Annotated in this window: 97 protein-coding genes, 2 tRNA genes and 1 pseudogene (2 of these 100 running past the window's edge); 59 read left to right on the top strand and 41 right to left on the bottom strand. The window is 57.9% G+C overall.

All coding sequences use genetic code 11. The features are described 5' to 3' along the window. The 5 genes from gpmI to QMK54_RS01515 all read left to right on the top strand — a co-directional run. Positions 1 to 1,210: the 3' portion of a 2,3-bisphosphoglycerate-independent phosphoglycerate mutase gene (gene gpmI, locus QMK54_RS01535; RefSeq protein ID WP_110659529.1), read on the top strand. The gene continues 320 nt to the left of window position 1, outside the view; 1,210 of the gene's 1,530 nt are visible here — the last part of the coding sequence; its start codon lies beyond the left edge, outside the window; its stop codon occupies positions 1,208 to 1,210. Between the two features lie 252 nt (positions 1,211 to 1,462). After that, positions 1,463 to 2,758 carry a murein hydrolase activator EnvC family protein gene (locus QMK54_RS01530; protein WP_110659528.1) on the top strand — a complete coding sequence of 432 codons (1,296 nt, stop codon included), beginning with the start codon at positions 1,463 to 1,465 and terminating at the stop codon, positions 2,756 to 2,758. A 34-nt stretch (positions 2,759 to 2,792) separates the two neighbouring features. Then, a complete protein-coding gene (locus QMK54_RS01525; protein WP_110659527.1) occupies positions 2,793 to 4,112 on the top strand; it encodes a S41 family peptidase in 1,320 nt (439 codons plus the stop codon). 1 nt (position 4,113) lies between these two features. Further along, positions 4,114 to 4,890, top strand: coding sequence for a divergent polysaccharide deacetylase family protein (locus tag QMK54_RS01520; protein WP_223590523.1), 777 nt, complete (start codon positions 4,114 to 4,116; stop codon positions 4,888 to 4,890). Positions 4,891 to 5,003: 113 nt separating this feature from the next. Further along, positions 5,004 to 6,299, top strand: coding sequence for a Vps62-related protein (locus QMK54_RS01515; protein ID WP_320401934.1), 1,296 nt, complete (start codon positions 5,004 to 5,006; stop codon positions 6,297 to 6,299). Here QMK54_RS01515 and QMK54_RS01510 read toward each other — a convergent pair. From QMK54_RS01510 to QMK54_RS01480, 7 genes are all read right to left on the bottom strand, one after another. After that, entirely contained in the window at positions 6,280 to 7,035 is a 756-nt protein-coding gene (locus QMK54_RS01510; protein WP_110659524.1) for a substrate-binding periplasmic protein, read from the bottom strand. The two genes, QMK54_RS01515 and QMK54_RS01510, sit on opposite strands and share 20 nt — an antisense overlap. Before the next feature lie 78 nt (positions 7,036 to 7,113). Next, positions 7,114 to 7,884 (bottom strand): imidazole glycerol phosphate synthase subunit HisF, encoded by a 771-nt coding sequence (hisF, locus tag QMK54_RS01505; RefSeq protein ID WP_110659523.1) that lies wholly within the window; start codon positions 7,882 to 7,884, stop codon positions 7,114 to 7,116. Between the two features lie 10 nt (positions 7,885 to 7,894). Further along, complete coding sequence (gene hisA, locus QMK54_RS01500) at positions 7,895 to 8,632, bottom strand: 1-(5-phosphoribosyl)-5-[(5-phosphoribosylamino)methylideneamino]imidazole-4-carboxamide isomerase (RefSeq protein ID WP_007972753.1); 738 nt, start codon at positions 8,630 to 8,632, stop codon at positions 7,895 to 7,897. Positions 8,633 to 8,674: 42 nt separating this feature from the next. After that, positions 8,675 to 8,932, bottom strand: a complete 258-nt coding sequence (locus QMK54_RS01495) for a DUF2164 domain-containing protein (protein WP_110659522.1) — start codon at positions 8,930 to 8,932, stop codon at positions 8,675 to 8,677. Next, positions 8,933 to 9,571: an imidazole glycerol phosphate synthase subunit HisH gene (hisH, locus tag QMK54_RS01490; RefSeq protein WP_320401933.1), complete on the bottom strand. Its 639-nt coding sequence runs from the start codon at positions 9,569 to 9,571 to the stop codon at positions 8,933 to 8,935. Then, positions 9,571 to 10,164, bottom strand: a complete 594-nt coding sequence (gene hisB, locus QMK54_RS01485; RefSeq protein WP_007897437.1) for an imidazoleglycerol-phosphate dehydratase HisB — start codon at positions 10,162 to 10,164, stop codon at positions 9,571 to 9,573. Before hisB ends, hisH begins: the two co-directional genes overlap by 1 nt. 528 nt (positions 10,165 to 10,692) lie before the next feature. Further along, complete coding sequence (locus tag QMK54_RS01480) at positions 10,693 to 12,357, bottom strand: OFA family MFS transporter (protein ID WP_320401932.1); 1,665 nt, start codon at positions 12,355 to 12,357, stop codon at positions 10,693 to 10,695. 224 nt (positions 12,358 to 12,581) lie between these two features. On the opposite strand from QMK54_RS01480, the gene QMK54_RS01475 reads away from it, so the two are divergent. The 5 genes from QMK54_RS01475 to QMK54_RS01455 all read left to right on the top strand — a co-directional run bounded on the left by QMK54_RS01475 (position 12,582) and on the right by QMK54_RS01455 (position 16,808). Next, positions 12,582 to 12,986 (top strand): acetyl-CoA sensor PanZ family protein, encoded by a 405-nt coding sequence (locus QMK54_RS01475; protein ID WP_223590535.1) that lies wholly within the window; start codon positions 12,582 to 12,584, stop codon positions 12,984 to 12,986. Between the two features lie 78 nt (positions 12,987 to 13,064). Further along, positions 13,065 to 15,296, top strand: a complete 2,232-nt coding sequence (locus QMK54_RS01470) for an AsmA family protein (protein ID WP_320401931.1) — start codon at positions 13,065 to 13,067, stop codon at positions 15,294 to 15,296. Beyond that, a complete protein-coding gene (mutY, locus tag QMK54_RS01465; protein WP_320401930.1) occupies positions 15,293 to 16,360 on the top strand; it encodes an A/G-specific adenine glycosylase in 1,068 nt (355 codons plus the stop codon). The genes QMK54_RS01470 and mutY overlap by 4 nt, the downstream gene beginning before the upstream one ends. Beyond that, positions 16,357 to 16,629 carry an oxidative damage protection protein gene (locus QMK54_RS01460; protein ID WP_007972770.1) on the top strand — a complete coding sequence of 91 codons (273 nt, stop codon included), beginning with the start codon at positions 16,357 to 16,359 and terminating at the stop codon, positions 16,627 to 16,629. Before mutY ends, QMK54_RS01460 begins: the two co-directional genes overlap by 4 nt. 103 nt (positions 16,630 to 16,732) lie before the next feature. Continuing rightward, positions 16,733 to 16,808 (top strand) — tRNA-Phe (locus QMK54_RS01455). 720 nt (positions 16,809 to 17,528) lie between these two features. Here QMK54_RS01455 and QMK54_RS01450 read toward each other — a convergent pair. Then, positions 17,529 to 17,891 (bottom strand): hypothetical protein, encoded by a 363-nt coding sequence (locus QMK54_RS01450; RefSeq protein WP_320401929.1) that lies wholly within the window; start codon positions 17,889 to 17,891, stop codon positions 17,529 to 17,531. A 78-nt stretch (positions 17,892 to 17,969) separates the two neighbouring features. Between QMK54_RS01450 and QMK54_RS01445 the strand changes: the two genes are divergently transcribed. Beyond that, complete coding sequence (locus QMK54_RS01445) at positions 17,970 to 18,119, top strand: hypothetical protein (RefSeq protein ID WP_320401928.1); 150 nt, start codon at positions 17,970 to 17,972, stop codon at positions 18,117 to 18,119. 237 nt (positions 18,120 to 18,356) lie between these two features. Here QMK54_RS01445 and QMK54_RS01440 read toward each other — a convergent pair whose 3' ends face one another. Both QMK54_RS01440 and QMK54_RS01435 read right to left on the bottom strand, forming a co-directional pair. After that, complete coding sequence (locus QMK54_RS01440) at positions 18,357 to 18,875, bottom strand: hypothetical protein (protein ID WP_320401927.1); 519 nt, start codon at positions 18,873 to 18,875, stop codon at positions 18,357 to 18,359. A gap of 120 nt (positions 18,876 to 18,995) precedes the next feature. After that, positions 18,996 to 20,345 carry an SIR2 family protein gene (locus tag QMK54_RS01435; protein ID WP_320401926.1) on the bottom strand — a complete coding sequence of 450 codons (1,350 nt, stop codon included), beginning with the start codon at positions 20,343 to 20,345 and terminating at the stop codon, positions 18,996 to 18,998. Positions 20,346 to 20,777: 432 nt separating this feature from the next. Here QMK54_RS01435 and QMK54_RS01430 point away from each other — a divergent pair, with 432 nt between their 5' ends. Continuing rightward, positions 20,778 to 21,767, top strand: coding sequence for a phospholipase D family protein (locus QMK54_RS01430; protein ID WP_320401925.1), 990 nt, complete (start codon positions 20,778 to 20,780; stop codon positions 21,765 to 21,767). A gap of 145 nt (positions 21,768 to 21,912) precedes the next feature. On the opposite strand, the gene QMK54_RS01425 is transcribed toward QMK54_RS01430, so the two are convergent. After that, positions 21,913 to 22,269, bottom strand: coding sequence for a hypothetical protein (locus QMK54_RS01425; protein WP_320401924.1), 357 nt, complete (start codon positions 22,267 to 22,269; stop codon positions 21,913 to 21,915). A 535-nt stretch (positions 22,270 to 22,804) separates the two neighbouring features. On the opposite strand from QMK54_RS01425, the gene QMK54_RS01420 reads away from it, so the two are divergent. The 5 genes from QMK54_RS01420 to QMK54_RS01400 all read left to right on the top strand — a co-directional run bounded on the left by QMK54_RS01420 (position 22,805) and on the right by QMK54_RS01400 (position 26,599). After that, positions 22,805 to 23,359 (top strand): hypothetical protein, encoded by a 555-nt coding sequence (locus QMK54_RS01420; RefSeq protein WP_320401923.1) that lies wholly within the window; start codon positions 22,805 to 22,807, stop codon positions 23,357 to 23,359. Beyond that, on the top strand, positions 23,337 to 23,705 hold the full coding sequence (locus QMK54_RS01415) for a hypothetical protein (protein WP_320401922.1): 369 nt from the start codon (positions 23,337 to 23,339) through the stop codon (positions 23,703 to 23,705). The genes QMK54_RS01420 and QMK54_RS01415 overlap by 23 nt, the downstream gene beginning before the upstream one ends. 170 nt (positions 23,706 to 23,875) lie before the next feature. Further along, positions 23,876 to 25,030, top strand: coding sequence for a tyrosine-type recombinase/integrase (locus tag QMK54_RS01410; RefSeq protein WP_320401921.1), 1,155 nt, complete (start codon positions 23,876 to 23,878; stop codon positions 25,028 to 25,030). A gap of 80 nt (positions 25,031 to 25,110) precedes the next feature. Next, positions 25,111 to 25,461, top strand: a complete 351-nt coding sequence (locus QMK54_RS01405; protein ID WP_320401920.1) for a hypothetical protein — start codon at positions 25,111 to 25,113, stop codon at positions 25,459 to 25,461. A 256-nt stretch (positions 25,462 to 25,717) separates the two neighbouring features. Next, positions 25,718 to 26,599, top strand: a complete 882-nt coding sequence (locus tag QMK54_RS01400; protein ID WP_320401919.1) for a helix-turn-helix transcriptional regulator — start codon at positions 25,718 to 25,720, stop codon at positions 26,597 to 26,599. A gap of 321 nt (positions 26,600 to 26,920) precedes the next feature. On the opposite strand, the gene QMK54_RS01395 is transcribed toward QMK54_RS01400, so the two are convergent. Beyond that, entirely contained in the window at positions 26,921 to 29,122 is a 2,202-nt protein-coding gene (locus QMK54_RS01395) for a DUF927 domain-containing protein (RefSeq protein ID WP_320401918.1), read from the bottom strand. Then, positions 29,119 to 30,228, bottom strand: a complete 1,110-nt coding sequence (locus QMK54_RS01390; RefSeq protein WP_320401917.1) for a site-specific integrase — start codon at positions 30,226 to 30,228, stop codon at positions 29,119 to 29,121. The genes QMK54_RS01395 and QMK54_RS01390 overlap by 4 nt, the downstream gene beginning before the upstream one ends. A 614-nt stretch (positions 30,229 to 30,842) precedes the next feature. Between QMK54_RS01390 and QMK54_RS01385 the strand changes: the two genes are divergently transcribed. Continuing rightward, positions 30,843 to 31,841, top strand: coding sequence for a hypothetical protein (locus QMK54_RS01385; protein ID WP_320401916.1), 999 nt, complete (start codon positions 30,843 to 30,845; stop codon positions 31,839 to 31,841). A gap of 170 nt (positions 31,842 to 32,011) precedes the next feature. Here the strand turns inward: QMK54_RS01385 and QMK54_RS01380 are convergent, their stop codons facing one another. The 3 genes from QMK54_RS01380 to QMK54_RS01370 are packed head-to-tail and all read right to left on the bottom strand — an operon-like array spanning position 32,012 to position 35,414. Beyond that, entirely contained in the window at positions 32,012 to 32,959 is a 948-nt protein-coding gene (locus tag QMK54_RS01380) for a plasmid partitioning protein RepB C-terminal domain-containing protein (RefSeq protein WP_320401915.1), read from the bottom strand. A 2-nt stretch (positions 32,960 to 32,961) separates the two neighbouring features. Continuing rightward, positions 32,962 to 33,864, bottom strand: a complete 903-nt coding sequence (locus QMK54_RS01375) for a plasmid partitioning protein RepB C-terminal domain-containing protein (RefSeq protein WP_320401914.1) — start codon at positions 33,862 to 33,864, stop codon at positions 32,962 to 32,964. Beyond that, positions 33,864 to 35,414 (bottom strand): recombinase family protein, encoded by a 1,551-nt coding sequence (locus QMK54_RS01370; protein ID WP_320402883.1) that lies wholly within the window; start codon positions 35,412 to 35,414, stop codon positions 33,864 to 33,866. The genes QMK54_RS01375 and QMK54_RS01370 overlap by 1 nt, the downstream gene beginning before the upstream one ends. A gap of 700 nt (positions 35,415 to 36,114) precedes the next feature. Here QMK54_RS01370 and QMK54_RS01365 point away from each other — a divergent pair. The 3 genes from QMK54_RS01365 (at position 36,115) to QMK54_RS01355 (ending at position 45,472) form a co-directional block, all read left to right on the top strand. Continuing rightward, positions 36,115 to 40,056 carry a beta strand repeat-containing protein gene (locus tag QMK54_RS01365; protein ID WP_223589013.1) on the top strand — a complete coding sequence of 1,314 codons (3,942 nt, stop codon included), beginning with the start codon at positions 36,115 to 36,117 and terminating at the stop codon, positions 40,054 to 40,056. A 106-nt stretch (positions 40,057 to 40,162) separates the two neighbouring features. Further along, positions 40,163 to 42,325 (top strand): calcium-binding protein, encoded by a 2,163-nt coding sequence (locus QMK54_RS01360; RefSeq protein WP_320401913.1) that lies wholly within the window; start codon positions 40,163 to 40,165, stop codon positions 42,323 to 42,325. An 84-nt stretch (positions 42,326 to 42,409) separates the two neighbouring features. Then, positions 42,410 to 45,472 carry a beta strand repeat-containing protein gene (locus tag QMK54_RS01355; RefSeq protein WP_320401912.1) on the top strand — a complete coding sequence of 1,021 codons (3,063 nt, stop codon included), beginning with the start codon at positions 42,410 to 42,412 and terminating at the stop codon, positions 45,470 to 45,472. 64 nt (positions 45,473 to 45,536) lie between these two features. Here the strand turns inward: QMK54_RS01355 and QMK54_RS01350 are convergent. Both QMK54_RS01350 and QMK54_RS01345 read right to left on the bottom strand, forming a co-directional pair. Beyond that, a pseudogene (locus tag QMK54_RS01350) lies at positions 45,537 to 45,716 on the bottom strand (sigma factor); the annotation flags it as partial. A gap of 105 nt (positions 45,717 to 45,821) precedes the next feature. After that, positions 45,822 to 46,271, bottom strand: coding sequence for a carboxypeptidase regulatory-like domain-containing protein (locus QMK54_RS01345; protein WP_223589006.1), 450 nt, complete (start codon positions 46,269 to 46,271; stop codon positions 45,822 to 45,824). Between the two features lie 254 nt (positions 46,272 to 46,525). Between QMK54_RS01345 and QMK54_RS01340 the strand changes: the two genes are divergently transcribed. The 4 genes from QMK54_RS01340 to QMK54_RS01325 all read left to right on the top strand — a co-directional run bounded on the left by QMK54_RS01340 (position 46,526) and on the right by QMK54_RS01325 (position 49,542). Then, positions 46,526 to 47,584: a PDDEXK nuclease domain-containing protein gene (locus QMK54_RS01340; protein WP_320401911.1), complete on the top strand. Its 1,059-nt coding sequence runs from the start codon at positions 46,526 to 46,528 to the stop codon at positions 47,582 to 47,584. Between the two features lie 68 nt (positions 47,585 to 47,652). Beyond that, positions 47,653 to 48,627, top strand: coding sequence for an alpha/beta fold hydrolase (locus QMK54_RS01335; protein WP_320401910.1), 975 nt, complete (start codon positions 47,653 to 47,655; stop codon positions 48,625 to 48,627). 36 nt (positions 48,628 to 48,663) lie between these two features. Continuing rightward, complete coding sequence (locus QMK54_RS01330; protein ID WP_320401909.1) at positions 48,664 to 49,080, top strand: hypothetical protein; 417 nt, start codon at positions 48,664 to 48,666, stop codon at positions 49,078 to 49,080. A gap of 6 nt (positions 49,081 to 49,086) precedes the next feature. Next, entirely contained in the window at positions 49,087 to 49,542 is a 456-nt protein-coding gene (locus tag QMK54_RS01325; RefSeq protein WP_320401908.1) for a hypothetical protein, read from the top strand. Positions 49,543 to 50,394: 852 nt separating this feature from the next. Here the strand turns inward: QMK54_RS01325 and gabP are convergent. Beyond that, positions 50,395 to 51,786 (bottom strand): GABA permease, encoded by a 1,392-nt coding sequence (gabP, locus tag QMK54_RS01320; RefSeq protein WP_320401907.1) that lies wholly within the window; start codon positions 51,784 to 51,786, stop codon positions 50,395 to 50,397. Positions 51,787 to 52,350: 564 nt separating this feature from the next. Between gabP and QMK54_RS01315 the strand changes: the two genes are divergently transcribed. The 8 genes from QMK54_RS01315 to QMK54_RS01280 all read left to right on the top strand — a co-directional run bounded on the left by QMK54_RS01315 (position 52,351) and on the right by QMK54_RS01280 (position 59,373). After that, on the top strand, positions 52,351 to 53,124 hold the full coding sequence (locus QMK54_RS01315; RefSeq protein ID WP_007972784.1) for an ABC transporter ATP-binding protein: 774 nt from the start codon (positions 52,351 to 52,353) through the stop codon (positions 53,122 to 53,124). Positions 53,125 to 53,137: 13 nt separating this feature from the next. Continuing rightward, entirely contained in the window at positions 53,138 to 53,887 is a 750-nt protein-coding gene (locus tag QMK54_RS01310) for an ABC transporter substrate-binding protein (protein WP_320401906.1), read from the top strand. A gap of 78 nt (positions 53,888 to 53,965) precedes the next feature. Further along, positions 53,966 to 54,661 (top strand): ABC transporter permease, encoded by a 696-nt coding sequence (locus QMK54_RS01305; RefSeq protein ID WP_110660005.1) that lies wholly within the window; start codon positions 53,966 to 53,968, stop codon positions 54,659 to 54,661. After that, positions 54,658 to 55,347, top strand: coding sequence for an ABC transporter permease (locus tag QMK54_RS01300; RefSeq protein ID WP_057712426.1), 690 nt, complete (start codon positions 54,658 to 54,660; stop codon positions 55,345 to 55,347). Before QMK54_RS01305 ends, QMK54_RS01300 begins: the two co-directional genes overlap by 4 nt. Then, complete coding sequence (locus QMK54_RS01295; RefSeq protein WP_320401905.1) at positions 55,328 to 56,557, top strand: methyltransferase; 1,230 nt, start codon at positions 55,328 to 55,330, stop codon at positions 56,555 to 56,557. The genes QMK54_RS01300 and QMK54_RS01295 overlap by 20 nt, the downstream gene beginning before the upstream one ends. Positions 56,558 to 56,899: 342 nt before the next feature. After that, a complete protein-coding gene (locus QMK54_RS01290) occupies positions 56,900 to 57,724 on the top strand; it encodes an FkbM family methyltransferase (RefSeq protein WP_320401904.1) in 825 nt (274 codons plus the stop codon). A gap of 78 nt (positions 57,725 to 57,802) precedes the next feature. Further along, positions 57,803 to 57,878: transfer RNA gene (locus tag QMK54_RS01285), tRNA-Thr, on the top strand. Positions 57,879 to 58,050: 172 nt separating this feature from the next. After that, on the top strand, positions 58,051 to 59,373 hold the full coding sequence (locus QMK54_RS01280) for a tyrosine-type recombinase/integrase (protein ID WP_320401903.1): 1,323 nt from the start codon (positions 58,051 to 58,053) through the stop codon (positions 59,371 to 59,373). 9 nt (positions 59,374 to 59,382) lie between these two features. Here the strand turns inward: QMK54_RS01280 and QMK54_RS01275 are convergent, their stop codons facing one another. Then, positions 59,383 to 61,371: an RNA-binding domain-containing protein gene (locus QMK54_RS01275; protein WP_320401902.1), complete on the bottom strand. Its 1,989-nt coding sequence runs from the start codon at positions 61,369 to 61,371 to the stop codon at positions 59,383 to 59,385. Positions 61,372 to 62,516: 1,145 nt separating this feature from the next. Between QMK54_RS01275 and QMK54_RS01265 the strand changes: the two genes are divergently transcribed. The 3 genes from QMK54_RS01265 to QMK54_RS01255 all read left to right on the top strand — a co-directional run bounded on the left by QMK54_RS01265 (position 62,517) and on the right by QMK54_RS01255 (position 66,338). Further along, entirely contained in the window at positions 62,517 to 63,497 is a 981-nt protein-coding gene (locus QMK54_RS01265) for an integrase domain-containing protein (protein WP_320401901.1), read from the top strand. Beyond that, on the top strand, positions 63,494 to 63,769 hold the full coding sequence (locus QMK54_RS01260) for a hypothetical protein (RefSeq protein ID WP_080932528.1): 276 nt from the start codon (positions 63,494 to 63,496) through the stop codon (positions 63,767 to 63,769). The genes QMK54_RS01265 and QMK54_RS01260 overlap by 4 nt, the downstream gene beginning before the upstream one ends. 196 nt (positions 63,770 to 63,965) lie before the next feature. Next, positions 63,966 to 66,338 carry a TOTE conflict system archaeo-eukaryotic primase domain-containing protein gene (locus QMK54_RS01255; RefSeq protein WP_320401900.1) on the top strand — a complete coding sequence of 791 codons (2,373 nt, stop codon included), beginning with the start codon at positions 63,966 to 63,968 and terminating at the stop codon, positions 66,336 to 66,338. A 282-nt stretch (positions 66,339 to 66,620) separates the two neighbouring features. Here the strand turns inward: QMK54_RS01255 and QMK54_RS01250 are convergent, their stop codons facing one another. From QMK54_RS01250 to QMK54_RS01240, 3 genes are read right to left on the bottom strand one after another with little or no spacing between them, the layout of a single operon-like run. Continuing rightward, positions 66,621 to 67,331 carry an SDR family NAD(P)-dependent oxidoreductase gene (locus QMK54_RS01250; RefSeq protein ID WP_046040831.1) on the bottom strand — a complete coding sequence of 237 codons (711 nt, stop codon included), beginning with the start codon at positions 67,329 to 67,331 and terminating at the stop codon, positions 66,621 to 66,623. Between the two features lie 44 nt (positions 67,332 to 67,375). Beyond that, complete coding sequence (locus QMK54_RS01245) at positions 67,376 to 68,020, bottom strand: DsbA family oxidoreductase (protein WP_320401899.1); 645 nt, start codon at positions 68,018 to 68,020, stop codon at positions 67,376 to 67,378. Continuing rightward, positions 68,017 to 68,238: a tautomerase family protein gene (locus QMK54_RS01240; protein WP_007972813.1), complete on the bottom strand. Its 222-nt coding sequence runs from the start codon at positions 68,236 to 68,238 to the stop codon at positions 68,017 to 68,019. The genes QMK54_RS01245 and QMK54_RS01240 overlap by 4 nt, the downstream gene beginning before the upstream one ends. 541 nt (positions 68,239 to 68,779) lie before the next feature. Here QMK54_RS01240 and QMK54_RS01235 point away from each other — a divergent pair. Further along, the gene (locus QMK54_RS01235; RefSeq protein ID WP_110663193.1) at positions 68,780 to 69,061 is read left to right on the top strand and encodes a DUF3077 domain-containing protein; all 282 of its coding nucleotides are present in this window, start codon (positions 68,780 to 68,782) and stop codon (positions 69,059 to 69,061) included. A gap of 78 nt (positions 69,062 to 69,139) precedes the next feature. Here the strand turns inward: QMK54_RS01235 and fic are convergent, their stop codons facing one another. The 3 genes from fic to QMK54_RS01220 form a co-directional block, all read right to left on the bottom strand. Further along, entirely contained in the window at positions 69,140 to 70,264 is a 1,125-nt protein-coding gene (fic, locus tag QMK54_RS01230) for a protein adenylyltransferase Fic (RefSeq protein WP_317851654.1), read from the bottom strand. 274 nt (positions 70,265 to 70,538) lie between these two features. After that, positions 70,539 to 71,825 (bottom strand): OprD family porin, encoded by a 1,287-nt coding sequence (locus QMK54_RS01225; protein ID WP_110659322.1) that lies wholly within the window; start codon positions 71,823 to 71,825, stop codon positions 70,539 to 70,541. Between the two features lie 260 nt (positions 71,826 to 72,085). After that, positions 72,086 to 72,757, bottom strand: coding sequence for a DsbA family protein (locus QMK54_RS01220; RefSeq protein WP_110659323.1), 672 nt, complete (start codon positions 72,755 to 72,757; stop codon positions 72,086 to 72,088). Positions 72,758 to 73,020: 263 nt separating this feature from the next. On the opposite strand from QMK54_RS01220, the gene QMK54_RS01215 reads away from it, so the two are divergent. Continuing rightward, entirely contained in the window at positions 73,021 to 75,114 is a 2,094-nt protein-coding gene (locus QMK54_RS01215; protein WP_320401898.1) for a TonB-dependent siderophore receptor, read from the top strand. 179 nt (positions 75,115 to 75,293) lie between these two features. Here the strand turns inward: QMK54_RS01215 and QMK54_RS01210 are convergent, their stop codons facing one another. From QMK54_RS01210 to QMK54_RS01200, 3 genes are all read right to left on the bottom strand, one after another. Then, the gene (locus QMK54_RS01210; RefSeq protein ID WP_007972820.1) at positions 75,294 to 75,506 is read right to left on the bottom strand and encodes a hypothetical protein; all 213 of its coding nucleotides are present in this window, start codon (positions 75,504 to 75,506) and stop codon (positions 75,294 to 75,296) included. A 243-nt stretch (positions 75,507 to 75,749) separates the two neighbouring features. Beyond that, positions 75,750 to 76,856, bottom strand: a complete 1,107-nt coding sequence (gene aguA, locus QMK54_RS01205; RefSeq protein WP_320401897.1) for an agmatine deiminase — start codon at positions 76,854 to 76,856, stop codon at positions 75,750 to 75,752. Positions 76,857 to 77,151: 295 nt separating this feature from the next. Continuing rightward, positions 77,152 to 80,064: an aminotransferase gene (locus QMK54_RS01200; RefSeq protein ID WP_320401896.1), complete on the bottom strand. Its 2,913-nt coding sequence runs from the start codon at positions 80,062 to 80,064 to the stop codon at positions 77,152 to 77,154. 256 nt (positions 80,065 to 80,320) lie between these two features. On the opposite strand from QMK54_RS01200, the gene rfbC reads away from it, so the two are divergent. The 4 genes from rfbC (at position 80,321) to QMK54_RS01180 (ending at position 84,643) form a co-directional block, all read left to right on the top strand. Further along, on the top strand, positions 80,321 to 80,866 hold the full coding sequence (rfbC, locus tag QMK54_RS01195; protein ID WP_320401895.1) for a dTDP-4-dehydrorhamnose 3,5-epimerase: 546 nt from the start codon (positions 80,321 to 80,323) through the stop codon (positions 80,864 to 80,866). An 81-nt stretch (positions 80,867 to 80,947) separates the two neighbouring features. Further along, the gene (locus tag QMK54_RS01190; protein ID WP_223588949.1) at positions 80,948 to 82,756 is read left to right on the top strand and encodes a sensor histidine kinase; all 1,809 of its coding nucleotides are present in this window, start codon (positions 80,948 to 80,950) and stop codon (positions 82,754 to 82,756) included. Further along, positions 82,753 to 84,147 (top strand): sigma-54 dependent transcriptional regulator, encoded by a 1,395-nt coding sequence (locus QMK54_RS01185; protein ID WP_320401894.1) that lies wholly within the window; start codon positions 82,753 to 82,755, stop codon positions 84,145 to 84,147. Before QMK54_RS01190 ends, QMK54_RS01185 begins: the two co-directional genes overlap by 4 nt. Positions 84,148 to 84,187: 40 nt before the next feature. Next, the gene (locus QMK54_RS01180) at positions 84,188 to 84,643 is read left to right on the top strand and encodes a YiiD C-terminal domain-containing protein (protein ID WP_008003181.1); all 456 of its coding nucleotides are present in this window, start codon (positions 84,188 to 84,190) and stop codon (positions 84,641 to 84,643) included. 169 nt (positions 84,644 to 84,812) lie between these two features. Here the strand turns inward: QMK54_RS01180 and cysQ are convergent, their stop codons facing one another. Both cysQ and nudE read right to left on the bottom strand, forming a co-directional pair. Further along, positions 84,813 to 85,640, bottom strand: a complete 828-nt coding sequence (gene cysQ / locus QMK54_RS01175) for a 3'(2'),5'-bisphosphate nucleotidase CysQ (RefSeq protein WP_320401893.1) — start codon at positions 85,638 to 85,640, stop codon at positions 84,813 to 84,815. Further along, positions 85,637 to 86,203 carry an ADP compounds hydrolase NudE gene (nudE, locus tag QMK54_RS01170; RefSeq protein WP_160390738.1) on the bottom strand — a complete coding sequence of 189 codons (567 nt, stop codon included), beginning with the start codon at positions 86,201 to 86,203 and terminating at the stop codon, positions 85,637 to 85,639. Before nudE ends, cysQ begins: the two co-directional genes overlap by 4 nt. A gap of 88 nt (positions 86,204 to 86,291) precedes the next feature. Between nudE and yrfG the strand changes: the two genes are divergently transcribed. Beyond that, positions 86,292 to 86,954, top strand: coding sequence for a GMP/IMP nucleotidase (gene yrfG / locus QMK54_RS01165; RefSeq protein WP_320401892.1), 663 nt, complete (start codon positions 86,292 to 86,294; stop codon positions 86,952 to 86,954). A 120-nt stretch (positions 86,955 to 87,074) separates the two neighbouring features. Here yrfG and lysM read toward each other — a convergent pair whose 3' ends face one another. Continuing rightward, positions 87,075 to 87,515, bottom strand: a complete 441-nt coding sequence (gene lysM, locus QMK54_RS01160; RefSeq protein ID WP_046040810.1) for a peptidoglycan-binding protein LysM — start codon at positions 87,513 to 87,515, stop codon at positions 87,075 to 87,077. A gap of 128 nt (positions 87,516 to 87,643) precedes the next feature. Here lysM and QMK54_RS01155 point away from each other — a divergent pair, with 128 nt between their 5' ends. From QMK54_RS01155 to QMK54_RS01140, 4 genes are all read left to right on the top strand, one after another. After that, entirely contained in the window at positions 87,644 to 88,531 is an 888-nt protein-coding gene (locus QMK54_RS01155; protein ID WP_320401891.1) for a LysR family transcriptional regulator, read from the top strand. Positions 88,532 to 88,623: 92 nt separating this feature from the next. Beyond that, positions 88,624 to 89,463, top strand: a complete 840-nt coding sequence (fdhD, locus tag QMK54_RS01150; RefSeq protein ID WP_110659380.1) for a formate dehydrogenase accessory sulfurtransferase FdhD — start codon at positions 88,624 to 88,626, stop codon at positions 89,461 to 89,463. Beyond that, positions 89,460 to 91,808 carry an FdhF/YdeP family oxidoreductase gene (locus tag QMK54_RS01145; protein WP_320401890.1) on the top strand — a complete coding sequence of 783 codons (2,349 nt, stop codon included), beginning with the start codon at positions 89,460 to 89,462 and terminating at the stop codon, positions 91,806 to 91,808. Before fdhD ends, QMK54_RS01145 begins: the two co-directional genes overlap by 4 nt. 329 nt (positions 91,809 to 92,137) lie before the next feature. Then, positions 92,138 to 92,623 carry a glycine zipper domain-containing protein gene (locus QMK54_RS01140; RefSeq protein ID WP_110659377.1) on the top strand — a complete coding sequence of 162 codons (486 nt, stop codon included), beginning with the start codon at positions 92,138 to 92,140 and terminating at the stop codon, positions 92,621 to 92,623. Between the two features lie 64 nt (positions 92,624 to 92,687). Here QMK54_RS01140 and QMK54_RS01135 read toward each other — a convergent pair whose 3' ends face one another. The 3 genes from QMK54_RS01135 to QMK54_RS01125 form a co-directional block, all read right to left on the bottom strand. After that, positions 92,688 to 93,110, bottom strand: a complete 423-nt coding sequence (locus QMK54_RS01135; protein WP_110659376.1) for an acyl-CoA thioesterase — start codon at positions 93,108 to 93,110, stop codon at positions 92,688 to 92,690. Between the two features lie 156 nt (positions 93,111 to 93,266). Then, positions 93,267 to 94,493 carry a 3-hydroxyacyl-CoA dehydrogenase gene (locus QMK54_RS01130; protein WP_320401889.1) on the bottom strand — a complete coding sequence of 409 codons (1,227 nt, stop codon included), beginning with the start codon at positions 94,491 to 94,493 and terminating at the stop codon, positions 93,267 to 93,269. Between the two features lie 231 nt (positions 94,494 to 94,724). Then, complete coding sequence (locus QMK54_RS01125) at positions 94,725 to 96,659, bottom strand: ATP-dependent DNA helicase RecQ (RefSeq protein WP_223588932.1); 1,935 nt, start codon at positions 96,657 to 96,659, stop codon at positions 94,725 to 94,727. Between the two features lie 543 nt (positions 96,660 to 97,202). On the opposite strand from QMK54_RS01125, the gene QMK54_RS01120 reads away from it, so the two are divergent. From QMK54_RS01120 to QMK54_RS01110, 3 genes are all read left to right on the top strand, one after another. Next, on the top strand, positions 97,203 to 97,493 hold the full coding sequence (locus QMK54_RS01120) for a hypothetical protein (protein ID WP_320401888.1): 291 nt from the start codon (positions 97,203 to 97,205) through the stop codon (positions 97,491 to 97,493). A 409-nt stretch (positions 97,494 to 97,902) separates the two neighbouring features. Continuing rightward, positions 97,903 to 98,202: a hypothetical protein gene (locus QMK54_RS01115; protein WP_320401887.1), complete on the top strand. Its 300-nt coding sequence runs from the start codon at positions 97,903 to 97,905 to the stop codon at positions 98,200 to 98,202. Between the two features lie 290 nt (positions 98,203 to 98,492). After that, positions 98,493 to 98,846, top strand: a complete 354-nt coding sequence (locus QMK54_RS01110; RefSeq protein ID WP_223588928.1) for a DUF1493 family protein — start codon at positions 98,493 to 98,495, stop codon at positions 98,844 to 98,846. Between the two features lie 96 nt (positions 98,847 to 98,942). Here the strand turns inward: QMK54_RS01110 and QMK54_RS01105 are convergent, their stop codons facing one another. The 3 genes from QMK54_RS01105 to QMK54_RS01095 form a co-directional block, all read right to left on the bottom strand. Next, complete coding sequence (locus QMK54_RS01105) at positions 98,943 to 100,484, bottom strand: phosphoenolpyruvate carboxykinase (RefSeq protein ID WP_110661924.1); 1,542 nt, start codon at positions 100,482 to 100,484, stop codon at positions 98,943 to 98,945. 180 nt (positions 100,485 to 100,664) lie between these two features. After that, positions 100,665 to 101,567 (bottom strand): Hsp33 family molecular chaperone HslO, encoded by a 903-nt coding sequence (hslO, locus tag QMK54_RS01100; RefSeq protein ID WP_110661923.1) that lies wholly within the window; start codon positions 101,565 to 101,567, stop codon positions 100,665 to 100,667. A 445-nt stretch (positions 101,568 to 102,012) separates the two neighbouring features. Then, entirely contained in the window at positions 102,013 to 102,420 is a 408-nt protein-coding gene (locus QMK54_RS01095) for an RNA-binding S4 domain-containing protein (protein WP_223588926.1), read from the bottom strand. A 234-nt stretch (positions 102,421 to 102,654) separates the two neighbouring features. Between QMK54_RS01095 and QMK54_RS01090 the strand changes: the two genes are divergently transcribed. Both QMK54_RS01090 and rimK read left to right on the top strand, forming a co-directional pair. Continuing rightward, the gene (locus QMK54_RS01090) at positions 102,655 to 103,116 is read left to right on the top strand and encodes an ATP-dependent zinc protease (protein ID WP_177409066.1); all 462 of its coding nucleotides are present in this window, start codon (positions 102,655 to 102,657) and stop codon (positions 103,114 to 103,116) included. After that, positions 103,113 to 104,018, top strand: a complete 906-nt coding sequence (gene rimK, locus QMK54_RS01085; protein WP_007972871.1) for a 30S ribosomal protein S6--L-glutamate ligase — start codon at positions 103,113 to 103,115, stop codon at positions 104,016 to 104,018. The genes QMK54_RS01090 and rimK overlap by 4 nt, the downstream gene beginning before the upstream one ends. Positions 104,019 to 104,179: 161 nt before the next feature. Here the strand turns inward: rimK and QMK54_RS01080 are convergent, their stop codons facing one another. After that, positions 104,180 to 105,493 carry an ATP-binding protein gene (locus tag QMK54_RS01080; RefSeq protein WP_110661829.1) on the bottom strand — a complete coding sequence of 438 codons (1,314 nt, stop codon included), beginning with the start codon at positions 105,491 to 105,493 and terminating at the stop codon, positions 104,180 to 104,182. A 115-nt stretch (positions 105,494 to 105,608) separates the two neighbouring features. After that, positions 105,609 to 106,349, bottom strand: a complete 741-nt coding sequence (gene ompR / locus QMK54_RS01075) for a two-component system response regulator OmpR (protein ID WP_007972873.1) — start codon at positions 106,347 to 106,349, stop codon at positions 105,609 to 105,611. Between the two features lie 360 nt (positions 106,350 to 106,709). On the opposite strand from ompR, the gene QMK54_RS01070 reads away from it, so the two are divergent. The 7 genes from QMK54_RS01070 to tauD all read left to right on the top strand — a co-directional run bounded on the left by QMK54_RS01070 (position 106,710) and on the right by tauD (position 115,205). Beyond that, complete coding sequence (locus tag QMK54_RS01070; RefSeq protein ID WP_110661830.1) at positions 106,710 to 109,034, top strand: Tex family protein; 2,325 nt, start codon at positions 106,710 to 106,712, stop codon at positions 109,032 to 109,034. Continuing rightward, entirely contained in the window at positions 109,034 to 109,417 is a 384-nt protein-coding gene (locus QMK54_RS01065; protein WP_223588922.1) for a PaaI family thioesterase, read from the top strand. Before QMK54_RS01070 ends, QMK54_RS01065 begins: the two co-directional genes overlap by 1 nt. 366 nt (positions 109,418 to 109,783) lie before the next feature. Continuing rightward, the gene (gshA, locus tag QMK54_RS01060; RefSeq protein ID WP_223588919.1) at positions 109,784 to 111,367 is read left to right on the top strand and encodes a glutamate--cysteine ligase; all 1,584 of its coding nucleotides are present in this window, start codon (positions 109,784 to 109,786) and stop codon (positions 111,365 to 111,367) included. Between the two features lie 244 nt (positions 111,368 to 111,611). Beyond that, positions 111,612 to 112,589 carry a taurine ABC transporter substrate-binding protein gene (gene tauA, locus QMK54_RS01055; protein WP_320401886.1) on the top strand — a complete coding sequence of 326 codons (978 nt, stop codon included), beginning with the start codon at positions 111,612 to 111,614 and terminating at the stop codon, positions 112,587 to 112,589. A gap of 15 nt (positions 112,590 to 112,604) precedes the next feature. Further along, the gene (gene tauB, locus QMK54_RS01050) at positions 112,605 to 113,399 is read left to right on the top strand and encodes a taurine ABC transporter ATP-binding subunit (RefSeq protein ID WP_320401885.1); all 795 of its coding nucleotides are present in this window, start codon (positions 112,605 to 112,607) and stop codon (positions 113,397 to 113,399) included. Next, positions 113,396 to 114,229, top strand: a complete 834-nt coding sequence (gene tauC, locus QMK54_RS01045; protein WP_110660830.1) for a taurine ABC transporter permease TauC — start codon at positions 113,396 to 113,398, stop codon at positions 114,227 to 114,229. The genes tauB and tauC overlap by 4 nt, the downstream gene beginning before the upstream one ends. Before the next feature lie 133 nt (positions 114,230 to 114,362). Beyond that, a complete protein-coding gene (gene tauD / locus QMK54_RS01040) occupies positions 114,363 to 115,205 on the top strand; it encodes a taurine dioxygenase (protein WP_110660829.1) in 843 nt (280 codons plus the stop codon). Between the two features lie 135 nt (positions 115,206 to 115,340). Here the strand turns inward: tauD and mgrA are convergent, their stop codons facing one another. Continuing rightward, positions 115,341 to 115,343, bottom strand: partial view of an L-glyceraldehyde 3-phosphate reductase gene (gene mgrA, locus QMK54_RS01035; RefSeq protein WP_110660828.1) — the end only. Its footprint extends 1,035 nt past the window's final position; 3 of the gene's 1,038 nt are visible here — the last part of the coding sequence; its start codon lies beyond the right edge, outside the window; it ends in the stop codon at positions 115,341 to 115,343.

The following is a 115,343-nucleotide window of genomic DNA, read 5'->3' as shown; positions in this document are numbered from 1 at the left end:
CGCCGCCGGCAAAGCCGTGCATTTCATGGGCCTGCTGTCCGATGGCGGCGTGCATAGCCACCAGGATCACCTGGTCGCCATGGCCGAACTGGCCTTCAAGCGCGGCGCGCAAAACATCTACCTGCACGCCTTCCTCGACGGCCGCGACACCCCGCCGAAAAGCGCGCAATCGTCGATCGAGCTGCTCGACGCGACCTTCCAGGCCCTGGGCAAAGGCCGGATCGCCAGCATCATCGGCCGTTACTTCGCCATGGACCGCGACAACCGCTGGGACCGTGTGTCCCAGGCCTACAACCTGATCGTCGACGGCCAGGGCGAGTTCAACGCCGCCACCGCCCAGGAAGGCCTGCAAGCAGCTTACGAGCGTGGCGAGAGCGACGAATTCGTCAAGGCCACCTCCATCGGTGAGCCGGTAAAAGTCGAAGACGGCGATGCCGTGGTGTTCATGAACTTCCGCGCCGACCGCGCCCGCGAGCTGACCCGCGTATTCGTCGAAGACAGCTTCAGTGAGTTCGAGCGCGCGCGCCAGCCGAAACTGGCCGGTTTCGTCATGCTGACCCAATACGCCGCGAGCATCCCTGCGCCATCGGCCTTCGCCGCCGGCAGCCTGGAAAACGTGCTGGGCGACTACCTGGCGAAAAACGGCAAGACCCAGCTGCGCATCGCTGAAACCGAAAAATACGCCCACGTGACGTTCTTCTTCTCCGGCGGCCGCGAAGAACCGTTCCCGGGCGAAGAGCGCATCCTGATTCCGTCGCCAAAAGTCGCCACCTATGACCTGCAGCCGGAAATGAGCGCACCGGAAGTCACCGACCGCATCGTCGACGCCATCGAAAACCAGCGTTACGACGTGATCGTGGTCAACTACGCCAACGGCGACATGGTCGGCCACAGCGGCGTGTTCGAAGCGGCGGTCAAGGCGGTTGAATGCCTGGACCTGTGCGTGGGTCGCATCGTCGATGCCCTGGAAAAGGTCGGCGGCGAAGCGTTGATCACCGCCGACCACGGTAACGTCGAGCAAATGGCCGATGAATCCACCGGCCAGGCGCACACCGCACACACCACCGAGCCGGTGCCTTTCATCTATGTTGGCAAGCGCGATTTGAAAGTTCGCGAAGGCGGGGTTCTGGCGGACGTGGCGCCGACCATGCTGAAGCTGTTGGGCCTCGAGCAACCGGCGGAAATGACCGGGACTTCGATTCTGGTGTAACCCGGTCGAACAAACACTGAAATGCCCTTGTAGGAGCTGGCTTGCCAGCGATAGCAATTTGACTGTCAGCATCTATGTTGACTGATCCTCCGCCATCGCTGGCAAGCCAGCTCCTACAGTGTTTGTGGTGGTTTTGAAGGCTAAATCCCCACACACTTCCCTCCAGTTATCACACAGTCAGAAATGGGCATTTTTTTTGCCGCCCATGGCGGGCATACTAGGCCGTCCCTTTCCCTGGTGCCGCCCGCCTCTATGCTTCGCGTCCTGATAGCCCTAGCCCTGACATGCCTGCTCCAACCGGCCTTTGCCGACGAGCGCGCAGAGACCCAACAACAGTTGGACGCCACGCGTCAGGACATTGCCGAGCTGAAGAAACTGCTGGGCAAGCTGCAGGAAGAAAAGTCCGGCGTGCAGAAAGAGCTCAAGGGCACCGAAACCGAAATGGGCAAGCTCGAGAAGCAGGTCGAAGCCCTGCAAAAAGAGCTGAAGAAAAGCGAAGCCGAGCTGCAGCGACTCGATGCCGAGAAAAAAAAACTCCAGAGCGCGCGCACTGAACAGCAACGACTGATCGCCATGCAGGCCCGGGCGGCCTACCAGAACGGTCGTCAGGAGTACCTCAAGCTGCTGCTCAACCAGCAGAATCCGGAAAAATTCGCCCGCACCCTCACCTATTACGACTACCTGAGCCAGGCCCGCCTGGAGCAGTTGAAGAATTTCAACGAAACCCTGCGCCAACTGAGCAATGTCGAAAAAGACATCGCCATGCAGCAGGCGCAATTGTTGGTGCAGCAAAGCAGCCTCGACACCCAGCGTGGCGAACTCGAGAAAGTTCGCCAGGAGCGCCAGCAAGTCCTGGCCAAACTCAATGACGACGTAAAGGCTCGCGATCAGAAACTGGCGGCGCGCGAGCAGGATCAGGCAGACCTGTCTAAAGTCCTTAAAACCATTGAAGAAACTCTGGCCCGCCAGGCCCGTGAGGCAGAAGAAGCGCGACAAAAAGCGCTGATTGCCCAGCAGGAAGCCGAAAAAAAGCGTTTACGTGAGGCCCAGGCGCAGGCAGATGCCAGCGACGACGCCCCACGCAAACCAGTCAGATCGACACCTGGCGCACTGGTTTCCAGCTCCGGCGAGACCTTTGGCGGCCCGTTTTCTTCAACCCGCGGCAAACTTCCCTGGCCTGTCGATGGTCGATTGCTGGCGCGCTTCGGTGAAAGCCGTGGCGATGATGCACGGACCAAGTGGGATGGCGTGATGATTGGCGCGTCTGCCGGCAGTGCGGTGCATGCCGTACACGGTGGTCGCGTGGTGTTCGCCGACTGGTTGCGCGGTGCCGGGCTGCTGGTGATTCTCGACCACGGCAATGGCTATTTGAGTTTGTACGGTCACAACCAGACGCTGCTCAAGTCTGCAGGTGACGTTGTAAAAGCCGGTGAGCCTATTTCCACTGTCGGTAACAGTGGCGGGCAGGACACACCAGCACTGTATTTCGCAATTCGTCAGCAGGGTCATCCGAGTGACCCGGCGCAATGGTGCCACGCGCAAGGATAGGCGTTGAGTTACCTACATTAGGAGTTCGTTCGACATGCTGCATTTGTCCCGCCTTACCTCGCTGGCCCTGACGATCGCCCTGGTGATCGGCGCGCCTCTGGCGTTTGCCGCTCAACCAGCCCCGGCGGTTGCGCCGGCGGGCACTGCCGCGACCACCAAGGCGCCACTGCCGCTGGACGAGTTGCGCACCTTTGCCGAGGTGATGGACCGGATCAAGGCCGCTTATGTCGAACCGGTGGACGACAAGACCCTGCTGGAAAACGCCATCAAGGGCATGCTCAGCAACCTTGATCCGCATTCGGCCTACCTCGGCCCTGAAGATTTCGCCGAGCTGCAGGAAAGCACCAGCGGGGAATTCGGTGGTCTTGGCATCGAAGTCGGCGCCGAAGACGGTTTCATCAAGGTGGTTTCGCCCATCGATGACACTCCAGCCTCCAAGGCCGGCATCCAGGCCGGCGACTTCATCGTCAAGATCAACGGCCAGCCCACCCGCGGCCAGAGCATGACCGAAGCCGTGGACAAGATGCGCGGCAAGATCGGCGAAAAAATCACCCTGACCCTGGTACGCGATGGCGGCCCGCCGTTCGACGTGACCCTGGCCCGCGCCGTCATTCAAGTGAAGAGCGTGAAGAGCCAGTTGCTGGAATCGGGCTACGGCTACATCCGCATCACCCAGTTCCAGGTCAAGACCGGCGAAGAAGTCTCCAAGGCCCTGGCCAAACTGCGCAAGGACAACGGCAAGAAGCTCAAGGGCATCATTCTCGACCTGCGCAACAACCCGGGCGGCGTGTTGCAGGCGGCGGTGGAAGTGGTCGACCACTTCATCACCAAGGGCCTGATCGTTTACACCAAGGGTCGCATCGCCAACTCCGAGCTGCGCTTCTCTGCCACCGGCAAGGACGAAAGCGAAGCCGTGCCGATGGTCGTGTTGATCAACGGCGGCAGCGCCTCGGCTTCGGAAATTGTCGCCGGCGCCCTGCAGGACCAGAAACGCGCCGTGCTGATGGGCACCACCAGTTTCGGTAAAGGTTCGGTGCAAACCGTGCTGCCGCTGAACAATGATCGCGCCTTGAAGATCACCACGGCGCTGTATTACACGCCGAACGGCCGCTCCATCCAGGCCCAGGGCATCGTCCCGGACATTGAAGTGCGCAAGGCCAAGATCACCAGCGAGCAGGACAACGAGTACTTCAAGGAAGCTGACTTGCAGGGTCACCTGGGCAACGGCAACGGCGGCGCCGACAAACCGACCGGTTCCAGCGGCAAAGCCAAGCCGATGCCACAGGACGATGATTACCAATTGGCCCAGGCCCTGAGCCTGCTCAAAGGGCTGAGCATCACGTCCGGCCGTTGAGATGTTTGTGCGGTTGCTGATCGGTCTGTTGTGTTGTCTGGCGGGTGTTGCTCACGCAGAGCCCGCCGGATCGACGCCTCACAAAGCCTACCTGAGCCTGATCATCGATGACCTGGGGCAGAACCTGCCCCGGGATCGCCGCGTGCTGGCCCTGCCCGGCCCGGTGACGGCGGCGATCATGCCCGATACCCCCCACGCCAGCGAATTCGCCCGCGAAGCCCACAAAGCAGGCAAAATCGTCATCCTGCACATGCCCATGGACCCGGCTACCGGCCCGTTCGCCTGGCATCCTGAACTACCCATCGAAGAACTCGAAAAGCGCCTCGACGCCGCGTTCAAAATGGTCCCGTACACCAGTGGCATCAACAATCACATGGGCAGCCGCATGACTGCCCAGCGACCGGCCATGGCCTGGCTGATGGCCGAACTGCAGCGGCGACACAAGCTCTTCGTCGATAGCCGCACCAGTGCGCAGACTGTCGCGGCGGCCGAGGCACAGAGGATCGGCCTGGCGAGCGTTTCGCGGGATGTTTTTCTCGATGATGAGCCAACGGAAGCGGCGATCCTCATACAGCTACAGACGGCAATCAGTCTTGCGCACAAACAGGGTTCGGCGGTGATGATCGGTCATCCGTACCCGCAGACACTGGCGGTGCTGGAGCGGGAGCTGCCCAAACTGAAGGCCCAGGGGATTGAGTGGATTGATATCAAGCAAATGATCAGTGTGCGCGGCAACCGGGCAACCGCCGCCCATGGCAAAGACGGCATTTACAGATAAAAACCTCCACAACCTATAAATAATTACCGCCAGACGCCTGGTCCATTTCCCGATAGTGCGAACTCCACAGTTCGAGGCTCTCCCGAGCCACTCCTCAACTATCAGGATTGACTATGCAAACCAACGACAGCCCGGCCGCCAGGCCAATGGAACCGATAAAATTCGGCAATCTGCTGATCAACTTCACGACTGAGTTCTACCGGATCTGGGACACCAAGGGCTCGCGCTCCGCCCCTGCTACCTTTTGGCGTCCTACACCAGCACCTGATGCTCTGCCGGGTTACTTCCCACTGGGCGACATCGCTGTATCCGGGGACCTCAACATAAACGGAAAAAGAGTGACGGCGGTTGTCTGCGAGGGTGATCCCCAGGGCGCAGATTCCCTCAAAGGCAAAGCACTCAGCCCACCTGATGACTTTGAACAGGTCTGGAAAGATTCAGGATCGGGGTCAACCGTGGACGGTGCGATATGGCGCCCGATCCCGCCTGATGGATACGTGGCGCTGGGGTTGGTGTGCTCCAATGGCCACGCAAAACCTTCGCTCAACGCGGTACGTTGCGTCCGCTCGGACCTGGTGGTCGCTTCAAGTGTCGGCGATACGATCTGGAGCGACAGAGGCAGTGGCGCCAAACAGAACTTTAGCGCCTGGAGCCTGGAGCCCCCGGCCGCAGCGGCGGGAGAGATAAACTTTGCGCCCGGCACCTTTGTCGGCGTCAACAGCTATACCAAGCCTGCGACACACGGCGCTGCCTATTCATTGCGGATGCAGATCCCTCTCCAGATCATTTCCACACCAGAGGTTCCAGTACTCACCGGCTTCGGATTTCCTCCCACCCTCGACACATCCCGAGCAACTCAAATCGCCAGGATCCCTTGGTTCGCGGTCAAGGACGACACCCTGTCACCTGTCGAGAAACTGAACAAATCACCGTTCTACCGCCTGGAAAGAACAGACGAATATCAGCTCATTGGATACGCCCATAACGAAGGCGCAAAGGGCAGGTTCTTCAAATGGGCAGTGCCACGGGGGTTGGTCCGCAGTATTTTGCAGATATTCACCAACACCACATCTATCAAGTTCGAAACCGAATGGCCGATCGAGGCTTCGGACGCTGTGCGACCAATAAACTTTTCGGCAAGACTGGACAGGAACTTCGCTCGCACCGAACCATCAGCAGCAGGCTGGAGCAGCCCGAAAACCGCAGAAGTTGTCGCCATCGCTCCCAAGAGCAAGCTTTTGGCGGTTTATCAGCTGCACAGCCACTACGACCTGCTGCGTGAAGATGGCACGCAAGCGGGAATCAACCTGCCTTACACCGATAACGACAGTTTTTACCTGGCCGAATATCCGCCTGAAGAAAGTGAAGTCAACGCTAGCCAGCCAACGGCTACAGATACCTCGCCATGATCTCGTCGACCCTTCCGTCCTTGCGCATCTGATCCAGCGCTGCCTGCAGCCTGGCAACAGTTTCGTCCGGCACATTCCTGTTCAGCGCCAGGTACAGCTCGGCGCTGTTGAAGCGAAGTACCGTCTTGAGCCCGGTTACCCCGTCCTGGCGCGCCAGATAGCGCCCGGCCGGGTCACCGGTGGCCCACAGATCAATCTGACCACTGACCAGTTTCTTCGCATTGTCCTGATCGCGCAGCACTACCGTCGGCTTCAAGCCCTGCTTGGCAAGCGTCATGGCAATGGCATCGCCCTTGTAGGCGCCAATCTTGTACTTGCGCGCGTCATCCAGGGTTTCGAGGGTGATCTTGCTGTCAGCCTTGGCCAACATGATCCAGTCGTCCGGACCGATCGGCCCGACCCACTTGAACAGACTCTCGCGGTCCGGCAGGCGCGCCATGACGAAGGCCCCGTAACCGGGGTTTTCCAGGGCGAGCTTGTAGACTCGCTCCCAGGGGAAGCGCAGGGTCAGGCTGTAGGTAATATCAGCGCGCTTGAACATCTCACGGACGATGTCCGTGGCGATGCCATTGATGTTCTCGTCCTGAGCGAAGTTCTTGCCGTTCTTCGCCATGTTGTACGGCGGGAAGTTTTCCGTCAGCAACACCAGGTCGGTATCGGGGCTGTCTTTAGCGTTTGCTCCGTTGATCAACAACAGGGAAGCGCTGGCAAGGACGAGAAGAAAGCGTTTAAGCATGTCTGGCTACCGAAATCCATGGCGTACCCAAGAGTGCCTTGGGCACGCCATGATGTCCACTGGCCTGCATTGGATTGTTCAGCGCATCACGATGCCGCGATGGGCCATATAGGCCTTGGCTTCCTGCACCGTGTATTCACCGAAGTGGAAAATACTCGCCGCCAAAACCGCACTGGCGTGGCCTTCGATAATGCCGTCCGCCAGGTGCTGAAGGTTGCCGACACCACCCGAGGCGATCACTGGAATGCCCAGCGCATCGCTGATGGCACGGGTCACGCCCAGGTCGAAGCCGTTTTTCATGCCGTCCTGGTCCATGCTGGTCAGCAGGATTTCACCAGCACCCAGGCCTTCCATTTTCTTCGCCCACTCAACGGCGTCGAGTCCGGTTGGCTTGCGCCCGCCATGGGTGAAGATTTCCCAGCGCGGGGTTTCGCCAGGAGCGGAAACCTTCTTCGCGTCGATGGCAACGACGATGCACTGCGAGCCGAAATGCTGCGCGGCTTCGCCGACAAATTCCGGGTTGAACACCGCTGCGGTGTTGATCGAAACCTTGTCCGCGCCGGCATTGAGCAGGTTGCGGATGTCCTGCACGGTGCGTACACCGCCACCCACGGTCAGCGGGATGAACACCTGGCTGGCCATGCGCTCGACGGTGTGCAGCGTAGTGTCGCGACCGTCGACGCTGGCGGTGATGTCGAGAAAGGTAATCTCGTCGGCGCCCTGCTCGTCGTAACGACGGGCGATTTCCACCGGGTCACCGGCGTCGCGGATGTTTTCGAATTTCACACCCTTGACCACCCGGCCGTTGTCCACGTCCAGGCAAGGGATGATGCGTTTGGCCAGGGCCATGGTCGTTTCCTCAGCCTTTGTACGAATCGCAGAAAGCTTGCGCTTCGGCGACGTCGAGGGTGCCTTCGTAGATCGCACGACCGGTAATGGCGCCGATGATGCCTGGCGCCTTGGCGTCGAGCAGGGTCTTGATGTCACCCAGGTTATGGATGCCGCCGGAAGCGATCACCGGGATCTTGGTGGCAGCAGCCAGCGCAGCGGTGAACGGAACGTTGCAGCCCTGCATCATGCCGTCTTTGGCGATGTCGGTATAAACGATCGCGGACACGCCGTCGGCTTCGAACTGCTTGGCCAGGTCGATCACCTGGATGGTGCTGATTTCAGCCCAGCCGTCGGTAGCAACGAAACCGTCCTTGGCGTCCAGGCCGACAATCACTTTACCCGGGAACGCGCGGCAGGCTTCGGCAACGAAAGCCGGATCTTTCACGGCTTTGGTGCCGATGATCACGTAGCTCACGCCAGCCTTCACGTAGTGCTCGATGGTTTCCAGGGAGCGGATACCGCCGCCGATCTGGATCGGCAGGTTCGGGTAGCGTTTGGCGATGGCGGTGACCACTTCGCCGTTGACTGGCTGGCCTTCGAAGGCGCCGTTAAGGTCGACCAGATGCAGACGACGGCAACCGCCCTCCACCCACTTGGCAGCCATGCTCACCGGGTCATCGGAGAACACTGTGGAATCTTCCATGCGGCCCTGGCGCAGACGAACACAGGCACCGTCTTTAAGATCGATAGCGGGAATAATAAGCATCTGGCAAACCTTCAAATTTGAATGTTCAGCTTGGCTCGGAAATCAGTTTTTCTCGAGCGCCCACAGGTCGCTTTCGATGCTTTCGAACCTCTCTTTGAGGTGCGTCTGCACATCGAAAATCGCCCTGTTGTAATAGTGCGGAGCAATTTCACGGGTAAACAGCTCAAGAATCTCCGCCGCCTCGAACGAGCCGAGGTCGAGTTCGAAGCGGTCTTCCATGAAACGCTTGATCTTGCGATTGGCCTCGCTCTCCTGCTCGGGAGTGAGGGTCAGAATCGGCGGTTTCTTCTTGATTGCCATTTACCAGCGACCGTCCCACGCAGCGAAGTTCTGCAGCAATTGCAGGCCATGGGTATGGCTTTTCTCCGGGTGGAACTGCACGGCGAAACGCGAGCCTTCGGCCAGCGCCGCGGCGAAATCGACACCGTAGTGACCGCCACCTACCACCTGACGCGCATTGGCGGCCGCGATGTAGTAGCTGTGCACGAAGTAGAAACGCGCCATGTCCGGAATGTCATGCCACAGCGGGTGACTGACCTTCTGCTTCACTTCGTTCCAGCCCATGTGCGGGACTTTCAGGTGTTCGCCGTCTTCGACCAGATCCTTGCCGAAGAACTTCACCGCGCCCGGGAACAGGCCGATGCAGTCGACGCCGTCGTTCTCTTCGCTGGTGTCGAGCAAGGCTTGCATGCCCACGCAGATGCCAAGGAACGGACGATCCTGGCTGACTTCACGCACCAGCGAGTCGAAGCCCAGGCGACGGATCTCGGCCATGCAATCGCGGATCGCGCCGACGCCGGGGAAAACCACCCGGTCGGCTTCGCGAATCACGGTGGCATCGCTGGTGATCAAGACCTTGCCGGCACCCACGTGCTCGAGGGCCTTGGCCACCGAGTGCAGGTTGCCCATGCCGTAATCGATAACCGCGACTGTCTGCATTACAGGACGCCCTTGGTCGAAGGCATCTGCCCGGCCATGCGGTCATCGAGTTCGACGGCCATGCGCAGGGCGCGGCCGAAAGCCTTGAACACGGTTTCGATCTGGTGGTGGGTGTTGGTGCCACGCAGGTTATCGATGTGCAGGCTGACCAATGCATGGTTGACGAAGCCCTGGAAGAACTCCTGGAACAGGTCAACGTCGAAGCCGCCGACGGTGGCGCGGGTGTACGGAACATGCATCTGCAGGCCTGGACGGCCGGAGAAGTCGATCACCACGCGCGACAGCGCTTCATCGAGCGGCACGTAGGCGTGGCCGTAGCGACGGATGCCTTTCTTGTCGCCGATGGCTTTGGCAAACGCCTGGCCGAGGGTGATACCGACGTCTTCCACGGTGTGGTGGTCATCGATATGCAGGTCGCCCTTGCTGACAATATCCAGGTCGATCAGCCCGTGACGGGCGATCTGGTCCAGCATGTGCTCAAGAAAAGGAACACCGATATCAAATCGGGCCTTTCCGGTGCCATCAAGGTTGATCGAGGCTTTGATCTGGGTTTCCAGAGTGTCGCGCTCGACAGACGCCATACGTTCGGCCATCACCAGCTCCGCAAAATCATTGGGCGAAAAAGGCAGCCATTATAGGCGTGCGGGCGCCAAACAGAAACACGCGAGGTGATATCGCTGACGGAGTGAATTCAGCAACCCCGCAGGCATACCTGTCATGACATGTAGGAGCTGGCTTGCCAGCGATAGCGGTGTGTCTGACACACCGCGTTGCATTGATCGCCAGCAAGCCGGCTCCTACAGGGATGTTGCGCCCGACGAGCTTTTGTAGGAGCTGGCTTGCCAGCGATGGCGGCGTGCCTGACACACCGCGTTGCATTGATCGCCAGCAAGCCGGCTCCTACAGGGATGTTGCGCCCGACGAGCTTTTGTAGGAGCTGGCTTGCCAGCGATGGCGGCGTGCCTGACACACCGCGTTGCATTGATCGCCAGCAAGCCGGCTCCTACAGGGATGTTGCGCCCGACGAGCTTTTGTAGGAGCTGGCTTGCCAGCGATGGCGGCGTGCCTGACACACCGCGTTGCATTGATCACCAGCAAGCCGGCTCCTACAGGGGTTGGCGTTAGTGGAAGAGCACCGCCGTCTTCTGCAAGGTCACCCAAACACCCCACGCCAGCGGAATGCCCACCACCAGCCACGCCGCAATCGCCAACGGCTTGGTGCCCGGCGCGGCTTTCCACTCCAGCACGGTCGTGCTGTCCGCGCCTTTGTCATGGCCCAGCGCCTGTTCGGCGGCCAGTTCGGCGTCGGTCATGAAGTATTTGTCCGCCACCGGACGCACCAGCAGGTTGCACAGGAAACCCAGCACCAGCAGGCCGGCAAGGATGTACAGGGTGATGTCGTAGGCCGCCGCACGCTCGACGCCGATGCTCAGTTGATACTCACGCAGGTAGTTCACCAGCACCGGACCAAGCACGCCGGCAGCCGCCCACGCCGTCAGCAGGCGACCGTGGATCGCCCCGACCATTTGCGTGCCGAACAGGTCCGCCAGATAGGCCGGAACCGTCGCGAAACCACCGCCGTACATCGACAGGATGATGCAAAACGCTGCTACGAACAGCGCGATGCTCCCCAGGTGACCAAGGTTCGGAATCAGTCCGTACAGGGCAAAGCCCAGGGCGAAAAACACGAAGTAAGTGTTTTTGCGACCCAGGTAATCCGAGAACGAGGCCCAGAAGAAACGCCCGCCGATGTTGAACAGGCTGAGCAAACCGGTGAACCCGGCAGCGATGGCGGCGATCGAAGCCAGTTGCGAGGCGTCGAGTTGGCCGAAGGTCAGGTCATTGCCCAGCAACTTGCCAGCGAACACTTCCTGCAACAGTGGCGACGCCATGCCGAGGATGCCGATACCGGCCGATACGTTCAAACACAGCACCAGCCACACCAGGCGGAATTGCGGGGTCTTCCAGGCAACGTTCACGTGAACATGACGATGAGTGATCATCGCGTTCGAGACTTTTTTCGCCGGAGCGGTCCAGCCCTCAGGCTTCCAGCCGGTTGGCGGCACGCGATAGGACAGCGCACCACCGATCATGAACACGAAGTAGATCGCGGCCATCACCAGGAAGCTCTGCCACACGCCGACGCTGGTTGGCGAAGCGAAATGCCCCATCAACGCCGCCGCCAGCGGAGCACCGACCATCGCGCCGCCGCCGAAGCCCATGATCGCCATGCCGGTGGCCATGCCGCGCTTGTCCGGGAACCATTTGATCAGGGTCGACACCGGCGAAATGTAACCCAGGCCCAGGCCGATACCGCCAATGACCCCGGAGCCGATCCACATCAGCCAGATCTGGTGGGTATACACCCCCAGCGCCGAAATCAGCAGGCCACCGCACCAGCACAGCGCCGATACAACACCGGCCTTGCGCGGCCCGGCATGTTCCAGCCAGCCACCCCAGATGGCCGCCGAGCAGCCCAGGAAAATGAAGAACAGAGTGTAGATCCAGCCGAGCATCGAGATCGGCCAGTCACACTGGGACGAAAAGACTTGAGCGATAAAGCTCATGTCCGGCGCGCAGGCTACCGGAGCGGTGATGCCCAGCGCCTTGGACAACGGCAACCAGAACACCGAAAAGCCGTAGGCCATGCCGATGCACAAGTGGATGGCCAGCGCGGCCGGTGGTACCAGCCAGCGGTTGAACCCGGGCTTGGCGATGATCCGCTCCTTGGACAGGAACGCGGGCTGGTCGGCGCTGAAGCCGTCCGCCGTAGTGCTCGTAGTCATTGTGTATCCCCCAATTATTAGTATGGTTCGCCAGCCACGGTTCACTCCCGGCCTTTTGCACGCACGCATGACCGTTTTTTCGGTGGAGCACCTTGTTGTGCGACAACAAGTCGTAGAAGGACGGACGAACGGGCGAAGGTTACCATTTGCAGGTGACAGAAAAACCAAACTGACATCACGCTTTGTACGTTATCCGATCTCTCATTTACCTTACAGGAATCACCATGCCGATCATTGTCGAGCCGCTGAACCAAGCAACGCCCCAGGATCGGCAGGATCTGCAGAAGATCTACCACGACGCTCCGGATTGGCTGTTCGCGCCTTTTTCCGGGGAAGCGCAGCTGATCGAAGACTGTTTGCGCGATGGCACACTGATCGCTGGACGCTTCAATGATCGCCTGCTGGGCGCAGCCCGCCTGCAAAGGCACCAAGACGCCTGGCATTTGTCACAAATATGTGTGCGAAAAATTACCCGTCGCCGAGGTGTTGCCGAGCGACTGGTGGCCGAGGCCCAGAAAATGGCCGCGCAATCGGGCAAGACGCTGCGCCTGCTGGCGCCTGCCGGGCATCTCGAGGCGCAGGCACTGGCCGCCAAACTGAAACTGCCGCTGGATGTATTGCCGGTGTGATCGCTGACCGGTCGTCCGTTCCGGGGCGCTATACTCCCCGGCTAAATTTTGAAATCGATTAATTACAAGGACTCGCCCATGAAAGCGTTCGGCAAAATCCTGGGTCTGGTACTTCTCGGGCTGTTGCTGATCATTGTGGCGCTGGGCTTTGCCCTGACCCACCTCTTCGATCCCAACGACTACAAAGACGAGATTCGCCAGATTGCCCGCGACAAGGCTCACATCGAGCTGACGCTCAATGGCGATATCGGCTGGAGCCTGTTCCCCTGGCTGGGCCTGGAGCTGCACGACGCCAGTGTCGCGACCATGGTCAAACCGACCGAACCGTACGCCGACTTGCAGATGCTTGGCCTGTCGGTGCGGGTACTGCCGCTGCTGCGCCGTGAAGTGCAGATGAGCGACGTACGCGTCGAAGGCCTGAACCTGCGCCTGACCCGCGACAAGGATGGTCATGGCAACTGGGAGGACATCGGCAAGCTGCCGGCAACGGCCGGCACCGACGCGACCGTCACCCCGCCCGCTGCCAGCGAACCTGCGCCCGACGCCAGCGTTGCAGCGGAAAAACCGCCGCAGCCGATCCGCCTGGACATCGACAGCCTGACCGTGAACAACGCACGGGTTGAATACACCGACGAGCGCACCGGCAAGAGTTTCAGCGCCGAAAGCATCCAGTTGAGCACCGGCGCGGTTCACGACTCCGTCAACATTCCGCTCAAGCTCACGGCTTTCCTGTCTGCCAACCAGCCTGCATTGCGAGTGCGCACCGAGCTCAATGGCGAGTTGCGCATCGCGCGTGCACTGCAACGCTATCAATTCGAAGACATGAAGTTGTCCGGTGAAGTGACCGGCGACCCGCTGCAAGGCAAGAGCATGACCTTCTCCGCTCAGGGCCAACTGGTACTGGACAAGGCCGCCAACGTTGCCGAGTGGACCGGTCTCAAGATCTCCGCCAACCAATTGCGGGCACTGGGTGAACTGAAGGTCAACGACCTCGACAAAACTCCACAAGTCAGTGGCGGCATCTCGATAGCCCAGTTCGACCTGGCGAAATTCGTCGACAGCATCGGCCAGAAACTCCCAGCCATGGCCGAAGGCAGCCTGAGCAAAGTCGAGCTGGTCAGCCGAATCGCAGCGACACCCACCAGCCTGGCGCTCGACAACCTCAACCTGAAACTCGACGACAGCACGCTCAGCGGCCGCATCGCCGTCGAAGACTTCGCCAAGCAATCGCTGCGCGCCGTGCTCAAGGCCGACACCTTCAACGTCGACCGTTACCTGCCGCCGAAATCCGCCGAGGCCAATAGCGCGACACAAGTGCGCCAGGCCGAAGTCGCCAGCACTGAAGCCGATGCCATGGCCGGCGCGGGCAGCACACCACTGCCACCCGCACCGACCAAGGACGCCTGGAGCAACGAACGCCTGTTACCAGTGGAGCGCTTGAGCAAGCTCGATGTGGACGCCGACCTGACCTTCGGCCAGTTGACCCTGCTAAAACTGCCGATCCATAACGCTGCGCTCAAGGCCACCGGCCAGGGCGGCCTGCTGACGCTGGCCAACCTGCGCGGCGATCTGTACGAGGGCAACTTCGAAAGCACCGGCACGCTCGATGTGCGTCAGGCAGTACCGGCGTTGAATCTGCAGACGAAGATCAGTCGGGTACCGGCAGAAAAAATCCTCGAGAGCCAGGGCAAGAATCCGCCGGTCAAAGGCCTGGTCACGCTAAACAGCAGCCTGACGGGCAACGGCAACAGCCAGAAAGCGTTGATCGAAACCCTCAACGGCAACGCCAGCTTTGTCATCAACAATGGCGTGCTGCTCAACGCCAACCTTGAGCAACAGCTGTGCAAAGGCATCGCCACGCTCAACCGCAAAACCCTCAGCGGCGAGCCGCGGGGCAAGGACACACCGTTCCAGGAGCTCAAGGGCAACCTGACCTTGCGTAATGGCGTGGCCAGCAACCCGGACCTGAAAGTGCGCATCCCGGGCATGACCGTCAACGGTGACGGCGATGTCGATCTGCGGGTGCTGGGCATGGACTACCGCGTCGGCATCATCGTCGAAGGCGATACCAGCGCCATGCCTGACCCGGCCTGCCAGGTCGGCGACAAGTTTGTCGGCATCGAGTGGCCGCTGCGTTGCCGTGGTCCGCTGGAACTGGGCGCCAAGGCCTGCCGCCTGGATAACGAACGCATGGGCCAGGTCGCGAGCAAACTGGCTGGCGAGCGGATCAGCGAGAAAATCGACGAAAAACTGGGCGACAAGGTCAACCCGCAACTCAAAGACGCGCTCAAGGGGCTGTTCAAGCGATGAGAGCCGAGCAGTTTTCAACGGCGGTGCTGGACTGGTTCGACCGCCACGGCCGTCACGATTTGCCCTGGCAGCAAGGCATCAACCCGTATCGGGTGTGGGTCTCGGAAATCATGCTGCAGCAAACCCAGGTCAGCACCGTGCTGAACTACTTCGACCGTTTCATGGCCTCGCTGCCAACGGTCGAGGCCCTGGCGGCGGCACCGGAAGACGAAGTGCTGCATCTGTGGACGGGCCTGGGTTACTACACCCGCGCGCGCAATTTGCAGAAGACCGCGAAGATCGTCGTCGAGCAGTACGGCGGCGAATTTCCCCGGGACGTGGAAAAACTTACTGATTTGCCGGGGATCGGCCTGTCCACCGCTGGCGCGATCGCCAGCATCAGCATGGGCCTGCGTGCGCCGATCCTCGATGGCAACGTCAAACGCGTCCTGGCACGCTTTACCGCGCAAGAGGGTTACCCAGGCGAACCAAAGGTCGCCAAACAGCTCTGGGCCAACGCTGAGCGCTTTACGCCGCAGACCCGTGTCAACGCCTACACCCAGGCGATGATGGACCTCGGTGCCACGCTCTGCACCCGCAGCAAACCCAGTTGCCTGTTGTGTCCGCTGGAAAAGGGCTGTGAGGCGCATATGCTTGGCCTGGAAACCCGCTACCCGATCCCCAAGCCGCGCAAAGCCATCCCGCAGAAGCGCACGCTGATGCCGATGCTCGCCAATGCCGAGGGCGCCATCCTGCTTTACCGTCGCCCCTCCACGGGCCTCTGGGGCGGTTTGTGGAGCCTGCCGGAACTCGACAACCTCGACGACCTGGAACATCTGGCGGCGCAGCACTCGCTGGAACTGGGCACACAGCAGGCATTGCCAAGCCTGGTGCACACCTTCAGCCATTTTCAGTTATCCATCGAACCCTGGCTGGTTCAGGTCCAGGAGGCCGGCCATCACGTGGCCGAGGCCGACTGGCTCTGGTATAACCTCGCCACCCCGCCGCGCCTGGGCCTTGCCGCCCCGGTCAAAACCTTGCTCGAACGCGCGGCCGCCGTATTGAACGCAGGAGAGTCGTCATGACCCGCACCATCATGTGCCGCAAGTACAAAGAAGAATTGCCAGGCCTGGAGCGCGCTCCCTTCCCGGGCGCCAAAGGCCAGGACATTTTTGACCACGTCTCGGCCAAGGCCTGGGCCGACTGGCAAAAACACCAGACCCTGCTGATCAACGAAAAACGCCTGAACATGATGAACGCCGAAGATCGCAAATATCTTCAGGGCGAAATGGACAAGTACTTCTCCGGCGAGGATTACGCCAAGGCCGAAGGCTACGTACCACCATCGGAATAACCCCGATAAATCGGGGGTCGGATCGTAAGCGACGGTAATAATTAAAATTTTTTTGAAAACTTGCTTGACGACCCCCTGAAAAACCCGTTTAATGCGCCCCGTTGCCCAGATAGCTCAGTCGGTAGAGCAGGGGATTGAAAATCCCCGTGTCGGCGGTTCGATTCCGTCTCTGGGCACCAAAATACCGAGAAACCCCAAGGAACAATGTGTCCTTGGGGTTTTTTATTGCCTGCGATTTTATGGTCGCTGGACCATTTCTGGACCAAGACGCTTCGGCAGTGTGATTGAAAGCAGTCCAACGGACTTTCGGTACCGACCCCAGAACTGAATAGTTTTAATCTGATTTAAATTGTCAGCTTGAGAGCCTCCCTCAGACAAGCTGAGACGTCGGCAATACAGTCCGCCCCAGAACAGCCCTTCCGTTCCCCCTGGCGCACCACAGGGCCTCTGAGCACTCTCGGCCGCCTTTCACTCCAGACACTTACAAGTCACGCGGTATGCGCGGCACGCATAAACCAGCCCCTTGAGTCGAACAGTAGGACAAAATAATAGACCTCCGATGCAACCGGGGAATTGCACCGACTTGCCCACACATTTGCATTCGACTAATCAGTCATTTGCATCGGCTTTGACCCGTACCCTTCGTGGCCTTGACCGCCAGAGATCGGCCGATCTCTGTTGAAAACAGTCGGCCCTGATTTCCACGGTAGAAAAGTACGCGTTTGGGATTGAAATCTTTACATTGAGCAGAAGATTCCGGGCTCAGATTTCGCGTAGCGCCGTGCAATAAAGGCATTTTCAACAGTCAGTATGCGGGCGGTCTGGAAGAACCGATTTTTTCAACAGAATCGACCAGAAGCGGACCTTCGAAAGCGTCTACGGCGGCAGGACCGATTCACTCAGTCAGATGGTGCAATCTCAGTTAGCCTCTTTTTACGAAGTTGTTCATCGATGGAAGCTGAAAGCTGGTGCATGTCGTTGAGCACCTGTTTGGACAGATAAGGGGAAGCAACGTTTAGGTGACGAGCCTCCAATCCCCGTCGATCAGCCAAGAGAATCTCAAGATAACGATGAAGCTTTTCAGCCGGCGTGGATGCTCTTTGCAGCTGCTTTTTCAAGGTTTCGGTGAAGCGGGCCAAGGCAGCCTCATCATCTTCATCATAGTCCTCGACAAAGATCTTTTCGGCCAGTACGGCCTGGCTTATCCCAAGCTCTTCGAGTTTTTGCTTAATCGTGGTTTGCAACTTCCTGACGTCATCCATACCTGTCCCTATTTGTCCCTTGTGACTGCTTAAAGTCGACCTTGCACCAAGCGTGGTGCTAACTCAAGGAAAACACCAATGAGCAAGAAGACACCAATGACCCCAGAGGCCGCTGCCCGAATTCACAGCGCTGAAGCCATAAAAAATGGCGGTAAAGTCAGTACTGACTCGTTCACGAGTCGAGTTCAGAAAACCGTGGCAGAAGTAAAGCCGAAAACGACCAAGTAAAACTAGGGAGAGAAGAACATGGCTAAAGGTAACGGCAGTAACGGCGGCAGCAAAAGTGGCAGTAGCCAGAGTTCTGGCGGCAAGGGCAGTTCAGGAACTGCCCCTGGTACTGGCTCCCAGGGTGGTAACTGGCCAAGTACTACCGGCAATCCGTCTGGCGGAGGGCGCGGAAACGCTCCCAGCAGGGGTTGAGTCCTGATAGTCCGAGCGCTGTAACGTTGGCGCTCGGGCTATTAACTAGCCAGCACTACAGTTCTGAGTTGCAGCTGTCATGGCATGTCTGAATTGGGCTGGTGCTTCTTTAAATTTCTTGAAATTGACATTTTTTTGAGCCTGCGTAAGCGCGCAGCTACACAGTACAAATTTCTCTTCAGCCCGCTGCCAGTATTCAGAGCGCTTCGCACCCTGCACGCAACTTTCGACAAGGGCATACTCGATTTCAAGCGGGTAGCGGTTCACCTCAAAAAAACCGTCCAATTGGTGGCCAATTGCTCCACCTATGACTAACGCCCCCACAGTCGGGAGCAAAGTGGCCTTAACCGCAAGACGGAGTGTACTAAAGCTACTTTTGCAGTGTTCGCAGCTAATCGCATCGGTGACATTAAAATCAGTAGTCTTGCTGCATTTTGGACATGTAATTTCCATGCTGCGTCCCTGCTCTATTGCTGTTAATTTCGCCTTCAGCTGGCTTTTAGCTGAGTCGAGCCAAATTCCACAACCATCTCTGGTATGAATCGCCCCTAGTTTCGTAGACACCTTTGAGTGTCCGTTGTTGGCCGATTTCGGCCCCTCGCGATGAACTGTTAAGGCGCCAAGCTCGTTGATGGCGTTTTAAAGGCCATACTAATTACAAGGCGCCTGATTAAACATCAACGGTTATGTTGGCAAGTCCAATGTATATTCCTCTCCGTTTTTTATTTTCTCAAGTAACTGTCGCAACAAGTTGGAGTATCGATGCGCTTGAACTTCATTGCCATTCATTACAGCGCAATGATATTTATTATCGAACGATTTTATATCCACACCCGTTGTGTTCTTCAAAATCTCGAGCAGCTTATTCGCGTCGTGCCACCCTTTAAAACCTAAACTTACTCCTAAAGTTGATGGTGTGTGTGGAAAGTTTACGTTGAAAGCTAGTCCGTCAGAGGTGTTAGCTATTCCGTAGAGCTTAGCTAATGCCCCCTCTGATCCAGAAACGTTTGCAAGTACAGTGTAATCAACCTGGATGGGATTTTTAGGGATATCAGAACGCACTAGCTCATAGGTTCTTGCAAGTAACGCACGCAGCAATTTTGGGTTGACGTTGTCCAATGCTTGGTTCGCGCCAAAAGCCTTGTATACCCAACCGTAATCATGCGCAACGATACTTTTTATACGGATACTCTTGTTCTCTGATACCGATATCAGGCGTTCACGCCTAGGATATTCGCTGATTTCCTTGCTCGACCACTCTAAATGGTAGATATTTGGAATCAATGCGCCATTTTCGGAAAGGATTTCATCAATATCCGAGAGAATAGCTCTGATGTTTGGATCTTCGGCGCTGTAGCCAACGAAAATAAGAGGATGCTCCGCGAAAAAAGCAAGCATTTTGGCGCTTAGGTACTTCTTCTTTTTCAGGAAGTTATCATAGTCCTCTCGCGTGATGACTACGCTCCTAGAATCCGAGGCACATCCATGTATCTTAAATATTTCACCTATGCTTGAATGATTTGCATAGAGAATCTGCTGCCCAATGATAGGGGTGAAGTCAGGAAAAATACTCTCAAGTAAGCAATCATAGTTGGTTGTAATGATTGAGTGAGGGTGGATTTTTTTCAGCAGTTCAATTTCGTCGTTGTCCGTGGTAGTCGTTTCACTCAATAACTTCTTAAATATTTCACATACTGCATGCTTGAAGTAAATGTCGGACTCATTACCTGAGCCAAATAGCTCGCCGGGAAACTGGTCTTCACCGCCACTCCAAGCCCAGTCATTGAATTTTTCTGAGAAAACGGTTCCAATATCGACAAGGTTAGGATAGCGCTGCAAATAATAAGCAAACTTTTTATCGATTTCGGGGCAATTTTCACTAAGTGAGTGCAATAACTCCTCCCAATTAGGGCCGTTAAGGTACCTTTTAGTGAGGCCTGACCCTACGAAAAGTATAGGCTGGCAACCCATTGCTTCAATGCAAGTTTTAATATCATCAGTCACATCGTCTTTATACTTGTCATAATCGCTCATATGCGCTCCCTAGTATTTTTGTGCTTGCTGAGCGAGGGGCGGTCACGTGACGAGATTCGTCAAGGATCTCAGTTCTCCCCCAATGAGCAAAGTCAGAATAGCCACTAGCCATCCCTGATGGCTAGTGGCTTGACCAAGATCGACGAATTTCATTTCTTTGATGACGATTACAGAGTCCTAGCCAGTAGAATTTGGTGCATCCAGTACAATGATTAGGATGGCAGCTTTGGGCCGCTCAATACCGGTCAAGGTTACGAAGCGTGCCGGTCAAGTCCGATGCAGACGGGTGGCCAAGTCAGTGCAACTGACCCAATTTTGCCTCAAAGCTCCACATCTGCCCAAATCATGGTTCAGGAAGGCACGGAAGCCCCTGCACACTCCAGTCTAGCGTCATTCAATTTATAGTTTTTAGAAATCAACAGTGAGGACGTCATGTTTCTATCCAATGGACAGTATTTGGACCAAGCCCGCCAGTTAGTGGAGAACAGCCAGCAGTTAGCAATAGCTGTAGCGTTTTGGGGGGAGGGGTCGGAAGCGTTGTTTGACCAATGGCAAGGTAAGGACCTTCGCATTATTTGTAACCTTGCTAGCGGAGGCACAAATCCACTCGTAATTCGCCGCTTGCAGCGGCTTGAAAACGTCGAACTACGTAACCTGGAAAATTTGCACGCCAAGGTCATACGCGGAAACAATGGTGCGATCGTAGGATCGGCCAATTTTTCAAGTAATGGTCTTGGGCTCGAGGGTAGCGAATCACGCCATTGGCTTGAGGCTGGCGTATTTACGGATGAGGTCACACAGATACAAAGCATTGACGCCTGGTATGAAGAGGTTTGGGATAAGGCTTTTGAGATCGATGAAAAAGCCTTGTGCGCTGCAGAAAAGGACTGGCAAGCCCGTCGCAACGAGCGGCCGGCACATAAAGGTGATATCCGCTTTATCAATGCCCCAAGCGAAGCACTGAAAGATCGGCACATTTACCTTGCCGTGTACTGGGAAAACTCAACAGAAGTGGCCGATGCGGCTTTGGCTGAGGTCCAAGAGACATTTAAGCTCACGGAGCAACAGCGTCGCCAGGCGTTCGATTGTTTTGAAGACTGGCCTGATGGGCAAGAAAACAGTTTGCCTATTGATAGAACGATCATCGTTGTTTACTACGGAAGTAGTGGTGCAATTAAAGTACAAAATGCATGGAGGCGCATCCCTAGACTAGATAAACCAAGAGTAAAAATGCTCCAAAGGGAAAATACAGTCGCTGACTGGTCGTTCTCTTCAACCGACCAAAAAGAGTTCGCCAAGCGTCTTCGGCCTTGGCTTGAAGCTTTAGACAAAGAGGACGCCTACTCAGAGGGAGCACTGTGCCGTCCTTTGAATGATTTCTTGGCCTGGCAAAGACACAATGATCTACGCTCGCAATCATAGGAACGGCATTGGCCCTGCATAGCCTTCTCGCTTGAGTATGGTATCCACTCAATTTGATTTGCCACCAAAGTTTGGACACCATCGCCCTAAATACTGGAATCAGGAAGGTGCGTTTGACAGACGCTTACCTTCCTTAGCCAAATAGTTAATTTGAGCAAACAAGTAGCCCTAGACAGTCTTCCAAGCGTTTCTTTCCTTTAACCACCTTGAACAATTGGTTACTTTTTGCGTGCTTTTTTGATTCATAAGTACGAATAGCCAACCGGGTTAGTTCTGGCATTTTTCTAGCTAACATTCGCCCCAAACTTCGGGCGCGTCGATTCTTTTCCTTGTCCGAAAATTCCGGAGAAGTAAAACAGTAAAAGCTTGCGAACACGCTAACATTAGTGGCCTCGGGGTACGTAAAAGCAATCGATTCCCGAATTATGTCCTCCACAGTAGCAAGGTCGAACGCATCACGAACCTTTGCGTTCACCAACTCATAAAGCATTGTCTTTTTCACTTCAAAGATCCTTTTTCAAAAATCAGATTTTTTGTAAGCTCTCTATAGTTTTGTTCAAAAAAACCGACCTCTCAGGCTTCCCCTTGGATATCCAAGGGGAAACGCCTAACACCTGCTCGACCGTGGAAATCCTGGGCATATCCGTATTTGCGTCAAAAATACGTAGATATATTTATATGACCCCAACACTTCGTTGGGTGAATATTCAGGAGATACCTATGTGCACGTGCAAAAACCCTTGGATTTCCAACACAGTCGACACTGCCCGAAAAATCCCTGATCCAAGAGTCCAGGTCGCAATTAGCGTCTACGACCTATTCTGCACGTTATGCCGCGAAAAATAGGCGGTTAAACAAGCTTAAGTCGAAAGTTTAAGTTATGCATGCGCGACAGCTTAACCGCCGTTAACACCCCCAAATCTAAGCGATTAGAGTTCAATCGAACGATGTTTTGTTAGTGCGATTACGGCGCAACTCTGCCTGACAGAAAGCGTTGACCTCTACACCCTTTGTGCCAACACACTACGGAAAATAATATGAGCAGAACCAAAGCCGTCGAACCAAGCTTCATGGATCTCATCGCGGTAAAAGAAGCCCAAGCATCAAAACTGAGCTCCGGAGCCGAAGGAAAGATCACCTATCAACTCGCCCTTTCAACCGACAGAAAACAGGTGTTCATTGCGCTGGTCGACAGCGGCAGTCAAGGCTACTTCAGCCGCGAATGGATCAACCTTGATGCCATCCTTGAAATACTGGAAAGCCTCGGTCAACGGGCAGAGGCGTTTCCCAGCAAAGTACTTCTCCCCGTGTTTGTCGGGCGCTCCAGCAATAATGCGCCATTCCTTGCTGCCGCCCTACTGGCTGAAAAGATACTGGGAAGAGATGGAAAGCTTGAATCCAAATTGCGCGTGATTGGCGACGCTAGCACCTGGAAAAAAGCTGTGCTGGCACTCAAAGGTAAGCCCATGCGGGTTCGGCTCGATGGTAAACCGATTCTATCGACATCGCAGGCGAGCAACTCATCGTCGGAGCCAAACACAGAGCAAGAGAAAACCCAGGAGACAGAGCATGCTGCTAATTCGTCAGAGTGAAGCTGCTGCCCAAATCCTCGACACTGATATGCGCCAATGGGTGGAGAACCAGTTCCAGGTTCTACAAGGTTACGGCACACAGTGGCAACCCGATGAGCTCGGCTGGTTTGCCGTCTGGGGCGAAGGCGATGATCCCTACGACAAAGGGCTATTCCTTGGCGTTAGAAGCTTCCTGCACAGCCCCTATGATCCGGCAGCCTCATTTGAAATCGTCGAGGACCACGGTCACTTCTATACCGCCGTCATCCTCCTGTCTGACCTGCTCTCGGTGGAGGTACTGATTCCGAAAGGACTCAATCTTCAATCAGAGATGAGCACGAGACTCGCGCAATGGAGTTCGCATTGACCGGCAGCACCACCGTAAGTACCGGAAATGAACCGGAGCGGCGAACGCAATCAACAGCGCCAAGTTAACCATCCCATTCACCCAACCCTACCGACCACTGATGACTTCCCTGGCTCAGCTTTCTGGGCTGACTCAGGGATAGTCCAAACGCGTGTCAAAAAAGGTGCCCTATGAGCAAACTCATCCGCTTTTCCAAGCGTGTGATTGACGCCCTGCCACCGCAACCTACCGATGCCAAGGCTAGGGAGAGTGAGTATTCCGACACTGAGGTTTCAGGCCTGAAACTGCTGATCAACAAACAAGGACGCAAGTTCTTCTATCTGCGTTACCGACATGCCGGGCGACAGCGAAGCATGAAGCTGGGGAATTATGGTGAGCTGGACGTCGCCGATGCCCGCTTGCTGGCGCTCAAACACAGGGCTCAACTTTCAAACGGCATTGATCCGCAAGAAACGCTTGTCGAATCAGGGATGACCTTTCGCCGCTTCATCGATGACCACTACCTGCCCCACGCCTACGCCAGCAAGCGTAGTGCTAAGAGCGATGACTCAAAGTTCAAAACCCATCTCTTCGAGATGTTTGGTGCTCGCCCGCTTTCCTCTATCAGCCGACAGGAGATCCAACGCTACCACGACGAAATCATCAGCCGCAGATCTCCAGCAACGGCCAACCGGCATCTCGCCCTTCTCAAGCGGAGTTTCAACCTCGCCATCTTATGGGGTTACCTCGACACCAACCCGGCGACGGGTATTCGTATGCACACCGAGAACAACCAATCGCAGCGCTTCCTCAGCATTGATGAGGCTAAGCGATTGTGGGCGGTCCTCAGTACCGAACAAAACCAGATTGCCGCCAAAGCCATCAAGCTGATGCTGCTCACCGGTGTACGGCGCGAAGAAGCGTTACAGGCCAGATGGGAAGACATTGATCAGGAACGGCTGCTTTGGAACCTGCCAATCACCAAGAGCGGACGGCAACGCTTTGTGATGCTCAGCGAAACGGCATTGGCCGTCATCAACGAATTGCCCGGAAGAAGTTGCGGCCATTATCTCTTCCCCGGTGCTAAACCCGGCAAGCCACTCAACAACGCCCGTAAATGCTTTCAGCGAGCGTTGAAGGTCGCCGGACTGACTCATCTACGCATTCACGACCTGCGCCACACCTTCGCCTCATTGGCCATTAACAACGGGGCCAGCCTGTATGAAGTCCAGCACCTGCTGGGTCACGCCAGTAACAAAACCACCCAGCGCTATGCCCACCTCGCTTCCGAGAACCTGCGGGTGGCCTCCAATCGGGTCAGTGACCTCGTGACCGCAACCACTTAGCCAATCCCCGACACGTCCTGTCGGGCGACCTCGTCATGCTTACAACACCGCGACACTCAAAATCCCATCAGGAGTTCACCATGCGAAAAATCGTTCTTGTTGCTGCTGTCACCGCATCGATACTGTCGATCAGCATTCAGTCCCACGCCAGTAGCCTGGTGTCACTTTCGGGTATGCAGTACTTCGCCAAAAACTGTGAACAGAAAGGAGGTACAAGCTACGTCAGCAACGACCAAGGCCGATCGATGCAGCCCTACAGCTACCGAGATATCGCCTCCACCCTGAAACACTCAAAAACCACCGCCCTACTGGAAGCGAGCATGAATGGGCAACGCGCCACCGAAGCGGAGCTCGACAAGTACCTGGCGCAAACCGAGAAAGCTGAAGCTAACAAAATGGAAAGCGCCGGCACATTACGATGCCAGCGCTAAGAAAGTGACGTCATAGAAAGAAGTGAAAAGGCTCAGCAATTGCTGAGCTTTTTTATTTTTGATTCAAAAGTTACGCGGTGCGCGCGGTGCTGCCAGAACCTAGGAAATCCATCTTTTTTTCCCGCGCTGCCAGTACTGGACCGGCAATAACAACAGTGCTTACCTCGTCCGTTCGATGTCGTGAAAATCGGGCTCGACACTCCCTGTCGGACACCGACGGGACAATGATTTTCCGACGACAATGACCCTTTCCTAAATGGCCGAGCACGATACGTTAGCCCAACGCTTGGGCATCATCCTGACCAAGTTCCACAGCGGACAGCGCTTATCCATCAGCAGCTTGGCTGAAGAGTTCAACGTCTCCGAGCGCACCATCCAACGGGATTTAAACGTCCGATTGGCTTATCTGCCGTTGCAGCGACAAGGCCAACATTACTCACTGGATCCGACCTATTTCGGTCGTTCCAACACCTCGGCATTATTTCGCCTTTGTGAGCAGGTCGGTGCCACGGCGTTGTTTCCTGACAATCACCCAGCACTGCTCAATCAATGGCTGGGGCCGACGGGCTCGCCGGTGTTCCTCTTGTCTGGTTTTAGACTGGATAAAGAAAGCCTGCACCATCACCATTTAAAGCCACTGGCCAAAGCCATTACCAATCGTTGCCACACCAGCATTCAACGCCTGGGTGGTCTTGCGAAGATAGTCATTGCGCCATACCTGCTCATCAACCACAAAGGTCACTGGCAACTTGCCGGGATCAGCAATGACACACTGATCATTGAACCAATTGCCAACATAACCCACGTCGAAGAATTGGCTGAGACGTTCACTCAGCAAGACGGCGTTATCGCTCAGCTAAAACACATGGTGGCGGACGAGTCGATGCCGGTGATCGAGGTGATTCTCAAAGCTGCCGCCTGCATCGCTCACAATTTTCTGCACCGCATCGTTCTACCCCAACAGGTCATGCTTAAGGAACTTGATGACGGCAGCCTACTACTTTCAAGCCATGTCATTGATGTCATGCAGTTACTTCCGACGATAAAAGCCTACCTACCGCACTTGCTGGTGATCAGCCCTGCCACGTTGCAAGCGCAACTGAAACGCGATGTAAAAAACCTGCTCAGCCATCTATGAGCAACAGCATGTCGGCGTTATCACACAGGAAGGATTAAACATCGAATCATCATGAAACGTTCGTCCGATTGGCAACCGTCGGGTTCGAAAAAAGCGGTAGGGATAAAATGAGCTTCGGTATCCTAACCGCCGTTCGCCCGGTGTCGATTCACAATCGGCGCAGGGGCAGTTCTGTACCGGGCGAACACTTCAGTTACTGACCAGCCTTTCAAAAACACAAAAGCCCCACGTCTTCCTAGAAGAACGCAGGGCTTAGTGCTGAGTGGGTGAACGTCGCAAGAACGAGCGACGATACAAGTCAAATCAATCCGGCTGAAGCCCTCACATATCAGGTTTATGAATTACCTCGAAGCGCTCCCGCTCCTCAGACCATTCAATTTGATGTTCCAGCAGCCATTCGGTTCTAAGGTGGTAGTACGGTTCCTTGCCCACCGTATTGCGCCCGGCCTCAAAACGAAAAATCAGATTATCTTCCTTAAATCGCTTGCTGATGGTTTCAAGTGAATTGCTGCCTGGGAAAAAATCTTCCAAAAATTCTTTGGCAATCATCAACGTCGGCATGCCGCCGCTTTGATCTTTATGGCGATACAACGGCAAACCGGATTTTGGCGTGGAGAGCGGTATGCGCTTTTGCGAAGTTAGTACATCGGCCAACACAAACAGATGATTCCAGCGAGTAGTCACCCAACGAAGAACGCACACCAACACACCGTTGAACAGGTCTGTCTCATCCACATATTGCTTGCTGAACACACCATTCCGCAGAGCCACTTCCCCGGCCAGTATCGCGAGCGCAAATCGCAATACCACGCGATCCGCGCCGCCCTTGCTGGCATAACTAGGCAACATGCTAGCGAGTTCCTGACGCTTGTCGGCAAGTTCCTGCTCCCAGCTCTGGGCCTTCATCTCAGCTAAAAGAGCCCGGACAAACGCTGGGGCAACTGTACCGTACTGCTGCGAAACACCCGCCGAAAGGGCTTTTTTGACTTGGTCTGGTAAGAAGGCAAACACTTCGGTTTCCTGCTCTGGAAAGTCGACACCGCCCCCCCCGACATTGATATCCACGCCCCGATCATAAATACCCTGTTTGGCATTACGGCTGACCAAAGACATGATTGAAACCTCACCTGTCGTCAGGACGAACAACGTTTTGGGTGGCGACTCTTGCACATCTCCATTGCTGGTAAGCCGAGTACGACAACTACCGTTGCCCGTCTCGTAGACATAGCTGTCTAGGACGCCGTAACCATTACTTCCGATTTCATCAATCAGAAATGGGCCGACCGACGTTTGCTGACCTTTGGCCTGAAGTGCTCGTTGCGTTGAGCCAAATGTCTCAATCATGGGATTGCCCACCTGACCTGGTTTACTTTGCCCCGGCGCACCGCTATTGCCAAACAGACCCGCCACGGTAGATAGCAACAAAGTCTTTCCCCGACCTGCGCCGCCGAAGAAGTTGAAAATGCCAGATGACAATCCAGGCACTAAGTCGACCATCAACCCTGCTAATCCGAGTTGTAACGCGCCCATGAGGGTGAAGTTCTGACTTACAGGGCCCAGAACAGCATCATTCCAGCCACTAAGCGTTCCCTTTTGCGAAAGCTTCGGTGCAACAATATCCATGTGAAACTGATCCGTTTTGATCCCAGGAGCCAGCAGTAACTCCTGACCACATGCACAGCCTTCGATTACCCCCCCCTCACCTAGGAACCAACCTTCAGTACGTATCCAAACTTGCTCGCCGATTTGATCAAAAGCAGCTCGAAGGAGCTCCTTAACAAGGGCCGCCAATGACTTGCGATCGACAACACTCGGCGTCCTAGCCAACACCCACTCCGTTAGTTTTTTGGAGTCTTGGAGGTCAGCATTGGGGACAACCGCCGAGAGCACGCCATATTTTTTCCCTGAACGGCGCAGAATGTTAATCCGCGTAAAGTAGTGATCCATAGCTGGATCAATTAATACTTTATCAATCCAAATACAAGGTGCAACATCCTCCACGTCTTGCTTTTTACGTAATCGGACTTTTTCTAGCGAAAACTCAAAACCCTTTAGCTGAGTGTGCCCATACATCGACTCAATCAAACCTATGCTTTGAGACTCAATGATTTCCAGAAACTCAAAGGGATGCGACTTAGGTTTTTCGCCGCTCACTGGAATTAACCATTGGCCATGCACCGGGTCTTTGCTAGCCCCCCCTACGTCAACACTTAAACCGATCCTGGCCAAGGACTGCTGTAAAAACACCAGTAATTTGGTGTCATTAATGGCCTCTTTTGGAAAGGGCAAAAATGTTGCAGCGCTTGTTTGAAAAATCAAACAATGCGTCTTGAAAATCGGCATAAGTTCGTTGTGAGCTCGATGTATTTTCGGCAGCGAAAAAATCACCGTTTTTTCATTGAACTCGATACTTTTTACACCCATGAGTGAGCCTGGCACTCCATCCAGAGCTTTTCCACCAGCCCGCAGCACGGCATCAACGGCATCAGCGCTCAGCGCGTCGCTTGAAAAGAACTTACTCATTTAACACCTCCTGAGCGGAGGGCAAGGGCGCTTGAAACACGACAACTGGCCTTCAACAGGTCTGAGGACGCCAATGCGGCATATCGCTCGCTCATCCGGATGGAGGAATGGCCGAGCAAGCCTTGCACCGTGTACAGCGGGATACCATCCTTGACGCAGGCCGAGGCAAAAATATGGCGCAAGTCATGAAAACGTAATGACAAGGGGAGTCGTGCTGCCCGACAAGCTTTTTTCCATGGGCGCACTGGTCGGGTCATATGTGACGGCCCAAACGATGATGGAAACAGCCAGCCATCTTTGGGAAAGTCAGCAGTTACCTCTGCTAGCCGATCCAGCACTTCACTGCATTCGTCGCTGATGGGAACGTGGCGGGGTCGACCGCTTTTGGTGGTCCGTAAAGTGATCTGTAATAGCGTAAAATCAACGTCCCCCCACTTGAGGGAGAGCGCTTCGCCTAACCGCATGCCGGTCAGCAACAACAGTTCCACGAGACAAGACGTTCGCGGAAAACGTTCTTCTAACCAGTCCACAGCCACAGCGAGACGGTTGATTAGTTCATCGTTCACTTCATACAGCTTGACCGGCACTTCGCGCTTGAGCTTGATGCTACGAGTCGGATCCTTTTCACAGTAGTCGTGATCCACAGCAAACCGAAAAATAGAACGCAACATGGCGAGATATCGATTTTTGGTCGCATCGCTTAACGAAGCACGCAGTGATGCCAAAACGGCTTGAATATCTGCCAAGCTGATTGCTTTGATTTCTTTTTTACCCAGTAACGGCGCAACGGTGGAATCATAACGCTTACGCTCACGACCCATACTGCGTTTGCCGCTGTACTCGCCGGATTGCTCATACTGCTCGAAGACTTGGGAAAGCGTCAAAGAGGCTTTGTTGCAACCTGCTCCCTCAACCTCCAATGCCTTGATGCGGGCCTGCGTTAACGTCAGATCCTTGGACGTTCCTAACGTGGTGCGGCGACGTTCTTTAGTCGTTTCACGCATGCAGTAAGTGACACTATTAGTGCCTAGATAGCTAATTACAATCAGACTATTTACAACGGGGTCTCTACATTCGATCTGTTTTACTGGCTTTGTAACAGGCATACGGATTCTCCACACAATGCTTTGTGCCATAAATATTCATTTGGGTGTCCAACTAGTAAGTAAATTAGTGTCGCGATTAGTAGTCGTCAGCATGGTTAGTATCGAAGAGACCTGACCGAACTGACTAAAACGAATCTAAAGAGATCAATGTGCTTTGTGAAGGGAATTGTTTTTTCGCGTTTTTTGCTTTTATCGATTTTTTTACAAGCGCGTCCCTACTCAAAAACCGTTTTGAGAAGGACATCCTTGCCAAAACGGTTGAGCAAATATCGTTCCACATGCAAATTTGGTTGATCGTCGGCTTTCATTAATCCCGACGAACGGTAGCAAGCCCGCATTTGCCACGCTCCATTTCAGAGAAGCTGAAGTTTTTCAGTGTATGAGTCACGCGGTACCCGTGGTATGAAACATGTCGCTTTCTGGACGGGCCTCACCACTATGAAAGGATTGGAGGACTAGGCACTTCGTTGGCTTGTAAGCTATGAGTCAGCAACCAGCAAAAGGGTCAAACCGGCAACCCGAATAATACAGACAGCAACCTTAGGAGAAGACGAATTCAACGGCTAATGGTCGTCGAGGCCCTCCCCTCAACCCACCCACTCAAGGAAGAAACGTTGAATAATCTGTTCATGTACGCCCCTAAGGAACTCAGTACTGATGCTTTCTTGGCGTGGTTTTTCAAGGAGCTGGAGGTCAACCCAGTCCTCGCAGATTATCGTTCTCAGGTATTTCACGCCCTAGGGCTCATTGCAGAAGACGAGACGCCCGTCAAAATCGAACCCGTGCTCCAATCCGGCAACGTCGATTTACTCCTGAGTTTTGAGGTCAACAGCACGCCTCGACGTATCCTGTTTGAGAACAAAACCTCATCGACCTTTCACTCCGATCAACTCAATCGCTATCGGGAACGCTTCCCGAATTGCGACAAGTACATCTATTTCAAAATCGGCTATGTCGACACCTGGGAGCGGCAGAATCTACAGGGCTATCAGCTGATATCCGCCCATGATTTCTATCAAGCGGTTAGCTTTTTAGCGCCGTACCACCTAATCATCGATCAGTACTGTGCGTTCCTGAAAGACGCCTGGATTTCTAAGGAAGAACAGGTCTTTCAGCGCTTAGCCATCTCCTGCCCAACCGCATTTCAAAGCGCCATCGGTCAACGGCACTTCATCGGTGAGCTCTATGACCAACTCAAGAACAGTGACCCTTCTTTGAAATTCAAGAAAGGCGTCAACATGAACGGCACACCTTGGACTCAGCTGGATATTTGTCGGCGTGAGGGCTACTACGAAGGGAAAAACGAAACATTATTTTGGAGAGTGGATTCGCGAGCGGGGAGAACCTACCTTCGAGTCAACCAGTACGCGGCCATCCCCAAAGACCGGCCTGAGATAGACGCCCGTAAAAAGCAGCGCCTATTGGCGTTGCGCGAACTAGCATCCACCATCAGTGCGGATTACGATTTGAAGCCCGGTAAGCTTTCGAACAAGGGCGTGAGAGAAAGTGAAGTCATCATTTTCTTCTTTGACGAAAACCCATACACGCAACTCAAAAAGTGTCTACCAGAACTCACGAAAAAACTGCAATCACAATACTATTTAATGTCATAGCTTTTGTTTCTTGTTCAAATTTCACGTGGTATGCGCGCTGCGAAGAAAACAGTATCAAAACCATGATTTCGACGATAGCGCAGCAACACCCTCACATCCTATCGAGAATTGAATTGGGCCGAGTATTTGGTAGACAGCTGATTTTGCCTAATTCTTGGGCCTTCACAGGCTCAGGCAGAAAGGGCTGATTCGTCACTTCCCCAAGGCAGCTCAGTCAGCTCGGCTATAGATTGAAATTCCCTCAAGAACTCTGGTTGGTGCCTGGCCAACCATCGCACTACGGCAGCATTTGCAAGCAGACTGGTTAGGTAGCCCTTGATGACCGTGAGATGAAGCACATCCGGTCCGTAATCTTCTTCCACTGTCTTGATCTGCATCTGTAATGCGGCGAGCTCACGCTCCAGGCGAGCAATTGATTCTGCCGAAACATGCTGCTCAGGTTGAGGTTTTCTCGCTACTGCCAACTGGTCAGGCGGCGTGGCGGCCAAAAGCGCTTTAGCGAGTAAGCCTGAGAGGTTTTTGTTCCCGATCATCAGTTCGGCTGCTTCTATTTGCCTCAGCGGTTTCATTTGTCGAAGAAGATTGAATACGTTTGCTGGACATTCTGTGTCGCCCAGAAGCGCAACGACTTCCGCACAAATGCCATTAAGCAGACGAAATTTCTGCTTGATTGTTTGCGGTGATAACCCAAGAGCTTTGCCAAGCCGCTCTGCCGAAACCCCACGCCCCATAGCCCGCACAATCATTTTATTACTTTGGACCGCAGATAACCTATTAGTCCGTTTGTTGTACGAATACGTGTCATCGTCGGTTGCCACGAGACAATCTACTTCCAGCTCTCCCAAATCCTTCAGCGCTTCAATGCGTAGATGCCCATCAAGCAAAAAATAATATCCACTACGGCCAGGTACTGGCATAACTACTGGAGGCTCTACCAATCCAACATCTTGTATCGATGCGAAAATTTGTTGATATTTTAGGCTGTCTTTTACTGCTGGCCGTGAAATTTTAAGAGCCTGGATATTGGCGACTTCAACTCGAACACACTCATCTAAGAACGATTTTTTCGGAGTGAATTTCGGCTGAAGGCAAATGGATTGTTGTATTGAATCAGACATAGCTATGTCCCTCCATGCCTAAGGCGGGCCTGTACTAGCTTGGGCAATAAATCCAGATGTTCAGTAACAAGTAGTTTTTCGAAATCACTGACCGATAAAAGCTCTTTAATAGCCTGAATAGCGAAAACAACTCGATCGTGGGTAAACGCCGCTTTTTTTACCATAAGGCGCTGTCGTTCAGCCTCCCGTTCGAATAGTCGCCTCAAGTCTGCGGGGGTGATTTTCTTCTTTTTATTCTGGCTAACTCCTAATGGGTCCCCTCGCACTAGTTTATCTTTTTTAGCCCTCAGTTCTAGAAGGTGCCGTAGCTTGTTAATTTTCTTTCCTTTTATACCGCGCTCGTAGGCATCGGTGAGCACGTTTTGTATGTCACTTTCACTGCTACGGGCAATTTCTGTCGCCATGCTGAGTGGAATCAATCCAGTTTCCACGGCAGACAGTAGTTTTTCTTCGCCGCGCTCAAGTAAGCCAACGATCATGTTGACCCATGACGCTGTGGTGCCAATTATTTCAGCAATTTCCGAGTCCGTTTTTCCCCTTTCCTTCAAACGGCCGACTTCATTCATTAGATCTATGGGGCGATGTAGCCTTCGGGCCACGTTCTCAACCAGGCTCATTACCAGACAATCTTCTTCCACAGCATCGATCAGAAATGCCGGAATCTCTGTAGCCTCTAGAGCGAGGAACGCTTCGAGACGACCTTGCCCGCACACTAGGTCATAATGGAAAGGTCCTTTAGGGAACTCTTTTCGACTGACCGTGATTGGTCGTTTAAGGCCAACAGTCTTGATATTTTCAATTAGCTCGCGATGAACCCTTTTGTTTCTTGTGCGAGGATTCAGGATGTGAATTTCCGATATTGGAATTAGCGCGACGCGGTCGCGGACAGTTGACGGGACGGTCATTAATAAACCTCCTTGAGGGGGCAACGCGCTGCCAACTCATCAATTACGTCCAGCGTCGTGAAACGATAGCTATCAATCAATGGGCTGTTTTCTTCGACCATCTTTTGTGGCCATGCCCCCATGTCGATGCTGGGAATCAGGTAATAATCCCTAACTTGAGAGTTCGTTTGTTCCATGCGGGCAGCGATGGTGATATCCGGCGTGAGGCTATTATCGAATCTAAGCTTCCAGCGGAGAGTGCCTGCGAGCGTGGGCTGGCATCTAGCAATGACCACTGATGCCGTCCATTCACCGTTAACCGTCAGCAGGTCATTTTGGTCGTTGAGCTCGACGTCTGCTTCAACGAACTTCAGGTGTCTTACGATATCGTTAAGAACCTGCGGGTGCATCCGTCTCAGGGACCGATTGATCTCCAAATACCGATAGTCCCGGTCTGGTCTGTAACCTATAAGGGTATAGGCACGTAAAAGGCCGCCAAAACGATTTATGTAGGTCGTGCTGGAGGGCATATTGTCCTGCTCATCGATGAGCATTCCGGACAATGAGCCCGCCTGCTGTAGGAGACTACGAAGCAATTCTAGCAGTTGCGCATCCTCCAGGCGGTACGAGCGCTGCAAGATGATTTCACGAACGCTAGCAAATAACTCCAGCGATACAATTCCCTGGAATGCCCCATCACAACGAACCCACTTCTCTGGCGGGTTGCGACTACTGCCTTCTCGTAGTTTTGAAGATGTTTTGTTATAGACGTTGTTACCAATATATTTTTCATTGGTAAGCACTTGGTGCACGCTACCTCGACTCCATGGACGATCAAAGTCGGTGACCTGGCCTTCAGCATTCAGTTCATTTGCAATTTCACGTTCGTTCATGCCGTTGTGGACGAATTGATGATAGATGCGCTGAACCAACTCAACTTCGCCTGCCGGGCCAGGAATTAAGATGACCCTATCGGTCTGAATACTCTTATGCTCACCCCGCGACAGTTCCGCCTTGAACTCACTCTTTTCATCGATCAATGCGCGGCGTAACCCACATCCTGCTGGCCCTCCCTGGTGAAATCCTTTTTCAACTAAGCGACATTGCCCCGCGAATACCTTAGCGGAAAGCTCATGACTATATTCACCAGCCATGTGACGCTTGAAACTCTTGCAAATTGTAGACATAGGAGAGCCGTCGTTGGCGAAGGACTCCGCGCAATACACAACTTTTATACCTGCGCTCGTGCAGAGGTATTCGTAATGAGCACTCTCATCTGTATTTTGGAAGCGTCCCCAACGACTCACGTCATAGACCAGTATTACGCGAAACTTTACGTTCCCAGCCTGAACATCTTCAAGCAACCTGCGTAAATCATGGCGCCCTCTGATATCAAGACCGCTCTTCCCTTCATCTCGATACGTGGTGATGATTTCCATGCCATTGCTCACGGCGTATGCATGGATAACCGCCGATTGGTTTTCGGTGGAATAACGCTGGTGATCGGTGGACATGCGTACATACTCCGCAGCTGGCACCAAGCTGTCAGAGCAGTCCTTTCGATCTAGCAGTGCGGATGGAGAGGGCAAGGAGGCCTCCTCTAGGCCAGAAAAGCCTGACCCATTCGGCTTAGGTTAGCGGCGATTTGTGACCACGTGGTGACAGCATTTTGGAGGGCATACAAGCTAATAACCAGTCCGAATATGAGGCATCCGTCTCCGATAAATGCAAATGCAATTACGTTACTCGCAATAGAATTTCTCTAGTCTTCGAATGTCACGCGGTACGCGCGGCGGCTAGAAAAACAATGTTAATCGCCCGCCCGCGCTCCGGTACTCCTCCGGTCCGTCCGGAAGGTTTTGGGGCATCTGGCCCGTTTCTGGCCGGGGTTTACACGGGTGAATTTGAGATAGGGCCACGATATCCAGCCGCTTCTCGAATGCTGAAGGAGGTTCACAGGTTTTGAAAATCCCCGTGTCGGCGGTTCGATTCCGTCTCTGGGCACCAAAATACCGAAAAACCCCAAGCGAAGATGATTCCTTGGGGTTTTTTATTGCCTGCGATTTGATGGTTGCCAGACCACCCTGCCCTCCCCACACTCCCCCCTGAAACGTTACTGACTCGCCCCCCTTTATGTCCGGTTCGACTCGCGCAGTCAGACCATCGGCGAATTTTCGCAAATCAACCGGCCTGAAGCACAAATGCAGTGCCGTCACACATCCCCATTTGAGACGACGACCGGGCAAGCGCAGTGGCAAATGGCTATATACAATGAGTGCCACTATCTGTGCCGCCGGGCATTTGAAGGTTGCAGCGTGGCGGCTCTACAGCGACACCGTTGCGTACAACACAGCCGAGTTCGTCATCCTGGCCTGCATGGCCTCGACGAATTTCGCTGAAATGCCCGGCGGCTTCACCTCGCCTGTTACTGGTGGCAATAACAACACGGCCGCGTGGGTTTCCACTTGCTGCCCGGAAAAAGGAAAATCACACATGGCCGTGATAACAGGCACTACGAGCAACGATGATCTATTGGGGACAAGTGAGCCAGACAGCATTTCCGGACTGGCGGGGGATGACATTCTCGATGGCGGTGTAGGCCTGGACACGCTGGACGGCGGCAACGGGGATGACATTTACATTCTCGACAAGATCCCCGAGCTGAAGTCTGACTTCACCGATGTATCCGGGCTTTTGATTTCCGGGGTCATGGACCCCTTTCAGACTGGATTGGGCAGTCAACAGCAAATCGATGCTCTGTTCTTTTCCGAATCATCCGGACTGTATTGGGGTCAAGGCATCTACTACTCCCGTGGCACTGGATTTGTCACTGGCTGGTTTTCCTTTGCGTCTGAGGGAGGCGTTTCCTCCCTACAGAGCGTCGGCGACAGCTTCTTCTACAACTACCACATAGACCAAGACCAAATAGTGCCGGACAGCGGTGGTACCGATCTGGTCAAGTCCAGCCTGCCCAGCTACACCCTGGGCAGCACCCTGGAAAACCTGGAGCTGACAGGCAGCGAAAATATCAATGGTGACGGTAACGACCTGAACAACCGGCTGACCGGCAACAGTGGCAAGAACACCCTGATGGGCTACGGTGGCGACGATATCCTGGACGGAGGCACGGGCGCCGACACCATGCAGGGCGGCGATGGCGGCGACACCTATTACGTCGACAATCTCGGCGATGTGGTCAGCGAAACCGGCACTGGCGGCGTTGACCTGGTCGCCAACACCCTCGAAAATTACGTGCTCGGTGCCAATATCGAGAATGGCCGCATTCTCTCGACCGGGACCTCCAATCTGGGCGGCAACGCTCTCGACAACGTACTCTACGCAGGTAGCGGCAATAATAGTCTCTTCGGTAATACAGGCTTCGATACCGTTTCATATGAGTACGCGGACGCTGCCGTCACCATCAATCTGGGCACCGTATCGCAAGTCACGGGCGGCTCCGGCACGGACGCCCTGGGAAGCATCGAGGCGGTGATCGGAAGCCGGTTCAACGACACCCTGATCGGTAACGCGCAAGACAATACCCTGGATGGCAGTGTCGGCCGTGATCTTGTCAAGGGAGAAGGCGGCAACGATACCCTGATGGCTGAAGGGGGATATTCGGCGACGCTGGAGTCGATTGCATACGAAACGACATACGATGAATCTGGCAATCAGATTGGCGGCTTTGATTTCTGGTTCTACCACGGCGAAACCCTCGACGGTGGCGCCGGCAACGATTTCGTCAGTTATGCCAATGCCCAATCGAGCGTGGTCGTGAACCTGGCCACCGGCTTTGGGTATGCAACGGGTGCCATTGCCCTGCTTAACAGCAGGCCTGCTCCGGACACCGGTATCGGGAACTTCATCAATGACGTGGAGCAAGCCATCTCAGACTTTGCCGACCAGTTGTGGAGTATCGAAAACATCATCGGCAGTAGTTTCAATGATGTTCTGACCGGCGATAATGGGGCCAATATCCTCAGCGGCAAGTCGGGTGCCGACACGTTGATCGGCGGACTCGGCAACGACACCTACTATGTCGACAACATCGGCGACATCGTGACCGAAACCGATCCGACGCTCAGCAGCGGTGGTAGCGATACGGTCCATAGCGCTCTCAATGCCTACACCCTCGGCGCCAATGTCGAGAACGGTCGCCTCACCGCCACCGGGGTTGCCGCCCTCACAGGCAACAGCCTCAACAACACTCTCTTTTCCGGGGCCGGCAACAATGTCCTCAATGGCATGACCGGCGTCGACACGGTTTCCTACGCCTATGCAGGCAGTGCAGTTACCGTCAGCCTGGCCGTAACTACGGCCCAGGCCACCGGCGGATCAGGCTCAGACACCCTGATCGCCATCGAAAACCTCACGGGCTCCAACTACGACGACACGCTCACGGGCAACGCCGCCGCCAACCTGCTGTACGGTGGCGCCGGCAATGACGTTTTGAATGGCGGCGCAGGCCTCGACCGGATGACGGGCGGTGAGGGTTCTGACACCTACTACGTCAGCAGCGCCGACGATGTCGTGATTGAAACCAATGCGACGGCCAGCACCGGCGGCAACGACACGGTCTACAGCTATCTCGACGCCTACACCCTCGGCGCCAATGTCGAGAACGGTCGCCTCCTTGCCACCGGAGTGGCCGCTCTCACGGGCAATAGCCTCGACAACACACTCTTTGCCGCGGCCGGTAACAACGTCCTCAATGGCAGCACTGGTGTCGACACGGCCTCTTACGTCTATGCCGGCAGCGCAGTCACCGTCAGCCTGGCCGTGACCACGGCCCAGGCTACCGGCGGATCGGGCGCCGACACCCTGATCACCATCGAAAACCTCACCGGCTCGAACTACAACGACACGCTCACGGGCAACGCCGCCGCCAACCTGCTCGATGGTGGCGCCGGCAATGACGTTTTGAATGGCGGCGCAGGCCTCGACCGAATGACCGGCGGTGAGGGTTCTGACACCTACTACGTCAGCAGTACCGGCGACGTCGTGATTGAAACCAATGCGACGACCAGCACCGGCGGCAGCGACACGGTCTACAGCTATCTCGACGCCTACACCCTCGGTGCCAATGTCGAGAACGGGCGCCTCCTCGCCACCGGGGTTGCCGCCCTGACGGGCAATAGCCTCGACAACACCCTCTTTGCCGCGGCCGGAAACAACGTCCTCAATGGCAGCACCGGCGTCGACACGGCCTCTTACGTCTATGCTGGCAGCGCAGTCACCGTCAGCCTGGCTGTGGCCACGGCTCAGGCAACCATTGGATCAGGCTCGGACACCCTGATCGCCATCGAAAACCTGACGGGCTCCAACTACAACGACACGCTCACGGGTAACGCCGCCGCCAACCTGCTCAATGGTGGCGCCGGCAACGACGTTTTGAATGGCGGCACGGGCGTCGACAGGATGACGGGCGGTGATGGTTCTGACGCCTACTACGTCGACAACATTCTCGACGTCGTGATGGAAACCAATGCCACGGCCAGCATTGGCGGCAGCGACACGGTCTACAGCTTTATCAGCGTCTACACCCTGGGCGCCAATGTCGAGAACGGTCGCCTCCTCACGACCGGGGCCGCCGCCCTTACGGGCAACAGTCTCGACAACACGTTCTACTCCGGGGCCGGCAGTAACCTGCTCAATGGCAGCACCGGCGTCGACACCGCCTCCTACCTCTATGCCGCCAGCGCCGTCAGCGTCAGCCTGGCCGTGACCACGGCCCAGGCCACCGGTGGATCAGGCGCCGACACCCTTATCGCCATCGAAAACCTCACGGGCTCCAACTACAACGACAGGCTCACGGGCAACGCCGCCGCCAACCTGCTGAGCGGTGGAAGCGGCAACGACATCCTGATCGGCGGTACAGGCAAGGATGTCCTCACCGGCGGTGCCGGCAATGACATCTTCGATTTCAACGCCGTCGCTGAAACGGGGCTGACCAGCGCCACCTGGGACATCATCAGCGACTTCACCCGGGGAGCCGACAAGATTGACCTGTCGACGCTCGATGCCAACACGGCGACGGCCACCAATGAAGCCTTCACCTCGGTCATCGGCAGTACCGTTGCCTTCAGTGCGGCCGGCCAGTTGAAAGTTTCAGGGGGGGTGCTCTACGGCAATACCGATGCCGACAGCGCCGCCGAGTTCGCCATTCAGGTAGTCGGTATCAGCAGCGTAACGACGGGGGACTTCATACTTTAACTCGCGGGAGGGCCGAGACACCTGACTGATGGCAGTTTGCCGCCATTATTTTGCCCTGTAGACTGCCAGTCACTTCCGCTTTCTCGTTGCGTAAAAGGAATTTGCAATGCCAACCCTGGGCGAAATCCGCGTCAACACTACGACTGGCAAAAACTCCGAGCCCTCCCTCACGGCTCTGAAGGACGGTGGTTACATCGTGGCGTGGAGCGATCAGGGAACAAGCTTTACCGACTACATCTACACCCAGCGCTATAACGCCAGTGGTGTGAAGGTAGGCGCGCCAGCCCTGGTCAACAAGGTTACCAACAGCGCACAGGAAGATCCCTCCATTACCGCATTGGCCAATGGCGGTTACGTGGTCGCCTGGCAATCGGATACCTTCGACGATATGTCGGACATCGCCGCCCAGGTCTACAACGCCAATGGCGTCAAGGTTGGAGGCGAGTTCATCGTCAACACAACCAGAATGGGTGAGCAGGACAGCGCGCAGATCACTTCGCTGAAGGACGGCGGCTTTGTGGTGTCCTGGGCTTCTTTCGGCCAGGACGGCAGCGGTTGGGGCAGTTACCTGCAGCGCTATGACGCCAGCGGGGCGAAGGTCGGTGTGGAGACTCGCGTCGCTACCACCACTCTGTCCGAGCAGGATGACTCTACTGTCACGGGCCTTGCCGATGGCGGCATCATGGCGGTTTGGGAGGGTAACGGAACAGGCGATGCATCCGGCATCTTCGGTCAGCGGTTCAAGGCCGACGGCAGCAAATCGGGCGGAGAAATCCGCATCAATACCAGGGTGGCCGACGATCAGACAGACCCCGTCGTCAAGGTCCTGAGTAGCGGTAACTACGTCGTCACCTGGCAATCGGCTCCCAACGATGGCGATGGCAACGACGAAACCGATGCCCCCGGCGACATCTACGCGCAGCTTTTCAATGCCGCAGGCGTAAAAGTGGGCGTGGAAACCCGGGTCAACACCACCATCGCAGGCAATCAGGAAGAGCCTAATATCACCGCAATGACGGATGGTGGCTATCTGGTGACCTGGGCAGGCCAAGGCACCGGTGATGTAAATGGCATCTTCTGCCAACGCTTCAATGCCAGCGGCGTCAAGGTGGGCACCGAAACCCGCATCAACACCACGACCACCGACAATCAATTATTCTCCCAGGTGACTGCATTGGCCGATGGCGGCTACGTGGTTGCCTGGGAGTCCTCGAAGGCGAGCGGGCAAGTTGACGTTTATACCCAGCGCTTTGACGCGAACGGCAACAAGGTTTCCAGCCTGACAGGCGATGCCTTGGCCAACACCCTGACGTGGACCGGCGCCGGCAGCGTGATCATCGATGGCGGCGCGGGCAACGACGCGCTTACAGGTGGCCGCGCCAACGACCATCTGAATGGTGGTGCAGGCAATGACTCGCTCAATGGCGCCGCCGGTGCCGACCGCCTGATCGGCGGCGATGGCTCCGACCTCTACTACGTCGACAATGCCGGCGATATCGTCAGCGAGACCAATGCCACGGCTATCACCGGCGGCACCGATAGCGTCTACAGCTTCCTCGGCGCCTACACCTTGGGTGACAACGTCGAGAACCTGCGCCTGCTGGCGACCGGCAATGCCAATGGCACCGGTAACAGCCTCAACAACGTCATCGACGCCGGGGCCGGCAACAACGTCCTCAATGGCGGCGCCGGTATCGATACCGCGTCCTATGCCTATGCCACGGCGGCGGTAACGGCCAGCCTGAGCCTGACCACTGCGCAAGCCACCGGTGGTTCCGGTTCCGACACCCTGTTGAACTTCGAAAACCTCACGGGCAGCGCCTATCACGACAAGCTGACCGGCAATGCGCTTGCCAACACCCTCACTGGCGGTGCCGGCAACGACACGCTCACCGGTGGCGCCGGCAATGACCTGCTGATCGGCGGCACGGGCCTGGACAAGCTTTATGGTGGCGCAGGGGCCGACAAATTCGACTTCAATGCCCTGAGTGAAATGGGCCTGGGCGCCGCCCTGCGCGATGTCATTGGCGATTTCAAGAGCAGCGAAGGCGACAAGATCGACCTGTCGACCCTGGACGCCAACTTGCTGACGGCGGCCAACGATGCGTTCAGCTTCATTGGCTCCAGTGCATTCAGCAGCAATGCCACAGGGCAGCTACGATTCGCCGGCGGCATCCTCTACGGCAGCACCGACGCCGACACCGCCGCGGAGTTCGAAATTCAGTTGCTCGGTGTGAGCAACTTGCAAACTGCGGACCTTATTGCCTGATCGACCAGACGCTGCATATCCGAAGTTTCATGGTTGTCCCGAAAACAGACAAGTAAGTTAAAAATAAACGACAGGGGTGTTGATATGGCTAGCTTGATAAACGGTCTAGGTGGTGCAGCGGGTTTCGGGGAGAACCAACTGACTCGAAACGATGACAGCTACACCTCTTACATTGATATCAGCACTGTTTTCGGGGCGGCCGGACTCAATTTCTTCGGCACCAACTACACCGACATTTCCGTCAACAACAACGGAAACATCACATTTGGTAGCGGTCTTTCCACCTATACCCCCTACGGCATGCAAGATTCCAGCAGGCCGATGATTGCTCCCTTTTTTGCCGACGTCGATACCCGTGGTGGAACGGTCAGTGCCACGCCGGGTGGCACATCGACGGGCAGCAACCTGGTCTATTACGACTTCAATTCCGCAGGTAATGGCACGCTGACCGTTACCTGGGATGACGTCGGTTACTACAACAGCAAGGTAGATAAGCTCAATGCCTTCCAACTCCAGCTGGTTGGAAAGGGCAACGGCAACTTCGATGTCATCTTCAGATATGAAACCGTCAACTGGACGACCGGTAGCGCCAGTGGCGGCACCGATGGCCTGGGAGGAACCGTTGCCCGTGCCGGTTACTCGACTGGCGACGGCTCCTCCTGGTATGAACTGCCGCAATCGGGCAATGAATCCGCCATTCTCGGGCTGGAAACCACCCCCGGTAACACAGGGGTCGCCGGTTATTACAAATTCAGCATCGTCAGCGGTACATCCGGCAATGACAACATGCAAGGAACTGCCGGGAATGACTCGCTCTATGGTTCATCCGGCAATGACATCATCAATGGTTATGCCGGCAATGACGTACTTTACGGCGCAGCGGGCAGCGACAGGCTCTTGGGTGGCCTGGGAGACGACACCTATATCGTGGATGCACTGGATACGCTTGTTGAACTAGCCAACCAGGGTACCGACGTCGTTCAGGCACAAATCAGCTATACGCTCGGTGATAACCTGGAGAACCTGATTCTGACCGGGAATAGCAGTATCAACGGCACAGGTAACGCACTGAACAACACCTTTGTCGGCAACTCGTACAACAATATTTTCAATGGCGCGGGGGGCACCGACTTTGTTTCGTATGCCTATTCCAACTATGGTGTCACCGTCGATCTGTCCAACACCGGCTCGCAATATACCTCCCAAGGCTACGATACTTTCGTGTCTATCGAGGGCGTCATCGGTACGGATGACTCCGATACACTAACCGGTAATGCCTTGGCCAATATCCTTTACGGTGGCGCGGACAACGACACCCTCAATGGCGGTGGCGGCAACGACACCCTCGATGGCGGCAGTGGCGCCGACCGGATGACTGGCGGCGATGGCTCTGACATCTACTACGTCGACAATGTCGACAATGTCGACGATATCGTCAGCGAGACCAATGCCACGGCCAGCACTGGCGGCACCGATAGCGTCTATAGCTACCTCGGCGCCTACACCCTGGGAAACAACGTCGAGAACCTGCGCCTGCTGTCGACCGGCGCTGCCAACGGCACCGGCAACAGCCTCAACAACATCATCGACGCCGGGGCTGGCAACAACGTCCTCAATGGTGACGCCGGTATCGATACCGCGTCCTATGCCTATGCCACCGCGGCGGTCACGGTCAACCTGGGGCTGACCACCGCGCAAGCCACCGGTGGTTCCGGTTCCGACACCCTGTTGAATTTCGAGAACCTCACGGGCAGCAACTATAACGACAAGCTGACCGGCAACGCGGCCGCCAACACCCTCAGCGGCGGCCTGGGCAGCGACCAACTCAACGGCGCCGCCGGTGCCGACCGCCTGATCGGCGGCGATGGTTCCGACCTCTACTACGTCGACAATGCCGGCGATGTCGTCAGCGAAACCAATGCTGTCGCCAGCACCGGTGGCATCGATACCGTCTACAGCTTCCTCGGCGCCTACACCCTGGGTGACAATGTCGAGAACCTGCGCCTGCTGTCGACCGGCGCTGCCAACGGCACCGGTAACGGCCTCAACAACGTCATCGATGCCGGGGCCGGCAACAACGTCCTCAATGGCGGCGCCGGTATCGATACCGCGTCCTATGCCTATGCCACGGCAGCGGTCACGGCCAACCTGGGGCTGACTACCGCGCAAGCCACCGGTGGTTCCGGTTCCGACACCCTGTTGAATTTCGAGAACCTCACGGGCAGCAACTATAACGACAAGCTGACCGGCAACGCGGCCGCCAACACCCTCAGCGGCGGCCTGGGCAGCGACCAACTCAACGGCGCCGCCGGTGCCGACCGCCTGATCGGCGGCGATGGCTCCGACCTCTACTACGTCGACAATGCCGGCGATGTCGTCAGTGAAACCAATGCTGTCGCCAGCACCGGTGGCATCGATACCGTCTACAGCTTCCTCGGCGCCTACACCCTGACTGACAATGTCGAGAACCTGCGCCTGCTGTCGACCGGCGCTGCCAACGGCACCGGTAACGGCCTCAACAACGTCATCGACGCCGGGGCCGGCAACAACGTCCTCAATGGCGGCGCCGGTATCGATACCGCGTCCTATGCCTATGCCACGGCAGCGGTCACGGCCAACCTGGGGCTGACCACTGCGCAAGCCACCGGTGGTTCCGGTTCCGACACCCTGTTGAACTTCGAGAACCTCACGGGCAGCAACTATCACGACACGCTGACCGGCAATGCGCTTGCCAACACCCTCAACGGCGGTGCCGGCAACGACACGCTCACCGGTGGCGCCGGCAATGACCTGCTGATCGGTGGCACGGGCCTGGACAAGCTTTATGGTGGCGCCGGGGCCGACAAATTCGACTTCAATGCCTTGAATGAAATGGGCCTGGGCGCCGCCCTGCGCGATGTCATTGGCGATTTCAAGAGCAGCGAAGGCGACAAGATCGACCTGTCGACCCTGGACGCCAACTTGCTGACGGCGGCCAACGATGCGTTCAGCTTCATTGGCTCCAGTGCATTCAGCAGCAATGCCACAGGGCAGGTACGGTTCGCCGATGGCATTCTCTACGGCAGCACCGACGCCGACACCGCCGCCGAGTTCGAAATCCAGTTGCTGGGTGTGAGCAACTTGCAAACTGCCGACCTGATTGCCTGATAGGGGTGATCGTACCGGCATGACAAAAGGCTGCCTTGGGTAGCCTTTTGTTTTTCTGCGATAACAGGCGAAAAATAAAACTGCGGTCATTGAGCACCGCCACCGACTCATCAACATTCAATAGCTTCAGATAGGTTTCCTGCGCCACGTCGGCGGCGCGCTGCCGGTCACTCATGCGCCGGGTGAGGACGCTCAACAAGTCATCGTAATGCTCTTGAAAGCTCAGCAGCAGGGTATCTTTCATTGCGCTACAAACCTTCAACGCCAGACTTACGCAGGCGATAAAAACCAAAAACCCTGAATCGCATGATTCAGGGTTTATTTCCGATCCATGGTCTAGAGCTTCTGGTTAACTCGCGTCATTCCAGTGGAAAACCAGGTTGCGCGCTGCACCACTGCCAACATCGGCAACGTCATGCCGTGTTTCGCCATTGCGCGTCGCAATGACCGTGTATTTACCAGCAGGCAGTTTCACGTAAACCAGCGGACCGGCGTCACTGAGCGTCAGCACGGTTTGCCCGGGGGCTTTCTGAATAACGACGTTCACATCAGGAATGTATTCATTTTCCGTCCCGACAGAGAACGTCATGTGCAGGTTATAGCCGGTGGTCTGTTGGATGGCCTTGGACTCATCCTCGCCGATACCACCGGACAGGTAGGCGATGCCGTTTTGCTCCTGGCGTTGCACCTGCACGCCAGCGTTGTCGATTGGATCAAGGCTGGCGGCGGGCGACATCGATGGAAACATCAACACGCCGACGGCGGTGAGTGGCAACAGGAGTGAATGGAGGTACTTCATGATGACGACTCCCGGGTTCTGCAGAACCCAATCGTTACATCCTTTGGATTCCCAGTCGCAGGGAGGTGTTTTAGATTGATTTGGCCTGAGTACGAAACGTACTACGCCATTTGTTCCTCAGCCCTCGCCTGCCCTGCGACATGTCCTGCCAGCTAACCCGGTATTTCCTGCCCGTTTTTCAGTAACTCCCGGCATCTTCAAAGGCTGCTCGCTTGTCATGCTCTTTCGCTGTCCAAACTGCAGCGGAAGACCTCATGACGGCCCCCACACCCAACGCCCCTCACGACCCCTATCTGGCTTCACTGCTTGGCAACCTTGGCAAACTGATCCATCAGGCACGTCAGAAAGTGCTGCGGGCGGTCGATACCGTCCAGGTGCAAACCTGTTGGCAGATTGGGCGACACATCGTTGAGTTCGAACAGAACGGCGCGCGACGGGCGAGGTATGGCAAAGAGTTACCGTTGACTTTGGCCAACGTGCTGACGGCGGAATTCGGAAAGGGATTTGACGCTTCCAACCTTCTGTACATGCGTCTGTTCTATCAAGCCTTTCCAATTCGTGACGCACTGCGTCACGAATTGAGCTGGACCCACTACCGCCGCCTGCTTCGGGTAGACAACGACAGCGCTCGTCTCTGGTACATGAACGAATCAGCCACCCAAAACTGGTCGAGCCGCGCCCTGGAACGCCAGATCAATACGTTGTACTACGAACGCCTGCTGGCAAGCCGCGATCGCGGCAGCCTCAAGCAGGAGGCCGCCACCAATATTCAGAACATGAAGGCCAGCCCCCGGGATTTCATCCGAGATCCGGTAGTGCTGGAGTTTCTTGGTTTACCCAATGCCGGCAAGCTTCAGGAAAGCGAGATCGAACAAGCGTTGATCGAACAACTGCAAGGCTTCCTGCTGGAACTGGGCAAGGGCTTCGCGTTCATTGCCCGCCAGCAACGCATCAGTACCGACAGCAAAGACTTCTACATCGACCTGGTGTTCTACAACTACTTGCTCAAGTGTTTCGTCATCTTCGATATCAAGCGCGGCGAACTGACCCATCAGGATGTGGGACAGATGGACATGTACGTGCGCATGTACGACGACCTGAAACGCGGCGTGGAAGAAGGCCCCACTGTCGGCATCATTCTCTGTGCGCAAAAGGATGAATCCGAGGTGCGTTACTCAGTGCAGGAAGGCAACGAGCAACTGCTCGCCAGCAAGTACAGGCTTGTCCTGCCGAGCGAAGAGGAACTCCGTAACGCACTGGATCGGGAGCAGGCGGCACTTGAAGAACGACTGCTCGATCAACCAATGCGTTGAGGTCAATGGATTGTTCATCAACGGCATCAAGACTATTGTTGGCAGCTACCCGCAAAGGTCCGACGCCGATGAATTTGCAGGAAACGCCTTCACTCGCCCCAGCTCAAATCGAGTTGCCGTTGCAACGCGTTGCGTCCGGTGAACCGTTCAAGGAAACCGCTGCAGACGGTTTTATCCTCGGTGGTTTCACCTGGCGACACCCCTCCCCGGACGCCGCTCGTCCGGTCGTTATCATCAATGCCGCCACTTCGGTCCGTTGTCGCCATTACTCGCGCTTCGCCGACTATCTGCTCGACCATGGCTTCGATGTCATCACCTATGACTACCGCGGCATCGGCGAGTCGCGGCCGGCATCGCTCAAAGGCCTCAAGGCTTCATGGACCGATTGGGGAGCACTGGATTTCGAGGCGATGCTCAAGCGCGCACAGCGTGAGTTCCCCGGGCAGCCTATCGATGTGGTCGGCCACAGCTTTGGCGGCTGTGCCGCGGGCCTGGGGGCGTCCGGGCACCTGATCCGGCGCCTGGTGACAGTCGGTGCGCAATTCGCCTACTGGCGCGACTATGCACCTGCCCATCGCTGGCGCATGTTCGCCAAGTGGCATGTGCTGATGCCACTGGTGACGATGATCTACGGCTACTTTCCTGGCAAACGCCTTGGCTGGCTGGAAGACACACCCGCCGGCGTGGTCCGTGACTGGAGCCTCTCCACTGCCCGCTTCGAAAAACGCTCCAGCGGCCGCGCGATCAGCACAACCTCCGGGCATCTGCCCTTTGCCAGCGTCACCGCGCAAACCCTGGCCATCAGCATCAGCGACGATCCCTACGGCACGGTCCCGGCCATCGAACGCCTGCTCGGCTACTTCACCGGCAGCACAAACTCTCATCTGCGCATCCACCCCGAAGACATCGGCGAAGAAGAAGTCGGACATTTCGCCTTTTTTCGCAGCCCATACCAAGCCACACTATGGCCCATTGCATTGGCCTGGCTGCAAAACGGCGAACTGGCCCCCGATACCCCCGGGCGGCGAGTGCCACGCAACTAGGCCTTTTGCCCTTTCAACGAACACGGAACGACGCCCATGGCCTCCGCCAACAAGCAGCAAAAACGCGCCTCCCGCGCCAAGGCCAAGGCCAAGCAGAACCGCACCCAGCGGGCTGCCGCGCCGGTCGAGCTGGATCCGAACGACGATCGCATCGACTTCGAATCGGTGGACCTGACCGAACTGTTCAAGAAAATGATCGACGCCGAAAAAATCAGCCAGCAAGCCCTGTGCACGGTCTTCCTCGAAGACCCTTTGCTGGAACTGGTGTACGAGCAGGAAGGCGAAGAAGGCGCGATGGACTTCATCCTTGCCGCGCTGATCGAATATCGCCAATGGGCGACCGAAACCGACGAGGCCGGCGCCCTGGCGTGGATCGAATCACCGGCCTTCCAGGCTGACTACGTGGCGGCGTCCGACGCCATTGCCGCGCAAACCCAACAGAAACCGAACTGAGTTCCCATGGCCTCCCTGAACAAGCAACAGAAACGCGCCAAGCGCGCAAAAGCCAAAGCCAAGCAGATCAACATCCACGGTCGCAAACCCGCCGTGCTGGACGATGATGACCTGGGCCACCTCGCCGAACCGATCCCGGAATACACCCTGGCGATGTTCAGCAAAATGCGTGATGCGGAAGCCGTCAGCCGCAGCGAAATGCTCTCGGTGTTGCTGACGAACCTCGCCTTTATCATCATCGACCATCCAGAACTGCTGGACATGGAAAACGCCGACGACGAAGGCATGGCCGCCACCCACCTGGCCGCCGACATGCTGATCGACTACCGCATGTGGGCCGACGGCATGGACCGCGACGCCGCCCAGGCATGGCTGAGCGAGCCGCAGTTCATCACCGATTTCGGCGCTGCGCTGGACGTCTACCGCGAATCGCTGGAAGTGCCGGAAGAAAAAGCCGAGTAACGGTTACGACTCAAACAAAAACGGCCGCTTGTCATCACTGACAGCGGCCTTTTTTTGGTCTTTCACTGGTTTGGCGGCCACGCGGTCCCTTGTAGGAGCTGGCTTGCCAGCGATGATCGTCAACGATAACGCGTGTAAACCGAATAAACCCGGCGCCCTCTATCGCCAGCAAGCCGGCTCCTACAGATTGGCGTTCACATCATTTCGACTTGGACGCGGTCTCCTGTAGGAGCTGGCTTGCCAGCGATGATCGTTAACGATGACGCGTACAAACTGGATAAACGCAGCGCACTAGAGCCCATCGCCAGCAAGCCGGCTCCTACAGATTGGTGTTCACATCATTTCGACTTGGACGCGGTCTCCTGTAGGAGCTGGCTTGCCAGCGATGGTCGTTAACGATAACGCGTACGAACCGAATAAACCCGGCGCCCTTGAGTCTATCGCCAGCAAGCCGGCTCCTACAGTTTGGCGTTCACATCATTTCGACCAGGACGCGGTCCCTTGTAGGAGCTGGCTTGCCAGCGATGGTCGTTAACGATGACGCGTACAAACTGGATAAACGCAGCGCACTAGAGCCCATCGCCAGCAAGCCGGCTCCTACAGATTGGCGTTCACATCATTTCGACTTGGACGCGGTCTCCTGTAGGAGCTGGCTTGCCAGCGATGGTCGTTAACGATAACGCGTGTGGACTGGATAAACGCGGCGCACTGGAGTCCATCGCCGGCAAGCCGGCTCCTACAGGTATTGCGTTATCGGGGTTTCCCGGAATTGCGTGAAGAACCTTTTTGATAGAAACAAAAACGGCCGCTTGTCATCACTGACAGCGGCCGTTTTGCGTTACGCGATATGGATCAGTTCAGCACTGCCGCGCCACGTTTTTCCAGCTTGCGACGGCGAGCCACCAGCAAGCCGGTCGCTACTACCAGGGCACTGAGCAAGCCGGTCGCGAGAATTTCCACGCGATGGGCATCCTGGAACAGCATGATGGTCAGGGCCGCAACGATGAAGACGATCACCGCGTAGGTCAGGCCCGGGAACAGCCACATGCTGAAGGCGATTTTTTCTCCGCGTGCAATACGCTGCTTACGCATGCGCAGTTGCGAGATCGCAATCACCAGGTACACCAGCAATGCGATGGCGCCGGAGCTGGCTAGCAGGAATTCGAACACGGCAGCCGGAGCCACGTAGTTGGCGAATGTTGCCAGGAACGCAGCGCCAGTGGACAACATCACCGCCCAGTACGGCGTACCGCGTTTGTTCGTGCGGGTGGACATGGCCGGCGCATCGCCGCGCTTGCCCAGGGAGAACAACATCCGCGACGACGTGTAGAGCGCCGAGTTCAGGCAGCTGGTCACAGCAACCAGTACCACAATGTCGACGATCATCTTGGCGTTCGGGATGCCCATGCGCTCAAGCACTGTCTGGTAGGAACCCAGGCTTGCCAGTACCGGGTCGTTCCAAGGTACCAGGGCCACGACGATGAAGATCGATACGAGGTAGAACAAGCCGATCCGCCAGATCACCGAATTGGTGGCCTTGGAGATTTGCTTGCCCGGGTCTTTCGATTCCGCGGCCGCGATGGTCACGATCTCGGTGCCCATGAAAGAGAACATGGTGGTCAGAATGGCACCCAGCACCGCGCCCATGCCGTTTGGCAGGAAGCCTTGGGTGTCGAACAGGTGTGAAACGCCGCTGACCTGGCTGCCAGGCAGGAAGCCGAAGATCGCCATGACGCCGAGCACAATGAAACCGATGATCGCGAGAACCTTGATCAGCGCGAACCAGAACTCGAACTCACCGTAGTTCTTCACGCTGAACAGGTTGGTCACGGTCAGCAGCATCGTGATGACCAGGGCGAAGGCCCAGATGTCCACACCCGGGAACCAGGCATGCAGGATGGTCGCGGCGGCGTTGGCTTCCAGCGGAATCACCAGCACCCAGAACCACCAGTACAGCCAGCCGATGGTGAAACCGGCCCAGTGACCGATCGCGCGGTCGGCGTAAGTCGAAAACGAACCGGTGTCCGGCGAGGCAACGGCCATTTCGCCGAGCATGCGCATGACCAATACCACCAACATGCCGGCGGCGGCGTAAGCCAACAGTACAGCCGGACCTGCGGCGGCGATGGCGTGACCCGAGCCAACGAACAAGCCGGCGCCGATAACCCCGGCAATCGACAGCATGGTCACGTGGCGCGGTTTGAGCCCCTGTTCGAGGCCATTAGAGCTTTGGGTACTGCTCATTGAAACTACCTTTGTAAGGAGAAGCGAATGCATGCATCCCGTTCGGCGATCCTTCTCGTAAAAAGAAGCCAACGGGGCGTTCTGGATTCTGCACGCAATAATTGCGCCAAAATGTTTCAAATCCCTCTAGTCCGGCGATCTCGCTTTGACCGGATGGTCATCGCAACCCATTGAATTTAATGGCACTTTGCCAGAGCGTTACCCTGCGACCCACATTGCGGGGCAAATCCGCGCACTGGAAACACACTTGAAAATGGCTCTGCGCACATTAAAAGTGCACAACCAGTGCATTTGGCCGGATAGCGCTTCCAACACCCTGTCAAAGCTGGCAACATCGCGCCTTTTTTTGCGACAGCCACCGCGATTTTTATCGACAGGCAAGGTTCAAACGGCTGTTCGGTTGTTGATGGGGCGACAGTCTGCTGCGCCGATGCGACAACCTGCCACACGCCAGCCGTTTACCGCCCGTAGCGCTGTTGGCTGCCATTGAAACGCTATGCTAGGTTGGCCGCCTCGCCAGGAAGGCCACCAACAGCAGGAGCGCAACATATATGAGGAACGCACATGGCTGAGGCCACGCCCGCGCTTGAAATCCGCAACTTGCACAAACGCTACGGTTCGCTGGAGGTGCTCAAAGGTATCTCGCTGACCGCCCGCGACGGCGACGTGATCTCGATCCTGGGTTCTTCCGGTTCCGGCAAGTCCACGTTCCTGCGTTGCATCAACCTGCTGGAAAACCCGCACCAGGGCCAGATCCTGGTCGCCGGCGAAGAACTCAAGCTCAAGGCCGCGAAGAACGGTGAACTGGTTGCCGCCGATGGCAAGCAGATCAATCGCCTGCGCAGCGAAATCGGTTTTGTGTTTCAAAACTTTAACCTGTGGCCGCACATGAGCGTGCTCGACAACATCATCGAAGCCCCGCGCCGCGTACTCGGCCAGAGCAAGGCCGAAGCCATCGAAGTCGCCGAAGCCCTGCTGGCCAAGGTCGGCATCGCCGACAAACGCCATGCCTATCCGGCGCAGTTGTCCGGCGGTCAGCAACAACGGGCAGCCATCGCCCGCACCCTGGCCATGCAGCCCAAGGTCATCCTGTTCGACGAGCCCACCTCGGCGCTTGACCCGGAAATGGTCCAGGAAGTACTTAATGTCATCCGCGCACTGGCCGAAGAAGGCCGCACCATGCTGCTCGTGACCCATGAAATGGGCTTCGCCCGTCAGGTCTCCAGCGAAGTGGTGTTCCTTCACCAGGGCTTGGTAGAAGAGCAAGGATCGCCACAGCAGGTATTTGAAAACCCGCTTTCGGCGCGCTGCAAACAATTCATGTCCAGCAACCGCTAACGGAGCTACCCACATGCAGAACTACAAAAAGGTCTTCCTGGCTGCCGCCGTCACCCTGGCGTTCAGCGCCGGTGCCATGGCCGAAACCCTGAAGATGGGCATCGAAGCGGCTTACCCGCCGTTCAACAATAAAGATGCCAGTGGCAATGTCGTCGGCTTCGACAAAGAGATCGGCGACGCCCTGTGCGCCAAGATGAAAGTCGAGTGCACCGTCGTGACCTCCGACTGGGACGGCATCATCCCGGCCCTGAACGCCAAGAAGTTCGACTTCCTGATCTCCTCGATGTCGATCACCGACGAGCGCAAGCAAGCGGTGGACTTCACCGACCCGTACTACTCCAACAAGCTGCAGTTCATCGCCAAGAAAGACGTCGACTTCAAAACCGACAAGGACTCGGTCAAAGGCAAGATCATCGGCGCCCAGCGCGCGACCCTGGCCGGTACCTTCCTGGAAGACAACTATGGTGACGACATCACCATCAAGCTCTACGACACCCAGGAAAACGCCTACCTCGACCTGACTTCCGGCCGTCTGGACGGCATCCTGGCCGACAAGTACGTCAACTACGAGTGGCTCAAAAGCGACGCCGGCCGTCCTTACGAATTCAAGGGCGACCCAGTGGAAGAAAGCGACAAGATCGGTATCGCCGTACGTAAAAACGATCCGATCCGCGCGAAGCTGAACAGCGCGCTGAAAGAAATCGTCGCTGATGGCACCTACAAGAAGATCAACGACAAGTACTTCCCGTTCAGCATCTACTGATTCTGACCTGCCGGACCGACGCCCTCCTCTGACGGCGCCGGTCCCCGGCCTTGCCTGCCGCGATTTGAAAAGAAATCCATGATTATCGACCTCTACGGATTCGGCCCGGCGCTCGCCGCTGGCGCGCTGATGACTGTGAAACTGGCACTCTCGGCCTTGTGCCTGGGGCTGGTGCTCGGTCTGCTCGGCGCCTTGGCCAAGACTTCCCCATACAAGCCGCTGCAATGGCTTGGCGGCACCTATTCGACCCTGGTTCGCGGCATCCCGGAATTGCTCTGGGTGCTGTTGATCTACTTCGGTACGGTCAACCTGATGCGTGCCCTGGGCGAGTTTTTCGGCAACCCCGACCTCGAACTCAGCGCTTTCGCCGCCGGCGTGATTGCGCTGGGCCTGTGCTTCGGTGCCTACGCCACGGAAGTGTTTCGCGGTGCGATCCTCGCCATTCCAAAAGGCCATCGTGAAGCCGGCGTGGCCCTGGGCATGTCGAAATGGCGCATCTTCACCAAATTGATCATGCCGCAGATGTGGCGCATCGCCCTGCCGGGTCTGGGCAACCTGTTCATGATCCTGATGAAAGACACCGCGCTGGTGTCGGTGATCGGCCTGGAAGAAATCATGCGTCACGCGCAAATCGGCGTGACCGTCTCCAAACAGCCGTTCACCTTCTATATGGTCGCCGCGTTCATGTACCTGGGCCTGACGGTGCTGGCGATGACTGGCATGTACTTCCTGGAAAAACGCGCCGCTCGCGGCTTCGCGAGGAGCACCCAATGAACTGGGAAGTCATCATCAAGTGGCTGCCGAAACTGGCCCAGGGCGCGACCCTGACCCTGGAACTGGTGGCCATCGCCGTGATCGCCGGTTTGCTGCTGGCCATTCCGCTGGGCATCGCCCGTTCATCGCGCCTGTGGTGGGTGCGGGCATTTCCCTACGGCTACATCTTCTTTTTCCGTGGCACGCCGTTGCTGGTTCAACTGTTCCTGGTCTACTACGGCCTGGCACAGTTCGACGCGATCCGTAACAGCTCGATGTGGCCATACCTGCGCGATCCGTTCTGGTGCGCCACGGCGACCATGACCCTGCACACGGCGGCCTACATCGCGGAGATCCTGCGGGGCGCCATCCAGGCGATTCCACCGGGCGAGATTGAGGCGGCGCGAGCACTGGGCATGTCCAAACCCAAGGCGCTGTTCTACATCATGCTGCCGCGCGCCGCGCGCATCGGCTTGCCGGCCTACAGCAACGAAGTGATCCTGATGCTCAAGGCCAGTGCCCTGGCCAGCACCGTGACCTTGCTGGAACTGACCGGCATGGCCCGCACCATCATTGCCCGGACCTACCTGCCGGTGGAGATCTTCTTCGCCGCGGGCATGTTCTACCTGGTGATGGCCTACGTGCTGGTACGCGGCTTCAAGCTGCTGGAGCGCTGGTTGCGCGTCGATGCCTGCCAAGGGCGTTGAGGATTGCGTGTTGACGGGCGAGGCCCTACTCGCCCGTTTCACCGCGCTGGATGCTTTTCTGACAAGGCATCAGGTCCTGTGGAAACCTCGGCCGTTCACTCATCTGCGGCTTCCCTGGGAAGCTTCCTACCCGGAGCTGGCCGCATGGCTACGTGAGCGGACACTGGAAGACGCAGAAAACGCTCACAACCAGCCTGCCCTTCTCAATGCACCAGAACCCTTTGCTTCCTTGGCAATGATGTCCATTGCCTTGAGTGCCGTGGATGAATTGCCCGCCCGCACGCTCGAAGCGCCCGGCCATCGATTGAACGTCGATGTACCGGGGCGTAAATGGCAGCAGATCGAAGCCTTCTCCAGCCGATTGCAGTTTACCGAGGCACCGCGGCATTGGCTGGACTGGTGCTCGGGCAAGGGACATCTGGGGCGCCGCCTGCTGCAACCGGGGCAGCAACTGACGTGCCTGGAGTACGACCCGGCTCTGGTTACCAGCGGCCAGGCACTCAGCCAGCGTCATCACCTGCATGCGCTGCATATCGAACAGGATGTGCTCGCGGCGGACGCAGCCACTTTACTAAGTGCGCATCACACACCCGTCGCGCTTCACGCCTGCGGTGATTTGCATGTGCGGCTGATTCAACTCGCCAGCGCCACAGGCTGCAAACAACTCGCCATTGCGCCGTGTTGCTACAACCGGATCAGTCTTGCCCAATACTCGCCGATTTCCTCGGCCGCCCAAGGCTCCGGCTTACAGCTTTCCCTCGACGATCTTGCGCTGCCAATGAGCGAAACGGTCACAGCCGGCGCCCGTGTGCGGCGGCAACGTGACACCTCCATGGCCCGGCGCCTGGGCTTCGACTTGCTGCAACGGCAACTGCGCGGCATGGACGAGTACCTGCCAACCCCGTCCCTGCCCAGCGCCTGGCTGGACAAATCCTTCGCCGACTACTGCCATCACCTGGCCGCACTCAAAGAGTTATCCACAATCGGCCCGCAAGATTGGCCAGCCCTGGAAGCCGCCGGCTGGCAGCGACTGGCCGAGGTGCGCAACCTTGAGCTGCTACGCGGACTTTTCCGACGTCCGCTGGAGCTTTGGCTGGTCCTTGACCGGGCACTTTTCCTCGCCGAGCAGGGCTACAGCGTCCGAGTCGGTACTTTCTGCGAAACGCCGCTCACGCCGCGTAATTTCCTGCTCTTGGCCGAACGCGCTTAAACACACCCAGCCTGTGGATAACTCTGTTGATGAAATTATCGTGGATCCAATATCCACGCCTGTTTCATGGGCGAAAGCAAACTGTTCAATTTTTGTACAGAGCATAAAAAATCGAAAAAACAGGCATTTGCGAACAAATGAGAACGGATCCACAATTTCGGCCTAAACCCAGTGCGCGGCCAATGGCATTGTGCATAAGCATTTAATGAAAACGACATAAACGCCTAATCCGGGACCGCTGACGGGGGAAATTGCACCGCCGCACTTCTCTTGATATACACAAACGCCAGGGCGCCAGCAGTGCGGCCACGAACAAGAACATTCTTCCGACAGGATGCGCCAGTGACGTTCATTTCTTACGCACAGAATTTTGAAGACATACGCCTGTGGCGCGCCCTCAAAACCGTCGAGAACGGCTTCTACATCGACGTCGGGGCCAACGATCCCACGCATGACTCGGTCACCAAGGCGTTCTACGACAACGGCTGGACCGGCATCAACGTCGAACCGATGCCCAACTACTTCGAAGCCCTGTGCCAGCAACGCCCCAAAGACACCAACCTGCAATGTGCGGCCGGGGAAAGTGCGGACGAACTGACCTTCTACGGCATCGCCGACACCGGCCTCTCGACCCTCGACCCGGCCATGGCGAAAATGCACAAAGACGCCGGCATGGACGTGCGCAGCCAGACGATCAAGTCCCGCACCCTGAGCTCCATCTGCGAAGAACACGCCCGGGACCGCGCCATCCACTTCCTGAAAATCGACGTGGAAGGCCACGAAGAAACCGTCCTGCGCGGCATGGACTTCAACCAATGGCGGCCATGGGTAATCCTCATCGAAACCCCCTGGGCCCGCGACCAGGCCTGGGAAACCCTCGTCACCGACGCCGGCTACCACTCGATCCTGTTCGACGGCATCAACACCTATTACCTCGCCGAAGAACACCTGAACCTCAAACCCGCCTTCGACATCCCGCCATGCAACCTGGACGAGTTCCAGTTCTGCAAAGGCCACAACTTCAGCCACCCCGTCAGCGACGCCGAACACCAGCTCGCCGCTGCCCTGCAACGCGCCGAACAGGCCGAAGCACAGCTGCGCGCAATGCAAAACAGCCGTACCTGGCAAGCCATTCAGAAACTCAAGAAAACCCTACTGCGCGCCTGACCTGAAGCTCACGCAAAAATAGTCAGAATTCAGGGGTTTACAGAACCTATCCAATCGCTATAATCGTCGCCCTGACACGCCGGTATAGCTCAGATGGTAGAGCAACTGACTTGTAATCAGTAGGTCCCGGGTTCGATTCCTGGTGCCGGCACCATACAAGGTTCCATAGAAAGCTTTCAAAATCTCTGGAACCCCCGAAAAACCCGCCTTCTGGCGGGTTTTTTCGTTTTGGGGTTCTGTCGGATTCCGCCAAAATCTTATGGATACCAGCCGTTTTAAGGATAAAGATAGGGGTAAGGTCATTCGATAAAGGGAGGAGTACCCTTATGTCGCGCACCACTGCCCCGCTCTCTGATTCGGCTTGCCGTTCAGCCAAGCCCACCGACCGCGCCTACAAGCTTTTCGACGGCGACGGCCTCTACCTTTTAGTCCAACCCAATGGCCGCAAAGGCTGGCGTTTCAGGTATGTAAAACCTGATGGTCGTGAAGGACTGACCTCGTTTGGCAACTACCCCGTGGTCGGCCTCGCCGATGCGCGCAAGAAGCGGCTGGAGGTCAAGCGGATGCTGGTGGATGGCATCGATCCAATAGAGTCCAAACACCAAGCTAAGACGCAGGCTGCAATCCAAGGCCGAACCTTTGAAAGCGCGGCCCTGGACTGGCACAAAGCGATGTCTGCCAAATGGGCACCAGGCCATGCCAAGACGGTTCTGAGCCGCCTCAAAACCCATGTCTTTCCACTGATCGGCGCTCGCTCTATTGTCGATCTGGACACCCATGACCTGATGCAACCTCTGGAAGCGATCCAGGAGCGCGGCACAATTGACGTAGCTTTAAGGGTACAAAACTACCTGCAAAGCATCATGCGCGAGGCGAAGCGTGCTCGACAGATCGCGGCAAACCCTGCCTCCGACCTTGAAGGTTTGATCAAAGCCCCGAGGGTTGTTCACCGCCCAGCGTTACCCTTATCGCGTCTGCCTGAATTGCAGGAGCGCATTGAGGGTTATAACGGCCGCGTACTTACCCGGCTGACGGCCATGCTCTCGCTGCATGTGTTTGTCCGCTCCAGTGAACTGCGCTTTGCCCGTTGGAACGAATTCGACCTCAAGCGCGGCACCTGGGAGATACCCGACACCCGTCCCGCGTTGGACGGCGTCCCCTTTTCCACAAGGGGTACAAAAATGGCCGGGGATATCCATCTTGTACCCTTATCGCCGCAAGCCGTGGCCCTGCTTGAACAGATCCACTTCCTCACCGGTAAATTCGACCTGGTGTTTGCAGGCGATACCAAGCCCTGGAAACCCATGTCTGAAAACACTGTGAACAGCGCGCTTCGAAAGATGGGCTACGACACCAAAACCGAAATCTGCGGGCATGGGTTTCGTTCGATGGCCTGCAGCGCACTGATCGAGTCAGGATTGTGGTCGGAGACCGCCATTGAAAGGCAGATGAGCCACAAGGAACGCAACAACGTCCGCGCCGCCTACATTCACAAGGCTGAGTTCATCGAGGAGCGTAGGCTGATCATGAACTGGTGGAGCCGGTACCTAGAGGCCAACCGGCAGGAGCATGTCACTCCACACGAGTTTGCAAACCAGACCGGGACGAACGTCACGCGGCTCAAGGCGAAAAGCCGCTTGAGGGAGTAGGCCGTTAGCCTACTCCTCGTCCTGCCCACCAATGTACGCTTTGTACGCCTGCCTTTCATGAGTCGGCTTGGACGGAAATGCCAACTGAATCTGCCTACTTTTCACCATTCCATTCAGGTACTGCTGACGGAGGGCATCTGGACTGCGCTTTACCAAATTAGCCAACACGTTGAGCGTCAGATAGTGCTCCTTGCATAGGGTGATAATCACCTGTTGCATACGATCCTTTTGCATGCGCTCTCGATTGCGCGGCTCCTCAGCCAGTATTTCGAGCTTTTCTCGAAACCCTGTATCAAGCCTGTCCAAAGCATCGATCAGCGGCGCGTCAATATGATCGCTCAACAAGCAGCCATCATCGTTTCGCTGCATATCCAGCTCGACCTTATGTTCGGAGCTACCTGCGTTATGTTCGGAGCTAGCCCTGTTATGTTCGGAGCTGCCGGCGTAATGTTCGGAGCTCTGTAGCGGACCTGCGAACACTTGCTCCGGCGTAGGCAGTTGCTCACCTGGCAGGTGATAAATCATGCCCCGTGAGCGCCCGTCGGGCACAAGGAATCCCTCGCGTACCAACCGCGCAAGCAGTTGGCTCAAGTCATGAGCATGAGTATCACAAATCTCAAGGAGACGATTATGGCTGACCACCCGCTCAATCGCGGCCGTGGCCAAAATCAACCTGGCAGTATGTTCCAAGCTCTCGAAACGAACCCCAAATCGCTCTCGTAACTGCTCCACCACCCCTTCAGGAAGCAAGTCCAACATGCGAAGCTCAAGAAGGGTTTGCTCGGGCTCGGGCTTTTCATAAAGGGCTGGAGGTCGCCAATGCTGGCTGCGCCACCCGCTGTAGATTTTTGGAACCCCAGAACCACCACGCTCGCCAAGACCGATAAGAAGAAACATTTGGTGCATTAGCCTGTTCCGGCAATCGCTGGTACCACCTTGCAACACTTGCTCAAGGGGTAAACGTAAGCCGCCAGGATTGCGAAAGCCAAACAAGTCAGGACGCTTCACGACTAACACAGAAACCCGCCCGGTATAGTCGGCATGGACCAAGGTATTAACCAAAGCCTCGCGCAGAGCTTCATGTACCGGTGTGTCATCCTGGCGCTGATCACCTTTGAGAGCGAACGGTACCTTTAGGTCCTCAACCAACTTGCGATAAACCCGCCGGTAGAAATCAAACAGATTTCCTGACCAGGTTCCATCAGGGACGAGTCTATCCACCCAACGTAGTTCTGTTTTGGCGTGCGGCCGCTCCTGATAGTCCACAAAGTAATGCGGCACACTCTCTTGGATCGAAAGCCAGCGTCCGAACATTAGTAAACCTGCCAGAGTCAGCCCTTCGACTCCGTTCGCGCGGTCCTTACGCCAACCTCCTATCTGTCGGAGAAACTCAATCCCTTGGTGCTCCAGCGCTGGATGGCCTGGCTTTATGTCGCTAAGCATCTGGCGGTAGATACGCAGACTGTCCGGATCAATGTCCGCGAAGTCGTAATTCGGCAAAATCCGCTCGTCCCGACAGTCCTCCACTTGCTCTGCGAACATGCGGCGAACATCTTCCTCAGAGCAACGCCGATCACCCTCATGTAATCGACGATAAGTGTTACCTAGCGGCTGACCATTGAGAAATACCGGCTTCTGCTTACGCGAAGCCGCCGGGATTTTCACTTCAAGTACCTGCTTGCCCTCCAGCTCTCTGACGACCACCTCCCGGTCAGTCAGCAGATTGACACTGACCTTGGCCGGATTGTTGAGGGTATTGAACAGGTCAGTACGTACTTTCTCGATATTTGATAGGCCTGCAACGCTGAACTGCCCATCCTTCTCGCGCACGCCAAGCAGTACTACCCCACCCTGAGTGTTAGCAAAAGCGGAGTAGGTTAACCAGAAATCCTTAGGCAACTCTCCCTTCCCATCCTGCCCCTGAGCGAGCTTGCATTCGAGCTCGACAGATTCAACCAGCGAGGGCAGGTCTTCAAGGGTGTGGGGATTGAGTGACATCAAAGACTTCCTAAATGATCAGCCTGCTTCAAGTAGCTGCAAAAGGTCGAAGAAAAGACATACGTGCGAGGATTGTACTCAGTCTTCCATAGTCGCACGCAACTCGACGAGCGGAGACTGATCATGAACTGGTGGAGCCGATTTCCAGTCACCAATCAGCAGGAGGATGTCACTCCTCACGACTTTGCACAGAACGTCACACCGACAAAAGCCAATCGCGGCGCAGCAAAGTAAGCGTACGTTCTCGAAATCTCGATGATCCGCTTGTCCACGCGGGTCCATCCAAACAGGGCGGCAAAGCCGCCCTGTTTGGATGGACCTCATTTAAAAAATCTAAAGCCCACGCAAACTGTCTGTGGAAAACTACTGATTTCCTCTGGTGGATAATTTCATCCACAGCCGCAGAACTCCCGATAATTCGAGCCTTGACCCAAATTATCCACAGGCGTAGAAAAGATCGGGCAAGCGCTGTCGTTGACAGCAACCCAGGTAGCCAGAACCTTTAAGGCTACGCCACACCATGGTGGTTCCCCCAAAGTGCGATTAGCGTCCGGCGGCTCGCACGGTCACAGCGATGTGATGGATGCCTACTTTTACCAGTGTGCCCAATGCGGCAACTCACACCCCTTCGTAGCTGTCCTGCAGCAACCTATCCGCTTGGCCATTTCATTGCGCCAACCTGCGCCCGTCTCTTTCTCCCGGAAAGAGACGGGCGCTCCTATCGCTGCTGCAGCCCAACTCGTACAAGGCATTGCGGCATTTCCCCTCGTGACAATCGGCGTGACAAACACCGAATGATCACCAGCAACAGCGATGCAGATGATGGTGCCGCAACCCAGGGAATGGACTGCACCTGACTGACAGTCAGGCACGCCCCGGTCATCGCATCGCTGCCTTCACCCGACTCAGGATCTCGCGGCATTGGTCTCGTCAGCCAGTGCAGCCTCCACCCGCCCACTTCTTCGGAAGTGCTCAGGAGGCCAGATCATGAGATGCCCAAGCTCCCGGTCGTAAGGAGCCGCCAATCCCGCGTTAGTGGACAAACCTCACAGGTCGCAGGGGCCTTGATCCCTGATAGCACTCAACATTCGTGGCGGGATGACGTGGGGAAGTTTCAAAGGTTTGGCTTCGGGAGGAGTTTGATCATGGCACTGGTGGGCAGGCGAGATGGACGCAATTTTGGCTATGGTCGGCAACTGAGCTATGCCGGGCCGCAGGCATTGCGGGACCTGTTTGGCGGCGGGCATTACGGTACGGTCAAAGCGCACAGTGATCGATGGCAGGCGTTTGTACGGTGGTGTCGGTCGGAAGATGGGCCAGGGCTTAACGATGCGCGGCAGATTGATCGGCAGACGTTGCTGAACTATGCCGGACATCTGCGTCACCAGGTTGAACAAGGCGCTATTTGCATCGCCACCGCGCAAAACCGATTGTCCAGCGTGAACCGAACAATGGCGGCGCTTCGCGGTGATCAGTATGTGAAAGTGCCTAGCCCGAGCAAGGCGCTGGGAATGCGGCGCACCAGTGTTCGTCGCTCGCAGCCACAAGGCCAAGACCCCGAACACGTGAAGCGGATCGTCGACGTGCTCTGCGAACACCAAATGCCGCGCGCCGCGGCCATCGCGCAGTTGGCGCGAGCCACCGGCATGCGTATGCGCGAGGCCATTTTGGCCGACCTGCCTCGATTGCAACGTGAAACAGAGCAACTTGGCAGAGTTAACATCCAGGATGGCACCAAAGGTGGCCGCTCAGGTGCATCGGGACCTCGTTGGATTACGGTAGATGATCATGTTCGTGACGCACTGAGGTTTGCCGAACAGGCCTCGCCCGACGGTAGCCGCAACCTGCTTGCTCCGAACGAAAGCTACCTTGATTTCCAACAGGGAATCGTCCGCCCCGCACGGAGCATCCTCCATCAGCACAACCTCAAAGGCTTCCACGAATTGCGCGCGGCTTATGCATGCGAACGCTATGAGCAGATCACCCATCACCTAGCGCCCATCAACGGTGGCAGGTGCAGGCGCCTCGATCCACGCCTTGATCGAGAGGCACGCTTACAAATCAGCTATGAGCTGGGACACGGTCGAATCGACGTGGTATCGGCGTACATCGGTGGTCGGGTATGAATAAACCATTCGATATGGAGATCTTCTTGGCTGGGGCACTGACTGGAGCACATGCCACACGCGAACGTCACATCCGCCAGGCCAAGACTATTCAAGCAGCCATTTCTGAACGCTGGAACCGAGATAATCCATGGACATGGCAAAGAAAGCATCTCGTTTGGTTTTTGAACCACCACATGAACTCAAACTCGAAATCGACGCGCTACTACTACCTGCTGACCACAAGCCTGATCACTCTGCGCCTAGGAAAATCCTGGAATTTTCAACGTTAGCCAAATGCCAGCAACCGCGCGCTCTGTATCCCTAACTGGCAGATTGAGCCAGCCAACGATTTGATTGGGATTAGGGCGGGCCTCTTGAGCCCCTGAACCTAACCTCTGTTGTTTGATAACCTCTATGTTTTACTGATGGACTGAGGGTTGTAGCTCGAGGCTACAGGCTTCACCTGAGACGTAGAGGCTGAAGGCGGTGATAGACACTAGTCTGGTGGCGAAGCTAAGGGCTGAGAATGCAAGATTGGTTGCCTTGCTGGATGCTCATGGCATCGAATGGCGCCCGCCTGCTGAGCCAGTCAAGATAGTGATTGTCCAAGCAGAACAATCACAGCAACTCGATACTGATGGAAAGCTTGCCCTATTCCGAAGCTTGTTTCGTGGTAGGACGGACGTTTATCCCATCCGCTGGGAAAGCAAGGCAGGCAAATCAGGATACGCACCCGCTTGCGCAAACGAATGGAGGCCTGGCGTTTGTGAGAAGCCACGAATTAAATGTGGCGACTGCGGTAACCGCCAGCTGCTTCCGCTGACCGATGAGGTGGTCTATCGCCATCTGGCGGGCGAAGTGGTCGTTGGTATCTACCCCCTACTCTCTGATGACACTTGTTATTTTTTGGCAGTCGACTTCGATGAGGCCGAATGGCGTGATGATTCCAAAGCTTTTGTGCAGTCATGCCATGAGCTGAACGTCCCGGTGGCGCTGGAAATATCGCGCTCAGGCCAAGGGGCTCATGGCTGGATTTTCTTTAAGCGTAATGTTCCTGCCTGCGATGCGCGCCGCCTCGGTGCTGCAATCATCAGTCATGCCTGTGAGCGCACCCGCCAGTTGGCGCTCAGCTCCTATGATCGACTGTTTCCAAACCAGGACTATATGCCCAAAGGCGGCTTTGGAAATCTCATCGCGCTCCCTTTACAAAAGCGGGCCAGGGCCCAAAACAATAGCGTTTTTGTAGACGACTCGCTTGAGCCTCATCCTGATCAATGGGCCTTCCTGGCATCGATTCAGCGCATGAGTCCAGAAGATATCCAGCCCGTTATTATCCAGGCGATGGGTAATCGGGACCCTCTAGGGGTCGCCTATGTCGATGACGAAGGTGATGCAGAACCTTGGAAAGATCGTGAATCGAGATCACGTAAATTGACATGCCCGTTGCCTGCTGCTGTCAACATCACGCTGGCTAACTTAATTTACTTTGAAAAGTCGGAATTGCCACAGCCATTGGCAAACCAGCTTGTCCGGCTCGCTGCCTTTCAAAATCCTGAGTTCTACAAAGCTCAGGCCATGCGCATGTCAGTGTGGAACAAGCCAAGGATTATCGGCTGTGCCCAGAACTTCCCCAAACATATTGCGTTACCACGTGGCTGTTTGGATGCTGCGCTGGAGCTTTTAGAGGAAAACGGGGTTACCCCTATTCTTAAAGACGAACGCTTCGCGGGCGACCCCATCGACGTGAGCTTTCTCGGGACCCTGCGTTCTGACCAAGAGGCTGCTGTCAGCGCAATGCTAAGTCATGACACCGGTATCCTCTGCGCACCGACAGCTTTCGGTAAAACGGTGAGTGCTGCTGCGTTGATTGCCGCACGTGGCATTAACACGTTGGTGCTTGTGCATCGGACGGAACTGTTAAGGCAGTGGCAAGAGCGCTTGCAGGTGTTCTTGGGAGTCGGGAATGGTGTCGTTGGAACTCTTGGGGGCGGAAAAGCGAAGCTTACAGGCATCATCGACATTGCCGTAATGCAGTCGTTATCGCGAAAAGGCGAGATCAGCGATCAGGTGAAAAACTACGGCCAGATCATCGTTGATGAGTGTCATCACCTATCAGCAGTGTCATTCGAGGCACTACTGAGGAGCGCGACCGCGCGGTACGTATTGGGACTCACAGCAACCCCAGTACGCCGAGATGGGCAGCAGCCTATTATTTTCATGCAGTGCGGACCGATCCGACATTCTGCTGCTCGACCAGCGAGTGCGCCCCATGACCTATCTGTCGTGCCTCGATTGCTGCCCAAACCAATAGTGGTCCCCGACGGCTTTGGGATTCAGGACGTTTTTCGGCGTCTAGTCGACGACTCTGAGCGGACAGCCAAAATCGTCTCGGAGATTGAGCTGGCGTACAACGAGGGTAGGAAAATCCTAGTGCTAACAGAGCGGACGGAACATGTGGATGCCCTCGAATTAGAATTGAAGCAGCGCGTGCATAACCTTTTCACGCTTCATGGGCGAGTGCCTAAGAAGCAGCGGATTTCCCGTATGCATGAGCTTGAGTCCCTTCCCCCCGATGCTCCACGAGTGCTGTTGGCAACAGGAAAACTAGTAGGTGAAGGCTTCGATCATCCACCGTTGGACACGCTGGTGCTGGCAATGCCCATCTCATGGAAGGGAATCCTTCAGCAATATGCGGGGCGGTTGCATCGATCACATGCCGATAAGGCCGACGTGCGAGTGATCGACTTTGTTGACGAGGGTAATGTCGCGCTGATGAGGATGTGGGATAAGCGCCAGGCGGGTTACAAAGCGATGGGCTACCGCATGGCTGATTCCATGACCACCATGGACCTACTCTAATTCTAACGTGGTTGACAGTTGACACATCAACGGCCCAACTCTCATAGACGAATAACCGACCGCTGTGGGGGCAACTCCGGCCCTTCGCGGTTAGTCACTTCAAGCAAGATCCTCAGGCGTACGAGGACCTTGAGGTAGTTTTAGAGGTAGAATCGCACAGGCCTTTAAGTATTAATTAGCTAATTCAATAACTTATGAAATCGTTCGATTCCTGGTGCCTACAAAACAAAGCCCCTGCAGAATGCAGGGGCTTTGTTGTTTCCGTGGTCTGGAAAAGCGCTTTTAATGTCCCGCGCTCTGCCCACCATCCACGTGCAGGATTTCGCCGGTCACGAACTTGGCGCCGTCCAGATACACGACCGCTTGCGCAATATCATCGATCTCGCCCATGTGCCCGACCGGGTGCAGATTGCCCAGTGCTGCGTGGGTTTCTTCGCCGTGCATCGGGGTCTTGATGATGCCCGGGCTGACCGCATTCACCCGGATCCCGCGCTTGGCGTATTCGATGGCCAGGGATTTGGTTGCTGCGTTGAGGCCGCCTTTGGTCAGCGAAGCCAGCACCGATGGCACGCCGTCGATGGCATGGTCTACCAGACTGGTAGTGATGTTGACGACGTGGCCGCTGCCTTGCTTTTCCATCTCGGCGATGGCGAGTTGGGTGATGTAGAAGAAGCCATTGACGTTCACCGACAACACATTGGCGTAGTCTTCTGCTGTGTACGCAGTGAACGGCTTGGCGATGAAGATTCCTGCATTGTTGACCAGGGTGTCGATGCGACCGAAGCGGGACATCGCTTCACGGATGACACGCTGGGCGGTTTCCGGCTCGCCGATGTCACCGGCAACGGTGTGGATGTCCGGATCGGTGGATGGTTTGATCGAGCGCGAAGTGGCGACGATCCGGTAACCGAGCTCACGAAAGGCTTTGACCATTCCGTCGCCGAGACCTTGGGATGCGCCGGTGATTACGATGACTTTTTTCGAAATGCTCATGATGAAGACCTCTGACAATAAAGAATGGGGTAGGAAATCTGTAATCAGGCGTTCGCCATTTGTCGCAACATCTGTTCGTAGTACTCGACCGATTGCGAACCGGACACCAGGTGGCGACCGTTCAGCACCATGGCCGGGACCGAGTTGATGCCGTGCTGCTGGTAGTAGGTTTCAAGTTCCCGAACCTCATCGGCGAACGCACCGGATGCCAGCACCTCTTGTGCACTTGCCCCATCCAGCCCCGCGTCAGTCGCCAGACGCACCAGCGCCTGGTGATCACTCGGGTTCTGGCCTTCGCTGAAATAGCCCCGAAGCAGCACCTTCTTCAGCTCGACTTGCCGGCCTTCCTGCAACGCCCACAGCAACAAACGGTGCGCATCGAAGGTGTTGTAGAAGTGCGTGCGCTTCTCCAGATCGAACTTGAAGCCGATGGCCTCGCCGCGAGCGATTTGCATGGCCTTGCCAGCGGCGACTTCGTCGGCGGTTCTCCCGTACTTGCGCATCAGGTGCTCGACCGCTTGCTCACCTTCGGCCGGCATGTTCGGGTTCAATTCGAACGGCTTGTAGGTCAGCTCGACCGAGACTTCCCCGGCAACATTCTCGATCGCCTGCTCCAGCGCCGTCGCTCCCAGCGCGCACCAGGGGCACACCACATCGGAAATGAAATCGATGGTGACGGAGGACGTCATGACTTCCCCTCCGCCTCGGCCAGTTGCTTGCGGTACTGGGTGGTGGTGATCCCGGCGTAGCCCCAGTTATCGGTGTCGACTTCCTCGATCACGATGTGGGTCAGGTCAGGGCGTTTATTGAGGACGCGCTCCAGTGTTTCTGTGATTTCGGCAATCACCTGAGCTTTCTGCTCAGTGGTAACACCATCGCGGGTGATGCGTACGGTTACGAAAGGCATGAGGGAAACTCCAGTGACCTTCCCGTCGGGATGATGGGAGAGGCGTTGGAGATGAATGTATGGGGTTGGCGGGAGGGGATAAAGGTGGGGGCGGGAACTTCATTCGTTACGTGGTGTAATGAGTTGACAAGCCCTGTTGGCCAAGATCCTAGGTTGCGAATCGCCCTGCCCCACGCTAGGCTGCCCACATCGCTGCAAAATCAGCGACCGGGTTTGGCGACCCGACCCAAACAATAGGCGCACAGGCGCCACCATAACGATTGCTGGCGTTTTTTTTCGCTCGTATTTTCCCGTTATGGTAGCTGTGCGCGGGAGACCTTCGGGTCTGCCGGGTTCCTATTGTCCCGGTTCGCCAACCTGCGCACAGCTGCCACCCATAATCGTTTGGCGACGGTTCGTGGCAGTTCCTCAACGATAGGAGCTCGACCATGTATAAAATTGATTCGTCCAAAATCTGTGTTTTCACGTTCTTTGTATCAACGCCGCCCCTTCTTCGAAGGCATGCAAATACTCAATTCCTCCCAATCAGCGGAGGTGCCCAATGACCAATCCCCAAGATCTGAAAACCATCGGCCTCACCCACTTCTCCTTCCACGCCAACGAACCGCTGTTTCGCGTCAACGCTGGCGTTCCGGTTATCCAGGCTCTCTACCACGCTTCCGATCTACTCCACGTTGCCAAGCTGCTCGCATCAGACGCGGCCATGGTTCGCGATACTGATCGGCACGCCTGGGCGTCGCATTTTTTGCAGGATATGAGTAAGGCGATCATCGATGATGTGGTGAAGGTGTTGGATGCGCCGGTGAACAATCGCTGTCAGTAACGTCGTCACGAAAACCCGGTGCGCGAAAAAGAAAAAGCCCCGATTCGTTCGGGGCTTTCTCGTATCGGCTCACGTGCTTTAGCCGACGTAGTGTTTGAATTCATTATCGTCACGTGTGAGTAACCGCATCAGCTTCGGATGAATGAAAAGTTTCTCCTTGCCCACCTGAATCTCTTCCAGAACTCCAATGGCGACCAGTTCTTTGAGGTGACGTGATGCAGCCTGCCGTTGTGCAACTTTCTTGTCGACCACGTTACTGATGCGGCAGTAGGGCTGCTCGAAGATGACATCTACCAACTCGCGCGAATAGGTTTTGGGTAGCTGATCACGTACGAATTGAGTGGTGTGTTCAGACAATGCTCGGATTGCGGCAATCTTGGCTGTGGTCCACCGAGCAGTTTCTTCTACTGCACTCAACATAAACAGCAACCATGGCTCCCACGCCTGTTTAGTCGTCACCTCCAGCAGGAGCCGGTAGTAATCAGCACGCTGGGCAATGATGTAGCGACTGAGGTAGAGGATCGGCAGGTTCAGCAGACCTTCCTGGATCAAGAACAAAGTATTGAGGACCCGCCCCGTCCGGCCGTTGCCGTCGACAAAAGGATGAATGGCCTCAAATTGGTAGTGTCCGACTGCCATACGAACGAGGGGGTCGAGATCGGTTTCGTTGTGCAGAAAACGCTCCCAGTTGGCCAGGAGGTTACGCAGATGTTCTTCCCCTTCAGGCGGGGTGTAGATGACTTCACCCGTTCGGTCATTCGCAAGCTGTGTTCCCGGCGTACGGCGGATATCCAGTTGCGCCCCTTTCAGCGTGCGGCAGATTTCTACAGCGGTGTTAGTCGATAGCGGTCTTTCCGTTAGAGACCGGAAGCCTTGATTGAGCGCTGTTCGATAGCGCAACGCTTCCTTGGTCGCAGGGTCTGCATGGTTTTCCGTGTCTTGGGCATGCTGAAACAGCAAATCCGTGGTGGTAACGATGCTTTCTATTTCCGAGCTGTCTTTGGCTTCCAGCAGGGGAATTGTATTGATCAAGACCGTCTGGTTCGGAATCAACTCTGCTGCCTGTTTCAACTCGGCCAATGCGGTGCGTGCCTCAATACATTTCTTGAGAACTGCACGTGTTTCCAGCTCAGTTCCTGGTGGCAGCAGCGGAAGTTGGTTATATGGCCTGTCAGCCTGCCATGGCAGCAGCGGTTCATTCATGGATGCGACCCTGATCATTTTGTATGTTTTTTGAGCAGAAGAAGGCTTCTCTCATGTCGCTAGTGTAGACATGAGGCCTTAACGTGTCGCAATTTTTCACTTTTTGCGACACGTCTTCCGAACATGTCGCCGCGGACGACACGTTCAAAAGACGTGTTACCGAAATCGATTTTCGGCGACATGAGAAAATCAATAGCACAAAAATGCCCCGAACCAGTCGGGGCTTCTTCTTTTTTCTCAGCCTTGCATCAGGCCTCAACCCCGCAACCCATCATCAGAAAATATTGATCGGGTAATCCACAAACACACGCACTTCGTTACCGCTGACGTTGTACTCGCTCGACTTCTGCGACACGCGCAGGACCGAGCTGCGCAGTTTCACGCTGAGGTCTTTGGCCGGGCCGCTTTGGACGACGTATTTGATCTGGTTGAAGATCTCGCGTTCGGTGCCGCCTTCGCTGGTGGAGGTGGTGATGTTGTCACCGCGCACGTAGGCGAAGTTGTAGCTCAGGCCCGGCACACCGAAGGTGCTGAAGTCCAGGCCGTAGCCGAGCTGCCAGCTGCGTTCGTCTTCGGCGTTGAAGTCGGACCAGTAGGAGTTCGCCAGGTAGATGGTGTTGCCACCGTCGCCGACGCGACCTTGATCTTTCTGGTAGCCGCCGTAGGCGTAGCCCAGGTTGCTGTCGCCGGTGCTGCGTTGGTGCGCGAGGGTGAACGAGTGCGGGCCGGTGATGAAGGTGGCGGCCAGGCTCCAGATCTTGTTGTCGTCGCCGGTGATACCGTTGTCGCGGACGTAGGAATCGTCCAGCTTGGTGCGGTAGCCGTTGAAGTCCAGGGTCAGGGACTGATCCTTGTCGATCGGGAACACGTAGTTGGCGTTCACGTATTGCTTCTTCAGCACGTCTTCGACGTCGGAAGCGTACAGCGCGGCCTTGAATTGTTCGGTGAACTGGTAGCTACCGCCCAATACGTTGATCGACTTCAAGCCACCGCTGTCACGGCCTTCAGCGCTTTTGCGCGATTCGGCGGTGAAGCGACCGGCGTCCAGTTGCAGGCCTTTGATTTCCTTGGAGGTGATCAAAGTACCGGTGTAGCTTTCCGGCAGCAGGCGCGAGTTGTCGTAGTTCAGCACCGGCAGGGCCGGCATCTGGTCGCCGTAGGTCAGGGTGGTGCTGGACAGGCGGAACTTGATCGCCGCGCCGCCCTTGGACAGGTCGTCAGCCGGCTGGCCGCTGTCGCCCTTCTTGAAGAAGTCGATGCCTTGGGCGCCGCTACGGTCTTCGCTGCGCTCCAGGTTCAGCGCGTACAGGCCGAAAGCGTCCACACCCACACCCACGGTGCCTTGGGTGAAGCCGGACGAGAACGTACCGATGGCCGCCTGGCCCCACTCGGATTTGTCCGGGTTGCCGTCTTTGTAATCACGGTTCATGTAGGCATTGCGCAGCAGCACTTTGAGGCTGCTGTCTTCAACAAAACCCTTGGATTCGGCCTGGTCGTTCGCCATGGCCTGTGAAGCGCTCAAAATCCCCAGAGCGATCAGGCTGATTCGCTTGTTCAACATTTTGTTTTTTTCCTTAATACGGTTGATACGCGCTGTGTCGAACGGCCGAAATGGCGCTATCGCGCTCTTATTTCAAAGCGAAAACAAAAAGGCCCGCCCACGATTTCTCGCGGCGGGCCTTTTATTGTTTTTGAGTCGTGGCGGTCGGCCACAGGCGTTGGGCCGAATCGTAGCCGCGCCCTTAACGGTGTGTCAATTTCATGAATCTTCTACAAATAGGCAAAAAACGTCTAAGAATCTGCTTTACGCGGCAGGAATATTCAATCGACGCACCCTTCGAGCCCGCAGGCCACTACGGAACTGGATGAGTCCCGATCCGCAAGCGACTGACCCAGCCACTGTGCAAATGCCTGGGGTTTGTCCAGCCATGGCCCGATATCGACCAGGGTGAATTGGTCATTGTGCTCCAGCACCAGGGTCGGAAAACCCTGACCGCCCACTTTTGCCAGGAAAGCCCGGCTGTTCCTGATATGACCTTCGGTGTCGGCCGCCCTGAAGGCGCTTTCGAACGCTTGAGGGTCCAGCGCCATGCCGTGGGCCAGTTCAAACAGGACCGATTCGTCGGCAATGCGGCGCCCTTCCACGTAGTGAGCACTTTGCAAACGCCCCAATAACTCCAGCCCGCGACCTGCCATTTGCTCGGCAGCCAGCACCGCGGCGATGGGTGGCGCCGAGTCGAACACGGCGGTGTGATCACGCAGCAAACCTTCGAAATAGGCCTCGCCGAACGGCTGCCCGCTGTATTCGGCAATGCGCCGGTCATGAGGGATGACGTAGCTGCGCAGTTGCGGCGAAACCTTTTGCCGATTGGCACCGGTCATCATGCCGCCGCCATGGGCAATCACGGGCAGTACTGTCTGGGCGGCTTGCACCAGCGGTTTTGCGCCGTAGCACCAACCGCACAAGGGGTCGTAGATGTAATGCAGGATCATGGGAAAGCTCCGACAGAAATTGGGAAAAATTCGATGTCGGCAGATTAGTGCCACAGCGGTCCTGGAAAAACGCCGGATTGGCTTTCAGTCTGTTGCTTGAATCGGTCGAATGATTGCGTAAACCCTTTGTATTGATTCAGACACAAATCGAAACAATCAAATGAGACTAATTATCAATAACAACTAACGACGGCAAATGACAAGCATTACTATTCGCGCCTCCTGCACGTTTCAACCTAAAAATCCAACGGATGCGCTCTTCAATGCCTGCCCCTTTTCGCCTTGCGCCCTACAGTCTTGGGCTCTCTGCCTTGTTGTCTGCCGGTTTTTCCTACGCTGCACCGACCACCCTACCTGCCACATCGATCAGCGCCGAAGCTGAAGCCGACGACCCGCGCGTGACCCAAACCAGCACGGCGACCCGGACTGCTACACCGGTGCGCTACGTGCCACAAGCCATCGACTCGATCAAAACCTCGAACGTGATGGATTACGGCAGCAACGATCTGGGCACCGCACTCAGTGGCATCCCCAACGTCAGCAGCGGCGCCGACACTCGCTTCGATAGCTTGCGCATCCGTGGTTTCGACGCCAGCAACGACTTCTATCTCGATGGTATCCGCGACGACAGCCAGTACGTGCGCGACCTGCACAACATCGAACGCATCGACGTTTTAAAAGGCCCCGCCGCCGTGTTGTATGGCCGTGGCAGCCAGGGCGGGATCGTCAACCGAGTGAGCAAGCTGCCCGAGTTCGGTCGCCGCTCGACCATCGAAGCCCAAGGTGGCAGCGAAGACTTACGCAGCCTCTATGCCGACCTCAGCACCGACCCCACTGAGAACATCAGCCTGCGCCTGAACATGGGCAACATGGACGAGAACAGCTTCCGCGATGGCGTGAGCGGCAATCGCCAATTGTTCGCACCCTCCATGAGCTGGCAGCTGACACCCGACCTGAACTGGTTGGTGCAGTACGAATACAGCCGCTACAACCGCACGCCTGATCGTGGCATCCCCGGCGTAAACGGTCGCCCGGCCGACGTGGGACGTGATACCACCTACGGCAGCGAAAACGATTTCATCGACGACAAGGCGCAATCCCTGCGCTCGAAACTCACTTATGAACTGAGCGACAACTGGCAACTGCGCCAGACCCTGGGCGTATTCAAGCTCGACAGCGATTTCGACAATACCTACCTGACCGGCTACGTCCCGGCCACCAACAAGGTCACACGCCAGCACTGGCAGCAGGACCTGAACACCCGCAACGTCTACAACAACGTCGAGCTCGAAGGTGGCTTCGATACCTTCGGCCTGGAGCACCGCCTGCTCACCGGCATCGAAATCGGCAGCCAGCGCCGCGACCCGCTGCTGTACAACGCCGCCACTTCCGGGCCGGGCAGTTCAGCGGTGCCAGCACTGGACCTGTACACCCCCGACCGCAATTTGCGCCATACCGGGCGCATGGTGGTGTCGAGCAACACCCACACCGAGGTCGAGAGCCGCGCGGTGTATGTGCAGGATCAACTGCGCCTGAACGACCAATGGCAATTGCTCGCCGGCCTGCGCTACGACACGTTCGATATCGAGTCGACCAACAAGGTGCGCAATATTTCCGAAGACAGTGACAGCCACAGCACCAGCCCCCGCGTTGGCGTGGTCTGGACACCGCTGCAAAATCACTCCTTCTACGCCTCCTGGAGCAAGACATTCTCGCCGGTCGGCGGTGGCTTGATCGGCATCACCCCGGGTGCGGCCGGCAACAGTAACGACCTGAGCCCCGAGCTGACCAAGCAGAAGGAAATCGGCGTGAAGAGTGATTGGCTCGACGATCGCTTGAGCACCACGCTGGCGATCTATGAGTTGGAACTCTACAACCGCCGCACCAGCGACCCGAACAACCCGAACATTACCCTGCTGTCCGGGCTGCAACGCTCTCGCGGGATCGAGCTGACTGCTGCCGGAAAGATTATCGGCAACTGGTACATGCGCGGTGGCGTGGGTCTGCAGGACGCGACGATCGAGAAGGACAACAACGGCCTGGAAGGCAAGCGCATCAACAACGTGGCCAAGCACAACGCCAGCCTGTTCCTGACCTGGAAACCGGAAATGGGCTGGTACGCCGAAACCGGGCTGACCCTGGTCGGCGACCGCTATGCCGACAACCTCAACACCACCGTGTTGCCGGGCTATGGCCGCTGGGATGCGTTGGCCGGTTTCCGTCAGAAAGATTGGGATGTGCGCGCGGCGCTGAACAATATCACTGACAAGACCTATTACTCCTCGGCGACCAGTGCATTCCAGATCCAGCCGGGGGCACCGCGTAGCCTGGTGGTGACGGGGACCTACAGTTTCTGACCGCAACACAAAAACCTGTGGGAGCGGGCTTGCTCGCGAAGGCGTCGTGTCAGCCGATATCAACTTTGCTGATACACCGCTTTCGCGAGCAAGCCCGCTCCCACAAGGTTTAGCGCGTTGAAAAAAAAAGCGCTGCCATCCCGGCAGCGCTTTTTCTGATCAATCCGTTGTTATTCTTCTTATCCTTCCATCACATCCCACAACGCATCCAGTTCCGCCTCGCTGAACAAGCCAGCAGGGTAACGCTCGATCATCGTCCGGCGCGGATCAGTTTCGCTGATCTGACGCATTCCATTGGACTTGAACCAGTGCGCCAGAATCTGGAGCGATTCGCTATTTACTGCCAGGGGATGCAACGCCTTGTCGCTCACTACGTTCACTTCGGCGTTCATTTCAGCGCTCTCTCCCGGTTTGTGAGCGGCTAACTTATCCAAGGTTTATGACAGAACATCGAAGTCCTCCCCTCCCCGAGTTACAACAGCAGAGATACAAGAGCTGTGCCAAGGTTTCGGAAGTGTGGGCAAGTGGATACAAAAAAGCCCGCAACCCTTGAGGGCTGCGGGCTCTGTGCAAAGCAGCAGGCTGATCGACAGCTTGTGGGATTTTGCAATCAACTCAAGCTGTTACAACCTCACTCACTCCTTGTGTGGCGCGGGTTGCTGCTGGGTAAGGCAGTGAATATTGCCGCCCCCCAGTAACAGTTCGCGACCAGGCACCATCACCACTTCATGCTGTGGGAACAGGTTCTGCAGGATCTCCCTGGCCGGGCCGTCCTGCGGGTCGTCGAAGCACGGCGCGATGATGCCGCCGTTGACGATCAGGAAGTTCACGTAGGAACCGGCCAGACGAACCGTCGGGTTACGTTCCTGAGTGCCATCGACCGGATCGACACCGGCGCACTCTTCTTCAGTCGCAAACAACGGACCCGGAATCGGCATCTTGTGCACCGTGAACGGGCGACCCTTGGCGTCGGTGCTGCTTTGCAGCACTTTCATCGCGGCCTGGCAACGTGGGTAGTTCGGGTCCTGCGGATCATCTGTCCAGGCCAGCAGCACTTCACCCGGGCGCACGTAGCAGCAGAAGTTATCCACATGGCCGTCGGTTTCGTCGTTGAACAAGCCGTCCGGCAGCCAGATGATTTTATCCACAGCCAGGTTCGCACTCAGGACCGCTTCGATTTCCGCGCGGTTCATGTGCGGGTTGCGATTGCGGTTGAGCAGGCATTCTTCGGTGGTGATCAGGGTGCCTTCGCCATCGACGTGAATCGAGCCGCCTTCCAGCACGAAACCTTCGGTGCGGTAGCGCGGGCTGCGCTCGATCTCGAGGATCTTGCCACCGACCTGGGAGTCACGGTTCCACGGCGAATACAGGCCGCCGTCGAAACCGCCCCACGAATTGAAGTCCCAGTTCACGCCACGGACTTCGCCATTGTTGTTGATGACGAAAGTCGGGCCGGTGTCGCGGACCCAGGCGTCGTCGCTGGACATTTCCACCACACGAATATTCGGCACGTCCAGGCGGGCACGGGCGTTTTCGTACTGGCCGGCGGAAACCGCCACGGTCACCGGTTCGAAACGGGCGATGGCCTTGGCCACTGCCACGTGCGCGGCTTGCGCCGGCTTGCCACCCAGGCGCCAGTTGTCCGGGCGCTCGGGCCAGATCATCCAGGTCTGGGTTTGGGGTGCCCATTCGGCCGGCATGTAGAAGCCGTCGGCGCGAGGGGTGCTGTTCAACGTGGTCATGGCTCAGGACTCCGGAGTGGCATTGATACCTGACAGAAATGGAAAGCGCAGTGGTACACGCCGTGGACTGTGTCACTTTATATCCGATAAATATCGGCTTTTAAAGCACCATACATCCAGCAATACAAAAACAATCAATAAAAAGCCGATAACAATCGAATTAACACCACTGTCCCTGTGGGAGCGGGCTTGCTCGCGAAAGCGGCATTCCAGACGCAATATTTGCGTCGGATGTACCGGCCTCTTCGCGAGCAAGCCCGCTCCCACATTGGCCCGCATTTACAGGGGGATGTAGTTACAACCCCTCTGTGAGCACCTTCGACAGCATGTCCACGAAGAAATCCACGCTCTGGCGCGAAGTGACCATCGGTGGCTTGATCTTGAGGATGTTCAGGTAATCGCCGGTCGGCTGCATGAAGATCCCCAGTTCACGCAAGCGATCGCACAGCGCGGTGGTTTCTTCGGTGGCCGGCTCCAGGGTTTCGCGGTTGCGGATCAGTTCGACACCCAGGTAGAAACCGGAACCGTGCACCGCGCCCACTAACGGATGAATATCGATCAACGCTTCGAGGCGCTTCTTGAAGTGCCCGCCAACGACCTGGGCGTTCTCCCAGAGTTTTTCCTCTTCCATTACATCCAGCACGGCCATGCCGACCTGGCAACTGACCGGGCTGCCGCCGGCGGACGAGAAGAAGTAACCCTCGGCCTCCAGCGCCTCGGCGATCTCCCGGCGAGTGATGACCGCGCCCAGTGGCTGGCCGTTGCCCATGCCCTTGGCCATGGTGATGATATCCGGCACCACGCCCTGCTCTTCGAAGCCCCAGAAAAAATCGCCCATGCGCCCGTAGCCGACCTGCACTTCGTCGGCGATGCACACGCCGCCCTGCGCCCGGACCATGCCATAGACCTGCTGCAAGTAGCCCGGTGGCAGCGAGATACCGCCGGCATTGCCGTACACCGGTTCGCAGATGAAACCGGCCAGCTGGCGTTTCTGCCCGGCGATTTTCGCCAGGTTGTGTTCGACGCTGCGTACGTAGTCCGGCGCACTGTCAGGTCCACGGAACTCACCGCGATAGGTGTTCGGCGCTGTTACCGGGTGCACCCAGTCCGGGCGGCTGCTCAAGGCCTTGGGGTTGTCGGCGATCGAGGTCGACACCGAGTCCGCGCCAACCGTCCAGCCGTGATAGGCCTCCAGCACGCTGAGCACGTCGCGCCCGCCGCTGTAGGCCCACGCCAGTCGAATCGCCAGGTCATTGGCCTCGCTGCCGCTGTTGACCAGGAACACGCGGTCCATGCCGTCAGGGGACAACTTCAGCAACCGTTCGGAGAACTCAGCCACGGCTGCGTAGTTGAAGCGCGAGTTGGTGTTGAGCAATGACCACTGGCGACTGGCGACCGCCGCCATGCGTGGATGGCCGTGACCCAACACCGCGACGTTGTTGAGCATGTCGAGGTAGGAACGGCCCTGCATGTCGATCAAATGGTTGCGCCAGCCACGCTCGATGCGCGGCGGGTCGACGTAATAGTGTTTTTGCGTGCGGGCGAAGCTGGCATCGCGCCGGGCCAGCAAGGTCGGTCCATCGAGCTCGGCTTCGGCATCACAGGCCAAGCCCAACATGGCTGCCGGTGATGGGCACAACACTTGCCAGGCCGCTGCGCGCGAAGGTGCACAGAACAACGGCGCATCGATCGACGCGCCACGGCACAACTGCACGAGCAAAGGCCCGCTGACCGAACCCAATACCTGGCCTTTGACCAGTGCCGCGCCGCTGTGCAGCGACGGCGTGACGCCCCAAAGCCGCACACTCAATTGCGGGCCGTCCAGCTGCAACACACCCGCCAACGGGTGATGCACCACCCCGGCAAACGGCGCTTCGACCGCCGTGCCCTGAGGCACGCGCAACTCGACGTGCAACGGGCAAGTGTCCGGTTCAGTGGCGCTGTCCGGGCGGGTGTGGGACAGGCGGTATTGTCCGTAGCGGCTGGCCGCCAGGCCGTGTGCCGCGGCCGCTTCATCCAGCAGGCGCTGATCGACTCCCTCCTGTTCCCAGTTCCCGGCCTCGAAATGCGGGCTGAGCACACCCAGGTCGATCAAGGCGAACTCACGTCCCACCAGGCTCGGCAACAGCGGTGCAAAGCCTTCGCTGCCGATGGTGGGCAGGTTGTGGCCGACGGCCGTGAGGATCGCCGCTTCCATCAACGCCAACGGCACCGACGTGGCCACACGGAAGATTTCCCACTCATGGACCAGGTTATCGCGGCTGTAGGCATTGCCCGGATCGATGCTGACCTGCTGTTCGCCACTGAGTACCAGCACCGCCGCGCGGGCGACGATCAGCGGCCACAGCGCCAGCAACTCCTCGTGTTGCAACGGGTTGACTGCGTGATAGGCCTGGATTGCCGGCAAAATGCAGAACGGATCGCCCTCGCCATGATGCAGCAGCGCGGCGCAGGTCACCGACAGATCGGTAATGCGCCAGGTGCGCACCAGGTCGCCGAAATCGATCACGCCTTGCAACTGCCAATGGCGTTGCGCATCGCGCTGCCAAACCACGTTGTCGTCGGTGATGTCCATGTGAATGGCCTGCACCGGCAGCTTGGCTTCCAGCGGCTGCAAATGTCGTTCGGCTTGTTCGGACGCTTCGACGATCAGTTTGCGCAGGGCTTCATCCTTGATCACCGGCAGCAAGTGCGCGATCAGGGCGTGAGCATGGCGGGCGTCCCACTGCAGGGTTCGCACCAGGCCCGGATGGTCGAAATCAGCCAGGGCCAGGTCCATCTCGCCGCACAGGCGACCGAAGCCGGACACCACCGTCGGGGTGAAATAATCGAGGCTGGTCAGCGGCTGGCCTTCGATGTAGTCGAGCAGGCGAACGTGCACCGCCTGGCCACCCACGTCCAGAGACAGCAGGTCTGCGCCGTTTTTCGCCGAGATAACACGCGGCACTTGGACATCGGGGTGCGCGCCCAGGTGCTTGAGCCCGGCATGTTGTGCCTGGAGCTCCAGTACCGCGTAGTCGCCACGGCAGATTTTCAGGACGAAACGTCCCTGCTCGCTGTCGACGCGGTAGTTGAGGTCTTGCTGGCTGCCGAGAGCCTGCAACCGCCCGCTGAACCCGTAATGCTCTTCCAGCAGCTCTAGCGCCTGCTCCGCAGACACCTGCGGGCTAGGCAAACTGGCGCGATGAATCAACGTGGCGAGCGGCATACAACGACCCCTGAAATTTTATTAGGCGCCTATATCGCCACCGCTTCGGGCGATACGCAACCCCCCGGGGCTCGCATGGCGCCATTTGGTCAAAGCGGGCTTGCTCGCGAAAGCGGTGTATCAGCAACATCGATGTCGGCTGACACACCGCCTTCGCGAGCAAGCCCGCTCCCACAGGTTTTGTTCTGGTACTCGCCTCGATCAGCACTTTGCGCAAGAATGGCGGCCATTAAACGCATGCTTCTGGAGAGCCACCATGAATGTAGTGACCACCGACCTGCCCGGTGTTCTGATCCTCGAACCCAAGGTCTTTGGTGACGAACGTGGTTTCTTCTACGAAAGCTTCAACGCCAGGGCCTTCAAGGAGGCCACCGGACTGGACACTGAATTCGTTCAAGACAACCACTCCCGTTCGCAGAAGGGCGTGCTGCGCGGCCTGCATTACCAGCTGGAAAATACCCAGGGAAAACTGGTCCGCGTCACGGTCGGTGAAGTGCTGGACGTAGCCGTAGACATCCGTCGCAGCTCGCCGCATTTCGGTAAATGGGTCGCCGTGCGCCTGTCCTCCGACAATCATCGTCAGCTCTGGGTGCCGGAAGGTTTCGCCCACGGGTTCGTGGTATTGAGCGAATTTGCCGAGTTCCTGTACAAAACCACCGACTACTACACGCCATCGGCCGAGCGCAGCATTCGCTGGGACGACCCGGACCTGGCCATCGACTGGCAACTGCAAGGCACGCCGCAGCTGTCGGCGAAAGATCAGGCCGGGGTATTTTTCAAGGATGCCGACGTCTTTGCCTGACGCTCGCCCATCAAGATGCCGCTGACCCAAGGCGTGCAAGCCTAGGCATAATGCGCCTGTACCCACAGGCGCCTGATGCTCATGACCCCGACCCTTCCCCCCAGACCCCGTTGGCGCAGCCTGGCCCTGCTGGCACTGTGCCTGGCGCCCTTGCTGTGGCCGCTGGAGCATCTGGCCGAGCGTTACTACCGTAGCGAGTTGGCCAGTCAGAATCGCCAGACCCTCGACCTCTATGTCGCCAACCTGCTGGGTACCCTGCACCGCTATGAAGTGCTGCCGCAGATCCTCGGCGACCTGCCAGCCCTGCGCGCCGTGCTCGGAGCACCGGACGATGGCGTCACCCAGGGCAACGCCAACCGCCTGCTGAAAAACATCGCCACCCAGACCGGCGCCGAAGTCATGTACCTGATGGACGCCACCGGCAAGACCCTGGCCGCCTCCAACTGGGACAAGCACGACAGTTTCGTCGGGCGCAATTTTTCCTTCCGGCCGTATTTCAGCGAAGCCATGGCCGGGCGACTCGGGCGTTTTTTCGGTTTGGGCACTACCTCCGCCAAACGCGGTTACTTCTTCGCCGCCGGCGTACGCGATGGCGAGAAAATCGTCGGCGTGCTGGTGGTCAAGGTCGACCTCGACCACACCGAAAGCCTCTGGGGCAAAACCCCGGAACAACTGCTGCTGACCGACCACAACGGCGTGGTCATTCTCACCTCGCGACCAGAGTGGCGATTCCGCTCGACCCGCCCGTTGAACGAGGAAGAAAGCAAGGCCATCACTGCGATCCAACCCTATCCAACCCGCGATCCAAAACCGCTGAAGCTCAATCCCAATGCCTGGCTGACCCAGACCCAGCAAATCGCCGAAACCGGCTGGGACGTCAGCATCCTCGCCCCGCGCACCTTGATCGACCGCCCGGTGCGCACGGTGGTGGCCATCGGCGGTGCAACGCTGCTGGTGTTGATGCTGCTGCTCGGCCTGATGATGCAGCGCCGTCGCCATTACCTCGAACGCATTGCCTTTGAAGGCAAGGCCCGCCGCGAGCTGGAAGGTCGGGTCGCCGAGCGCACCAGCGATCTCGAGGGCCTGAACCGGCGCCTGAAACAGGAAGTGCTGGAACGCGAACAAGCCCAGCAGGAACTGGTACGCGCCCAGGATGACCTGGTGCAGGCCGGCAAATTGTCGGCACTGGGTACGATGTCGGCGAGCATCAGCCACGAACTCAATCAGCCGCTGGCAGCGATTCGCAGCTACGCGGAAAACGCCGAGGTGCTGCTCGATCACCAGCGCACCGACGATGCCCGCGGCAACCTCAAATTGATCAGCGAACTGACCGGGCGCATGGCCTCGATCATCGCCCACCTGCGCGCCTTCGCCCGACGCGACCGCCACGCCCCGGAAAGCGTCGCCCTGCAACCGGCGCTAGACGATGCCCTGGCCTTGCTGGCCAAGCGCCGACGCAGCATGGACGTCGAGCTGATCCGAGATCTGCCAGCCGCCACCCTGTGGGTCGAGGCCGGGGAAACCCGCCTGCGCCAGGTACTCGGTAATCTACTGGCCAACGCCCTGGATGCCCTGACGGAAAAAGGCCCGCCACGTAAACTCTGGCTAAGTGCCCAATCCACGGCCGATGGCGTCAACCTGTACATTCGCGACAATGGCCCCGGCTTTTGCATGGAAGCCCTTGGGCGCGCCAGCGAGCCGTTCTACACCACCAAGACCCGCACCCAGGGCCTGGGGTTGGGGCTGGCGATTTGCGAAACCCTGATGCGCGCCTTCGGCGGTGAACTGTCGTTCGCCAACCACAAGGAGGGCGGCGCCCTGATTACCCTGAAGCTGCGCCCAGGCGCACCGGGCGTGAGCCTGCAACCGTCCGAGGACCGAAGTGCATGACCATCGACAACCGCATTCAGGTCGTGTTGATCGACGACGATCCCCATCTGCGCCAGGCCCTGAGCCAGACGCTGGATCTGGCCGGCCTGAAAATCCTGCCGCTGGCCGAAGCCAAGGGCCTGGCCGCGCAACTGGAGCGTGACTGGCCGGGTGTGGTGGTTAGCGACATCCGCATGCCCGGCATGGATGGCCTGGAACTGCTGAGCGAACTGCACGCCCAAGACCCCGAGCTGCCGGTGCTGCTTATCACCGGCCACGGTGATGTGCCGCTGGCCGTGCAGGCCATGCGCGCCGGCGCCTATGATTTCTTGGAAAAGCCGTTTGCCAGCGACGCCCTGCTCGACAGCGTGCGTCGCGCGTTAGCCCTGCGCCGACTGGTGCTGGACAACCGCAGCCTGCGACTGGCCTTGAGCGACCGCAATGAACTGAGCACCCGTCTGGTTGGCCACTCACCTTCGATGCTGCGCCTACGCGAGCAGATCGGCGCCCTGGCCGCGACCAAGGCCGATGTGTTGATCCTCGGCGAAACTGGCGCCGGCAAAGAAGTCGTGGCCCGGGCACTGCACGATTTATCGAACCGTCGCAACGGACCGTTCGTGGCGATCAACGCCGGTGCCCTGGCCGAATCGGTGGTCGAGAGCGAGCTGTTCGGCCACGAGCCCGGCGCCTTCACTGGCGCGCAGAAACGCCGTATCGGCAAGTTCGAATTCGCCAACGGCGGCACGCTGTTCCTCGATGAAATCGAAAGCATGAGCCTGGATGTGCAGGTAAAACTGTTGCGCTTGCTGCAAGAACGGGTGGTCGAACGCCTGGGCGGCAACCAGCTGATCCCACTGGACATCCGCATCATCGCCGCGACCAAGGAAGACCTGCGCCAGGCGGCGGATCAAGGGCGTTTCCGTGCCGACTTGTATTACCGCCTGAACGTCGCACCGCTACGGATTCCACCACTGCGCGAACGGGGCGAAGATGCGCTGATGCTGTTCCAGCATTTCGCCGATGAAGCCAGTGCCCGCCACGGTTTGCCGCCCCATGAACTGCAACCGGGGCAACGTGCCTTGCTGCTGCGCCACACCTGGCCCGGCAACGTGCGCGAGCTGCAAAATGCCGCCGAACGTTTTGCCCTCGGGCTGGAACTGGCCCTCGACAACAGCGCGTCGGATGGCAGCGCTGACAACAGGGTCGAAGTCGTCAGCGGCGGTTTGAGCGAGCAAGTGGAGAACTTCGAAAGAACCCTAATCGCCGCCGAACTGGCACGCTCGCACAGCTCCGTGCGCAGCGTTGCCGAAGCCCTTGGCATTCCGCGCAAGACCCTGCACGACAAACTGCGCAAACACGGTCTGAGTTTCACCGACAGTGGCGCCTCGGCCCACCCTGACGACCTCGACTGAGCTAACGTCCAATCATCCACTTCACGCTAGAGGCCCCTGAATGAGCCGCGACAGTCGACAACTGGAATCAGTCCTCCATCACGACATTCCCCTCACCCGGGACATGGGCCTCAAAGTGCTCGACTGGCATGACCAGCAACTGCGCCTGCACTTGCCGCTGGAAGCCAACGTCAACCACAAGAGCACCATGTTCGGCGGCAGCCTGTATTGCGGCGCGGTCCTGGCCGGTTGGGGCTGGCTGCATCTGCGCCTCAAGGAAGAAGGCATTACCGACGGGCACATCGTGATTCAGGAAGGGCAGATCAGCTATCCGCTGCCGGTGACGGGCGATGCCAACGCCATTTGCCAGGCGCCGGATCCGGTGATCTGGAAGAAATTCCTGACCACCTTCCAGCGCTACAGCCGAGCGCGGTTGACCCTGCATACGCGGGTCGTCAATGAAGGCCGTGATGAGGATGCGGTGAGGTTTGTCGGGCAGTATGTGCTGCACCGCTGAATATGAGGGTGTTGTACAACCTGTGGCGAGGGGGCTTGCCCCCGTTGGAGTGCGCAGCACTCCCAAGTCCAGCGTCCGCAGCGTGTCAGACACAATGAGATTGCATGTTTTTGGGGCAGCTTCGCTGCCCAACGGGGGCAAGCCCCCTCGCCACAAAGTTAAGGTGATTTCAGGAGCGGGCCAATTCCAGCAGCTTATCCCGCCACGCCGCCTTCGCCGGCAACGCCAGGAAGAATGCATTCAACAGCGACTCCCGCGCCGGATAGCTGAACGGTTCACCGCTCAACTCCAGCACCGCACCGCCGGCACCTTCCAGCACGCCTTGTGCCGCCGCCGTGTCCCACTGCGAAGTCGGAGCCAGGCGCGGATAGCAATCCGCCGCCCCTTCGGCCAGCAGGCAAAACTTCAGCGAACTGCCGATATTGGCCAGTTGCAGCTCGCCAAGGCTTGCACTCAGCCCCGCCAGCAAACGCTCCTGCTCCGGGCTGGAATGGCGACGGCTGGCGACCACGGTGAACGACTCACCTGGCACCAGCGCATCACGCACCTTGATCGCCACCGGCGTGCCACCTTTATCGCCACGCCAGGCACCGAGGTCGGCGCCTCCGACATAGAAACGACCGTTGGTCGGCATCGACACCACACCGAACACCACTCGACCATTTTCAATCAGGGCGATGTTGACGGTGAACTCTTCGCTGCCGTTGATGAATTCCTTGGTGCCGTCCAGCGGATCGACCAGCCACCAGCGCTGCCATCCGGCCCGCACGCTTTGGGGAATGTTGGCGTCCTCTTCGGACAGCACCGGGATGCTCGGATCGAGCGCCGTCAGCCCGGCCAGAATCAGGTGGTGCGCGGCCAGGTCAGCAGCGGTCACCGGCGAATCATCAGCCTTCGCCGTGACGGCCGTGCCTGTGCGCCAGAACGGCAGGATCGCCTCGCCCGCCTGCAAGGCCAGCTCGATGACCGGCGCCATCAACGGATGCGGGAAATTCATGACTGGAACGCTCCGCGCTGAGTCAACAGGTCTCGGGCCAGGTACAGCGCCGCCAAGGCACGGCCTTCGGTAAATTGCGGGTTTTGCGCCAGCGCCGAGAGTTCACGCAGATTGACCTTGTCCACCCGCATCGGCTCGGGCTCGTCGCCTTCCAGACTCGCTTCGTAGAGGTCGGTGGCCAGCACCACTTGAATCTTCTGGCTCATGTAACCGGGGGACAGCGACAGCTCGGTCAGGTGCTCCAGTTGCCGCGCGCCGAAACCGGCCTCTTCCTTGAGTTCACGCTCGGCGGCCGCCAGCACGTCTTCGCCCGGTTCGATCAAGCCCTTGGGCAGCGACATTTCATATTCATCCGTGCCGCCACAATATTCCTCGACCAGCACCGCATGCTCGGCATCGAGCATCGCCACGATCATCACCGCGCCGTACCCGGCACCCTTGCCGACCAGGCGTTCATAGGTGCGCTCCACGCCATTGGAAAAGCGCAACTTCAGCTCTTCGACGCAGAACAATCGACTGGTGGCGACAATCTCGCGGGCGAGTATCGTGGGTTTCTGGCGCATGCAAAGCTCCTTGGCGTGAACGCGCTACTATAACGCGGCTTCCCCGATTGTTTACGCCAGAAATCTTTCTACTGCCCGAGACGTTGCCATGCCTTCATTACCCTGGTCCGACATCGATACCGTTCTGCTGGACATGGACGGCACGCTGCTGGACCTGCATTTCGACAACCACTTCTGGATGGAGCACCTGCCCCAGCGTTACGCCGAACTGCACGGGGTCAGCCGGGCCATGGCCGAAATGGAATTGCAGCCGTTGTTCGAGCGCAATGCCGGCCAGTTACAGTGGTACTGCCTGGACTTCTGGAGCGCCGAACTGAAGCTGTCGGTGCGCGAACTGAAACTGGAGACCGCGCATCTGATCGCCCTGCGTCCGGATGCCGATACCTTTCTGGCGGCGATCAAGCGGGCCGGCAAGCGCGTGGTGCTGATCACCAACGCCCATCGGGATGCGTTGTCGTTGAAGCTGGAAAAAATCGAACTGGCGCCGTACTTCGAGCGTTTGATCAGTTCCCACGACTACGGCTTCCCCAAGGAAAACCTGCAGTTCTGGGATGCGTTGCAAGCCGATATCGATTTCGACCCGGCGCGCAGCCTGTTCATCGACGACACCTTGCCGATCCTGCGCAGCGCACGGGACTTTGGCGTCGCGCATTTGCTGGCCGTGCGTGAGCCGGACAGTCGCAAGGGGCCGAAGGATACGGCGGAGTTTGCGGCGGTCGGGGATTACCGGGATTTGACTGCAGGGCTCTAGACCGCGGCGCGGTCATTGTGGCGAGGGGGCTTGCCCCCGTTGGGTCGCGTAGCGGCCCCAAATTTTTTACGACTGCTGCGCAGCCGAACGGGGGCAAGCCCCCTCGCCACAGGTTTTGTGTTACTCAGGAATCCGCAACGACTGCCCCGGATAGATCTTGTCCGGGTGCGACAGCATCGGCTTGTTGGCCTCGAAAATCTTGTTGTACTTGTTGGCATCGCCGTACACGCGCTTGGAAATCGCGCTGAGGGTGTCGCCCTTCACGACGGTGACAAACACCGCAGCAGCGACTACCGGCCCGGTCACCGTAATCTGATCATCAACGCTACCAACCCCGGCAATATTGCCCACCGCCAGCAGGATTTTTTCCTTCTCTTCCTGGCTCGCCACTTCACCGGTCACCGTGACCTTGTCGCCATCGACCGTCGCCTGCACATTCGGATTACCCAGGCCGACCTTGCTGATGTGTTCTTTCAACTGCTCACTGGCATTGGCGTTGCCTGGCGTCAGCAGATCCAGCAGTTTTTCGCCTGCCTCTTTCACAAAGCTCAAAAGACTCATGGTGCACTCTCCTTGGGTTTTGGGTTCCAGACGCAAAAGCCTAGACCACGGCCGTCACTTGCGAATCCAACCCGACCAATGACCCCGCTTGCGATAGAATCCGCCCCTTCCCGCGCCCAGGAGCGAAGATGGACATCAAGCAGCTGAAATTCCTCATCGCGCTCGACGAAACCCGCCATTTCGGCCAGGCCGCCGCACGCTGCCACATCACCCAGCCGACCCTGTCCATGCGCCTGCGCAGCCTCGAAGAAGAACTCGACTTGCCGCTGGTCAATCGCGGCCAGCGCTTCGAAGGCTTCACCGCGCCAGGCGAGCGGGTGCTGGCCTGGGCGCGCACGGTACTGGCGGCCTACGACGGCTTGTACGCCGAGGCCGCCGCCTGTCGTGGCAATCTGGTCGGTACGTTGCGCCTGGGCGTGGTGCCGCTGTCGAGCTTCGATCCGCTGCCGCTGCTGCAACGCCTGCATGGGGAGCATCCAAACCTGCGTTTCGAACTCTCGGCACTGAGCTCCGAGCAGATCCTCGAACAACTGGCAAACAATCGCCTGGACCTCGGTGTTTCCTACCTGGAACGCCTGGACACCGACCATTTCGACTCCCTGGCTTTCAGCGAAACCCGCATGGGCCTGCTCTACGATCAACGCTTCTTCACCTTTGGCGAGGCGCCGCTGAGCTGGGAGTCAGTGATCGAACTGCCACTGGGCATGCTCACCAGCGGCATGCACTTTCGCCAATCCATCGACCATAACTTCCACAGCCGTGGCCTGACCCCACAACCCTTGCTGCAGACCGACGCAGTCCATCAACTGTTGCAAGCGGTGCACGGCGGCCTGTGTTGCGCCGTAATGCCGTTGGACGGCGGCCTCGAAGGACTGACCGAACACTTGCGCCTGCAACCGATCGAGAACGCCCAGACCCTTGGCCGCCTGGGGCTGATCATGCGGCGCAGCGCGCCACGCTCGGCCTTGGCGGAGGCCTGTTTCGCGATTTACCAACAATCACTAATGAACTCTTGATCGACGGCATCTATCGGTAGATCAGTAATAGCAATTAGACGCGACCGTTTGCCGCGCCTAGTCTTAAAGCTGATCAAACCGTGGGTGATGCCATGAACACCAAGCGCCCTGCCTGCGCGGCGCCTGCCCTCGAAACGCCCGCGCCCGCCGCCAGCCAGACGTACAGCTATAGCAACCTTGAATACCTGGAATCGGACAGCACCGCGCTGGCCGAGGAAGTCGCGCTGGCGATTGCCTATAACGGCATCAGCCAGGCGGTCATGCTGGTGACGCCGACGGACCTGGAAGACTTCATTGTCGGTTTCAGCCTGGGCAGCGGCATCATCGAGGACGCCACGGACATTTATGACCTGCAACTGAGTGGCTCAGGGTCGGCGCAGTACGCGCAAGTGACCATCGCCAACCGCGCCTTCTGGAACCTCAAGCAGCAACGTCGGCAAATGGCCGGTACCAGTGGTTGCGGGTTGTGCGGCGTGGAAGCGGTCGAGCAGGCACTGCCGGACCTCAAGGTGTTGCCCGGCGCACCTTTGCCGCCCGCCGCCTGGCTCGAAGGCCTGCGCCAGCGCATCGGCGCGTTCCAGCCGCTGGGGCAGCACAGCGGCGCGGTGCACGCGGCAGTGTTCATGAACGACCAGGGCGAGTTACTGCTGGGCCGCGAAGACATCGGCCGGCATAACGCCCTCGACAAGCTGATCGGTGGCCTTGTGCGCCAAAACATCCCGACTGCGGGTGGCCTGGTGATTGTCACCAGCCGCTGCAGCCTTGAATTGATCCAGAAAGTCCTGCGCGCCGGCATCCAGACCCTGGTCAGCCTGTCGTCCCCCACGGGCCTTGCCGTGCAATGGGCCCGTCGCCACAACCTCAACCTCATCCATCTGCCACAGAAGAATGCGCCGCGGGTCTACAGCCCAACGTTGGAGAAACAAGCGTGAGTCAACACCGTCAAGCCGACCAGACACCTGTCCCTCGCTACAAGCCTTACAAAGGTCCGGCCGGTGGCTGGGGCGCACTGATCAGCGTCGCCCAGGCCTGGTTGACCAGCGACAACGCGCTGAAGAACCTGCGCATCATGCTCAAGACCAACCAGAACGGAGGCTTCGATTGCCCGGGTTGCGCCTGGGGCGACTCTCCGGAAAAGGGCATGGTGATGTTCTGCGAGAACGGCGCCAAGGCGGTGAACTGGGAAGCGACCAAACGCCGTGTCGATGCAAAGTTCTTCGCCAAACACAGCGTCACCGCGCTGCTGGAGCAGAGCGACTACTGGCTCGAGTATCAGGGTCGGTTGACCGAGCCGATGAGCTATGACGCCGAAACCGACCGCTACAAACCGATCAGTTGGGACGATGCCTTCGCGCTGATCGCCAAGCATCTGAACGGCTTGTCGAGCCCGGATCAGGCCGAGTTCTACACCTCGGGCCGCGCCAGTAACGAAGCGGCGTACCTCTATCAGCTGTTCGTGCGCGCCTATGGCACCAACAACTTCCCCGATTGCTCGAACATGTGCCACGAGGCCAGCGGTGTCGCGCTGTCGCAAAGCGTTGGTGTCGGCAAAGGCACCGTGACCTTCGACGACTTCGAACACGCCGATGCGATTTTCGTCTGGGGCCAGAACCCCGGCACCAACCACCCGCGCATGCTCGAGCCATTGCGTGAAGCGGTGAAACGCGGCGCGCAAGTGGTGTGCATCAACCCGCTCAAGGAGCGCGGCCTGGAGCGCTTCCAGCATCCACAGCACCCGATCGAAATGCTCATGAACGGCTCCGAGCCGACCAACACCGCATTCTTCCGCCCGGCCCTGGGCGGTGACATGGCGATCATGCGCGGCATGGCGAAATTTCTCCTGCTGTGGGAACGCGACGCACAGAAAACCGGGGCGCCGGCGGTGTTCGACCATGACTTCCTCAATGAGCACAGCGCCAATGTGCTGGAGTACCTGGCGACCATCGATGAAACGCCGTGGGAGCAGATCGTCGAGCAGTCCGGCCTGACCCTGGTGGAAATCGAGCAAGCGGCGCGCATGTACGTCAAGGGCAAGAACGTCATCATGTGCTGGGCCATGGGCATCACCCAGCATCGCCATTCGGTGGCGACCATCCAGGAAATCGCCAACCTGATGCTGCTGCGTGGCAACGTCGGCCGGCCCGGTGCCGGCCTGTGCCCCGTGCGCGGTCACAGCAACGTGCAGGGCGACCGGACCATGGGCATCAACGAACGTCCGCCGGTGGCGTTCCTCGACGCCCTGGAGCGCCGCTTCCAGTTCAAGGTGCCACGTCACAACGGGCACAACGTGGTCGAGGCCATTCATGCGATGGCGGAAGGCCGGGCGAAAGTTTTCATCGGCCTGGGCGGCAACTTCGCCCAAGCCACGCCGGACAGCCCACGCACCTTCCAGGCTTTGCAAAACTGCGACCTGACCGTGCAGATCAGCACCAAGCTCAACCGCAGCCATTTGACCCATGGCAAGGACGCGCTGATCCTGCCGTGCCTGGGCCGCACCGACATCGATATCCAGACCGAAGGCCCGCAAGCGGTGACCGTCGAAGATTCGTTCAGCATGGTCCACGCCTCCAACGGCCAGTTGCAGGCGTTGTCGAACCAGATGCGTTCGGAACCGGCGATCCTGGCCGGTATCGCCGCCGCGACGCTGGGCAGCCACCCGGTGGACTGGAACTGGCTGGTGGCCGATTACAGCCGCATCCGCGACCTGATCGCCGACACCATTCCCGGCTTCAAGGACTTCAACGAACAGATCAAGAACCCTGGCGGTTTCTACCTCGGCAACAGCGCCGGTGCGCGCAAGTGGAGCACCGCCTCGGGCCGGGCCAATTTCCGTCCAAACGCGCTGCCCAAAGACCTGGTGCACGAACGCACCCGCGCCACCGGTGTGCTGCCGGACCTGATCATGCAATCAATGCGTTCCCACGATCAGTACAACACCACGATCTATGGCCTGAATGACCGCTATCGCGGAGTGAAGGGTCAACGCGACGTGTTGTTCGTCAACGAGGCCGACATCATTCGCCTGGGTTTCAAGCCGGGGCAGAAGGCGGACATCGTTTCGCTCTGGGACGATGGCGTCGAACGTCGGGTAAAAGGCTTCACGCTGCTGGCGTTTGATATCCCGGCCGGGCAAGCGGCCGCGTACTACCCGGAAGTGAACCCGTTGGTGCCGCTGGAAAGCGTTGGGGATGGCAGCCATACACCGACATCGAAGTTCGTGGCGATCCGCCTGGAAGCGGCGAGTGAGACTGGCTTGATCATGGCCAGGTCGGCGTAAACTCTCAGCGTCTGAACTGGCCTCTTCGCGAGTAAGCCCGCTCCCACATCGGAATGCGTTCCCCTGTGGGAGCGGGCTTGCTCGCGAATACGGTAGATCAAACAACAAACATTCCAGATTCAGTACTTTTCTTTCGCCCACAAAAAAGGCCGTTTCCTCACGAAAACGGCCTTTGCGAATAAGTAAAAGACCGGCAAAAAAACGTTAAGTTCCGCCCAAAAAACAGTAACTTGCAATATTGTATACAGGTCGTGTTATTCGTCGGATTTCGATTGTCACGCCTATTCCAGAGCCTCAGGATCGCGCCGTCATCCCCTTGAGGTTCCCCCATGAAGTTCTCCTCGATTCTCTTGTTGTCCCTTGGCCTGGTCAGCGGTATTGCGTCTGCTGGCGGCACTACCGAAGCCGGTGTAGGCGGCGCATTGGGCGGGGTTCTAGGCTCGGTCGTCGGTCAGTCGTTAGGCGGCAGTACAGGTTCCACCATCGGCGCAGCCCTGGGTGGCGCGGGTGGTAGCGCCGTCGGCGCAAACAAGCATAGCCGTGGCGAAGCAGCCCTTGGTGGTGCGTTGGGTGCAGCGGGCGGTAACGTGGTCGGCCGCAACATGGGCGGCACCACCGGCAGCCTGATCGGCGCTGCAGCAGGCGGCGGCGCCGGTGGCGCGCTGGGTAACTACATGGGCAAAGAGTACGATGATGAAGACGGCGATCGCCGTTCGTATCGCGGCCATGACGATCGTCGCTACTACCGCGACGACCACCGTCACCGCGGCCATGCCTATGGCCATCGCAAGCACCACAAGTACTACCGCGACTAAGGCCTCGAGCGCCTCGCTGGCAGGTACAACAAAAATCGCAGCCCTTGGGCTGCGATTTTTTTTCTTACTGAGCCACTAGACGCTCCAGCGCCCCGCGCAACCCTGCCGGAATCGCCACGGGCCGATTCGATGCGCGATCGACAAACACATGCACAAAGCGCCCTGCCGCGCAGGCTTCGTCTTCCCCTTGCTTGAACACGGCCAGTTCGTATTGCACCGAGCTGTTGCCCAGCTTGCCTACCCGCAGACCGATCTCGATACGGTCCGGGAAAGCAATGGAGGCAAAGTAATCACAGGCCGAGCTCACCACGAATCCCACTACCTCACCGTCATGGATATCCAGGCCACCGACTTCGATCAGGTAAGTGTTCACTGCCGTATCGAAGAAGCTGTAGTAAGTGACGTTGTTGATGTGACCGTAGACGTCGTTGTCGTGCCAGCGGGTGGTGATGGGCTGGAAGTGGGGGTAGTCGGTGCGCTGGGGCATTGGCGTTGATTCCTGAGTGGGTTCGCCAAGTCTACGGCGAAAACCGCGTTATCGTTCTTCGCGAGCAAGCCCGCTCCCACATTTGGATGGGGTTTAACCCGGTCAGGTGTGGGAGCGGGCTTGCTCGCGAAGGCGCCCTCACAGGCGCCGCATCGATCACTTGTCAGCAAAGCCCTTGCCGGCCGCCGCCAGTTCACCGATCAACCGCGCCGGTTTCCAGTGATCGCCCTGACGCGTCTCAAGTTCCATCAAGCGCCGGTGAATGTCCGCCAACCCTTGCTGATCCGCCCAGGCCATCGGGCCGCCCTTGTCCGCCGGGAAACCATAGCCGTTGAGGTAAACCAGATCGATGTCATGAGCTGACCCGGCGATGCCTTCCTGAAGGATCTTCGCGCCCTCGTTGACCAATGCCAGCAAGCAGCGCTCGAGAATTTCTTCCGGCCCAAGCTCGCGGCGCTGAAACCCCAACCCTTCGCTGACTTCCAGCACCAGCGCATCTACCTGAGGATCGTGTTCGGCCTGACGGCTGCCCGGTTCATAGTGGTAAAAGCCGTTGCCACTCTTCTGGCCAAAGCGCTCCATCTCGCAAAGTCGATTGTCCACCTGAACCTCTGGCGCGTCCTGCCCGACACCGGACAGCTGCCGGGCGCGCCACTGCAGGTCGACGCCCACCACGTCGAACATGCGAAACGGCCCCATGGCAAAACCGAACCCTTGCAGTGCCGCGTCAACCTGGTAGGGATACGCGCCTTCGAGCAGCATTTTTCGCGCTTCGAGCACATAGGTATTGAGCATGCGGTTGCCGATGAAACCATCGCAATTGCCCGCGACCACACTGACCTTGCCCATGCGCTGGCCGAGCGCCAGTGCCGCGTCGAGAACGGCCGGAGCCGTCTGCGCACCACGGACGACTTCCAGCAGCTTCATGATGTGCGCCGGACTGAAGAAGTGCAGGCCCAGGACCTGCTGCGGGCGCCGCGTCACCGCAGCAATGGCGTCGATGTCCAGCGCCGAGGTATTGCTGGCCAGAATCGCTTCAGGTTTGAGCAGGCCATCGAGCTCGCGGAAAATTCTCTGCTTGAGCTCAAGGTTTTCGTACACCGCTTCAATGACCAGGTCGACATCGCGGATGGCCACATAACCATCTGCCGCCGTTACGCGCGCGATACGGGCATCGGCTTCACTCTGTTCAATGCGACCCTGGCGCACGTTATGCGCGTAGGTATCGGCGACGGTAGCCAGTGCCTGTTCAAGCATCTGCGGATTGTTATCAACCCACTGCACGGCCACTCCGGCGTTGGCCAGGCACATGACAATGCCACGGCCCATGGTGCCCGCGCCGATGACGGCGGCGCGCTGAATATTCGACGGTGTCTGGCTCATGTTTTGTTCTCTTGTTGGCGATCCGAAGACACCACCACCATAGTCAGCCACCGGGCTTTTTTGAAATTTATTCCTGTGATGAGCAACATTCAGCGGATGGATGTAGCCCCTTTGAGTACACCGCCCCCCCTGTGGGAGCGGGCTTGCTCGCGAAGGCAATCAACCATTCAACAGTGATGGTGCCTGACCCACCGCCTTCGCGAGCAAGCCCGCTCCCACATTGACCGTGTTTCAACCGGGCAGATGTTGTTCAGCCCACTCCCGCACCGAGGCATATGGATAATCTTCCAGCGCGGCAAACCCGGAAATCGAGCGTGCCTTGAGTTTTGTGAACAACGGCACGCTGATCCCGCACAGGAACCGTGTCACGCGTTCAGCCGAGGGCACGTTGCCCGTGTGCTGCTCGTGCCTGTGGATAAAATCACCACCCAGCGCCTGGAAATTCTTATCCACAAGCGCCGGCAACTCCGGTGGTGCCGGTAGCCGCGCCACCTGTCCGTGACACACCGAACAATGTCCACATTGCTGCGGGGCATCGTGATCGCCGAAGTACTCGGCGAGGCGATAACCCAGGCATCGGTCGGTGGCGAACAGATCCAGCATCGCGTGAATCCGCGCGATCTCGGTGTGCTCATGCCGAGTGAAATAACCGTGCAGCTCCTCGCTCACCGCGACGCTGTCGAAACCGCTTTGCAGCACGCTGTAGACCTCGGTCATCTGCTTGCTTTCGAGCTCCACCCAGCCCTTCTCCTGAAAATAATCCAGCGCCTTGACCACCCGACTGCGCTCGGCCTGATGCTGCTCGTACAGCGCCTCGAAATTCACCGTTGCCCAGGTCCTGGCGCGGCTGGAGGTCTGGATAATGGCGGCGACGAAATCCTTGCGCTCGCCCTCGAAGTGGGCCAGCAGCGCCTCTGGTTCCTGCACATACTTGAAACGGTATTCGGCGTAGTAGGCGTAGCGCGGGGCGATCAACCCGCGCAATTCGAGTTGCACCAGCAAGGTCTTGAGCGGTAATTGACGAATGTTGCTTTGATCCGCCAATGGCCCCAGCAGAAACTCCCACTGCCCTTCGGGTGCCGCGGCCTGCATCTCGTCAAGTACGCAACGGATGCCATCCAGCTCCGGCGTGTCGCCGTAGACGAAATTCTCCAACACATTGAGGCTGTCGCGGTTCGCCAGCACCAGGCAGTCCGACGGCTGCCCGTCACGCCCGGCGCGGCCGATTTCCTGGCTGTAGTTTTCGATGGATTTGGGCAGGTCGAAGTGCACCACATTGCGGATGTCGCTTTTGTCGATGCCCATGCCGAAAGCGATGGTGGCGACGATGCAATTGGACTGCCCGCCCATGAAGCGACGCTGGATCGCTTCCCGTTGCTCATGGGGCAAACCCGCGTGATAGGCCTCGGCCTGAATGCCGTTGCGGTTCAGGTGTTCGGCGATGTGCTCTGCGGTTTTCTGCAGGGTGACATAAACGATGCTCGGCTGGTCTGGACGCTGGCTCATCCATTCGACCAGGCGCCTGCGTTTGTCCGCTCCGCGAACGGGCTCCACCAGCAGATTCAGGTTCGGTCGATAGAAACCGGTGGTCACTACATCCTCGGCGGCGATGGCGAACTTCGCCTGCATGTCGGCGATGACCTTGGGCGTCGCCGTTGCGGTCAGCAGCAACACCTGCGGGATGTTGAACTGGCGTTGATAGTCGGGAAGCTTGAGGTAGTCCGGGCGAAAGTTGTGCCCCCATTCGGAAATGCAGTGCGCCTCGTCCACCACCAGCAGCGAGATCGGTACTTGCTGCAAGAAATGGCGAAACCGCTCGTTCTTCAGGCGCTCCACCGAGATCATCAGAATCTTCAACTCGCCGGACCTGGCACGGGCCATGACATCGCTGGCGTCATCGCGGCTCTGCGCCGAATCGATGCTGCCCGCCGAGATGCCGTGGCGTTGCAGGAACGCCAGTTGATCCTGCATCAACGCCAGCAAGGGTGAGACCACCAGCGTCAGGTGCGGCAGCAACAGCGCCGGCAATTGGTAGCAAAGGGATTTGCCGGATCCGGTGGGAAAAATCGCCGCCGCCGAGCGCCCGGCCAGCACAGCGCTGATGGCCGCCTCCTGACCGGGTCGAAACTGTGGATAACCGAAAACCTGTTCCAGGGTGTTGTGCATAAGCTGTCACTCCGTTGACCGCTGCGGAGTCAAAAGCCTAGCCGGCAATCACAGCGAATCGAGAAAAGGTCGGGGGCAAAAACGATACTGGATGATACAGCGAATGGCGGGACGGCAATCCACGGCTTCAGAGATGATGGGACTGTCAGATCGCCTTCGCGGGCAAGCCCGCTCCCACACGGATCTATGCCGTCCACAGACTTGAGTACGACTCAGATCTGTGGGGGCGGGCTTGCCCGCGAAGAGCAAGTACACCCACCACAAAACTCGAAACACCCGACATTGTCCGAGCCCCCCTCTGCCGAGACTTGGCGAGAAGCGACTGAAAACGCTGTAGGCATTTTTACCTCTCGCCCTTTCACGTTGAAAACCCACTTCCAACGTGTAGTCCCCTTCCTCAAAATATGACAAAACCCTTACAACGCGTGTCGATCTCAGCCGTCTTGTTCCGCAACGCCATACCCTCCTATAGTTTCCAGCGCGGCTGAAAACAGTGTCTCGGCCTGCCGGGAACACTTGCCGATTTCGCACAGGACTCAATCAATGAAAAAACCCGACTCACTGACAAACCGCTACCACCCACTCAAGACCCGCTACAGCGAAACCCCGGTGCTGGTCATTGATACCGAGGCCGACCCCTACGAGATCCTCGACGCCGCCCGACAACGCATCCGCGCCGCCAGCGACCTGCTCGAAACCCTTTATTGCACATGCTTCAAACAGGCCGAAGCGAGCGACATCCCCAAGATTATCAGCGCCCTGTACCTGCTGACCCAGGACGGCAACGACATGCTCGACATCGCCCGGCAGCGCTTGCCGAAACTCACCCTCTGAAGCCGCACCCATTCCCCCTGTAGGAGCTGGCTTGCCAGCGATGAACGATTATGCGGTGCACTGTGGATAACTCCGTCAGCAACGCCCTATAAAAGCTTCGGCACGGTCCTACAAAAGAAGCCAACTTGTCGGCTATCGATCACCAGTAACTCACTCCTATAGTCCGCAGTGTCGCTGCCAAATCAGCGACTCGGGCTTGGTCACTCGAATTAGATCTACGTACGCACCCGTTGTATGCTGCCGACGCTTTTTTGTGTCTGCACGCTATATGGCGGCTGTGTTTGGGATGCCTTCGGGCATGCCGGTTCTGTGCGTAGATCTCACCGGTTGACCAACCCGAACACAGTCGCCTCCCATCGATTGGTCACGATGATGGCGGTCCTTTCTGGCACATCCGAGATTGCACATCATGAACAAATGGAACCCGTTCACCAACGAACGCTATCTACCACTCCACACCAACCTCACCGATTCTCCGCCCCTGATCATCGACACAGAAGCCAACCCCCAAGACATCCTCGAAGCCGCCCTCCAGCGCATCCGGGCTTCCAGCGAATTGCTGCAAACCCTGCACTGCCAATGCTTCAAACACGGCGACCTCGAAGACATCCCGCACATCACCCACGCCCTCTACCTGCTGACCCAGGACGGCTGCGACCTGCTCAAAGTCGCCCAGCAACGCATGTTGAACTGGAAAGCCCCAGCCTGACGCCTGGCGTCGATAGACAAGCCGCACTCTCCGTGGGTGCAGGCTTGGTGGCATCCATGGGGGCGACCTTTACTTGGGTCAGTTAAAAGAAAAGGGAAACAAAGCATAACTGTGGCGAGGGAGCTTGCTCCCGCTGGGTTGCGAAGCGACCCTGAAAACAAGGACTGCTGCGCAGTCCAACGGGAGCAAGCTCCCTCGCCACAGGTTCAGTGCTCTGCCACTCCCCCCAAGTCTTTCCTCCAAACCCGACGACCTCTAAGATTCGGCTAAGCCCAACCGGACACCCCGCAATGAACCTCGCCCCCAACCTCCCCGACGACCACTTGATGCAGCAACTCATGCAACTGTTGCATGAAGAACTCGGCTTCCCCGAACGTAAAACCATCAACCTCGGCACCTCGATCAACTTCGACCTGGGCTGCAACGGTGCAGACGCCCGGCATTTGATCGAAACCCTGGAAGACCACTTCGCCATCGACTTCGTGGATTTCGACAGTTATCGCTATTTCCAGCCCGACGGTTTTGACGTGAATCTAAAGCGCAAGGCCAAGGGGCGCGGTGAGAAGATGCCTTTGACCATCGGCATGCTCTACCGGGCTATCAAGGCCCAACGCTGGGACACGGATGAACTCGAAGGCCTGTAACGGCCCGACGCATTCTGACTTGTCCGCGAAAAACTGAATCTCGCGCACAAAAAAGCCGCCCCAAGGGGCGGCTTCTTCGTTAGCTCAATCCAGCACTTACAACTTAGGACCAGCAGCCTTGATCGCGTCGCTCACTTCGAACTTCTTGAAGTTCTCGATGAACAGGCCGGCCAGTGCTTTGGCGGCTTCGTCGTAAGCGGCTTTGTCAGCCCAGGTGTTGCGTGGGTTCAGCAGGCCAGTCTCAACGCCCGGTACGGCCAGTGGCACGTCGAGGTTGATGGTGTCCAGGTGCTCGGTCTCGGTACCGATCAGCGCGCCGCTCTGGATCGCTGCGATCACTGCGCGGGTGGTCGGGATGTTGAAGCGCTTGCCGACGCCGTAGCCACCGCCGGTCCAGCCGGTGTTGACCAGGTAGACCTTGGAGCCGAAGCCGCGGATGCGCTTGATCAGCAGTTCAGCGTATTCGCCGGCCGGACGCGGGAAGAACGGTGCGCCGAAGCAGGTAGAGAAGGTCGACTTGATGCCGCTGCCCGAACCCATTTCAGTCGAGCCAACCAAAGCGGTGTAGCCGGACAGGAAGTGGTAGGCCGCTTGCTCTTCGTTGAGGATCGACACTGGCGGCAGAACGCCGGTCAGGTCGCAGGTCAGGAAGATCACAGCGTTCGGCTCGCCACCCAGGTTCTTCTCGGAACGCTTGGCAACGTGCTCCAGCGGGTAGGCGGCGCGGCTGTTCTGGGTCAGGCTGACATCGGCGTAGTCGGCGTGCTTGGCGTCGTCGATTACAACGTTTTCCAATACCGCGCCGTGCTTGATGGCTTTCCAGATAACTGGCTCGTTCTTCTCGGACAGGTCGATGCACTTGGCATAGCAACCGCCTTCGATGTTGAACACCACGCCTTCGCCCCAGCCGTGTTCGTCGTCACCGATCAGGTAACGGCTTTCATCGGCGGACAGGGTGGTCTTGCCAGTGCCGGACAGACCGAAGAACAGGGTCACGTCGCCCTCTTCGCCGATGTTGGCAGCGCAGTGCATTGGCAGCACGTCAGCGGCCGGCAGCAGGAAGTTCTGCACCGAGAACATGGCTTTCTTCATCTCACCGGCGTAACGCATGCCGGCGATCAGCACTTTCTTCTGTGCGAAGTTGAGGATCACGCAACCATCGGAGTTGGTGCCGTCACGCTCTGGCACGCACTCGAAGTTGGCAACGTTGAGCACTTGCCACTCATCACGGCCAGCCGGGTTGTACTGGGCCGGGTTGATGAACAGGCAACGACCGAACAGGTTCTGCCAAGCGGTCTGGGTGGTCATCTTCACGGCCAGGTAGTGCTCGGAAGCCGCACCTACATGCACGTGGGAAACGAAATGCTCTTGCGCGTTGTTGAATGCCTCAACGCGAGCCCACAGGGCGTCGAACTTGTCGGCCGGGAACTTGCGGTTGATCGGGCCCCAGGCGATGGCGCCCGTGGTGCTCGGCTCATCAACGATGAAACGATCGACTGGCGAACGGCCGGTACGGTGACCGGTACGAACAACCAGTGCGCCGGTATCGGCAAGCTCGCCTTCACCGCGGTTGAGGGCTTCTTTAACCAGATCATCAACACTCAGATCGGTGTACACGGCGTTATTGGCTTGCGTCATGAGGTTCCCCGTCGGCCAGTGGCCGAGTGCTCCAAACGTTTTTGTAGTAGAAAGTCGTGCACTACTACCGCGAAAAAAGTGGGCCGGATTATGCCAGAAAAGCCCAAAAAGAGTAGGCCCCTCCTGTCGTAACGGCGTTAATCCGGCGCAACGCAGTGAATTTACCTGCGCTGAACCGTTTTAGTGACGGGTATCTGACGGCGTCTCGATGCCCGCACCAACGAACAATTGAGTGACATCGGCCGCGTCGAACAGATAGCGCTGGTTGCAGAACTGACAATCGACTTCGATGTTTCCACCGTGTTCGACCACCAATTGTTGCGCATCTTCCATCCCCAGACTGACCAGCGCATTGGCCGAACGTTCGCGCGAGCAGCTGCAACGGAAGCGCAACTTCTGCACATCGAACAGACGAACCTGCTCGTCGTGGTACAGGCGATGCAGCACGGTTTCGTTGTCCAGGCTCAACAGCTCATCGGCGGTCAGCGTATTGCCCAGCGTGGTGATGTGCTGCCAGCTGGCGGCACGCTCGTCATCGTCTTTCAAGCGGTCGGCAGGCAGTTGTTGCAGCAACAGGCCACGGGCACGACGGCCGTCGGCGCAGAGCTTGATGCGGGTGCCAATCTGCTGGGACATGACGAAGTAGTTGGTGAAGCAGTCGGACAATGTTTCGCCATCCAGATCGACGACGCCCTGATAGCGCTGGCCCTGTTTCGGGTCGACAGTCAATGTCAGCGAACCATCCGGCATCAAGTCCGCCAGGGTAGCATCGGGGGCAATCCGGTCCGCGTCATAACGGGCCAGGCCGCGGATGTCGCGCTCGCTGGAGCATTCGATCATCAGCAGCGGGATCGGGCCTTCGGAGCGGGCCTGCAGGATCAGCAAGCCGTCGAACTTCAATGTGCCGACCAGCAACGATGCGGCCGCCATCAGCTCGCCGAGCAGTTGCGCGACCGGCTGCGGGTAGGCGTGTTTGGCCAGGACTTCGGCGTAGCTGAGCTCCAGCGAGACCAGTTCGCCACGGGTGTCGCTGTCATCGAAGATGAAGCGTTGGGTGAAGTCGTTATCCGCATGATCGGTCATAGGTCTGGGTATCTAAGTAGTGAAAATGGTTACAGGAAACAAAAAATTTGCCTTGCGCCACCCCGCGGGTGCGCAATGTTCAGCCATAAAAGGCATTTTATGAACAATCCGGGCCTGATCCAAGCAAGGTGGAACAAGCGCTGACGGAGTCCGGGTCGTTTCCCGCTCTGCACTGCTGGCAATGTGGTTATGGCCTACAGGTCAAAGACTGTGTGTGATTTTCGACGAGCGGCGGTTTGATCAACTTGATGCGGCCCGGGCGATCCACGCGATATGGGTGCGCGCCCCAGCAATTGCAAGTGTTCAGCTGAAGATGCGGTGGGGCCTGGCGAGTGCTGCGCACTCGTTCGCGGGCAAGCCACGCTCCCACAGGATAAGTACAACCCCTTGTGGGAGCGGGCTTGCCCGCGAAGACGGCCTACCAATCACTCGAGCAATATCTGCCTTACTCGTCATTGCTGCTGCCACGAAACTTGAACAAATCCCGCCGCTGCTTCTTGCTCGGCTTGCCGTCGGTGCTCACGCCCAGGGCCCCGGCCTTTCTTTGCGCCGCGGCCTCTTCGCGCTTGGCAATGCTGGCCTGGGTCTCGGCATACAAGGTCTGCGCTTCCGGCGCGCCACGACGTACAATCGACAACGCCTGAACCACCACCGTGCGCTCTTCGAAACCGGTGCGGATCACAAACTCATCGCCGACGCGTGGCTCTTTGCCCGGCTTGCAGCGTTCGCCCCGGCAATGCACCTTGCCGCTTTCAATCGCCGCCTTGGCCAAGGCGCGGGTTTTGTAAAATCGCGCAGCCCACAACCATTTATCGAGGCGGACTTTGTCGTCCTCTTCGTTTTTTTGTGCCATGGAATTTCCTCATTCTGAAATATTGGTGAACTGTACTACCGTTTCTGTCGTACCAAGAATTTCCCCGGCTCGGACTACAATGCTGACATTCCATAACCTCCTGGCGGGGCTGGAAATCCGGGCCGTAGATATCTGTCGCCTTTTAATCATTATTCTGCGTGAATACCGCGAATCCGGCCGCGTGCGGCCCGAGCGGTTTCTACCGGTTGAGCACTTTTGAAGACATTTGACCATTTGACCGTTGTCGGTCTGCGCGAGTGGATAGCGCTCCCGGATCTGGGAGTCGCGGGCCTTCGGGCAAAAATCGACACCGGTGCCAGCACCTCAAGCCTCCACGCTACTGAAATCGAGCCGTTCGAGCGCGATGGTGAGCAGTGGGTGCGCTTTACCGCCCACCTGGGTTCCGTCGTCCAACTGCGCCACCGACGCTGCGAAGCACCGCTGGTGACGATGAAAACCATTAAAAGCTCTAACGGTCACGCGCAGGTGCGATATGTGATCAGCACCACCCTGGCCCTTGGTGATCGGGTCTGGCGGGTCGAGTTCACACTCGCCTGCCGCAAATCCATGCGCTATCGCCTGCTGCTCGGTTCCAAAGCCCTGATCGACGGCCAGTTGGTGGTCAATCCGGGCATCAAGTATGTACAAGACAAGCCGGTGTTCCCGGTATCTACCTCCTCCACAGGTGTTGCATGAAGATCGCTGTGCTGTCGCGGAATCCGCGTCTGTATTCCACCCGTCGTCTGGTCGAAGCCGGTACCGAACGTGGTCATGAAATGGTGGTGGTCGATACCCTGCGCGCCTACATGAACATCGCCAGTCACAAGCCGCAGATCCACTACCGCGGCAAGCCACTGGAAGGTTTCGATGCGGTGATTCCACGGATCGGCGCGTCCGTGACGTTCTATGGCTGCGCGGTCCTGCGCCAGTTCGAAATGATGGGGGTGTTCCCGCTCAACGAATCGGTGGCCATTGCCCGTTCGCGAGACAAGCTGCGCTCGCTGCAATTGCTGTCCCGTCGGGGGATCGGTTTGCCGGTGACCGGGTTTGCCCACTCCCCCGATGATATTCCCGACCTGATCGAAATGGTCAACGGCGCGCCGTTGGTGATCAAGGTGCTGGAAGGCACCCAGGGCATCGGCGTGGTGCTGTGCGAAACCGCGACGGCGGCAGAGTCGGTGATCGAGGCGTTCATGGGCCTCAAGCAGAACATCATGGTTCAGGAGTACATCAAGGAAGCCGGTGGTGCGGACATTCGCTGCTTCGTCGTCGGTGACAAGGTGATTGCAGCCATGAAGCGCCAGGCCAAACCCGGTGAGTTTCGTTCCAACCTGCATCGCGGTGGCAGCGCGAGCCTGATCAAGATCACCCCGGAAGAGCGTATGACGGCGTTGCGTGCGGCGAAGGTCATGGGCCTGGCGGTGGCGGGTGTGGATATCCTGCGCTCCAATCACGGGCCGTTGGTGATGGAAGTGAACTCGTCGCCGGGGCTTGAGGGGATTGAGACCACCACCGGGAAGAATGTGGCGGGGATCATCATTGAGCATCTGGAAAAGAATGGTGGGCCGAATATGACTCGGACCAAGGGAAAGGGCTGAGGCTCATCTACTGTGGCGAGGGAGCTTGCTCCCGCTGGAGGCCGAAGGACTCCCAAATCCCACAATCGTGTTCTTGTACTTCAGACACGGTTGTCTGGTTTTGCGGCTGCTGCGCAGCCGAACGGGAGCAAGCTCCCTCGCCACAAAGGCCTCTGTGTTTTCTAAACGGCATCCCGCGGCAACATCAACCCCAAAGGCAAGCGCACCCGCGCCTCCAGCCCACCACCCGAACGGTTGCGCAACTCAACATTGCCGCCATGCATCGAAGCAATCCGCTTCACGATCGCCAGCCCTAACCCGGTGCCCTTGCCACCGCGTGCACGATCACCACGGGTGAACGGGTTGAAAATCGCCTCCAGCTCCGAGGGATCAATCCCGGCGCCACGGTCCATGACGCTCAGCACCACGTATGGCGCGGCGGTGTCACCCGAGACATAGGCCGCCACTTCCACACCGCTGCCCGCGTGATGCAACGCATTGCCGATCAGATTGTTCAGCAGTCGTTTCATCGACACACGACGCAACGGAAACGGCTGGATCGGCTCCAGGCGCAGCCGTACTTTTTCTTCATTCTGGTTGTAGGGCGCAGCGACCTCGCGGACCAGGTCGCTCAGGTCAACTTCTTCCACCGACTCGTCGCGCCCGTCGCGAATGAACGCCAGGAACTGATCGAGAATCGCGTCCATGTCTTCGATGTCGCGCACCATGTCGTCGGTCAGGTCGGTGCGATCGCCCATCAATTCCAGGGACAGGCGCAAGCGGGTCAACGGCGTGCGCAAGTCATGGGAAACCCCGGCCAGCATCAGTTCACGCTCGCGACCGGCCTGTTCGACGTCTTCGGCCATCTGGTTGAAGGCGCGGTAGACCTCGGTCATCTCACTCGGTGTATCGCTGATCGGCAGGCGCACGCTGCGACCCTGACCGAGTTGCCGCGCGGCGTACACCAGGCGTTTTAGCGGCTGGTTGAGCTGGCTGACGAAGATCCATGCCGCCGCAGTGGACAGCAATCCAATAGCGAGGAACCAGCCAAGCACATTCCAGATTTTCTGACCGCGCAGTGGATGCGGATACAGCGGAACCTTGAGCCAGCCTTCACCCAGGCTTGGCGCTCGAACCCATAACGCTGGCGGCGCATGCATGCGCAATCGCACTTCCGTGTCAGCCCCCAGCTCAGCCTGCATTTGCCGCTGATAGATCTCACTGTAGGGCCAGTGTTGTTCGCCCTCCGGCACCCCGGCCCCCACCACTCGTATCAGGGGCACGGCACCAGCGATCTTGTCACGGTTTTCTTCATCGGCAGCCCAATAGGCGCGTAGCGTCAGGGCGACACCATGGCTGTACTGGCGATCCACCAGAACATCTTCGTTCATCAGCAGATAAACCAGGGTCAGCGCCTTGGAGAAGAGAACGACGATGAGCACCAGCCAAAGGGTGCGGGAGAAGAAGCTCTGGGGGAACCAAACGGGGGTTTTCATGGATAACCGTTAAACACTTGCAGGAGCGAGCGATGCTCGCACATTGCGGATCGCGAGTCTGCGGACAGGATCAATTGATCCGCTGTCCGCATGGCCCGTTCCTACAAATCGCCAATCACTTGGTGGCGGTACCATCTGGAACAAACACGTAACCCACGCCCCAGACAGTCTGGATGTAACGCGGTTTGGACGGATCGGGCTCGATCATCCGGCGCAGACGGGAAATCTGCACATCGATTGAACGCTCCAGGGCATCCCACTCGCGGCCACGGGCCAGGTTCATCAGTTTGTCGCGGGTCAGCGGCTGACGCGCGTTCATTACCAGGGCCTTGAGTACCGCGAACTCGCCGGTGGTGAGCATGTGCACTTCTTCGCCGCGCTTGAGCTCGCGGGTAGCCAGGGACAACTCGTAGTCACCGAAGGTCACGCTTTCGTCTTCGCTGCCCGGGGCGCCCGGCACCGGAGCCGACTGGCGACGCAGGACCGCCTTGACGCGAGCCATCAGCTCATCCGGGTTGAACGGCTTGGCCAGGTAATCGTCGGCGCCCAGTTCCAGGCCCTTGATGCGGCTAAGCTCGTCGCCCTTGGCGGTGAGCATGATGATCGGAATCTGGTTGTTCGCGTTGCGCAGGCGGCGGCAGGCGGTCAGGCCGTCTTCGCCGGGCAACATCAGGTCGAGGACGACCAGGTTGAACACTTCGCGTGCCAGCAGGCGATCCATTTGCTCGGTGTTCGGTACGGCGCGGGCGCGGTAGCCCTTGCTGACGAAAAAACGTTCCAGCAGGCTACTCAGCCCCGGATCGTCGTCAACGATAAGAATTTTCTCGCCTTCAGCAGTTTGTGCAGTGCTGCTCATTGGATGCTCCTTTGATCTCGGCGCGCATTATGGCGTAGCTGCCGTTATACGCACCGTGTGCATTGTTAGCAGATTTTTCCTTTAGTGCCAGAAAACCGGCCATTGCACTGGCAATCCGTGATGCCCCCGAATGCCGTAACGCTGGTTATAATGCGCGGCCTTTTGTGTCAGGCAACATCAGACAGGTACTACAGGCGGACGCGAATTATTTTTATCGCGTCAGCAGTAATTGTTCGATTTCACGGGTCAACGCAATGCCTGTTGACCCAGGCAGCGGCGCTGGCCAGGCCGCTCAACCAGACTCGCGAAGGCCCTATTCCGCGCCTGCGAGCCTGCTTTCACAATTTGTCAGGTGGTTTTATGGACAGCATCAACAGCCGCATCGCCGAGGAACTCGGTGTACGCCCACAACAGGTCGAAGCGGCCGTCGCGCTACTCGATGAAGGCTCTACCGTTCCCTTCATCGCCCGTTACCGTAAAGAAGTGACCGGCAGCCTCGACGATACGCAATTGCGTCATCTGGAAGAGCGCCTGCGCTACCTGCGAGAACTCGACGAACGGCGTATCAGCATCCTTGCCAGCATCGAAGAGCAAGGCAAGCTGACTCCGCAACTTGAACGCGACATCAAGCTCGCCGACACCAAGACCCGTCTCGAAGACTTGTACCTGCCGTACAAGCAAAAGCGCCGCACCAAGGGCCAGATCGCCCTGGAAGCCGGCCTCGGCGAACTGGCTGACGGCCTGTTCAACGACCCGTCCCTGAGTCCGGAAACCGAAGCCGCGCGTTTCATCGACGCGGAAAAAGGCGTGGCCGATGTGAAGGCCGCCCTCGAAGGCGCCAAGTACATCCTCATGGAACGCTTCGCCGAAGACGCCGGCCTGCTGGACAAACTGCGCAACTACCTCAAGCAGGAAGCCACCCTCAGTGCCCGCGTGATCGCCGGCAAGGAAGAGGAAGGCGCCAAGTTCCGCGACTACTTCGAACACGACGAACCACTGAAAAGCATGCCGTCGCACCGCGCGCTGGCGATTTTCCGTGGCCGCAACGAAGGCATTCTCAGCTCCGCGCTGAAAGTCGGCGACGAACTGCCGGGCACCATGCATCCGTGCGAAGGCATGATCGGCCAGCAATTCGGCATCCAGAACCAGAACCGCGCCGCCGACAAATGGCTGGGCGAGGTGGTGCGCTGGACCTGGAAGGTCAAGCTCTACACCCATCTGGAAACCGACCTGCTGGGCGAGCTGCGCGATGGCGCGGAAACCGAAGCGATCAACGTTTTCGCCCACAACCTGCACGACCTGTTGCTGTCGGCCCCGGCCGGCCCGCGCGCCACTTTGGGCCTCGACCCGGGCCTGCGTACTGGTTGCAAGGTCGCCGTGGTCGACTCCACTGGCAAGCTGCTGGATCACGCCACGGTTTACCCGCATGTGCCGCACAACAAGTGGGACCAGACCCTCGCCGTGCTCGCCGCCCTGTGCGCCAAGCATTCGGTGGACCTGATCGCCATCGGCAACGGCACCGCCAGCCGCGAGACCGACAAGCTGGCCGCCGAGCTGATCAAAAAATACCCGGCCATGAAAATGACCAAGGTCATGGTTTCCGAGGCCGGGGCTTCGGTTTACTCTGCGTCGGAGCTGGCTTCCAAGGAATTCCCGGACCTCGACGTGTCGATCCGTGGCGCCGTGTCGATTGCCCGTCGCCTGCAAGACCCGCTGGCCGAACTGGTGAAGATCGATCCGAAGTCCATCGGCGTCGGCCAGTACCAGCACGACGTATCGCAGCTCAAACTGGCCCGAGGCCTGGATGCAGTGGTCGAGGACTGTGTGAACGCCGTCGGCGTGGACGTGAATACCGCTTCCGTGGCGTTGCTGGCGCGAATCTCCGGCCTCAACGCGACCCTGGCGCAGAACATCGTCAGCCACCGTGACGAGCACGGCGCGTTCAAGACCCGCGCCGCGTTGAAGAAAGTCCCGCGCCTGGGCGAAAAAACCTTTGAACAGGCCGCCGGATTCCTGCGCGTGATGAACGGCGACAATCCCCTGGACGCCTCAGCGGTGCACCCGGAAGCCTATCCACTGGTGCAGCGTATCGCCGCCGAGACTGACCGCGATATTCGATCGCTGATTGGCGACAGTGGTTTCCTCAAGCGCCTGGACCCGAAAAAATTCACCGACGAAACCTTCGGCTTGCCAACTGTCACCGACATCCTTCAGGAACTGGACAAGCCCGGCCGCGACCCACGTCCCGAGTTCAAGACCGCCGAGTTCCAGGAAGGCGTCGAAGACCTCAAGGACCTGCAACTGGGCATGATCCTCGAAGGCGTCGTGACCAACGTGACCAACTTCGGTGCTTTCGTCGATATCGGCGTGCATCAAGACGGTTTGGTGCATATCTCCGCGCTTTCGGAGAAGTTCATCAAGGACCCACGAGAAGCGGTGAAGGCCGGTGACGTGGTGAAAGTGAAGGTCATGGAAATCGACATCCCGCGCAAACGCGTGGGCCTGTCGATGCGCATGAGCGACACCCCGGGCGAGAAAATCGACGGCGCTCGCGGCGCGCGTCCGGGGTCGGCGCCACGCCAGTCCCAGAACACTGCACCGCGCAAGGAAACCACGGCAGCGGCCCCGAGCAACAATGCCATGGCTTCGCTGTTCGCCAATGCCAAGCAGTTGAAGAAACGCTGATGGACATCCCTGCCGGTTACACCGAAAGCGCCTTTTTCAAGCTGCTGGGGTGTCGCTTGCACAGCCTGGAAACCGGGGTGGCGCAAGTCGCCCTGGGGCTGGAGCCGCAACTGCGCAATCGCGCCGAAAAGATGCACGGCGGGGCCTTGTTCAGCCTGGTGGACATTGCCATGGGGCTGGCCTGTTCCAGCACCCACGGCTTTGACCAGCAGAGCGCGACCATCGAGTGCAAGATCAACTACATCCGCGCCGTCTCTGACGGCGAGGTGATGTGCACGGCGCGGGTGATCCACCCGGGCCGCCGCACATTGGTGGTCGAGGCCGATGTGATGCAGGGCGACAAACTGGTCGTAAAAGCACAAGGCACGTTCGCTGTCCTGTAGCTAGACGTCATCGATTTGAGTTAATTTCGGCGTTGTGATCGCAGCGTCGAGCTTTTCTGTGGGAGCGCCTGTGGCGAGGGGGCTTGCCCCCGTTTGAGTGCGTAGCACTCACAATATCTTGGAACATCAGAGGTTTTGGGGCTGCTTCGCAGCCCAACGGGGGCAAGCCCCCTCGCCACAGGCCCGCTCCCACAGGGATTGCGTATCCTTCGCGTGCATCTGCCAGATTCAAGGATTGAAGTCGGCGGTTCCAAAAGGGCTTTGACAGCCCGAAAAACCAGGCGAAAACGCCAGTTTTAACTTCACCCTTGTAGACCGTCTTGCCCACCCCCATATTGGGGCGACTGACGCGTGAAGGAATCCAACTTGAGCGAACTTCTCAACCGCCGCCTGGCCCTGCTCGGCGAGCGCGCTAACCTATCTCTGCTCGAACAGTGCCTTCACGGCATCGAACGTGAATGCCTGCGCGTGACCGGCGAAGGTCGCCTGGCGCAAACGCCGCACCCGGAAGAATTGGGTTCCGCGCTGACCAACGAACAGATCACCACCGACTACTCCGAGTCGCTGCTGGAGTTCATCACTCCGGCCCTGCCCGACCCGGCGGACACGTTGGCGAGCCTGGACAGCATTCACCGCTTTGCCTACAGCAAGCTCGGCAACGAGTACCTGTGGAGTCCGTCGATGCCGTGCCCGTTGCCGGCCGAGGAGGACATCCCGATCGCCTACTACGGCACGTCCAACATCGGGCAACTCAAGTACGTGTACCGCAAGGGCCTGGCCCTGCGTTACGGCAAGACCATGCAATGCATTGCCGGCATCCACTACAATTTTTCCCTGCCGGAAAAACTCTGGCCGTTGCTCAGGCAGGCCGAGGGCTTTGTCGGCACCGACCGCGATTTCCAGTCGTCGTCCTACATCGCGCTGATCCGCAACTTCCGCCGCTACAGCTGGCTGCTGATGTACCTGTTCGGTGCCTCGCCGGCACTGGACGCCGGCTTCCTGCGCGGTCGTTCGCATCAGTTGGAACAGCTGGACCCGCAAACCTTGTACCTGCCGTACGCCACCAGCCTGCGCATGAGCGACCTGGGTTACCAGAGCAACGCCCAGGCCGGCCTGACGCCGTGCTACAACGATCTGAACAGCTATACCGACAGCTTGCGCAAAGCGGTGGCCACGCCGTATCCGCCGTACGTCGAAGTCGGCACCCACCAGGATGGCGAGTGGGTGCAGCTCAACACCAACATCCTGCAGATCGAAAACGAGTACTACTCCAACATCCGCCCGAAACGCGTGACCTACACCGGTGAACGCCCGATCCAGGCGCTGGTGGCCCGCGGCATCCAGTACGTCGAAGTGCGCTGCCTGGACATCAACCCGTTCCTGCCGATGGGTATCGACCTCACCGAGTCGCGCTTCCTCGACGCGTTCCTGTTGTATTGCGCGCTCAATGACAGCCCGCTGCTGACCAACACCAGTTGCAGCAACGCGACCTCGAACTTCCTCAGCGTGGTCAAGGAAGGTCGTCGTCCGGGCCTGCAACTGCAACGGGAAGGCCAGCCGGTTGACCTGAAGGAATGGGCCGCTGAGCTGCTGGAAAATATTGCCCCACTGGCGGCGATGCTCGATCAGAGCCATGGCGGCGATGCCCACAGCAAGGCGCTGGACGCCCAGTTGGCCAAGGTCCAGGACCCGTCCCTGACGCCATCGGCACAGGTGTTGGCGGCCATGGCCGAGCACAAGGAGAGCTTTGCCCAGTTTTCCCTGCGCCAGAGCCAGGCCCATGCCGAGTTCTTCCGCAGCGAGCCGTTGGCGGCTGAGGAACAGGCGAAGTTTGAAGAGCGGGCGCGTTCGTCGTTGGCTCAGCAGGCTGAGCTGGAGCAGAACGAAGTCGGTGATTTCGATGTGTTCGTCGGGGCGTACCAGGCGAGCATTCTGGCGATCAGTAACTAACCATCAAACACAGCTCTCCCTGTGGGAGCGGGCTTGCTCGCGAATGCAGAGTGTCAGGCGACTTTACTGCGACTGACACACCGCTTTCGCGAGCAAGCCCGCTCCCACAGAAAGCATGATCCGCTGACCTCCAGAGATTGTTCCTCTCATAAGCTAATTCGAAAAAGTTATTTATTTTCGAATTCTTATATCATTTAGTCTCCTTATCACGCCCATACCCGGTCGCCTGACAAGGAGCTTTCTGATGAAACTGACTTTCCCTCTACGCTTGCTGGCGGCCGCTACTTTGGCTACCGCGACCTTTTTTGCCCAGGCGGCCGACTTCACCGTCGCCTACCAGACCACCGTTGACCCGGCGAAAGTCGCCCAGGCCGACGGTGCCTACGAAAAGGCCACCAAGGCCGATATCAGCTGGCGCAAATTCGACAATGGTGCCGATATCATCGCCGCCATCGCCTCCGGTGACGTACAGATCGGCTACCTCGGCTCCAGCCCCCTGACCGCCGCCATCACTCGCAAAGTCCCGGTAGAAACCTTCCTCATCGCCACCCAGATCGGCGCCGCCGAAGCCTTGGTCGCCCGCGACGGTTCCGGGATCAAGACCCCGCAAGACCTGATCGGCAAGAAGATCGCCGTGCCATTCGTGTCCACCGGTCACTACAGCCTGCTCGCCGCGCTCAAGCACTGGAACATCGATCCATCGAAAGTCACCGTACTCAATCTCGCCCCGCCAGCGATCATTGCCGCCTGGAAACGCGGCGATATCGACGCCACTTACGTCTGGGACCCGGCTCTCGGCGTCGCCAAGGAAAACGGCAAGGTACTGATCACCTCCGGCGAACTGGCCAAGTTCGGCGCACCGACCTTCGATGCCTGGATCGTGCGCAAGGATTTCGCCGAGAAGCACCCGGAGATCGTCACCGCGTTCGCCAAAGTGACCCTGGACGCCTACGCCGATTACCGCAAAGACCCGCAAGCCTGGCTCGCCAACCAGGGCAACGTCGACAAGCTGGTAAAACTCTCCGGTGCCAAGGCCAGCGACATTCCGCTGCTGCTGCAAGGCAACGTCTACCCGCTGGCGGCTGATCAGGTCATCACCCTCGGCGCACCGACCACCAAGGCCATCACCGACACTGCGGCGTTCCTCAAGGAACAAGGCAAGGTCGAGGCGGTACTGCCGGACTACGCGCCGTACGTCAGCGCCAAGTTCATCACCAACTGATCGGGAGTCAACGCGATGGCTTTGCTACAGCTGGAGCGCATCAGCGCACAGTACCCCGGCAACCCGGAACCGGTGTTGGCGGAAATCTCCCTGAGCCTTGGGCCCCGGCAATTGCTGGTCGCCCTCGGCCCGTCCGGCAGTGGCAAGACTTCGCTGTTGAACCTGATTGCCGGTTTCGTCGAACCCAGCGCCGGGCGCATCACCCTCGACGGCGTGCCCGTCAAAGGCCCGAGTGCCGAGCGCGGCGTAGTGTTCCAGGACGACGCGCTGCTGCCGTGGCAAGACGTGCTGGCCAACGTCGGTTTCGGCCTGGAACTGGCCGGCATCGCCCGGAACAAACGCGAAGCTCGCGCCAGGGAGATGCTCGCCCTGGTCGATCTTTCCGGTTTTGAACAGCGCCGCATCTGGCAGCTTTCCGGTGGCCAGAAGCAGCGCGTCGGCCTGGCCCGCGCCCTCGCCGCCGACCCGCGCGTGTTGCTCATGGACGAACCGTTCGGTGCCCTCGACGCTTTCACCCGCGAACAGATGCAGGAACTGTTGCTGCAAGTCTGGCAACGCACCGCCAAACCGGTGTTCCTCATTACCCACGACATCGAAGAGGCCGTGTTCCTCGCCACCGACCTGATTCTGTTGGCGCCCAACCCAGGGCAAATCGTCGAGCGCCTGAGCCTCGATTTCGGTCAGCGTTATGCCGCCGGTGAGTCGGCTCGCTCGATCAAGTCCGACCCGCGCTTTATCGAAACCCGCGAACACGTACTCGCCAAAGTGTTCTCCCAACGCAGCGCCGCCCAGCGGCAGGAGCGCGCATGAGCAGTTACGAAATCCCCGTCGCCGCGATCAAGACAGGCACTTCCCTGACACCGGCACGACGCAGCTTGAGCACTCGTTGGATCAGTGTACTGACGCTGGTCGCTCTTATTGTTATTTGGTGGGCCGTAACCGCGACCGGTTTGATCGAGCCGCTGTTCCTGCCGCCGCCCTCCGCCGTGCTGCAAAAAGGCTGGCTGCTGGCGACTTCGGGTTACATGGACTCAACCTTGTGGCAGCACCTCGGCGCGAGCCTTAGCCGCATCGGCCTGGGCCTCGGTTTTGCGATTCTCACCGCCGTGCCGGTGGGTATCGCCATCGGCGCCAATCGTATTGCCCGTGGTGTGCTCGATCCGCTGATCGAGTTCTACCGGCCGATTCCGCCGTTGGCCTACTTGCCACTGATCGTGATCTGGTGCGGTATTGGCGAATTGTCGAAAGTCCTGCTGATCTACCTGGCGATCTTCGCCCCGATTGCCATCGCCACCGCCACTGGTGTGCGCACGGTCGACCCGGCCAAATTGCGCGCCGCGCAGTCGTTGGGTGCTACTCGCGCACAGTTGATTCGCCACGTCATTTTGCCGAGTGCCTTGCCGGATATCTTGACCGGCGTGCGTATTGGTCTTGGTGTGGGTTGGTCGACGCTGGTCGCCGCCGAATTGATCGCCGCCACCAGCGGCCTGGGCTTCATGGTGCAGTCGGCCGCGCAGTTCCTGGTCACCGATGTGGTGGTCCTGGGGATTCTGGTGATCGCACTGATCGCCTTCGCCATGGAATTGGGCCTGCGTGCCCTGCAACGCAAGCTGGTGCCGTGGCACGGCCAGGCCCACTGAATATTCAACATGTGGGAGTGGGCTTGCTCGCGAATACAGAGTGTCAGGCAACTTTGCTGTGACTGATACACCGCTTTCGCGAGCAAGCCCGCTCCCACAAAAAGCACGGCCTCGGAATTTTAAGAGAACCACCATGAGCCAGTTGACCATCGTCCCCTTAAGCTCCGCCCTCGGCGCGCAAATCAGCGGCGTCGACATCAGCCAGGCGCTGAGTGCGGAACAACGCGACACCATCGAACAAGCGCTGCTCAAACATCAAGTTCTGTTCTTCCGTGACCAACCCATCACGCCACAACAACAGGCGCGATTCGCGGCGAACTTTGGCGACCTGCACATTCACCCGATCTACCCCAATGTGCCGGAACAGCCGGAAGTGCTGATCCTCGACACCGCCGTCACCGACGTGCGCGACAACGCGATCTGGCATACCGATGTGACCTTCCTGCCGACCCCGGCCATGGGCGCGGTGCTCAGCGCCAAGCTGCTGCCAGAGTTTGGCGGCGATACGTTGTGGGCCAGCGGGATTGCGGCGTATGAAGCCCTGTCGGCGCCGATGAAAACCTTGTTCGAAGGCCTGACCGCCACCCACGACTTCACCCGCTCATTCCCGCTGGAGCGCTATGGCAACACGCCCGAGGCGCTAGCCCAGTGGGAAGAAGCACGGCGCAAGAATCCACCGCTGTCGCACCCGGTGATCCGCACACACCCGGTCAGCGGGCGCCGCTCGCTGTTCGTCAATGAAGGCTTCACCTCGAAGATCAACGAGCTGTCGGAAACCGAGAGCGAGGCGATTCTGAAGTTTCTGTTCGCCCATTCAACGCGCCCGGAATTCACCATTCGCTGGCGCTGGCAGCAGGACGACATTGCGTTCTGGGATAACCGCGTGACCCAGCATTACGCGGTCGATGATTACCGGCCGGCGCGGCGGGTGATGCAGCGGGCGACAGTGTTGGGGGATGTGCCGTTTTTTCGCTGAATCCTGAAATCTTTGCTGTCAGGACTGGCCTCTTCGCGAGCAAGCCCGCTCCCACATTTGGAATGCGTTCCAATGTGGGAGCGGGCTTGCTCGCGAAAGCGATCTGAAAGGCGCAAAAAATCTGCCGCCTAACACTCA

The organism is Pseudomonas sp. P5_109, from assembly GCF_034009455.1.
In the GTDB taxonomy this organism is placed as follows: domain Bacteria; phylum Pseudomonadota; class Gammaproteobacteria; order Pseudomonadales; family Pseudomonadaceae; genus Aquipseudomonas.
The sequence above is the reverse complement of the archived record's forward strand: the minus strand, read 5'-3'. Positions and strand labels throughout refer to the sequence as shown.

Bases quoted from the DNA above. Each gene is read 5' to 3' on its own strand.
- QMK54_RS01070 (WP_110661830.1), top strand. From the start codon at position 106,710: ATGGACAGCATCAACAGCCGCATCGCCGAGGAACTCGGTGTACGCCCA.
- QMK54_RS01420 (WP_320401923.1), top strand. From the start codon at position 22,805: ATGAGCAGAACCAAAGCCGTCGAACCAAGCTTCATGGATCTCATCGCG.
- hisA (WP_007972753.1), bottom strand. From the start codon at position 8,632: ATGCTTATTATTCCCGCTATCGATCTTAAAGACGGTGCCTGTGTTCGT.
- QMK54_RS01340 (WP_320401911.1), top strand. From the start codon at position 46,526: ATGACGGCCCCCACACCCAACGCCCCTCACGACCCCTATCTGGCTTCA.
- QMK54_RS01470 (WP_320401931.1), top strand. From the start codon at position 13,065: ATGAAAGCGTTCGGCAAAATCCTGGGTCTGGTACTTCTCGGGCTGTTG.
- QMK54_RS01365 (WP_223589013.1), top strand. From the start codon at position 36,115: ATGAGTGCCACTATCTGTGCCGCCGGGCATTTGAAGGTTGCAGCGTGG.
- hisF (WP_110659523.1), bottom strand. From the start codon at position 7,884: ATGGCCCTGGCCAAACGCATCATCCCTTGCCTGGACGTGGACAACGGC.
- QMK54_RS01345 (WP_223589006.1), bottom strand. From the start codon at position 46,271: ATGAAGTACCTCCATTCACTCCTGTTGCCACTCACCGCCGTCGGCGTG.
- QMK54_RS01460 (WP_007972770.1), top strand. From the start codon at position 16,357: ATGACCCGCACCATCATGTGCCGCAAGTACAAAGAAGAATTGCCAGGC.
- QMK54_RS01480 (WP_320401932.1), bottom strand. From the start codon at position 12,357: ATGACTACGAGCACTACGGCGGACGGCTTCAGCGCCGACCAGCCCGCG.
- QMK54_RS01335 (WP_320401910.1), top strand. From the start codon at position 47,653: ATGAATTTGCAGGAAACGCCTTCACTCGCCCCAGCTCAAATCGAGTTG.
- QMK54_RS01135 (WP_110659376.1), bottom strand. From the start codon at position 93,110: ATGCCCCAGCGCACCGACTACCCCCACTTCCAGCCCATCACCACCCGC.
- QMK54_RS01130 (WP_320401889.1), bottom strand. From the start codon at position 94,493: ATGAGCCAGACACCGTCGAATATTCAGCGCGCCGCCGTCATCGGCGCG.
- QMK54_RS01260 (WP_080932528.1), top strand. From the start codon at position 63,494: ATGAATAAACCATTCGATATGGAGATCTTCTTGGCTGGGGCACTGACT.
- rimK (WP_007972871.1), top strand. From the start codon at position 103,113: ATGAAGATCGCTGTGCTGTCGCGGAATCCGCGTCTGTATTCCACCCGT.
- QMK54_RS01105 (WP_110661924.1), bottom strand. From the start codon at position 100,484: ATGACGCAAGCCAATAACGCCGTGTACACCGATCTGAGTGTTGATGAT.
- QMK54_RS01445 (WP_320401928.1), top strand. From the start codon at position 17,970: ATGAGCAAGAAGACACCAATGACCCCAGAGGCCGCTGCCCGAATTCAC.
- QMK54_RS01180 (WP_008003181.1), top strand. From the start codon at position 84,188: ATGAGCCGCGACAGTCGACAACTGGAATCAGTCCTCCATCACGACATT.
- QMK54_RS01525 (WP_110659527.1), top strand. From the start codon at position 2,793: ATGCTGCATTTGTCCCGCCTTACCTCGCTGGCCCTGACGATCGCCCTG.
- QMK54_RS01235 (WP_110663193.1), top strand. From the start codon at position 68,780: ATGACCAATCCCCAAGATCTGAAAACCATCGGCCTCACCCACTTCTCC.
- QMK54_RS01080 (WP_110661829.1), bottom strand. From the start codon at position 105,493: ATGAAAACCCCCGTTTGGTTCCCCCAGAGCTTCTTCTCCCGCACCCTT.
- QMK54_RS01275 (WP_320401902.1), bottom strand. From the start codon at position 61,371: ATGTCACTCAATCCCCACACCCTTGAAGACCTGCCCTCGCTGGTTGAA.
- QMK54_RS01225 (WP_110659322.1), bottom strand. From the start codon at position 71,825: ATGTTGAACAAGCGAATCAGCCTGATCGCTCTGGGGATTTTGAGCGCT.
- tauD (WP_110660829.1), top strand. From the start codon at position 114,363: ATGAGCCAGTTGACCATCGTCCCCTTAAGCTCCGCCCTCGGCGCGCAA.
- QMK54_RS01155 (WP_320401891.1), top strand. From the start codon at position 87,644: ATGGACATCAAGCAGCTGAAATTCCTCATCGCGCTCGACGAAACCCGC.
- nudE (WP_160390738.1), bottom strand. From the start codon at position 86,203: ATGCGCCAGAAACCCACGATACTCGCCCGCGAGATTGTCGCCACCAGT.
- QMK54_RS01305 (WP_110660005.1), top strand. From the start codon at position 53,966: ATGATTATCGACCTCTACGGATTCGGCCCGGCGCTCGCCGCTGGCGCG.
- QMK54_RS01140 (WP_110659377.1), top strand. From the start codon at position 92,138: ATGAAGTTCTCCTCGATTCTCTTGTTGTCCCTTGGCCTGGTCAGCGGT.
- QMK54_RS01475 (WP_223590535.1), top strand. From the start codon at position 12,582: ATGCCGATCATTGTCGAGCCGCTGAACCAAGCAACGCCCCAGGATCGG.
- QMK54_RS01375 (WP_320401914.1), bottom strand. From the start codon at position 33,864: ATGACCGTCCCGTCAACTGTCCGCGACCGCGTCGCGCTAATTCCAATA.
- QMK54_RS01510 (WP_110659524.1), bottom strand. From the start codon at position 7,035: ATGCTTAAACGCTTTCTTCTCGTCCTTGCCAGCGCTTCCCTGTTGTTG.
- hisB (WP_007897437.1), bottom strand. From the start codon at position 10,164: ATGGCCGAACGTATGGCGTCTGTCGAGCGCGACACTCTGGAAACCCAG.
- QMK54_RS01190 (WP_223588949.1), top strand. From the start codon at position 80,948: ATGACCCCGACCCTTCCCCCCAGACCCCGTTGGCGCAGCCTGGCCCTG.
- QMK54_RS01115 (WP_320401887.1), top strand. From the start codon at position 97,903: ATGAACAAATGGAACCCGTTCACCAACGAACGCTATCTACCACTCCAC.
- QMK54_RS01110 (WP_223588928.1), top strand. From the start codon at position 98,493: ATGAACCTCGCCCCCAACCTCCCCGACGACCACTTGATGCAGCAACTC.
- QMK54_RS01530 (WP_110659528.1), top strand. From the start codon at position 1,463: ATGCTTCGCGTCCTGATAGCCCTAGCCCTGACATGCCTGCTCCAACCG.
- QMK54_RS01310 (WP_320401906.1), top strand. From the start codon at position 53,138: ATGCAGAACTACAAAAAGGTCTTCCTGGCTGCCGCCGTCACCCTGGCG.
- QMK54_RS01245 (WP_320401899.1), bottom strand. From the start codon at position 68,020: ATGACGTCCTCCGTCACCATCGATTTCATTTCCGATGTGGTGTGCCCC.
- QMK54_RS01200 (WP_320401896.1), bottom strand. From the start codon at position 80,064: ATGCCGCTCGCCACGTTGATTCATCGCGCCAGTTTGCCTAGCCCGCAG.
- hisH (WP_320401933.1), bottom strand. From the start codon at position 9,571: ATGCAGACAGTCGCGGTTATCGATTACGGCATGGGCAACCTGCACTCG.
- QMK54_RS01325 (WP_320401908.1), top strand. From the start codon at position 49,087: ATGGCCTCCCTGAACAAGCAACAGAAACGCGCCAAGCGCGCAAAAGCC.
- QMK54_RS01315 (WP_007972784.1), top strand. From the start codon at position 52,351: ATGGCTGAGGCCACGCCCGCGCTTGAAATCCGCAACTTGCACAAACGC.
- QMK54_RS01065 (WP_223588922.1), top strand. From the start codon at position 109,034: ATGGACATCCCTGCCGGTTACACCGAAAGCGCCTTTTTCAAGCTGCTG.
- QMK54_RS01095 (WP_223588926.1), bottom strand. From the start codon at position 102,420: ATGGCACAAAAAAACGAAGAGGACGACAAAGTCCGCCTCGATAAATGG.
- QMK54_RS01395 (WP_320401918.1), bottom strand. From the start codon at position 29,122: ATGAGTAAGTTCTTTTCAAGCGACGCGCTGAGCGCTGATGCCGTTGAT.
- QMK54_RS01120 (WP_320401888.1), top strand. From the start codon at position 97,203: ATGAAAAAACCCGACTCACTGACAAACCGCTACCACCCACTCAAGACC.
- QMK54_RS01215 (WP_320401898.1), top strand. From the start codon at position 73,021: ATGCCTGCCCCTTTTCGCCTTGCGCCCTACAGTCTTGGGCTCTCTGCC.
- rfbC (WP_320401895.1), top strand. From the start codon at position 80,321: ATGAATGTAGTGACCACCGACCTGCCCGGTGTTCTGATCCTCGAACCC.
- tauB (WP_320401885.1), top strand. From the start codon at position 112,605: ATGGCTTTGCTACAGCTGGAGCGCATCAGCGCACAGTACCCCGGCAAC.
- QMK54_RS01125 (WP_223588932.1), bottom strand. From the start codon at position 96,659: ATGCACAACACCCTGGAACAGGTTTTCGGTTATCCACAGTTTCGACCC.
- QMK54_RS01410 (WP_320401921.1), top strand. From the start codon at position 23,876: ATGAGCAAACTCATCCGCTTTTCCAAGCGTGTGATTGACGCCCTGCCA.
- QMK54_RS01405 (WP_320401920.1), top strand. From the start codon at position 25,111: ATGCGAAAAATCGTTCTTGTTGCTGCTGTCACCGCATCGATACTGTCG.
- ompR (WP_007972873.1), bottom strand. From the start codon at position 106,349: ATGAGCAGCACTGCACAAACTGCTGAAGGCGAGAAAATTCTTATCGTT.
- QMK54_RS01415 (WP_320401922.1), top strand. From the start codon at position 23,337: ATGCTGCTAATTCGTCAGAGTGAAGCTGCTGCCCAAATCCTCGACACT.
- fdhD (WP_110659380.1), top strand. From the start codon at position 88,624: ATGAACACCAAGCGCCCTGCCTGCGCGGCGCCTGCCCTCGAAACGCCC.
- QMK54_RS01185 (WP_320401894.1), top strand. From the start codon at position 82,753: ATGACCATCGACAACCGCATTCAGGTCGTGTTGATCGACGACGATCCC.
- QMK54_RS01360 (WP_320401913.1), top strand. From the start codon at position 40,163: ATGCCAACCCTGGGCGAAATCCGCGTCAACACTACGACTGGCAAAAAC.
- QMK54_RS01515 (WP_320401934.1), top strand. From the start codon at position 5,004: ATGCAAACCAACGACAGCCCGGCCGCCAGGCCAATGGAACCGATAAAA.
- yrfG (WP_320401892.1), top strand. From the start codon at position 86,292: ATGCCTTCATTACCCTGGTCCGACATCGATACCGTTCTGCTGGACATG.
- lysM (WP_046040810.1), bottom strand. From the start codon at position 87,515: ATGAGTCTTTTGAGCTTTGTGAAAGAGGCAGGCGAAAAACTGCTGGAT.
- QMK54_RS01220 (WP_110659323.1), bottom strand. From the start codon at position 72,757: ATGATCCTGCATTACATCTACGACCCCTTGTGCGGTTGGTGCTACGGC.
- QMK54_RS01265 (WP_320401901.1), top strand. From the start codon at position 62,517: ATGGCACTGGTGGGCAGGCGAGATGGACGCAATTTTGGCTATGGTCGG.
- QMK54_RS01435 (WP_320401926.1), bottom strand. From the start codon at position 20,345: ATGAGCGATTATGACAAGTATAAAGACGATGTGACTGATGATATTAAA.
- mutY (WP_320401930.1), top strand. From the start codon at position 15,293: ATGAGAGCCGAGCAGTTTTCAACGGCGGTGCTGGACTGGTTCGACCGC.
- QMK54_RS01400 (WP_320401919.1), top strand. From the start codon at position 25,718: ATGGCCGAGCACGATACGTTAGCCCAACGCTTGGGCATCATCCTGACC.
- tauC (WP_110660830.1), top strand. From the start codon at position 113,396: ATGAGCAGTTACGAAATCCCCGTCGCCGCGATCAAGACAGGCACTTCC.
- QMK54_RS01390 (WP_320401917.1), bottom strand. From the start codon at position 30,228: ATGCCTGTTACAAAGCCAGTAAAACAGATCGAATGTAGAGACCCCGTT.
- QMK54_RS01450 (WP_320401929.1), bottom strand. From the start codon at position 17,891: ATGGATGACGTCAGGAAGTTGCAAACCACGATTAAGCAAAAACTCGAA.
- hslO (WP_110661923.1), bottom strand. From the start codon at position 101,567: ATGACCGATCATGCGGATAACGACTTCACCCAACGCTTCATCTTCGAT.
- QMK54_RS01210 (WP_007972820.1), bottom strand. From the start codon at position 75,506: ATGAACGCCGAAGTGAACGTAGTGAGCGACAAGGCGTTGCATCCCCTG.
- QMK54_RS01520 (WP_223590523.1), top strand. From the start codon at position 4,114: ATGTTTGTGCGGTTGCTGATCGGTCTGTTGTGTTGTCTGGCGGGTGTT.
- QMK54_RS01300 (WP_057712426.1), top strand. From the start codon at position 54,658: ATGAACTGGGAAGTCATCATCAAGTGGCTGCCGAAACTGGCCCAGGGC.
- QMK54_RS01295 (WP_320401905.1), top strand. From the start codon at position 55,328: ATGCCTGCCAAGGGCGTTGAGGATTGCGTGTTGACGGGCGAGGCCCTA.
- QMK54_RS01330 (WP_320401909.1), top strand. From the start codon at position 48,664: ATGGCCTCCGCCAACAAGCAGCAAAAACGCGCCTCCCGCGCCAAGGCC.
- aguA (WP_320401897.1), bottom strand. From the start codon at position 76,856: ATGACCACGTTGAACAGCACCCCTCGCGCCGACGGCTTCTACATGCCG.
- QMK54_RS01380 (WP_320401915.1), bottom strand. From the start codon at position 32,959: ATGTCTGATTCAATACAACAATCCATTTGCCTTCAGCCGAAATTCACT.
- gabP (WP_320401907.1), bottom strand. From the start codon at position 51,786: ATGAGCAGTACCCAAAGCTCTAATGGCCTCGAACAGGGGCTCAAACCG.
- fic (WP_317851654.1), bottom strand. From the start codon at position 70,264: ATGAATGAACCGCTGCTGCCATGGCAGGCTGACAGGCCATATAACCAA.
- QMK54_RS01495 (WP_110659522.1), bottom strand. From the start codon at position 8,932: ATGGCAATCAAGAAGAAACCGCCGATTCTGACCCTCACTCCCGAGCAG.
- QMK54_RS01250 (WP_046040831.1), bottom strand. From the start codon at position 67,331: ATGAGCATTTCGAAAAAAGTCATCGTAATCACCGGCGCATCCCAAGGT.
- QMK54_RS01430 (WP_320401925.1), top strand. From the start codon at position 20,778: ATGTTTCTATCCAATGGACAGTATTTGGACCAAGCCCGCCAGTTAGTG.
- QMK54_RS01355 (WP_320401912.1), top strand. From the start codon at position 42,410: ATGGCTAGCTTGATAAACGGTCTAGGTGGTGCAGCGGGTTTCGGGGAG.
- cysQ (WP_320401893.1), bottom strand. From the start codon at position 85,640: ATGAATTTCCCGCATCCGTTGATGGCGCCGGTCATCGAGCTGGCCTTG.
- QMK54_RS01280 (WP_320401903.1), top strand. From the start codon at position 58,051: ATGTCGCGCACCACTGCCCCGCTCTCTGATTCGGCTTGCCGTTCAGCC.
- tauA (WP_320401886.1), top strand. From the start codon at position 111,612: ATGAAACTGACTTTCCCTCTACGCTTGCTGGCGGCCGCTACTTTGGCT.
- QMK54_RS01240 (WP_007972813.1), bottom strand. From the start codon at position 68,238: ATGCCTTTCGTAACCGTACGCATCACCCGCGATGGTGTTACCACTGAG.